Raw genomic sequence first — 115,343 nt, 5'->3', positions numbered from 1 at the left:
CCGACCTTTTCGTTCCTGGAACCGCAGGCCCGGCGTGCCCAAACGGGGGTCACCGCCGAGACCTCATCCAGCAAGTCGCAATCACAGTCACTAGCCCCAACGGCGACGTGACCCGAACCATCGAGGTCGTCAAGAGTGAGATCTGAAACGCAATCCAGAACCGTCCGGCGTAGCGACGCTGGCTTGACCCTCGTCGAGCTGGTGATCACCGTCTCGATGATGGGGCTCCTCGCCGTGTCGATCTCGGCGGCTCTCATCGTGTCACTCAAGACGCAGACCGGAACCGAGGGTCGATTGAACGTTGCCCGGGCCGAACAGAGCATCGACACGTGGATGCCCGCCGACCTCGCGTCGGCAGTGACCGCCACCGACCTACCGAATGACCGACCCTGCACCGCACCATGCCCGAACGGCATTGTCCTCGATGGCTCGAGTGCGCTGCTGTTGACCTGGCCGAGCGAGTCCGGTGTCGGTGACACGGTCGTGTCGTACATGTATCGCGTGTCGGATCCGGCCGACGACAAGTACGAGCTGGTGCGCATCTACTGTGACGGCGGCACGTGTTCGGAGGTCACGATCCTGCGCGATCTCGACGGGCCTCCGGCCGCAACGTTCGTGCCCGGCACCACCTCCGTGCCGGACGATGTGATCAACGTGACCGTGCCGCTCGCGGCCGATGCAACCTCGGAGACGCCGGAGATTCTCGACACTGGCACGTCAGCGCGCCGCATCGTCGTCACCATCAACGGTGGCGGAGCCGTGGCAGGTGCCGGTGGCGGCGTGAACCGTGTGAGCATCACAGCGGGCGGGACGTCGCTTGGTGATCTCGAGCCCCAGAAGGTGACCGGTCCCTCGTTCACCCAGGCACGTAGTCGATGCGGCGGCCCGATCACGATCGTCGTCGACGACTCGGGCTCGATCGGCAGCGACGTCACGACCGTCGAGAACGCAGTGATCGGCTTCGTCAACGCACTGGCCGGCACGCCGACGCAGGTCCAGATCGTCCCCTTCAGCACGACCGCTACGGTGATCGGCGCGGGAAGTGGCTGGAACAAGTACTACGACATGACCGTCGATGCGGACGTGGCGACGCTCACGGGCACCGGTTCGAACAGCATCCGGGCCAATCTGGATGCCAACACCGTGGGGGGCGGCACCAACTGGGAAGACGCGATGTTCCGCGCTCTGTACGACAAGACCGGCCAGCGTCTCGACACCGACGGGAACCCGGCGACCAACCTCCCTGGCCTCATCGTGTTCTTCACCGACGGCGAGCCGACGTTCAACCGAACTCTGGGATCGGGTTACCGGGGCAACGGTGGCGCACTGCCGGCCGCCCCGGTCGAGAAGAACAACAAGTGGCCGACCGCCAACGGCAGTGCGTTCGACCAAGAGGGTTACGACCGGGCCGAGTACCTGATCAAGGATCTTCGCAGCACGGACGACGTCCGGATCGTCGGCGTCGGCGTGGGTGGGATCTCGAGCGGCTCGGTGTCGAGCTTCGACCAGGCGTACGTCGACTCCAAGCAATATGGCGTGGGCTACTCCGGTGATCGCACCTACTGGGCCACCAACAGTTCCAAGACGTCGGGTTACTACCTCTCTGAGAACACGCCCCGTGAGAAAGTGCTCGGCAACTTCATCGCAGGCGGCAGACTGCAGTCCTCCAACGACAAGCCGTACGTGAAGTCGGTGTTCTCGAATGGTGCATGGACCGAGGTCGACACCGCTGACATGTTCATCACGAATGACTTCTCGAAGCTGCCGAGTGCGCTTTCGTCGATCGCCCTCGGGCAGTGCGGCGGAACGCTGACGCTGCAGACCCGGCTCGCCGACGGATCTCCTGCGACCAACGACGTCACCTACGAGAGCAACGGTGAGACGGTGACCACGTCGCTGGTCAACCGTGCTGCGGCCTTCGACCTCACGCTTCCAGGCGGCGTCGCTGCGTCGGCGACAGTCACGCCGCAATCGTTCGTCGACTCCGGTTACATCCCGCAGGAGTGGACGTGCCGGTCCAGAGGTGTAGCGCTCGACCCTTCCAGATGGTCGTACGTGACTCCGGGCGACCCCGGACGGGGGATCAACGTCACCGTCGGACCGAACGAGGCAGTCGCATGCACGCTGCGGGTGTCGTCGTGATGCTCCCCGGCGATCCCCGGTCGACGGTCGAGCTCGCCGACACGCCCGTGTGTTCGGAGCCCGATCGGGATCAGGGCTCCTCGTTGATCATGGTGCTTGCTTTCATCGTCATTTCCTCGCTCATCGTCATCCCGATGCTGAACTACGCAACGACAGTGCTCCGGGCGAACTCGGTCACCGTGGAGAAGCGCGAAGACCTCGAGGCGGTCCGTGCGGCGGCGCGCGTCGCCGTTGCCAACCCGGTCGATCTGTTCAACACCTGCGCCACGGCGACGGCCGTCCCGCTGTCGACGCCGTCGATGCCGGGAACCACGTCGACGTGTCGTCAAGTCGGTCGCGTCGGCGTCCGAGACGAGCTTCAGATTCCGATCGGCGCGGCGTCGTTGCAACTCGGTGAGCCGGTCCTCACCGGTGCGCTCGAGTCGTCGGTCGCCTCGCCACCCGGTGGCCCGATCGACTGGTGGTACGCGATGTCGCGACCCGACCCTGCGACGGGCACCATCTTCATGCCGAACATTCCCAAGCGCGAGACGAGCGTTCAGGAGGCGACCGGCCACCCGATGCCGGCTCCGTACAACTGCAAGGTCTACTTCCCCGGCTCGTATGCCGCTCCGATCGTGATCGACGGCCCGACCTATTTCACGAGCGGCGTCTACTATTTCCAGGACACCGTGACCGTCGTGGGAGGCGGTCGCGTCGTGGCGGGCTTCGGCGTCACCGAGGGTTGTCTCGACCCGTCGAACCCCAACGTCCCCCCGGTCGGCGACCTCCAGGCCGTGCTCGACATGAACCCGGCGGTGCAGCCCGCACGATTCAACATCGACGGTCTCGGCGCCACGTTCGTCTTCGGCGACAAAGGTCGGCTGATCATCGACGACACGCGGCTCGCCAACGGCAGCCCGAACACGGCGAACCGGCCGGTGTCGGTGGTGTTCAACCAGCGCTACGTCGAGAACGAAGCCGACGGCGGCGCCCGCGTGTCGATCATGAGCGTCAACGGCGACAGGAATCCCGTCAACCCGGCGGCGACGCCCGTCGTGTACACGACCGGACCACTGTCGATCTCCAACGTCATCTCGGTCCCCGAATCCCGGGTCATCACGGCCGACGGATCGTTGGCGCTTGCCTCCACGAAGGGGCTGACCCCATCGATCCACACGCCAGAACCCCGAGCTCCCAAAGCGCCGACCATCACGTCCGTCGACCCGCTCGGCGAGCCGACCGCACACGACGACCAGCAGGGTGCTGCGTGGATCAAGTGGGCGGCGCCGGTCGGCAACGAGGAAGGCGGTTCGACGATCACGAAGTACGACGTGTTCGATCAGAATGGCACACTGCGGTGCACGACCACAGGTGCACGCGAGTGCGTGGCGATGAACCTCGCAGAGATGAACCTCTCGAGGACGCACACCTTCACGGTGGTCGCGACGAACGCGTTCGGCACCTCGGCACCGTCGGCCCCGTTCAGTACCCAGGTCACCGGAAGTTCCAGCCGGATCCAGGCACCTGGCGCACCGACCAACGTCGTCGCCGAGTCGGCGGCGGCCCCGCCGGCGGCACCCGTCGACGCCGCCTCCGTGCGGTGGGATGCCCCGACCTTCAGCGGCCATGCGCCGATCGTCTCCTACGAGGTCAAGGCGTTCCGGGTTCGTACCGGACTCGTGACGAACATCCGCGAAGACACCGGGCGCAGTTGCACCACCAACGTCTTCCGGGATCAACCGGCACCGACGACGTGCATCGTCGGCGGGTTGCCCACGCTCGACACCACCCCTGGCGCCGGTCCCGAACTGACGCCGGCGATCCCCGAGATTCCGCAGACTCCGCCGTCGCCACCGATTCCGGCCGTTCCGGCGGTGAACTCGACGTGGCTGGGCTACGAGTTCGTGGTCACCGCGACCAACGCGATCAACGAGACGCACAATACCTCGTCGCCGTTGCTGAAATCGGCGCCCTCCGCTCCCTCGAATCGGACCGCCGTGCACAACGGAAGTGGAACCGTCGGCACCGCGCCTGCGCCGGTCGTGCCGACGGCACCGACCTATGTGCCGGATCCGCTCGTCGACGTGAACCTCTCCGGTGGTGGGTCTTCCAACGTCGTGGTGACTGGCTACCTGTCGGCTCCTATGGGGCGAGTCCGGGTCGTCAACCCGAACGCAGCATCGAACCGGGTCAGCCTGGTCGGGGGTGTGGTGTCGGGTACGTACGACGTCGCCAACGCTGACACCACAGCGACCAAGGTCGGATTCGAAGACGCCGTGCTTCAGCGAACCATCGCGATCACCACGACCCTCGCGGGCTCGAATCGGCGGTCCATCATGACCGTGCAGATCAACGCGAACGCAGCCGACCTCGTCGTGAACTCGTGGGTCACCCAGTAAACGTAGTGATCAGCTCAGATGATCCCTGAGCCGACCCGCTCCAGAGCATGTGAGTGGTTTGCGTGGCGAAGTCGTTGCGGGCCGGATGGTCCGGAGCACCCGCCCTCCGCTGTTTCGCTTCGTGACGAAGTCAGCCGCCCGCTTGTGACTCGGCGGCGAGTTCGAGGACTTCGTCCTGGGGGAACGGGCCGACCCAGCCGCTGATCGGTTCGCCGTCGGCGGCCAACAGGACGGCGGCCGGTTGTGACGTGATGCCGATCTCCTGCCAGGTCACGAACGACTCGTCCCACAGCATCGTGAACGACTGGGTGCCGTAGTCCGTCACGAAGTCCTCGGCGTCACCCAGGCTGTCCTGAGTGCCGAGGCCCACGACGATCAGGTCGTCGGCGTTGTCTCGAGCGAACTGCTCGACGTCGGGAGCCTCCCGACGACACGTCGTTCAATGCGGCGCCCACATCCACAGCAGGATCGGCTTGTCCTGCGGCACGAGGTTGCGGAAGTTGACCTTGCGACCCGTGTTGAGGTCGTCGACCACCACGCTCGGAAGCAGGTTGCCGTCGAACTCCGACTCCGCCAGCACCTCCTCGCCGACCAGGTCGACCATGGCCGAACCTGCGGGTGCGGGAGCTTCCTCGGCGTCAGCGGATGGAGCATCGGTGCCTGCGTCCGATGCGTCGAGTTGCGGGAGCGCATCGCCGGCATCGGCGGCTTCGTCTCCCGAGTCGCCCGATCCACACGCCGCGAGCAGCAGCGTGGCCGACATCAGGCCGGCCGTCGCCCGCCGACGCGTGATGAGTGGGGTGCGCATCGAGGAAGTCTTTCGCGTGCAACGGCTTCGGGGGGCGACCGGATGAGCTGTTCCCCGAACGTTTCGCATCGTCTCTGACGCACGCGAACCCGTCGGATGTGGCGACGCCGACAGCTCAGGTCGTGGGGGTGAGCAGCTGTCGACGCAGGTCGAGCAGCTTCGGGGCGGGTTCGCCGTCGGACCACGAGTCGGCGGTGATCACCCGCTCGTAGCTCTCCCACTCCTGACGCACGCCGGCCAGGTCGCCGGCTCGGGCGTGGGCCCGCATCCTCAGCGCGATCAGTTCCTCGTGACCCGGCAGCACCTTGAGCCCCTGGCCGGTGGCCCAGAACACGAGGTCGGTGTCGCCGACCGACAGCGCGTGGGCCGCCAACTCGGCGGTTGCCGTGGTGGCGAGCAGCACCAGGTTCGAGGTGAGCCCGTCGGCGTCGGGCCACAGGTAGCTCGACCCGGCGAACGGCAGGCCGTGAATCATCTCGACGGCGGGGCGCAGGACCTCGATCGCATGCGCTGGCGGTGCGACCTTGGCGTGCTCGACGCGCTGGCGGATCAGGTCGGCGTCGGTGACCACCCGTGCGTGGAGGGGCAGCGACTCGTTCAACGTGCGCGCCAGCCACTCCTCGCCTTCGGGCGGCGACACCAGGCGGCCGAGCGCACGGCGAGCCTCGGACACGACGTTGGCGAAGGTCGCGTCACGCACGTCGACTTCCCACAGCGCGGTTCGGGCGGCGGATCGGGTCGCCCGGTCTCGGTGGGTGGACAGCCAGGCGATCAACTCCACGGTCTTGGATCGTTGGAACGACCCCTCGTGGCCGGTGCGGTCGACGACCGACACGCCTCCCATCAGCGTGACGACGATGTCGTGGGGGATCACGTGGAACGGGTCGGCCACCGTCTCGCGGAGGTCGACGTGCACGAGCGGGGCGACCTCGATCGGTGTGGACGCATCGTCGAGGATCGCGACGATCTCGGCCACGTCGTGGTCGGACAGGCCGATCGGGGTGAGCTGGATCGACTCGCCGAATGCGGCGAGTTCCCAGTGGTCGGCATGAGCCCGGATGCGGGCGCCGGCGGTGTTCGCACTGTCGGGTTCGTGGAAACCGCCCGGGTCGACGGCGGCGACGACGGCGATGCCGTGGCCCACCGAAGGCAGCGGGGGGAGTGTGTTCGATGCGTCGTCGGCGTGGGCGAGCAGGATCACGGCGGGCTCCCACATCTCGCCGCCGGTGCGCCTGACGCGCAGGTCGAATGCCGTGCGTTCGTGCGCGAGCGTCGCCCCGATGGTGTCGGCGGCGACGTCGACCGCGTCGCGGGCGCGGTCGACTCGTCGCGCGTTGGGATGGTCGAAGAGCACGCCGGTGCCGAGTTCGGCGACGAGCAGGTGGACGACCTCGGAGGCGAGCGACGTCGCCAGGCTCGACCCGATCGCACGCACCACTTCGTCGCCATGGCGGGGCGATGCCTCGATGGCGGTCAGGCAGGCGGCCTCGAGGTCGAGCATCACGTCGCGTTCGTCGGTGTCGATCCCGACGGTGACGAGTGCGAGGCAGGGTTGGCCGGCTCGGCGTGCGTCGTCGCTGAGCATCTCGATGGGTACCGACGCGGGAAGCGTCCACGTGCGTTCGGGACCGAACCCCTCTGCGTTGGTCCCTGCTCCTCGCATCCACGGGGCCTCGAGGACGGTGTCCTCCGTGAGTCGTGCGACGAGTTCGCCGTCGGGGGCGACCCGCACGGTGCCGATCTGGATTCCCGACCCCGAGATCCGGTGGGCGATCGCGCGAACGGCGATGTCGACGCGTGCGGCTCGCTCGCCGGGGTCGATGGTGCGGAGGCGACGCTCGATCGCCGCGACGGGCGGCGCCGGGGTGGGGACTCGTGCGTGGGGGAGCGCAGCGCGCAGCGCGCGTCGTCGACGGACCCCGACGAGGGTGAGGACGCCGGCCGCGAGCAGTGCTGCATGCTCGAGTCGGATGGGCGACGGAGCCTGGGGCGATGACTCACCCGCCTCGGCCGGGCCCGCCTGGTCGCCGACATCGGCCACCGCCGGGGTGCTCGTGGACGGCGACGGTAGCGACGTCGTCTGTCCCGCCGGGACCGTCGTCGACGAAGTCGTCGCGGAAATGTCGTGTTTTGACAACATTGAGATCATTCGTCGTCGAAGAGGGTGAGGTCGCCACCGGTGAGCGCTGAATATCGGCGGAGCAGCACACGAAGTCGCGTGGCATCGGTGCGGACCTTCGCCGTGTGGTTATAGGAGCGGTCTACGGTGTCGTCAAGCTGGAGGTGGGCTTTGACGAGGGAAATTGGCATGGCTAGCGCGTCATACATTTCGGCCAAGGTCTGATCGACGGGTCGGGCGTCGAGCACAGCTTGGGCTCGCTCTGTCAGCTGTGCCTTCTTAGCTGGGGTCAGATCAGGCCATGGGAACGCAGAGTAGGCGAGGTCAGGTGCTATCGAATGGTCCGATTTCATTCGTCCAACGATGGTTCGTACCCAGGCCATCCACATCGAGGATTGAAGGATTCCAAACAGCCATAGCGGGGCGTCCTCGAGGGTCAGGAGTTTGTTTCCGGCGATGACCTCAGGACCGAGATATGTCATCGGGATGTAGCGGCGGTTCTCGCTGGAGACTTCGGGGATGGCGAGATAGCGAGTCGTGGGTTGTCGCCGTTGGGTAAATAGGGCTGGAGTGAGCGCAGCGTCTCGCACTGATTTCGTAGGAGACTGCAGACGGGCATCTCGAACGCTCTCGAGCCGCCGGCGAAGCGTGGCGCTCGATCTAATATCGGCGGGGGTTGCGTCAACCATCCACAGGCACCACCGGTCTTGGTCGTAGAGCAACTCTGTCGTTTGTCGGAAAGGGCGCAGATACTTTGCCGCAACGGGGTCTGCGGCCACAGAGGCGTAGTCGTCGGCCGATACAAGGAGTTGCTTACCGTCGGTCGGCTGGCTTCCTTTGCTCGGAGTGGCGGGTACCCCGTCGACGAGTGGTCGTCGGTGTTTGGATGGGTAAATGGCCGGCGCGTCCGTGAGGTACCAATTGATGTTGCTGACGGTCCGTACGACTGGTTCGGACTTGACGTCGGGGTAGTCGAAGAGTTCCTTGCGACGTTGTGCTCGGTCGGTTGGTGCGAGGCCGATGATCACCACATGCACATGCGCCTCGCCCTTGGCTTCGCTTCTCCAGGAGAATGTGCTGTGGGCGAACGTGACGGTGATGTTGTTGCGCTGGAGGATGGGTCCCATCGTCCGAGCTTGTTCGCCCTGAACCAGCGAGTTGGTCGAAACGAACGCTGTCGTCGCGTCACCGGCCAGCATGTAAGGGATGGCTTTCGCGTACCAAGCGGCGACGTAGTCGAGGCGTCCGGTGCGGGTGTCAGCGTGGTTTAAGCCACGGAACGCGATCGCGCGGTCCTCGACCATTCGTCGATCTTTACCGACTTCACTGTGCCCGGAGAACGGCGGGTTGCCGAAGACGTAGTCGGCTTGGTCGGCGGGTAGCAGCAGGTTCCAATCGAGCCGCAGTGCGTTGTCAATGGCGATGTGGGGAGCGGCTGGAATTGGAAATCGGACAAAATGCTCTCCGAACTCTGCGGAGACGTCACGGTTGGCTAAGTGATCTGCTAGGTACAAAGCCGTGCGAGCAATGAGCGCAGGAAACTCTTCGAGTTCGATGCCGTAAAACTGATCTACTTTTACGCGACACAGCAGGTCAAGTGAGGCAGCTCGTTGGCCAGCAACTTGCCGCTGACTGGACCGGCCAGCTCCTTGCAGGCGCCGTAGCACTTCGGTTTCGAGGCGCCGGAGTTCTCGGTAGGAGATCACGAGGAAGTTGCCGCACCCGCACGCTGGATCGAACAGCGTCATACTCGCGAGACGGTCGTGAAGTGCCAGCAATTTGGGGCGGCTATCGGCCCTATCGAGCTGCATCTCCAGGTCGTCCAAAAATAGTGGACGGATTGTGCGAATGATGTTTTCTTCCGTTGTGTAGTGTGCCCCGAGGTGGCGGCGCGCCGCCGGTTGCATCACGTTCTGGAACAGCGACCCAAAAATCGCTGGCGATACGGCGGACCAGTTGTATCGACAGGCTCGACGGAGGGCGTCGCGAACTTCCGGTGTGCACGCCGGGATCTGAAGAGGGTCGCGAAACAGATCGCCGTTTACGTACGTCAGCCCGCCTAAGAGATCGTTCAGGCTGGAGGGGCGGTCCGCTGGGGCTTGGTTGAGGATTTGAAAGAGGTAGTGGACTTGTGGTCCGAGGTCGCTTCCGTCGTCAGCGGTCCTGGTGTCGATGTAGAGCTCGAACAGCTTGCGCTCCCAAACTTCAGCGTCGTCAGCGAACAGGCAGAACAGAATGCGGGTCAGCCACTCGCGCATGTCGTGTTCTGGGTATCCAGTTTCGACGAGCCGATCGTGGAGATCAGCTAAAAGCTGTGTGGCGTGCAGGTTGACGTCGACCTCGGGGAGACCGGCCTGCGCTGGGGTTGGTCCTTCTCCCAGCCACCAGAACAGATCGAGGTTGTCCACCAGCTGATCGATTGTGAACTCGCCCTCAGTTCCCAACGTGGTGTCCACCCACTTGAAGCGTTCGAAGTCGCACGCGATCAGCAGCCAGGGAATGTCTCCCATCGGCAGAGTCGGCACATAGTTCCGGAGCTGCTCCATCGCATCGTCCAGATTGCGGCCACGGGACTTCTGCTCGACACCCATCTGTCCGGGATGAAGCAAATCGATCCAGCCGTTCGATCCCGTCCGCACCTTCACGGCGGCGTGCTCATAGGCCGCGACCAAGTGACGCTTCAGCTCGAAGATCGCGTAAAAGCCGTTCCAGAAGGATTGGGTATCGGCGTGCTCCTTGCTCGCCCCCGACCACTCGTACGAAAACTCGCGTGCTCGTCGTCGAATCCCATCACGGTCCAGCATCAGCGTTCGCCACTCTCCTCAGGTTTCCGTCGGCCAACCTCTTTACTACAGGTTGTATGGTCGAGATTCGCTCTTCCAAACGAGCGGACGCTCCATCTGACGATGGACCGCGCAAATGCGGGTTTGCCGGAGCGACGGTTGTGGCTCGGTGCTGACGCGGTTGACGCGTTACTTCAGTGGCGAATGTTCCGCTCGCGCCACACTCGTGTGGCCGTCCGCGGTTGCAAGGTGAACGCAGCGTGATCGGTGTCCATGCGGGCGACGGTGATGCGCCGTGGCCAGTCAGCTGGCAGCAGACCCGTGCTGTCGAGGTCGGCCTCACGTCGGTGTTCGTTACGCAGGCACACGCGTCCAGTGGGTCACCGGAAGGGGGAAAACGGGAAACTGCGGTCGCGCTGCTCGCCGACTCAGGTTGAGCGCAGTGAGCGGACGATCCACTCCAGGAGCCAGGAGAGGAAGGCGTAGAGGCTGCGTTCGATCTCGAAGTCGTCCTCGCCTTCGTCGTCTGCGTCGAGGGCGAGTCCTTCGAGTGAGTCGTCGTCGTCGCTGACGTCGAGCATCGTTCCCAGCACCACCCGCACGGCGTTCACCGACTGCATCAGTGCGATGACCTGGCCTTCGTCGAGCGTCTGCTCCTCACCCGAGGCGATGTACGCACCGACCGCCTCGATCTGGTGGAGCCGACTCGCCACCAACTCCTCACGCATCAGCCGCTGGTACTCGGCCTCCTTCTCGGCGTCCTCCTCGTCGGCGTATGCATTCGGGAAGAGTCGCGCCAGGAGCGGGGACGTCGGCGCGTCCGGGTCGTCGTCGGAGTTGAGCAGCGTGCGGAGCTGCCCGAGCAGGTCGGCCACCACCGCCTGCTCGTCCTCGCCGATGTTCAGCGTCCAGGTCGTGACCCCACGCTTGGTCGTGGCGAAGATCGGCGGCTTGAATCGACGCGTCACTCGTCGTGTTCCATCGTGGCCCACAACGTGTGCTCGTGCAGCCGGAACACGTGCATCTCCGCTTCCTCACGCGTCCCCGACGCCACCACGGCCCGACCCTTCTCGTGCACGTCCATCATCAACTCCGTCGCCTTCTCCAGCGAGTAGCCGAACAGCTTCTGGAACACGTGGGTGACGTAGCTCATCAGGTTGATCGGGTCGTTCCACACGAGCACGATCCACGGGCGGTCGGACGCCGTTGCGTCAGCGAGGTCCGGTTCCTGGACCTGCACCGGCTCGAGAGTGGTGGGCACGGGAGCGATTGTACGGAAGCCGCCGTCCAGAATCAGCGGACGTGAGGAACGCCCCGGGCCAGAGCGGGGCGATCCTCACGCCGAGCGAGGGCAGGTACTCACGTCGAGCGCGCGCGGGTGCGCCGCGACACGACCGAATTCACGCGTCTGGCGGCCCTGCGCTGGCCGCGATCAACCCCGGGGTCGTAGCCTGGCCGGGTCATGGCTGTCGGCTCCCGCCCCCTCGTTCCCTCCCGGCTCGCTCCGGGTGGGATCGCAGCACACGCGCCACGACGCACCCCCACCACGGTCGTCGGTGCGTACATCGCCCTCACCAAACCGCGGATCATCGAGCTGCTGCTCATCACCACCATCCCCACGATGGTGCTCGCCGAGAAGGGGTGGCCGTCGACCTGGCTGGTCGTGGTGACCCTCATCGGCGGAACGCTCGCGGCGGGTGGCGCGAGCGCCGTGAACATGTACGTCGACCGGGACATCGACGCACTGATGGACCGCACCAAGAACCGGCCACTGGTGGTCGGAATCATCGCCCCACGCAACGCGCTGATCTTCGCCCTGTCGCTGCTCGCACTCTCCTTCGTGGTGCTGTGGGCCGGCGCGAACCTGCTCGCTGCGCTGTTGGCGATCGGTGCCGCTGCGTTCTACATCGGCATCTACACCCTGTGGTTGAAGCGGACGAGTCGTCAGAACATCGTGATCGGAGGCGCCGCAGGAGCGATGCCGGTGCTCGTCGGATGGGCCGCCGTCACCGACTCGGTCGGCTGGGAACCCGTCGTGCTCTTCGTGGCGATGTTCCTCTGGACTCCACCTCACTCGTGGGCCCTCGCGGTGAAGTACGCCGACGACTACACCGCCGCCGACGTGCCCATGCTGCCGTCCGTCGCGACCATGGATCACGTCGTGATGCAGATGAAGCTGTACACGGCCGGCCTCGTGGTGTCGACGCTCGTGCTGTGGCCGGTCGCCGGCCTCGGGTTGATCTACGGGATCACGGCGGTCGTGTTGGGCGCGATCTTCATCGGTGGCACCTTCGCCCTGGGACGGAATCCCACACCGAACGCCAGCATGCGCCTGTTCGGGTACTCGATCACGTACGTCACCCTGCTCTTCGGCTCGATGATGCTCGACGTCTTCGTCGAACACGGCTTCTGAACAGCGTCCGCACGCGGTTCGGTGAGTCTGGGTGGGCCGGTGGGCGACGGAGTCTCACCGCTCGGATGCCGCAGTGGGTCTGGTGAGTCTGGGTCGGCGGGTGGGCGATGGAGTCTCACCGCTCGGATGCCGCAGTCGGTCCGGTGAGTCTGGCTCGGCCGGTGGGCGACGGAGTCTCACCGCTCGGATGCCGCAGTCGGTCTGGTGAGTCTGGGTGGGCTGGAAGGCGACGGAGACTCACCGCTCGGGGGAATGGCCAGGCTTGCGCGATCGTGCGGTGGCGCGCGGCACGCAACGGGCATGAAATCACGTGTGAATTCTGGCGAAACGGCCGCGTGCAAGTAGTCTCGGGCCGTCATGCCCCCGGCCCTCGGCCGTACTCGGCGTGTCCACGCACGAACCCAAACGCTCAAGCCGGACGATCAAGCCAAGTGAGTCTCATCAGCACATGACCACCATCGATTCAGCCCCTGACGCTGCCCGAGTCGCAGCCGAGCCGTCCGCAGGCGGCCGGTTCCTCGCGGCCGTCGTCGACTGGCTCACCACCAGCGACCACAAGAAGATCGGGCGGCTGTTCATCGGCACCGGGCTCCTCGGACTTCTCGCCACGGTCGCCGTCAACATCTTCATGAGCGTCGAACGCCTCGACGGATCCGGGGCGCTGTTCGACGCCGACTCCTTCGAGCAGTTGCTCGGGAGCCAACGTGTCGGTCTGATCTTCGGGACGGCTCTCCCGCTCACCGCCGGTCTGGCCATCGCCATCGTGCCGTTGCAGCTCGGTGCCCGTGCGCTCGCCTTCCCCCGTCTCGCGGCGGCCGGCATGTACGCCTGGCTCGGCGGCTTCGTCCTCTCGATCGTCGCCCTCGTCGACAACGGCGGATTCGGCGGCGGCAATGCCGACATGGTCGACCTCTTCCTCGCCGCCATCGGACTGATGGCACTCGGCTTCAGCGCCGTCGGCGTCTCGCTCGCCACCTCGGTGCTCACCACCCGGGCACCGGGCATGACCATGCGTCGCGTCCCGTTCTTCGCCTTCTCCGCTCTCGTCTACGGCATCGGCCTCGTGCTCGTCATGCCGGTCCTGTTCGGAGCCGTCGTCTACCTGTTCGTGGATCACCGCAGCGGCGCCCGTGAGGCGTTCGGCGGCAACCAGGGCATCGCCACCTGGGCCGGCTGGGTGTTCACGCAGCCGACCAGCTTCCTCTTCGCCATCCCGGCCATCGGTGCGTTCGCCGACATGCTGCCGACCGCGTTCCGCAAGCGCACGCCGATGCGTGGCGTCGTGTTCGCCGGGCTGGCACTCGTCGGAGTCGCCGCACTCGCGGCGGTCACGCAGCAGTTGCGTTTCGACGTTCCGTGGCGTGGCTCGCAGCTGTACATCGCCGACGGCGACGACTTCGGCACCAAGCTCGGTGACGTCGCCCCGTGGGTGTTCTTCCACCTGCTGCCCGTGCTCGGTGCGGTCGTGGTGTTCCTCGTCCTGCTCCTGCTCGCCAAGCCCGAGAAGAACGACGACGGCGACACCGTCAAGCCGAAGATCACCCCGGCCTTCCTGTTCGCCTTCTTCGGTTTCGGCATGGTGCTGGTCGGCATGCTCGGTGCTGCGATCGAACCGATCGTCGACCTGGAACTGATCGACACCGTGTTCGGGGAGGCGTCGCTCGTCTACGTCGCCTACGGGGCCGTACTCGGGGTGATGGGCGGGATCGCACTCTGGGCGCCGAAGCTGTGGGGCAAGCAGTTGCCGACCGCTCCGGCCTCGCTGCTCGCACTCGGCGGAGTCGGCGGCGTCGTGCTCGCCAGCTTCCCGCACTACATCGCCGGCTTCCTCGGCCAACCGGCGGGGCTCGAATACGCCGACGGGGACCTCCAGATCTGGAACATCCTGGTGCTCGTCGGTCACGGCCTGTTCGCCCTGACCGTGCTCGGCTTCGCCGGTCTGCTCGCCTCCACGGTGCTCGGCGATTCCGACGACTCGATCGACGACCCGTTCGACGGCCACACGATCGAGTGGGCCACCACCTCTCCCGCACCGGCCGGCAACTTCGTCGACGTCCCGATGATCACCTCCGCCGAGCCCCTGCTCGACCTCAAGACGGCCAACGACAGCAAGGCAGGTGTCAGCTGATGGAAGCGATCGCCGCCGGTCCCGCACCGGCACCCCGCAACCAACTCCTCGTCGGGACGACCCTCGCGAGCATCGCGATGGTCATGCTCACCGGCGGGATGCTCGCCGTGTGGGCCGTGAAGCGGTCGGCGTCGATCGAGGCGGGCAGTGCCTGGCTGCCGGGCAGCGTCACCGTCCCCGAGGTGCCCACCAACGTCATGCTCATCGCCTTCCCGGCGCTGTGCTCCTTCGCCCAGTGGGCGGTGTGGGCAGCCAAGCGCAACGACCGGGCCAACACCGTGTTCGCACTGGGGACCACCGCATTCGTCGCCCTGCTGATCTTCAACGCCCAGGCGTTCGTGTGGAACCAGATGGGCGTCGGCGTCGCCGACGGCGCTTACGGATCGATGTTCTACGCCATCACCGGCGTGTTCGGGGCGCTGATGATCGTCGGGATCCTGTTCACCGCCGTCGCCGCCTTCCGCTACCTCGGAGGTCGCACGCGCGACCGCGAGATCCTCACCGCCCATGCCATCTTCTGGTACGCCATGACGGTCGTCTACTCGGCCATCTGGTTCCTCGTCTACGTCGCCAAGTGAGCCTGACCCACTGATGATCACCACCGGATCCAAGTTCCTCATCGGCGCCAGCGTCATGGCGTTCGTCGCGACGCTCGTCTACGGCCTCGGCCAGGGCGGCGTGCTCGGCACGGTCGGTCTCGCGTCGGCCACGGCCGGCCTGATCGGCCTCGCCACCCTCAACGCCATCCTGCGCGACTCGAACGTCTTCTCCGACGACGACGCACCGGTCGAGACCTCCTCGGCCGCCCAGCACGCGCCGGCCTCCAGCATCTGGCCGCTCGGGTTCGCCCTCGGCGGCGTCGTCGTCGCCGTCGGTCTGATCTCGTACCAGCCGATCGTCGTGATCGGCCTCGTGGCCCTCATCGCCACCGGCGGTGAGTGGGCCGTCCAGGCCTGGGCCGAACGTGCGTCGGGCAACGTCGACCACAACGCCGAAGTCCGCAGTCGCCTCGTCAACCCGCTGGAGTACCCGGTGGGCGGAGCGGCCGCCATCGGCATCATCGTCTTCGCCTTCAGCCGCGTGATGCTGTGGCTGTCCAAGACCAACACGGTCGTCGCCTTCTCCGTGGTCGCCGCCGTGGTGGTCGCCATCGGCTTCGCCATCGCCTACCGCCCGAAGATCGGCATCGGCACGATGGGCGGCGTGGTCGCCGTCGGCGCCGTCGCCGTCGTGGCAGCCGGAGCGCTCGCCGGACTGGACGGCGAACGCGACATCCCCACCTTCGAGACCACCTCGGTCTGGCAGGAGGAGGCGATCCTGCACCCCGAGGAGTACCGCGCAGGTGCCGAGGAGGGCGAGCACCCGGCCGAGCCGATCTGCGAGAGCCCCGAGGAGTTCCCCGAGGCCGACGAGGACGTCAGCCAGACCGTCGCCTCCAAGTCCGGCAGCTACCAGGTGTTCCTCACCGAGGACGGCACCCTGGCGTTCGACGTTCCGGGTCCGGTCGAGCAGGGCCCTGCCGGCATGGTCATCCCCCGCTCCAACCCCACGAACGTGATCTTCCGCAACGAGTCGAACGAGCACCGTCGCCTGTCGCTCGATCTCGGGACCGAGACGGTTCAGATCGACGAGGAGGACGCCGTCGTGCGCCACCAGATCTGCACCACGCTCATCGAACCCGGCGGTGCCCAACTGCTCACGGTGGAGGCGCCTCAGCCGACGTTCGCCGTCGACGGCCAGGTCAACCCGAACGGGCCGGGCGGCGAAGCAGGGGACGGCTTCTGGTTCTACGTGCCCGGTGTGGACACCGCCAAGCTCGAGTTGATCGTTCCGTGAGGCGCCTCGATCCGAATGGTGCCGCGCGACACGAAAATCACGAGCGAACGAAAATGCGCGACTCCGAGACTGGAACTAGCTTGACTGACGTGAACCTGCCGAACGCCCGTGGCCGCACGATGGGGTTCGCCGCGCTCGCAGCGGCGGGTCTGTTCGTCGCCGGATGCGCCCAGAACGCCCCGCAGGACACCACCGATCCCGCCGGCGAGAGCGCCCAGATGATCTACGACCTGTCGTGGCCCATCTTCGCGATCGCCGGCATCGTCGGCGTGCTCGTGATCTCTGTGATCACCTTCGTCGTCATCCGCGACCGCGACCGCGGCCAGCCGATCCCGGAGCAGACGCACGGCAAGCCGATCCTCGAGATCGGCCTCACCATCCTCCCGGCGCTCATCCTGATCGGCGTGGCCATCCCCACGGTCGGCACGCTGATGGCGCTCAACGACTACGACGACACCGAGTGCGTCGTCAACGTCACCGGACAGCAGTGGTGGTGGGAGTTCGACTACCCCGTGCAGGACGGTTGTGGCGGGATCACCGAACCGATCGTCACGTCGGGCCAGATGGTCATCCCGGCCGACACCGACGTGCTCATCCGTGGCACGAGCCGCGACGTCATCCACTCGTTCTGGATCCCGCGCCTCAACGGCAAGCGTGACATGGTCCCCGGCCGAGTCCACAGCCTGAAGATGCAGGCCGACGAGCCGGGCATCTACGCCGGCCAGTGCGCCGAGTTCTGCGGTCTGTCCCACGCCAATATGCGCATGGAGGTCGTGGCCCTGAACGACGGCGACTTCGAGACGTGGAAGGCGAACCAGCTCGAGGACTACGAGTCGCCGATCGGTGAACAGGCGCTCGCCGGTGAGGCCGCATTCGTGGCGAACTGCTCGCGGTGCCACCAGGTCGACGGCATCACCGACGCCGACGGCGTGCCGATCGTGTCCCGCCCTGACCTGCAGGTGTACCCCGGTGCGGCGCCGAACCTCACCAACCTGATGACGCGCAACACCTTCGCCGGTGCGTCCTGGGACCTCATCGACCAGGACCGTCGTGACGAGGTCTGGAACGCCGACCCCGACGAGTTCGGTGCGCTCTACCTCGCCGGCGTCGAGGACAGCTGGTTCAACGAGATCGACCTACGCGAATGGCTGCGCAATGCGCCCCTCAAGAAGCCGATGTACGCCGACCCGCTCCAACTCGACGAGACCGACGGTCTCTACCGTGGAATGCCCAACCTGGCCCTGAGCGAGGACCAGATCGACGACCTGCTCGCCTACCTCTTGGAACTCAAGTGAGCAGCCCCGTGCAATTGCAACTGATCGGAGCCCTGTAGCCATGGCGATCATCGAACGACCGGCGAGCGACACGCTCACCTACTCCGACATGGACGCCGCGGTCACTGCGACCTCGTCGTACGGCTACCTCCGCCGCCCGGTGGAGACCACGGGTTGGCGCTCGTGGGCCTTCACGGTCGACCACAAGAAGATCGGCATCATGTACGGCGTCGCCGCCATGGTGTTCTTCGTGATCGGTGGACTCGAGGCGGGCCTGATCCGCCTGCAACTCGCCGGCCCCGAAGGCACCGTGCTCTCGGCCGACAAGTACAACCAGATGTTCACGATGCACGCCACCACCATGGTGTTCCTCTTCGTGATGCCCATGGCGGCGGCGTTCGCGAACTACTTCATCCCGTTGCAGATCGGCGCACGTGACGTCGCGTTCCCACGCCTCAACGCCCTGTCGTTCTGGGTCTTCATCTTCGGCGGTGTCTTCCTCAACACGTCGTGGTTCCTCGGCGGTGGCGCCGACGGCGGCTGGTTCATGTACGCCCCGAACTCCGACACGCCGTTCTCGCCGAGCAACGGCGTCGACTTCTGGGGTCTCGGCCTGCAGATCGTCGGCATCGCCTCGCTGGTCGGCGCGATCAACCTGATCACCACCGTGCTGAACATGCGTGCACCGGGCATGTCGCTGATGAAGATGCCGATCTTCACCTGGATGGCCTTCGTCACCCAGATGCTGCTGCTCTTCGCCATCCCCGTCATCACCGTCGCACTGTTCCTGCTGATGTTCCAGCGTTCCTACGACGCCACGTTCTTCTCCGTGGAAGCCGGCGCCGACCCGCTGCTCTGGCAGCATCTGTTCTGGATCTTCGGACACCCCGAGGTGTACATCATCGTGCTGCCGTCCTTCGGCATCATCTCCGAAGTCCTGCCGGTCTTCTCGAAGAAGCCCCTCTTCGGCTACCCCTTCGTCGTGTTCTCGGGTGCGGCGATCGGCTTCGTCGGCTGGGGCGTGTGGGCGCACCACATGTTCGCATCGGGCCTCGGACCCATCTCGGTCGCGGTGTTCTCGGTGTCCACCATGGCCATCGCGGTCCCCACCGGTGTCAAGATCATCAACTGGACGCTCACCATGTGGGGTGGCAAGTTGTGGTTCACCACGGCGATGCTGTTCGCCGTCGGCCTCATCGTGAACTTCACGATCGGCGGTCTGTCGGGTGTCACCCACGCCGTTGCACCGTCCGACACCCAGCAGACCGACACCTACTACATCGTGGCGCACTTCCACTACGTGATCTTCGGTGGCGGCGTGCTCGGACTCTTCGCCGGCTTCTACTACTGGTGGCCGAAGATCTTCGGCAAGTGCCTCAACGAGCGTCTCGGCAAGTGGAACTTCTGGCTGATGATGATCGGCATGAACATGACCTTCGGGCCGATGCACATCATCGGTCTGCAGGGCCAGCCGCGACGCATGTACCAGTGGACCGAAGCACGCGCCGGAGAAGGGTTCTTCAACCTCGGCTTCTGGAACCTCGTCGCCACCATCGGTACCTTCATCCTGGGTGTGGGCATCCTCGTGTTCCTCTACAACGCGATCTTCCAGCACCGCAAGGAGCCGGCTGCCCCGATCGACCCGTGGGACGCTCGCTCGCTCGAATGGCTCACCACGAGCCCGCCCAAGCCGCACAACTTCGACCGCACCCCGACCGTGCACGCACTCGACGAGGTCTTCCACCGCAAGTACGAAGACGTCGGCGAGGGCGACCAGCACGAGTACGTGTTGCGCACGTCGCTCGAGGACCTCGTGCTCGAGGAGGAGCGTCACGCCGACGCTCACATCCACCTGCCGGCGCCGTCGTACTGGCCCATCGTCCTGGCCTTCGCCCTGCCGATCATGGCCTACGGCGTCATCTACACCGCGTGGCTGATCGCACTGGGTGCGGCCATCGCCATCGCCGCGATGTTCGGATGGGCACTCGAGCCGGCCGACGCCGAGCCGTCCGACTTCGACCCACCCGCCACGGGCGGCGAATCGTCGAGCAAGGAACTCGCCAATGTCTGACACGAAGAACGACACGCCCGACAACGCCGTCGGCGATCCCGAGGTCCAGGACGACAACATCGTCTCCGACACCGTGAAGGAGGCCGGGGCGATCGTCAAGGATCACCTGAGCGACGACCACGATCACCGGGACGCCCACGACGAGTTCGGCCACACTCCGGTGGACGAGCACGACAGCCACCCGGGTGCGCACCACACGTCGCTCGGGCTGTCCAACACCAAGCTCGCGATGTGGCTGTTCCTCGGTTCGGAGTGTCTGCTCTTCGGCGGCCTGATCTCCACCTACATGCTGTACCGCAATCGGCACAGCGAGGGCGTCGGCCCGGACCAACTGTGGGACATCCCGTTCACCTCGGCGTCGTCGTTCGTGCTGCTGATGTCGTCGCTCACCATGGTGCTGGCCGTGTCGGCTGCGAACCGCAGGGACGATCGCAACACGAAGCTGTGGCTCGTCGTCACCGCCACGCTCGGCGGACTCTTCGTCGCCGGCCAGGTGTACGAGTTCACGACCTTCTACCGTGAGGGCCTCGGCTACACCGAGAGCCTCTTCGCCTCGAGCTTCTACACACTGACGGGCTTCCACGGTGTCCACGTCTCGGTCGGGATCATCATGTTGATGGCCACGATGGGCATGGTCGCCAAGAACAAGATCTCCGGCGACAAGGCCGAGACGGTCGAGATGGTCGGCCTGTACTGGCACTTCGTCGATGTCATCTGGATCATCATCTTCACGCTCGTCTACCTCATCCCGGCCTGATCCGCCCCGGTCCGATACGGAGTCACCCATGGATGTCGATGCACCCACCACACCCGAAGTTGACGTGAAGCACGTCGACCCCGATGCCCCCGGCGACCGGACGGCCGACGAGCAGGTCGACATGACCGGACTCGACGAGGCTGCGGCCAAGAACCGCCACCACGACGGCACCGACGGTGTCCACGGAGACCACGATCACGTCAGCGACAACCGCTACATCGTGATCGCGGCCATCCTTGCTGTCATCACCGCCGCCGAGGTCGTGGCCAGTTACGTCGATCTCGGGCCGGTGTTCATCCCGCTCCTGTTGTTCATGATGGCGGTCAAGTTCTTCGTCGTCGTGAGCTACTTCATGCACCTGAAGTTCGACAACAACATCTTCAAGCGGCTCTTCTACACCGGCCTGTTCCTCGCGGTGTTCGTCTACGTCGCGGCGCTCCTCACCTTCCAGTTCTTCGAGAGCTGACGGCCGCCGCCGTGCTCGCACAGGCCGTCGACCAGGTGTCGACCGCTCCCTGGAGATTCCAGTGGCATCCCGAGGTGTGGGTGCTCGTGGGGTTCCTGGTGTGTGCCTACACCTACATGGTGCGGGTGATCGGGCCCAAGGCGGTTCCCGACGGCGTCCAGGCCGTCACTCGCAAGAACAAGCTCGCATTCGGCGCCGCGATGCTGACGTTGTGGATTGCGTCCGACTGGCCGATGCACGACATCGGGGAGGAATACCTCTACTCGGCGCACATGTTGCAACACATGGCGCTGAGCTACTTCCTGCCGCCTCTGGCACTGCTGGCCACGCCGACCTGGCTGATGCGGGTCCTCGTGGGCAACGGACGCCTCTACGCCGTCGTCAGGTTCATGACCAAGCCGGTCATCGCCGGTGTGCTGTTCAACCTGGTCATCATGGTGACCCACATCCCTCAGATGGTGAACGCGTCCGTCGAGTCGGGTCCGCTGCACTACTCGCTGCACTTCGCCGTCGTGATGCTGTCGCTTCTGATGTGGATGCCGGTGGTCGGGCCACTCCCCGAACTCCAGATCGGCCCGTTGGGCAAGTGCATCTACCTCTTCCTGCAATCGGTCGTTCCGACCGTTCCCGCAGCCTGGCTCACGTTCGCCGAAGGGGCCGTGTACAAGAGCTACGACATCCCGGTGCGGGTCTTCGGCTGGGACGTGGCCGTCGACCAGCAGCTCGCGGGTGCGATCATGAAGATCGCCGGCGGCGTGTTCCTGTGGACCATCGTGGTGTTCATCTTCTTCAAGCGGTTCGCCACGGAGTACGAAGGCGAGCACGACTATCGCCGTGCTCCGGGGCGCGGCATGCCCGATGCCGAGATCATCGCCACCACCGACTCCGGACTCACGACCGACGACGTCGAGCGTGCCTTCGCGTCGAGTCGTCCGCACGTCGAGACCTGAGCACGACGGCATTCACGCCGATCGGCTCACTACCTTGTCACCCGTGACGTCTCGACACCGACTCCGTACGACCGTCGCGATCTGCGCGCTCATGGTCGCCGTCGTGAGCACGTCGGCCTCGGTCCGTGCCGAAGGCAGCGTCGAGAGCGTCGATCGTCTCGCAACGGCCGTCGCACCGGCCCCGGCGCAGCGTCAGACACCTCCGCTGCGATCGGCCGTCATCATCAGCGATTCGGCCATGGCGGGCGTGCGTTGGAACGGCGCCCTCGGCGGGTTCCGCGGGTTCGCGGCCGATGCCCGCTTGGAGTCGTGTCGCCGACTCGTGACGTCGTCGTGCCGGGGCCGGGAAGGATACCGACCCCGGACCGCACTCTCCGAGGTGAACTCACTTCCGGCCGCCGGTTCACGAGACGTGCTCGTCATCGCCGTGGGCTACAACGACTGGCACGCCAACTTCGAGTCCGACGCACGAACCGTCCTGGCCGCAGCACGAGCCAAGGGATTCACGACAGTCGCCTGGGTGACGTATCGCGAGCTGGTGGGCTACACGCTGCCGACGAGCGGTGCGCGTTCGGACTACGCGTTCATGAACGCCCGGCTCCGAGCGATCCGTGATTCGGGTGACTTCCCCGAACTGAAGCTGTGGGACCTCGACGCCTACACGCGAGGGGTCGTCGGTTGGTTCGCCTACGACGGTGTCCACGAGACACGACGGGGCTCGTGGGGGGTGGCGGACTGGATCTCGCGCCACGTCGCCGCGCTCGACGGTCGGCCGTGTGTGATGCCCTGGTCGCCGACCTTCGCGCAGGATCAGGTCTGCCCCGATCCCGACGCCCTGCCCCCGCTGCGCGGACATCCCGATCTGTCCGGGCTCTACGGAATCTGATCTCCGACGGCCCGTCTCGGGTCGAACCCACCGGGACGGCGATCCATCCGGCAAGTAGCCTCGCTCACCGTGATCGACCAACGGATGCTGCGCACGGATCTCGACGGTGTGAAGGCCGCGTTGTCCCGCCGTGCGCGCCCGAAGCTGATCGACGACGTCGAGCGCGCCGCCCGTCTCGACGCCCGTCTGCTCGACATCGCGCGTGAACGTGACGACATCCGGGCGGCGGTCAACTCGCTGTCGAAGGACGTCGGGACGCTGCGCCGCGACGGCAAGGTCGCCGAGGCGGAAGCGAAGCAGGCCGAGAGCCGGACGCTGGGTGCGACCGAGAAGGCGCTGGCCGACGAGCACGACGAGGTGTCGGCCGCCCTGAACGAGCTGCTGCTGGGCATCCCGAACCTGCCCCACCCCGATGCTCCCGACGGGGCGAGTGACGACGACAACCCGGTGATCACCGGGCCGATCGCCCTCCACGCCACCTTCCCCGACTGGCAGCGCGTGCCGCACTGGGAGACCGCCGAGGCGCTCGGCATCCTCGACAACGAACGAGCGGTGAAGATCTCGGGCTCGATGTTCACGATGCAGCGCGGCGCAGGTGCCACCCTCGCTCGTGCCCTCACGCAGTTCGGCCTCGACCGCAACGCCGACGTCCACGAGGAGATCCGCCCCCCGTCGCTCGTCACCACGGCCACGCTCACCGCCACCGGACAGCTGCCGAAGTTCGCCGAGGACGCCTACGCCATCGAGAAGGACGACCTGTGGTGCGTCCCCACCGCCGAGGCGTCGCTCACGTCCCTGTTCAACGACGAGATCCTCGATGACACCGAACTCCCGATCCGTCTCATGGCGTTCAGCCCGTCGTTCCGCCGGGAGGCCGGGTCCGCCGGTCGCGACACACGCGGGATGCTGCGCGCCCACGAGTTCGACAAGGTCGAGATGCTCGCGTTCGCCACGCCCGAACAGGCGCCGGCGCTGCTCGACGACATGGTCGCGCGGGCGGCGTCGGCCATGGCCGACCTCGGGCTGCCGTACCGGGTGATCGAGATCTGTACGGGTGACATGGGCCAGAGCCATCACCGCACGTTCGACGTCGAGGTCTACGCCCCCGGGGTCGACACCTGGCTCGAGGTGTCGTCGGTGTCGTGGTTCGGTGACTACCAGGCCCGCCGTGGCAACACCCGATTCCGTCGTCACGACGAGACCGGCAAGGCGACCAAGGGCAGTCACTTCGTGCACACACTCAACGGGTCCGCTCTCGCCGTGCCCCGGGTGTGGGCGGCGATCGTCGAGAACCATCGCAACGAGGACGGCAGCGTCACCGTTCCCGAGGTGCTGCACACGTACATGCGCGGCATCACGGTCATCACGCCCTGATCGACCGTCGCCGTGAGCGCCCGGTGTCGCGGCGTCCACTGCGGCTCCGTGACGTGTGCGTGCGATGCCGGTGGGAGGGCTGGTTCGCACATGCGTGCCGGGGCGCCCGAACGGATCTGCGGCGGGTGTGCGAGAAGCGCGAGACTCGACGTGATGAACGAATCGGTGCGGAGTCGCAGGGTGCAGTACGAGACGGCGGGGCTCGACGTCGACGACGTGTATGCGGACCCGATGCTCCAGTGGCAACGCTGGCACGACGACGCGTTCGACGCCGGGGTCGCCGAACCGAACGCGATGACCTTGTCGACGATCGGCCTCGACGGAGCACCCGATGCCCGCATCGTGCTGGCCCGTGGCGCGGACGAACGCGGCTTCGCCTTCTACACCAACTACACGGGTGCCAAGAGCCGCCAGCTCGACGCGGCGCCGGTTGCATCGGCGGTTTTCGCGTGGCTCGACCTCCACCGCCAGGTGCGCGTGCGCGGAACGATCGAGCGGGCCACGAGCCAGGAGTCCGACGACTACTTCGCATCGCGACCGCGCAGCAGCCAACTCGGAGCGTGGGCGTCGCCCCAGAGCGAGGTCATCGCCGACCGGGGAGCGCTCGAGGCTCGGGTGGCCGCCGTCGCGGCCGAGTTCGGCGTCGACGAGACCGACCCCGATATCCCGCGACCCGCATTCTGGGGTGGGTGGCGGCTCGTCCCGTCCGAGTGGGAGTTCTGGCAGGGCCGACCCAGCCGCCTGCACGACCGCCTCCGCTACCGGCGCGACGACACGGGCGTCTGGACGATCGAGCGGCTGGCCCCGTGACCTGCGCGTCACCACCCCTCTCTGCGGTGAGTCTGCGTCGCCGCAGGTCCGACCCAGACTCACCGTTGCGCGGTCGTGGTGTTCTGCGGTGAGTCTGCGTCGCCGCAGGTCCGACCCAGACTCACCGTGAGGTGTCTGTTCGTGCGCGGCGAGCGAGCCAAAGCGGAAACAGCCGACACTGCGAGTTGAACTTGTTCACGAGAGGCGTGAGGATGTCGCCATGACGGGAACCAAAGTCGGGCCGACCAGGGTCCTGGTCGTGGATGACGAACCGACCGTGCGCGAGGTGGTCGTGGGGTATCTGCGACGCGACGGCCATGACGTGTCGGAAGCCGCCGACGGCAACGTCGCACTCGAGATGCTCGAGGCCGAGACCCCCGACCTGATCGTGCTCGACATGATGCTCCCCGGCGTCAACGGACTCGACATCCTCCGTCGCGTGCGTTCGACCAGCAACATCCCGGTGATCATGCTCACCGCTCGTGCCGAGGAGTCCGACCGGGTCGCCGGGCTCGAGTTGGGTGCCGACGACTACGTGGTCAAGCCGTTCTCGCCGCGTGAGCTCGCGGCCCGGGTCAACGGCGTGTTGCGTCGCAGCGGCAACCGCGACACGACCGCACCGAAGCTGATCGAGTTCGACGGCCTGAGCGTCGACCCGCTCGCTCGCGAAGTGCTCCTCGACGGCAAGATCGTCGAGATGACGCCGAAGGAGTTCGACGTGTTGGCGTTCCTGGCGAACTCGCCACGGCAGGTCTTCTCGCGAGCGCAACTGCTCGAGCAGGTGTGGCAGTCGTCGCCCGAATGGCAGGACCCGGCAACGGTCACGGTCCACGTGCGGCGGATCCGCAACAAGATCGAGGCCGACCCCGAGAAGCCGCGGTGGATCACGACGGTCTGGGGCGTCGGCTACCGGTTCGAGCCGTGAGCAGGACCGTCCGCGACGAGCCGGCCACGGAGCGCACGCTGCGGGCCGAGTCGGGTGAACTCGCCGGGCCGGCGTCTCGAACGCGCGGCATGAACCGGCTCGGCCGTCGCTTCCTGGCGGCGAACCTCGCGGTGTTGGGCGTGGCGATCATGATGCTCGCCATCGCCACGCAGACGATGCTGATCGACAACCACGTCCGCACGAAGCTGATGTGGGCGTTGATCCCGGCGGTGCTCGCTGCGGCGGGTGTCGCGATGCTGCTCGCTCGACCGGTCGCCCGTGACGCCAAGCGGATCTGTGCGGCGGCGATGGCGGTCGCGGCCGGTGACCTGTCGGCTCGCACGGGCGTGCAGCGCAACGACGAACTCGGCGAAGCCGCTGCGATGTTCGACGTGATGGTCACCCGACTCGGCACGATCGAGACGGAACGGTCGCTGATGCTGTCGTCGATCTCGCACGATCTGCGCACGCCGCTCGCGGCACTGCGCGCCGCGGTCGAGGCGATCCGCGACGGCGTGGCCCCGGACCCCGACCTCTACCTCGCTGGGATGGAGCGCCAGGTGCGAGCACTGTCGTCGCTGGTCGACGACATGCAACTGCACACCAAGATCATCAGCGGCACGATCGAATTGCAGCGCACGAAGCTCGACCTCACCGAACTGGCCGACGAAGCCATGGAAACGGTGCGTCCGCTGGCCGAGCAGCGTCGCGTCAAGCTGCTGCTCGAGGCCGATCGTCGGGTGACGATCGACGCCGACGGGCCGCAGTTGGGTCGCGTCGTGCGGAATCTCCTCGACAACGCGATCCGCCATGCGCCGGACGACTCCGTCGTGCTCGTGCAGATCCACCGCGTGGCTGACGTCGCCACGTTGCGCGTGATCGACGAAGGCGAGGGCTTCCCCGCAGACTTCCGCGAGCATGCCTTCGAACCGTTCACGCGTGCCGACGAGGCGCGCGACCTGCGCACCGGTACCGCCGGTCTCGGCTTGTCGATCGCCAAGGGGATCGTCACCGCGCATCAGGGAACCGTGAGCCTCGGTGAGGGCCCGGGCGGCATCGTCGAGATCTCGCTGCCCGTACAGATCGCCCGATAGGGCCGGATTCAGGGGAGTCGTCCGGTCGGCGGTCGGTCGGTCACGGCTCTCGGGTCGTCCAGGTGAGGGCGGCTTCGGCCAGGGCGTCGATCAGCGACTCGGTGTGGGGCGTGAGTCCAGGCCCCTCCCAGTCCCACCAGAGTGGACTCGACCCGCGCACGCGCGGCGGCAGCTCGATCTGCACGCCCTGCTGCGGCGGCAGGTTCACCGGGTTGCGGTCGTGCAGGCCTCGCAACTGAACGGGGATCGTCTCGAGGTCGGTGAGGACCTCGTAGGCGGGCAGAGCGGAGCGGATCGCATCGCCCACGTGTTCGGCGAACTCGCGGTTCTGCCCGCCGAGCAGCATCGAGCCGAACATGCCACGTCGCCCGAAACCGTGGACGGTGATGACGATCTCCACGTGCTCGAGGAAGCGGGCCAGTGATGCGGAGGCCGACGGTTCGACGGTGGTCGACGTGAAGTGCTCGCGCATCCCGGCGGGTTGCACCACGGCGTAGAGCGACGAGCCCGAGGCGTCGGCCGCGCGTCGTGCGATCACGTCGGTCATCCATTCCAGATGTCCGCCGTGGTACGCCATGAACCCGACCCGACCGCGCAACTCGCAGATCTCCTCGACCCCGGGCGCATCGAGCACCTCTGCGAACTCGCCCATCGTCAACATCATGCCCCCACGGCCCGTCGCGACGTCGATCCGTCCCCGGACAACCCGGCGACGGGTCAGCCGGCGACAGGTGACCGGAGTGGCGGTCGCCCGGCCGTCGGTCCACCCCGTTGTCGGAGCGTCCCCCCTACGATGACCGGCGATGCTCGTGTGGATGGACCTCGAAATGACCGGACTCGATCACACGTCGGACGTGATCGTCGAGATCGCCACCCTGATCACCGACGACGATCTGAACATCGTCGCGGAAGGACCTGATCTCGTGGTGCATGCGACGGACGACGAGCTCGCTGCGATGGATCCGTTCGTCGCCAACATGCACACCAAGTCGGGTCTCCTCGAGCAGATCAAGGCGTCCACCATCAGCCTCGCCGATGCGGGTGCCGAGACGCTCGCGTTCATCAAGGAGCACGTGCCCGAGGAACGCTCGGTCCCGCTGTGCGGGAACTCGATCGGCACCGACCGACGTTTCCTCACGGCCTATCTGCCCGAGATCGAGGAGTACCTGCACTACCGATCGATCGACGTGTCCAGCGTGAAGGAACTCGTCAAGCGCTGGTACCCCGAACTCGATGCCAACCGGCCGCGCGGCCAGGGCAGCCATCGAGCGCTCGACGACATCCGCGAGTCGGTCAAGGAGCTCGCGTACTACCGCGAGCACGTTTTCGTCGCGGCCCCGGACGTCACGCCGATGGACACCGTCGCCGAGAACGCCTAATTCGTCGCATCGTCGGCCGCGACGACACTACGTTTCGGTCGCTGAGGTTCGGGCTCGTTCTGAGGTTCCGGGCCCGAACGTCGGCACCCCGAGCCGTCCTTCCGGAGCCCATCGTCGACCGCTTGGCCTCGCAGCGCCAGGAACAACGTCGCGCCGGTGACGGGCAGGAACGGGTGTCCTCGGTACGGTCGTGGCATGCGTGCTGTCGTACTCCGTGACCATGGAGGCCCCGAGGTCCTCACGATCGAGGACGTCCCGTCGCCGTCCCCCGGACCCGATCAGATTCTCGTCGACGTCGCCCACAGTGCGCTGAACCGGGCCGACACGCTGCAGCGCCAGGGTGGCTACCCCGATCCGCGCAAGCTCGAGCTGGAGATCCCCGGCCTCGAGTACGCCGGCACGGTCGCAGCGGTCGGTGCCGACGTGACCGAGTGGTCGGTCGGCGACCTCGTGATGGGCATCGAGTCGGGTGGTTGCTACGCGGAGCAGGTCGTCACCCACGCCCGACAGGCGTTGCCGGTGCCGGTCGGGATCGACCTGGCCGACGCAGCAGCGATCCCCGAGGTGTTCCTCACCGCATGGGACGCACTCGTGGTGCAGGGCGGGCTCACGAGTGGTCGCTGGGCGCTCGTCCACGCCGGTGCATCGGGCGTGGGAACAGCGGCGATCCAGATCGCCAAGGCGATCGGCGCGACGATCGCCGTCACGTGTTCGGCCGGCAAGGTCGACGCGTGCCGCGAGCTGGGTGCCGACCTCGTCCTCGAACGCAGTCCGAACGACTGGCTCGCCGACCTCCAGTCCGCGGTCCCGGGCGGCGTCGACGTCGTGCTCGACGTGGTCGGCGGCGACGAGGCCGACCGCAACTTCCGGGCCGTCGCGATGGACTCCACGATCGTGCAGGTCGGGCTGATGGGTGGTGGGTCGGCTCCGGTGAACATGGGCCTGCTGCTGATGAAGCGGATCACGTGGGTGGGTACCACCCTGCGGGCACGGCCCCTCGAGCGCAAGCTCGCACTGTGTCAACGGTTCCGCAGCGAGATGATCCCGCTGTTCGAGTCGGGCGCACTCGCGCCCGTGATCGACTCGCGCTACGCGTTCGACGACGTCGCCGACGCCCACCGCCACATGGAGTCCAACGCTTCCATCGGCAAGATCCTCCTCGACGTGTGAGCATCGTCCGAGCGGCGACGACGGCGTTGCCGTGATCAGGTCGACGTGAGCACTTCGGGCTGTTCGTCGTCCTCGTCGGGGTCGTCGACGGGGACGAGCATCCGTCGGTAGCTGAGGAACGCGCCGATTCCGAGCACGAGTGCGGCCACCGGGACGAACAGGGTCCAGGGGAAGTCGGAGGACAGTTCGCCGCTCGGTTGCCCGTACACGAACGAGATGGCACCCACGACCTCGTCACCGTTGACCGTGTTGACGGCGTCGTAGGCGATGATGTAGGTGCCCTTGCGGTCCAACTCGTCGAACTCGACCGTCGCCGTGTTCGGTCCCGTCTTCGTCGTGACGCTGCGCAGGTCGTCGAAGTCGACGCCGTTGCCTTCGTCGTAGACCAGTTGCAGGATCACGTCGTCCTCCAGTTCGAGTGCGAAGGTGATCTCGGCCGACGTGATCGGTTGTTCCAGGACTTCGAGCGACGACGGGGTGGAGGTCCGGATGTCGGGATTCGGGCTGTCGACCACGGCCGTGGGTGCGCCCCAGGTGAACGAGATCGAACCGGCCACGACGTGTCCGTCCGAGGGCACCGGGGCGATGTAGCGGACGAAGTAGGTGCCCTGTTCGGTGATCTCGGGGAAGTCCAGGCGCGCCGTTTCGTCGCTCGTCTTGACCGTCTCGCCGCCGATGTCGACCGTCGTCCCGTCGCCCGGGTCGTAGGTCAGGAACATCGAGACCTGGTCGGAGATGCCCTCGCCGAAGTCGATCTCGGCCGAGGAGATGGGCTCGTCGATCGTCGACCGGTTCTCGGGGGAGGAGGAGCGGATCCCGTCGTGCGCCGAGGCGGGCGTCGCCGGTGCCCCCACCGCACCGAACACCGCGATCATGAGCGTCGCTGCGACGAGGCGGATCACGCGGCGGGCCGGTCGCCGTCCCCGCCGTGCCGAGTCGTGCTGCTCCATGTGGATCATTCAATCAGCCGGTCCGAGCCCCGACCTGTCGACCCTTCCACGTCACATCGCGGCGCAAGAGCACGGCGACGACACTGCGCACGAAGATCACGACGAACACGACCACCAGCAGCGGGAACATCGCGGCTGCGACCGGGTGCATCGTGCCCGCCCGCCGTCCCAGCACCCAGATCTGCACGGCGGTCAACGGGTACACGATCGGCGCCGCCAGCCATCCACCGGCCACCGAACACATCCACAGCGCCACGGCGAGGCCGACCCACCAGCGCGTGAACCGAGCGCCGGTCGCGATGCTGCGCGTCCACCCGCGGACCAACTCGGCGAAGCCACCGGGGTACATCCGGAACGTCGTGGTCGCCGGCGACCCGTTCGCCAGGCGGCTGCGCCCCACGGCTCGCGCGAGGCCGATGTCCTCGGTGTGCATCGATCGGACCGATGGCGCGCCGTGCCCGCCGCATCGCTCGTACGCCACCCGATCGACTGCGATCACCGGTCCGAACGCCACGTTGCTCGAGGTGACGCGCGGTGCGATCGTGAACGCGCCGCACCCCATGAGTGCGGTGATGTTGCACAGGATGCTCGGCTGCTCCCCGACGGTCTCCATCCGGTGCCACGGCTGCATCGACACGAGCGCGTCGGGGTCGTCACCCACCGCTGCTGCCAGGTCGTCGAGCAGGGTGGGGCCGGGCCGGACGTCGGCGTCGAGGAACACGAGCGTCGCCTGATCGGTCACCGATGCGCCGAACCAGCACGCGTTCGGCTTGCCGAGCCACCCGTCGCCGGGTGGAGGAGGCGTGACGACGTCGACCTCGAACGCACGCGCCACGCGGGCGGTGCCGTCGGTCGAGTGGTCGTCCACGACCAGGATCCGGTCGCCCGAGCGGCGTTGGGCGACCAGCGGCCGCAGCAGGTTCGCCAGCCCGTGCGCCTCGTTGCGAGCGGGGATGACGACCGCGACGCCGGGGCGTTCGACCGACGGCGACACCTCGGCCCTCGACGACATCGACGACATCGACGACATCGACGACAGAGGCAGTGGCTTCCACAGGAGCAACCACCCGAGCATCCACCCGCCGGCGTAGACGGCGAGCTCGAGCGGACCGTGATCGAACCCGGCGATCTCCACGCTGAGCAGGGCCGACATGTCCCCACTGTGGCACGACCGGAGAAATTCGCGGATCTTCGTCGCGAAAAGTGCAAGGCGGGCTCCGCCACCGCCTCTTGTCCCGTGAAGACACGCAACACGACCAGCCCGCCACCGATCACCCGAACCGATCACTTGAAGGGAATCCCGCCATGAACCTCACACTCGCAACCGTCGCCACGACGATCGGCCGCCCGCTCGTCCCCGACACCGGAGACTTCGACGAGACGATTCCGGGGAGCAGCTTCGCCCGCTGCGCCGACGGCAACGGCACGTTGTCCTATCTGTTCTTCTCCGAGGACGACCACGACCTCGCCCGGGCCAAGGCGATCTGCGGGCCCTGTGGTCTCCGCGACGCCTGCCTGTCCGGTGCCATCCAGCGCCAGGAGCCCTACGGGGTCTGGGGTGGGATGCTCGTACTCGACGGATCACCGGTCGAGGTGAAGCGCAAGCGTGGCCGCCCGCGCAAGCATCCGCTGCCGATCCTGGTGGTCGACGAAGCACCGATCCCCGCCCACCTCGTGGCCTGATCTCCTCTCGCGACCCGCGACCGGACCCCGCGATCCGAAGAAATCCGAAGAAATCCGACGGAATCGCGAAACCTCCTTGACCGGAGAGGCACGAACGTGTTTGCCTAGCACCTACTCGCCGCACGAACGCGAGCCACGAAGCCTGATCACGAAGACCACCACGAAGGGAGATGACCGATGACGACGATGACCCACACCGACACCACCTCGCTGTTCGGTCGCGCCCTCGCTGCGTCGATGTCGGTCGCCGGCGAACGCCCCCGTGTCGGCACCTCGACCATCGCACGTGCACAGGCACCCGCCGCGCGTGCAGCGTCCACGACCGTCTCGTACGCGGCAACCGCCGTCGCGACGAATCCGTGGCTCGGTGGCTCCGGTTCGGGTGAGGGAATGGGCAACTGCCCCACGTCCTTCGTCGATCACTCCACCAAGCGAATTCACCCCGGCCGCCTCGAAGGCATGACGTAGCCAACGCAACGTCATCACCTCCTCCGAGGCCGCCGGGTTCACAGAACCCGCCGCCCTTCGTCGTTTTCCGCCCCGAATCCCAGCCCAGACCCACCAGCAACACCTCACCAGAGAGCATGAACCATGAACTCCATCTCGACCCGCCACCGCCCCACCGACCGCACCCCAGCACGCCCGACGTCCGTCCGGCGAGCGTCCACGGCATCCGACCACACCCTCGATCCCTTCCAGGAGCACCTCATGTCCATCCACGAACTCGGCGACGTCGACCGCGACGACCTCGCCGTCGAACCGCTGGCACCCGACGAACCGAGGCCACCGGGCCGTGCCCCCGACAGACCCGACCAGGTCGCCGGCATCGCACCCGGTGACGTCGACGAGTCGCTCGACGCGCGTTCTCCGGTGGCTCGCTGCGCCGACGGCAACGGCACGATGACCGGTCTGTTCTTCTCCGACCACGTCGTCGACATCTCCCGCGCCAAGGCGATGTGTGCGCTGTGCCCCCTCCGGCTGGCCTGCCTCGCGGGCGCCCTCGAACGCGAGGAGCCCTGGGGCGTCTGGGGCGGCGAGTTGATCTCGGGCGGTCGGATCGTCGCCAACAAGCGTCCCTGCGGGCGCCCGCCCAAGCACCCGCGCCCCGAGGTCGTCTACGACGAGATGGGCCCGGTCGCGATCCCCGCCTGATCGCGAAGCTGCACGAGCGTCGAGGTCGCCGTCTGCTCCTGGTGACATCCATCGCTGATGGATGTCACCAGGTGGGGCACAGATGGGAACGGGCGCGCGGAGCGGAGTGGCGACCCGACACGGACATTTCGCGGCGTTCCCGGAACGTTCAGCGTCCGCCGAGCGACCTCACCTGATGTGGTGATTACCCTCGGCCCCATGAAGATCAACCGTCCACGGCTCCTGGTCGGCTCCCTCGCCGTCGCCGTGATCGTGAGTGTGGCCGGCGGCTACGTCTGGTCCCAGACGGTCGGCGGTGACGACGCATCCGATGTCGACGCGGTGCTGGACGACCCGCAGGACCGCACGATCCCCGACGCGGTGTCCGAGATCCCGACGAACGACGCCGTCGAAGGCGAGATGCTTCCCGAAGCGGTCGTGCTCGATCCCGACGGGAACGAGGTGTCGACGCAGTCGTTCCTCGGCCAGCCGACGGTCATCAACTTCTGGTACAGCACGTGCGTCCCGTGTGCCAAGGAGTTGCCCGACTTCGCCGAAGTGCACGCCGAGGTGGGCAGCGACGTCCGGTTCATCGGGATCAACACCACCGACTCCGTCCCGGTGATGGAACGTTTCGCCGCGGACAAGGGTGTCACCTACGACCTGTACCAGGACTCGTTCGCCGAGTTCTTCGAAGGGGTGGGCATCGCCGCCTTCCCCCAGACGCTGTTCGTCACCTCCGACGGTCTCATCGTCGAGCAGACCGGGGTGATCGACGCCGACGGGCTGCGTGCCGAGGTCGCCGAACTCCAGGAAGTGGACAACCGATGAGTCTGTGGTTCGTGGCGGGCATCCTCGCCGCCGTCAATCCCTGCGGGTTCGTGCTGCTGCCCACGTATCTGATGTATTTCCTGGGGCTCCAGGGTTCGCAGGAGAAGCTGACGCAGAGGGAGACGCTGCGCAAGGCGCTGAAGGTGTCGGGCTCCCTGAGCCTCGGGTTCATGGCCGTGTTCGTCGTGGCGGCGTTCGTCGCCAACTACGCCACGAACTGGCTCACGGCGAATGCGAAGTACGCGACCGGGTTCTTCGGCGTGGCGCTGGTCGTGCTCGGTGCCGCGATGCTGTTCGGGTTCAAGCTGCCCTTCATGAACCCCCAGAAGCTGCAGGGCCAGAAGGACCAGACGGTGGCGTCGATGTTCGTCTACGGCGTCGCCTATGCGGTGGCGTCGCTCGGATGCACGATCGGCTTCTTCATCTCCGCGGTGTTCGCCACGAGCTCACGCGAGGGCGCCAACGCGCTCGACGGACTCACCAACGGACTCGCCTACGCGGCCGGAATGGCCGTGCTCGTGGGCGGCCTCACCGTCGCGCTCGCCTTCGCCAACACCGGTCTGCTCGGCGTGCTGCGCCGGGGCCTGCAGTACATGGACCGCATCGCAGCGGCGTTCGTGCTGATCTCGGGCGTCTACCTACTCTGGTACTTCTACTGGGTCGACCTCCGGGCCGAGGACGAAGCGGTCACCCGGTGGGTCGATGCGCGCCAGGCGTGGGTGAGTGGGTTCCTGAACGACCACCGCTGGGGCGTCGCCGTCGTCCTCTTCTCGGTCCTCGGTGCGACGATCGCCTACGTCTACTCCCGCAGCTCCGCCATCCTCGCTGGAGCGGTCGCAGCGATCGTTCTCGTGGCCGGACCCGCGTCGGGCGACTGGGTCGCCGTCGGGATCATCGGTGTCGCCATCGCCACCGCCGGGGCGCTCGGACTCCTCCAGGACGGTCGGGACCGGCGTGGAACCGAGCGAGACGACCCCGCGCCCGAACCGCGCGACGTCGTGGTCCAGTAGACGCGCCTCGACCGGCCCGGCCTCGCCGGCTCCGTCAGAGGTAGTTCATGGCCTCGGCCGCCGCGGTGAGTTCCGCTCGGTGGTCGGGGTGTGCGATGTCGATCAGGCGGCGGGTGCGTTCGCGCACCGTGGCGTAACGGAGTTCGGCGACCCCGAACTCGGTGACCACCTTGTCGACGGTGTTCTTCGGGGTCGTGACCACATCGCCCGCCGCCAACTGCGGCACGATCTTCGAGCGGCCCGAGTTGGTCGTCGAGTGCAGCACCACGAACCCTTGCCCACCGTCGGAGTACATCGCCCCACGTGCGAAGTCGTTCTGACCGCCCGACGACGAGTAGTACTGCCCGCCGATCGTCTCGGACGCGCACTGACCGATGAAGTCGACCGACAGCGTGGCGTTGATCGACACGAAGTCGTTCTCCTGGGCGATCACGCGCGGGTCGTTCACGTACCGCACGGCGTGCAACTCGACGGCGGTGTTCTCGTGCAGGAAATCGTTCAACCGGTTCGTGCCGAGCGCGAACGTGCCGACCGCCTTGGTCCGGTTGAGGCGTTTGCGCACGCCGTTGACCACGCCTGATTCCATCAGGTCAACCACCCCGTCGCTCAGGAGTTCGGTGTGGACGCCGAGGTCACGGTGACCGTCGAGGGACGCCATGATCGCGTTCGGGATCGCGCCGATGCCGGTCTGGATCGTTGCACCGTTCGGGATCCGCTCGGCGACGAGGGAGGCGATGGCGCGGTCGGTGTCGTCCGCCTCGGCGGGCAGTACTTCGACGAGTGCACGGTCGCTCCGGCACCAGCCCGCGACCTGGGACACGTGGATCTGGTTGCGTCCGAACGTCCGCGGCATGTGCTCGGTCACCTCGAGGAAGAAGGGGGCGCGACCGATGAAGCTCGACACGTAGTCGGCCGACACGCCGAGGCTGAAGTAGCCGTGTCGGTCGGGATGCGATGCGGCGGCGACCACGAGCGGTGGGCTGTCGGAAGCTGACGTGCGGTGCTGCATCATCTCGTACACCTCGCTGAAGTGAGCGGGGACGAGGCCGACCGTGCCGGCGCGGAAGTGTGGGCGCGTCACGTGCGACAGGAAGTACGAGATGTGCCGCATCCGATCGCCGAATTCGGCGCGCAGGTATCGCCGGTCGTGCAACGCGTGCATCTGATGGACCCGCAGGGCGGTGAAGCGGTCGGTTCCTGCTGCGATGTCGGCCGCCACGGCGTCCTCGATCGCATCGAGGACGGCGGTGGGTTCGCCGTTCGCGAGCGGGACGATGATCCGGGTGTCCGCGTCGAGCAGGTCGACCACGTCGGACGGTTGGTTCGGTGCGTCGATCACACTCCGAACGTAGGCCACACACGAACGACAGCAACGTGACCGTCGCCTCCCGGTCCGACCTCCCTCCCGGATGGTGCCTCCCGGATGGCCACTCCCGGGATGGATGTCACCAGGCCGGATGGTTCCCGGTCGCCGCGCCGCGCGTACGGTTCGACGATGGCTGACGATTTCGATCCGACCACCGTCCCGATCCGGACGGCGGCCACGGTGATGCTCGTGCGCGATGCAGTCGACGGCGACCCCGGCGTCGAGGTCTTCATGCTGCGACGTGTCGGCAACGCCTCGTTCGCCGCGGGGATGTACGTGTTTCCCGGCGGCCGAGTGGACGATGCCGACGGTGCGGCCGAGATCGAGCCGTTCTGCCACGGCCTCGATGACGCGGACGCGTCGCGTCAGTTGGGCCTCGAGTCGGGTGGGTTGGCCTACTGGGTCGCCGCGATCCGTGAGTGTTTCGAAGAAGCCGGGATCCTGCTCGCGAACCCGCGTGACGGCTCTGCGCTGAGCGTCGGCGATGACGACCGGCACGGCGTCCACGACGGCACGTTGTCGATGGTCGACCTGTGTCGGCGTGACGACCTGGTGCTCGACGTGTCGACCACGCAGTACGTCGACCACTGGCTGACCCCGATCGGGGAGGCGCGCCGCTTCGACACCCGGTTCTTCGTCACCGAGACACCTCCGGGGCAGGATGGTCTGCACGACGACAAGGAGACCACGGCCAGCACGTGGATCCGTCCGAGCGAGGCACTGCGGATGCAGGCGGACGGCGAACTGGTGATGATGCCGCCGACCATCAAGAACCTGCGCTGGCTCGACGGCTTCGACACGGCGAGCGCCGCGGTGGATGCCGGGGAGGCGATCGTCGACCCGATCAAGATCCTGCCCAAGACCCGTTTCGACGACACCGGCAGGATGATCGGTGTCGTGATGCCCTGGGATGCCGACTACGACCACGTCTGACGTCCAACCTCAGTTGTTCCGTCCCGGACGGAACAACAGAGGATGACGGAACGACAGAGGTTCAGTCGACCGTGACGCTGGTGACCGACTCGGTGGCGGCTTGCGCATCGAGTTCGTCGAACGCCTTGTTCACCGAGTCGAAGAGTCGGGCGGTGCAGCCCGCCATGTCGACGTCGTCGGCCTGACGCACCGGCGCCAGTTCGGAGGCGATGTGCTCGGCGATCGAGCGGAACACGTCCGCCGCCACACCGGTTCCTTCGATCGCGATCGGCTGACCGGCGTCGCCGCCCGCGGCCACGGCCGGTTCGATCGGAATGCGCCCGAGCAGCGGCGCATCGATCGCCGCCGCCAGTGCCGCCCCGCCGCCCGTGCCGAACAGGGCGTGTTCGACCCCGGCCGAGTCGGTGAACGACGACATGTTCTCGATCACGCCGACGACGTTCAGGAAGCTCCGCTTCGCCATGTCGGCAGCACGTTGAGCCACCTTCTGTGCGGCGAGCGCCGGCGTGGTGACCACGATCATGTCGGTCGACGGAAGCATCCGTGCGAGGCCCATCTGGACGTCACCCGTGCCGGGGGGCATGTCGATCAGCAGGTAGTCGAGCTCGCCCCACTGCACGTCGCGCAGGAACTGCTCGACGGCTTTGGTGAGCATCAGGCCGCGCCACATCAGCGCCGTGTCCTCGCCGACGAGGAAGCCGGTCGAGACGACCTTCAACAACCCCTCGCCGACCCGGCGCTCGTTCGGCATGATCAGCGGCTTGTCGGAGCCCTCGACCTTCTCGGCCTCCATCCGGTCGCCGATCCCGAGCAGACGTGGCACGGAGAAACCCCAGATGTCGGCGTCGAGCACCCCCACGGTGTGCCCCAGCGTCGCCAGAGCGGCGGCGAGGTTCACGGTGACCGACGACTTGCCGACGCCACCCTTGCCCGACGCGATGGCCAACACGTTGCACGTGTCGGGAACCATCGTGGCCGCAGCGTTCTCGCGCGCGTTCCACCGGGCCTTGGTCATGACGGCGCTGCGCTCGTCGGCGTTCATCTCGCCCCAGACGATCTTCGTGCGCGCCACACCGGGATGCAGTTCGACGCGGGTCTCGACCTCTTTCTTGATCTCGGCGCGCATCGGGCACCCGCTGATCGTCAGCTTGATCTCCACCGTCACCCAGCCGTCGTCGGCGACCTCGACCGACGGGACCATGCCGAGCGAGACGATGTCGGCGCCCAACTCCGGGTCGATCACGTTCGCCAGCACGGCCATCACCTCGTCGACGCTCGGAGGTGCGCCGACGGGTTCCTTGGCCGCGCGGGTGCGGAGCGTCATCCCCGCTGGTGGTGTCGAGCCTGCCGGTCGTGTCGCTGAGGCCATGACGGGATTTTACCGGCGAAGGCCGTGTAATCTCGTCACGTGGCCGAAGCACCCGTGAACCTCGATGTGCTCAAAGCGCTCGGTGACAACACCCGGTACGCGATCTACCTCGAACTCGCCAGGTCACCCCGGCCGCTCGCCACGTCCGACATCGCCGAGTCGCTCGCACTGCACGCGAACACCGTGCGCCCGCACCTCGAGAAGATGCGCGACGCAGGTCTGATCGACGTCCAGATGGGCGGGCGGGGTGACGTCGGTCGTCCGCAGCACCGCTACGCGATCGCCAACGATGCTCCGTCGCTCGGCCTCGAACCGCCGACCATGCCGGTGCTGGCGCGGATGGTGTTGGCCATGGCGAAGCGCCTCCACGCCAGTCCCGAAGACGCCACGGTGGTCGGGGAGGACGAAGGTGCCCGACGCGCCCGCCCCTACGCCAGCGCACCGTCCACGCTCGAAGCCCTCGTCTCGGACCTCGACCGACTCGGATTCGACCCCATCGTGAGCGACGCCGACCCGGTGGACCCGCATGCCAACTCCGACGGTGCGGCTGTCGTGGCGTTCGCGAACTGTCCGTTCGCCGACCTCGCGCGGGAACACCCCGACCTCGTGTGCGGTCTGCACCGCGGGCTCGTGGCGGGTTTCGTCGCACAGATGGGCGATGCGGAGACCCGCGACTTCTGCACGCTCACCAGTCGCACCCCGTGCCGTGTCACGGTCGCGACACGTTAGAATCACGCCACAGGTACCGATTCTCAGGAGGAACCGACATGATCACGCTCACCGACCCCGCCGCCGCCAAGGTCCGCCAACTCCTCGACGCCGAGGGCGCCGAGGACCTCGCGCTCCGTGTCGCAGTCCGCCCCGGCGGTTGTTCGGGGTTCTCCTACGAGATGTTCTTCGACGGCGACTTCGCCGCCGACGACACGACGCAGTTGTACGACGACAACGTCAAGGTCGTCGTCGACCCGGCGTCGGCGCAACTCCTCGAAGGCGCCACGCTCGACTACAAGGACGGCCTCGACCAGTCCGGGTTCGCCATCACGAACCCGAACGCGAGCCGCACGTGCGGCTGCGGCCAATCCTTCTCCTGAGCGGCGCCACGTCGCCCGAATCCTGTGTTGCGCAGGCTCGTCGTCGACGGACCTCGACGTCGTCGCCACGCGCCTTGCCTTCGGGCGACGTGATCACCGCTCAGCGAGCTGAATGTGTGGGCCGCTCGTCGGCGTGAGTCGTGCGCTCGACCGGGTCGGAGATTCAGACGGTGAGTGCTCGGAGGCGTTCGCGCATCTCGTCGGGGTTCCAGAGGTTGTCGACGCGGTCCATGATCACGCCGTCGGGGCCCACGAGGAACACGGTCGGCTCGAAGAACAGGCCCAGCGCCTGCACGGCGGGCGTGCTGACCGATGCGGTGTCGTCGGTGTACACCTCGGCGTGGACGAACACGACGTCGCTGAACTCGGGCTGCAACTCGATGAGCGCCTCGAGCGCCGGCGTGCACGATTCGGTCGCACAGAACGCCGGGGTGCCGACGAAGTAGGCCACCGGGCTCCCGGTCGCGAGCGCCTCGGTGAGCGTGACCGAGTGGAACTCGCAGCTCGGTTGGCGTGTACAGATCGGATCGACGCCCGCTGGTTCCTCCACGGTCGGCGTGTCGAATCCGGCCAAGGTCTCCCCGGGGATCGGGATGGTCACGTCGGCGGGGTCGAAGACCTGGAAGTTGGCTGCGGTCGATGGGCCGCCGTCGACGATGATGCCGTAGATGCCAGGTCGGTCGACCGGTGCGCGAAAGGCGTAGTACGGCGCAGGTGTGACGTCGCGACGGGTCGCGCTGATCGGTTCTCCGATCGTGTTCCCGTCGATGTCGACGATCCGCGCGCTCAGCGTGTCGGGTCCGTCGACGATGAACTCGGCATTCCTCATCAGACCGAACGGGAGGCGCAGCTCTCCGGGCACGAGGATCGGTGAGTCGGTCGCGAACCGCTGGACGAGCGAGAAGTCCCCGTCGGACGCGGAATCGCCATCGCCTACCGCTGTGCCGTCCCCGCTCGACCCGTCGCCGCCGTTCGACGACCCGTCGTTGCTGCACGCCGCGAGCACGCCCGCGGCGGCCGTGCCGATGATGAACGTTCGCCGACCGAAACGGCCCCGCTCGGCCTGGAGGTCGTGGGTCCCCGACCGCCACCCGTCCGCCGTGTGGATCCGGGCTTCCGCGTGGTCGTGTGTCATGGTGGTCTCCCGCTTCGGTCCGGTGTGCGACATTTTCGAGGCCTCGTTGAATCGAGACGGGTGAACGTGCGAACGTACGAGCCGATGAGCACGACCGACACGATCCCCCCCGGACGCTACCGGCGTCGGATCGTCGGCCTGGGGGCCATCGCCTTCGTCGTGACGTTCGCCATCGGTGCTGCGATCTTCGTCCCGGTCGTGCAGAACGATCTCGAGGATCGGGTCGAGGCCGAACTCGCCGACGCAGGGCTCGACGGCGTCCGTGCGTCGTTCTCCGGGCAGGACGGAACGCTCAGCTGTGATGCACCACTCGACGACCCCGACACGGTGGCGGCGATCGCGTCGGACGTGAACGGGGTCAGAGTCGTCGAGTTGGCGGGGTCGTGCGCCGGCTCGTCCTCGCCGGCGTCGACCGTGGTCGGCGACGACATCTCGACGACGAGTGAGGCGTCCACCGTGACCGGTCCGACCGTCACCGAACCGGACGCCGCGGTCACGACCGACGCCCCACCGGCGACCGAGCCCGAAACCGACGGCATCGTCGACATCGTCGACGACGACCCGCTCTTCGGCGAACTCGCCGGTCTGCTCGCCACGGCCGGACTCGACGGCCCCGACGCACTCGGTGGCGACGGCCCGTTCACCCTGCTGGCTCCCACCGATGCGGCGTTCGATGCCGCGTTCGATGACGTCGGTGCGGATGCGTTCATCGCGATGATGTCGGACCCCGACACGTTGCGCACCCTGCTGCTGCATCACGCGACCGACGGGGCGATCATGGCGAGCGACTTCGTCGCGGGTGACCTCGACATGCTCGACGGGACCCCGGTGGCCGTCGACCCCGACGCCGACGGCGGCATCACCTTCACGAGCAACGACGTGGCGGCCGGCGTCGACGATCCGGCGACCCAGCTCGACATCGAGGCCTCCAACGGTGTGGTGCACGCCATCGACCGACTGCTCGTCCCCGAGGGATTCGTCCTCGGTGACGTCGCCGGTGCGACGCCGCCGACGATCGCCGCGTCGTTGCTCGGTGGGCGTCTGACACTGACCGGCGACGTGCAGAGCGAGGAGCAGCGCCTGGCGCTCGTCGCCGCGGCACAGACTCAGGTCGACCCCGCGAACGTCGTCGACTCCCTCGCCGTCGATCCGAACGTCGCGCTCGGTGCGGCCGACGTCGAACGTCTGTCCACCCTGATCACGCTGATGGTCCCGAACCTGGTCGAGGGTCGAGCCGATCTGGCCGGGAGTGGACTCGGTCTCACCGGCACCTACGTCGACGAAGCCGCCGAGGCCGCGCTCGCCGAGTTCGCCACGGCGGAGGGGATCGACCTCGTCCTCTCCCCACGCCCGACCGCCGATGCCGATGCCGCCGCGGCCCTGCAGGTCGAGTTGAACGAGTTCGCACGGGACAACCCCATCCTGTTCGAGGCCAACTCCGGCACGCTGACCCTCGAAGCAGGGGCGGTCATCGACCAACTCGCGGCACGTGCCGCTCGTCTGGACGGCGTCGCGATCGTCATCGTCGGCCACACCGACTCCGACGGCGATCCGGTGACGAACCAGGCGCTGAGCGAGATGCGGGCTGCGAGCGTGCGCCAGGCGCTGGTGGAGCGCGACCTCGACCCGGCGACGCTCACGTCGACCGGACGAGGCTCGACCCAACCGATCGTCGACGAGGCCGGCGCGGAGGACAAGGTGGCGAGTCGCCGTGTCGAATTCGTGGTCAGCGCACGGTGACCTGCGACGCTCGTCGCGAGTCGACGTCATGACAAGTTCCAGAACCGGAAGTGAGAACCGATGCTCTACACACTCCTGAAATTCTTCGGCTGGGGCATCCTGTTGGCGTGCATCGGCGTGTGCGTCGGCTGGGCGCTGCGTTCGTTGAAGTGCCGCACGGAACTGGCACGGGCAGCGGGATCGACCGTCGATGCAGGCGAACTCGAACGACTCCGGGGGCGACTCGCCGATCTGGAGCCGGTCGTGGCGGAGCGGGACCGCCTGCGGATCCAACTCGCCGACGTGCGCCACGCGGATTCGCCGGGCATCGTCGGTGGCGAGATCCCCGATGCCCCCGAGCCCGATCAGCGGTCCGACGAGGAATCAGAAGCGCACCCCGACTCGGCCGAAGTCACCGAGCCGGTCGCCGCGCCCGCCCACGGCGAGACGGCGTCGTCTCACGACGACACCTCAGCAGTGACCGGTGAGGGCCCGGGTGGCGAGTCCGACGACGTCGAGCATTCACCGCAGGGCGCTGACGGAGCCGCCGATCTCGACGGTCGGGACATCCCGGGTTCGGCCGGTGGCCCGACGGGTCCCGACGACGTCGCCGGGGGTGAGGAACCGCGACCGCTCGACCTCGACACCGCAGCGCGCGTCCTCGGGAGGAAGGTGACGCTCGACGACCTCACCGTCATCGAGGGGATCGGCCCCAAGATCTGCGAGCTGTGCAGCGGGATCGGCATCACCACGTGGCGGACACTCGCCGACACCGACGTCGCCGACCTCCAGTCGATGCTCGACGCGGCGGGTTCGCGGTACGCGGTCCACAAACCGGCGACCTGGCCGCTTCAGGCTGGGCTGCTCGCGGACGGGCGCTGGGAGGAGTTCACCACCGTGACGGACGATCTCGGAGGCGGCACCTGAGTCGGCCGTCGCGTCGGGCGGTGCCGGGACCCGATCGTTGCTCTACTGTCTCGGGGATGAGCAAGCCACTCGGTCCGTACACACCCGTCCTGCGCGCCGGTGACTTCATCTACGTCTCGGGTCAGGGCGGACTGGTCGACGGCGTCAAGGTCGACGGCGGCGTCGTGGCCGAGACCGTGCAGACGATGAAGAACGTCGCGGCGCTCCTCGAATCCCAGGGGGCGACGATGGGCGACGTGGTCAAGACCACGTGCTTCCTCGTCGACATGGACGACTACGCGAAGTTCAACGTCGAGTACGCGGCGGCCTTTCCCGCCGACCACCGTCCCGCACGATCGTGCGTCGCAGTGAGGACCCTGCCGGCAGGTTTCGCCGTGGAAGTCGAAGCGGTCGCCTACAAGCCGCTCGCCTGACGGCCACGCCACAGCACAGCCACGACGCTCGAGCGGGGCACCCGACGTCGCCGCCCGATGGTCGGAGGATCGCGTGCCGATCCGAGCGGGGCGTAGACTGCGCTCATGGCCGGAGCAATCGCCCTCATCATCGCCATGATCGCGATCCCGGTCGCCGTGTTCGCCACGGGCGCTGCCGCGTCGGCGATCCTCGGCGAGACCCTGCGACGTGACGGCATCCGTCGCCACCCGGACTCCGAACTCCTCGACATCCCCGATTGATTCTCCAGCCGATCGAGCAGTGCACGATCGGCATCGCCCCGATCTGACTCGTCCGCCCCTCCGAGAGGACCTCCGTCATGTCCGAGACCCGATCAGCCCCCCACGATCTGGTCGTGGCACACGCCCGATGCGTGGCCACGGTCGACGCGCAGCGACGTGAGGTCGACGACGGGTGGGTGGCGGTCGACGCCGGGATGATCTCGGCGATCGGCAGCGGCGAGCCGCCTCCTGCGCACGAGACCATCGACGCCCGCGAATGCCTCGTGACCCCGGGCCTCGTCAACGCCCACCACCACCTGTACCAGAACCTCACCCGAGCGAATCCGTCGATGACCGACAAGCCTCTGTTCGGGTGGTTGCAGTCGCTGTACCCGCTGTGGCGCGCGATCGACACCGAATCGGTCTACACCTCGGCCTGGGTCGGCCTCGCCGAACTGGCGCTGTCGGGATGCACCACGTCGACCGACCACCTGTACCTGCACCCGCACGGTGCCGGCGACCTCCTGACCGCGGAGATCGACGCTGCGAAGGACCTCGGCATCCGATTCCATCCGACCCGCGGCTCGATGTCGCTGTCGGAGAAGGACGGTGGGCTGCCACCCGACGACGTGGTCGCGGACGACGACGAGATCCTCGCCGCGTGCGAGGACGCGGTGGCCCGGCATCACGATCGGTCGTTCGGCGCGATGACCCGCGTGGCACTCGCCCCGTGCTCACCGTTCTCGGTCACCGAGGACCTGATGGTCCGCACCGCGGAACTCGCCGAGCGACTCGACGTGCGTCTGCACACGCACTTCGCCGAGAACGCCGAGGACGACGAGTTCAGCATCGCCACGTTCGGGTGCCGCCCGATGGAGTACCTGGAGCGCACCGGTTGGTGCACCGATCGCACGTGGGTCGCTCACTGCGTGATGCCGAACGCCGACGAGGTCGCCCGTCTCGGCGCGGCCGGCGTGGGTGCTGCTCACTGCCCGTCGAGCAACATGATCCTGGCGTCGGGGATCTCCCCCGTGGTCGATCTCCGCGCAGCGGGCGTGAAGGTCGGACTCGGTGTCGACGGATCGTCGTCAGCCGACAGTGCGTCGTTGTGGCTCGAGGCGCGCCAGGCGATGTTGCTCGCGAAGCTCCGCAACGGTGCCGACGCCGGCACGGCTCGCATGGCACTCGAAGTGGCGACGATCGGCGGCGCCGGATGCCTCGGGCGAGAAGGCGAGATCGGCACCATCACCGTCGGTGCGGTCGCCGACCTCGCCGTCTGGTCGCTGACCGGTCCGACCTTCGCGGGTGCGGTCGCCGACCCGGTCGAGGCGTGGCTGCGCTGCGGCCCGACCGGCGCCCGCGACACGATCGTCGCCGGCAGGCCCGTCGTGCGCGATTCGATGCTCATCTCGGATCGCCTCGGCGAGATGCTCACCGCCCACGCGCGCCTCTCCCGCAAGATCCAGCAAATCACCTGACGGCCGGATCGGGTCTGACCCACTCCGGTCGCGACCCACTCCGGCTGTGTGACGTCGGTCGCCGTCAGGGTGACGCGACTCGGAGGTCCGGAGTCGCCAGACTGTCGGGGTGATCCGATCCCGACTCGCAACGCTCGCCCTCGTCGGCGTCCTGGGCGCGTGCACGTTCTCGTCGTCGGAGGCGTCGTCGGAGAGTGGGGTCGAAGGTGTCGACATGCCGTTGCCGACGATCGGCCTCGGCTCCGAGCTCGGTCGGATCAGCGGCGGCGCCGACGTGCGCGAGATCGACACCGGCTCGGTCGAGTCCGTGGTGATGATCGGTGACTCGATCACCGTCGGCGCTCAACCGTTCCTCCAGGAGCAACTCCAACAGCTGGGGTTCGCCGACGTGACGATCGTGGCGCAGGAACTCAAGCGGGTCAGCCAGAACATCAGCAACAATCCGAGTGGTGCCGACATCGCGTCGTTCGTCGCGGGCGAGTCCTCACGGCCGGGCGACGAGCAGCTGTGGATCGTCGCACTCGGGACGAACGACATCAGCCAGTACGGCTCGGTCGACGAGATCGTCGCCGAGATGGAGACCGTGATCGACGCGATGCCCGACGATGCGCCGCTCGTCTGGGTGAACACCTACTTCGCCGATCGTCCCGAGGACACCGCCGAGGTCAATGCTGCGATCGAGCAGGTGATCGATTCGCGCGGGAATGCCGTGGTCGGTCAGTGGAATCAGATCGCACCGAGTGACGGCGTGCTGCGCGGCGACGGCGTGCACCCCAACTCCGACGGCGCGAAGGTGTTCGCCGCCCTCGTGACCACCACGGTGGCCGACTTCCTCCAGCGCTGAGGGTCGGCTGGGGTCTGACCCCAGCCGACCACCGACCGGTCGGACTGCAGTCGAACCGTCAGCTCTCCCAGCGGGACTGACCGAAGCGGTAGCCGACGCTGCGCACGGTCTGGATCAGGTTGGCGTGCTCCTCGCCGAGCTTGGCGCGCAGGCGCCGCACGTGGACGTCGACCGTGCGAGCGCCGCCGTAGTACTCGTAGCCCCAGACTCGGCTGAGCAGGATCTCACGCGTGAACACCTTGCCCGGGTTCTGGACGAGGAACTTCAGCAGCTCGTACTCCATGTACGTCATGTCGAGTGGCCGACCGGCGATCGACGCCTGGTAGGTCTCGAGGTTGAGTGCGAGGTCGCCGTACTCGACGAGGTCGGCCGACTGCACGTCGACCTCGGCGGTGAGCAGGTGCCGCAGGCGTGCCTCGAGTTCGGACGGATGGAACGGGCTGAGGCAGAAATCGTCGAACAGGTCGTCTCGGTGTTCGAGCTCGCGGAGCTGCCCCCCGCCGATCAGCACGATCGCAGGCGTGGCGTCGGTGTGCTGTTTGCGCAGAGCGCGCAGGAAGGTCCAGGCGTGGTCCATGTCGTCGGTGACGTCGACGATCACTCCGGCCCACCCGCCCGTCGGCTCGGACTCGCTCGCGTCGCCGATGCTGGAGACGGACTTCCACGCGTACCCGGCGAGGTCGAGGGTTCGCGCCAGCTCCGGCGAGGCCGGGTCGGGCACGACGGCGAGCATGCGCACCGGGTCGGACTTCATCGCGCCACCGCCACCGGGCTCGTCGCTGCCCTGCCCGTCGCTGCCCTGCCCGCCGCGATCGACCCAACCGGGGTGATCACAGCGACCTCAGGTAGCGATCGCGCTCGAAGGGCGTGACCTGGGTCTTGTACCCCTGCCACTCCCGCCGCTTGTTGCGCAGGAACCATTCGAAGATGTGCTCGCCGAGCGCCTCTCGCACGAGTGTCGACTCCTCCATGATCTCCAGGGCGTCGTACAGCGAGTGCGGGAGTTGGCCGACACCCAGTTCGCCGAGTTCCGTGTCGGTGGCCTCGAACAGGTTGGCGTCGGCCTCGTCGGGAAGTTCGTACCCTTCCTCGATCCCCTTCATGCCGGCGGCGAGCAGCAGGCTGAACACGAGATACGGGTTGCACGCCGGGTCGGGTGAGCGGTACTCGATCCGCGTCGCATTGGGGTTCGCGCTCTTCGCGATCGGGACCCGGATCAGACCCGACCGGTTGTTGCGGGCCCAGCTGATGTGGACCGGTGCCTCGAAGTTCGGGACGAGCCGCTTGTAGCTGTTGACCGTCTGGTTGGTGACGGCGGTGATCTCGCGAGCGTGGCGCAAGAGCCCCGCCATGAACGACTTCGCCGTCGAGCTCAGGTCGTAGTCGTCGGTGTCGTCGTAGAACGCGTTGTCGTCGCCGCGGAACAGCGACATGTGCAGGTGCATCCCCGAACCCTGCAGACCTTCGACCGGCTTGGGCATGAACGTCGCGTGCACGCCGTTGCGGGCGGCGATCTCGCGCACGGCGAGTCGGAACGTCATCACCGCGTCGGCCATGGTGAGCGCATCGGTGTGGCGCAGGTCGATCTCCTGCTGGCCGGGAGCGTCCTCGTGAAAGCTGTACTCGACGGGGATCCCCATCGTCTCGAGCGTGCGGATCGTCTGCTTGCGCAACTCGCCGGTGACGTCGTTGGTGGTGTGGTCGAAGAAGCCGCCGTCGTCGATCGGGACCGGCTCGGCACCCGCCACGAGCGGCTCGAAGTAGAAGTACTCGATGTCGGGCGCCATGTAGAAGGTGAGGCCCGCCTCGTGGGCCTTGCGCACGTGACGGCGCAGGATCTGGCGAGGGTCGCCTTCGAACGGCGTGCCGTCGAGATGGTGGATGTCGCAGAAGATCCGCGCCTCGGGGGCGGAGCCGTCGGCCCACGGCAGGAGCTCGTAGGTGTCGGGATCGGGGATCGCGAGCACGTCGGATTCCTGGACCCGGCTGAAGCCGTCGATCGAGGACCCGTCGAAGGTCATCCCGTCGGTCAGGGCGTTGTCGAGTTCCGGGGGCGTGATCGCCATCGACTTCAGCGTGCCCAGCACGTCGGTGAACCAGAGTCGGATCAGCCGGACCCCGCGCTCCTCGACGGACCGGAGGACGTAGTCCCGCTGCTGTTCGTTCATGCTCACGTCCTGGAGTCTCGCGGAAAGGGGATGGGTGTGTCGCCTCGGGTCGTCGCTCGTCGGCGAGGACCCGTGAACGACGGACGGGGTGAAGCATCGCGCTCCACCCCGTCGACGGTGTTCGATTCCTCTCGCGAGGAAGGTGAGATCAGACCGGGGTCACTTCGACATGGCGGAACACACCGTGTCCACCATGAGGCGGGCGACCGTGTACGGGTCCATGTTGCCGTTCGGACGACGATCCTCGAGGTAGCCCTTGCCGTCGATGGCGCACTGCCACGGGATGCGGATCGATGCGCCGCGGTCGGACACGCCGTAGCTGAACTGGTCGTACCGCTGCGTCTCGTGGGCGCCGGTGAGACGGTCCTCGACGCCGGCTCCGTAGTTCTTGATGTGCAGATCGGCCTTGGCGCCGATGGCCTTGCAGCCCTCCTCGATGTACTTCATGCCGCCGTCCTCACGCATCTCCTTGGTGGAGAAGTTCGTGTGGGCCCCGGCGCCGTTCCAGTCGCCCTTGACCGGCTTCGCGTCGATCGAGATGACGACCCCGTAGTCCTCGGCGATGCGGTGCAGCAACCAGCGGGCGACCCACAGTTCGTCGGCCACTTCGAGCAGGCCGACCGGGCCGACCTGGAACTCCCACTGACCGGGCATGACTTCGGCGTTGATGCCGGAGATGTTGATGCCGGCGGCGAGACAGGCGTCCATGTGCTCTTCGACGATCTGGCGACCGGTGATCGCGTACTCACCGACGCCGCAGTAGTACGGCCCCTGCGGGGCGGGGAAGCCGCCGTCGGGGAACCCGAGCGGGCTCATGTCGGTCTTGAGCATCGTGTACTCCTGCTCGATGCCGAACATCGGCTCGTGCTTCTTGTACTTCTTCGCCGTGCGTGCCGCTGCGGCGCGGGTGTTGGTGGGGTGGGGCTTGCCGTCGACGAGCATCACCTCGCACATGACGAGGACGCTGTCGCCACCGCGGATCGGGTCGGGGAACACGCGGGCGGGCTTGAGGACGCAGTCGCTCTTGTCGCCGGTGGCCTGGTTGGTCGAGGAACCGTCGAAGCCCCAGACGGGCATGTCGTCGAGTTCGCCGCTGTGGCCGTCGTCCAGGATCTTGGTCTTGGAGCGAAGGTTCGGCGTCGGCTCGGTGCCGTCGATCCAGATGTATTCGGCCTTGATTGCCACGGTGCTTGTCCTCTGTCTCTCTTGATTGTTGCTTGCGAGCACGCACGACCCTACCGGCCGCCCGATTTTCGATCCTTGAGACTGTCAGCCGCCGGTTGCCCGGCTGTTGCCCGACTGTGAACGGCGTGTGAACTGCCTCGTCGGGGTTCCGGGACCGCTCGTGAGGGGCCGACGTGCGGTTCCCTCCGAACGGCCGACGTGCTCGCGTCGACGCAGGGCGCGAGCCCCACTACGGTCGGTCCGATGCACGGTCGCCGCCTCCTCCTCGCCGCCTCACTCGTCGTGTCGTCAGCCGCTCTCGTGGTCGCCGGTTCGGCACCGGGCGTCGTCGAGGCGGTTCCGAGCGGATTCACCGACCAGGTGGTCGCCGACGTCGGCGTCCTCACCACCGTCGAAGCGCTCCCCGACGGACGCGTGGTGGTGCTGGAGAAGAACGGTCGACTGATCCGCATCGATGATCGCGACGGCTCGCCGGAGGTGACCACGCTCGCGGACTTCTCGGTGTGTTCGAACTCCGAGCGCGGCCTCCTGGGGTTCGCGTTGGACCCGGCGTACGTGACGAGCGGCTTCGTCTACGTGTACCGCACGATCGCCTCGGGTGAACCCGGCGGATGCCACAACCGGGTCAGCCGGTTCTCCATGGGCGAGAACGGCCTGGATCCGGGCAGCGAACGGGTCCTGGTCGACAGGATCTCGTCGGTGGCCGGCAACCACAACGGCGGCGACATCGAGGTCGGCAACGACGGGTACCTCTACATCGCGGTGGGAGACGCCGGATCCGACCCGAGGGGCAACTCCGGCTCGGCGGGAGGCAACGACGCCGCACAGGATCGTTCGCTGTTGAACGGCAAGATCCTGCGCGTCGATCGCAGCACGGGCTTCGCTGCGCCCGACAACCCGTTCGTCGACGAGCCGGGGGCGGCCGACTGCCGCGTCCGCGGCAACTCACCCTCCACGCCGACCACGAACTGCAAGGAGATCTTCGCGTACGGACTGCGCAACCCGTACCGGTTCGCCTTCGATCCGAACACGAGCGCCACCCGCTTCTTCGTCAACGACGTCGGTCAGGGCGATCGCGAAGAGGTCGACGAGGGCGTCGCCGGCGCCAATTACGGCTGGCCGATCCGTGAGGGACGATGCCCGCGCGGGCAGAACCCGCCGTGCGCCGGGCCGACGCCGGGCCTGATCGACCCGGTCACCGACTACGGCCGCGAGGCGGGACGGTTCGTCACCGGTGGCGCCTTCGTGCCCGACGGCGTGTGGCCCGCCCAGTACGACGGTGCGTACCTCGTGTCCGACGGAGCGTTCGGTACGACCTGGTCGTGGACCGGCGGCGCGGACCTCGCGGCGTCGCCGGTGTTCCTCACCGCCTCGGGCCCGACCGACATGGCGTTCGTCGCCGGACCCGGTGCGACCGAGTTGTGGTACGTGCAGCAGAACGGCGAGGTCCGCAAGGTCACACCGCCACCTGCTCCGCAGTCGGCCGACAGCGGCCCGCAGCGGTACGACGCACTGCCGTCCCCCTCGCGTCGATTCGACACGCGCGCACTCACACCGCCGGCGCCGATCGGTGCGGGACGAACCCGACTGATCGACATCGACGCGCCCGCCGGCGCGTCCGCTGCGTTCGTGAACGTCACGCTCGTCCGACCGCAGAGCGAGGGCGCGTTCGCCACGGTGTGGCAGCCGCGCACCGACCGACCCTCGACCTCGAACGTCAACGCTCCGGCAGGTGCGAACGTCGCCAACGCGTCCATCGTGCCGCTCGACGCCGAGGGACGACTGGTGCTGTTCAGCCAGGCGACGAACGACGTGATCGTCGACGTGTCGGGCTTCTTCTTCGACGCCGATGTGGGAGTGCGCCGCGGCCGCTTCGTGACCGCAGGTCCGACGCGGGTGGTCGACACCCGTGAGGCATCGGGGGGTGACAACGACTTCACGCGCGTGCCCGACGGTGCCGGTGAGCGGGTGACGGTTCCGCTGGCCGGTGTGGCGGGCCTTCCCGAGGGCACCGACGCGACCTCGGCGGTGTCGGTGATCGTCACCGCCATCAACCGTGACGCTCCCGTGCCCGGGTTCGTCACCGCGTACCCGACGGGTGCGACTCGGCCGACCTCGTCGAACGTGAACGTCAATGCCGCCCCCGACGTGCGCGCCAACGTCGTCACCGTGCCGGTCGGTGCCGACGGCTCGGTCGAGTTGTACCTCGAGAACATCGACGACGTGGCCGTCGACGTGGTGGGTTCGTTCACGGGCTTCGCTGCGCCGATCGGGACCGTCGGACGCTTCCATCTGGTCGCGCCGCAGCGCGAGGCCGACTCGCGGTCGTCCGTGGGGTTCGGTCGACTCGCCGCCGGTGCGACGGTCGCGCTGAACCCCGGTTCGGTGCCCGACACGGCCTCGGCGGTCGCGCAGAACCTCACGCTCGCCCGCACCGCCGGTCGGGGCTTCGTCACCGCCTTCCCCGCGGCGCCGCTCCCGAACGTGTCGAACGTGAACTCCAGTGGAGCGCGACAGACGCGGGCGGCGCTGGCACTCACGGCGTTGGGTGCCGGGTCGGAGCGGTTCTTCGCCGGCGACGCCGACACCGACCTGATCGTCGACGTGTTCGGCTGGTTCGAGTAGCGCGTCGGCGAATCGGGGTGTTCCCGGCGGTCGGGGTCAGTCGCGGGTCGCGGTGAGCCAGAACCCGGTGCCGGCGCGTGCGGTCGCCCCGGCCCACGTTCCGGGCAGCGCCTCGAGGACGTCGGCGGGAGGAAGGTGGATCGGGGTCTGGTCTCCGAGGGTGTTGACCCACACGACGGACCCCCGTGGTGCGAGGAGGCGTCCCACCTCGTCGGGGAAGAGCAACATGTTGATCATCAGGATCGCGTCGAACGACCCGTCGGGGAAGGGCAGCCGGGATGCGTCGGCTCTGACCCGCGGTGCGAGGTCCGGCGCGCGGCGCAGCATCTCGGCGGCGATGTCGGTGCAGATCAGCGATCCCACCCGACCGTGCAGGACCCGCGCTCCGGCTCCCGTGCCCGACCCGACCTCGAGCCACCGACCGTCGAGCGGCACCCCGCCTCGATCGAGTGCGTCGCCGACCGGTGCGGCCTTGATCGGGTCGACGTGGCTCTCGCTCCACGACTCCGCCAGGGAGTCGAAGATCTGCTGCACCCGGTCGGAGTCCGAGCGCTCCCACGATTCGCCGAACGCCTTCGACCGGGTCATCGTCCGCATCGGGTGGTCGGGTCCTGCGAACGGCTCGGGCTCGGCGGCGTCGGGATGATCGGGCAACTGTGTGAGCCGACTGTCCATCCTCCCAGTCAACAACCTGCCTCGCAGATACATGACACCGGCCGGCCCGGACTGCCTCGCGGTCAGATCGACGTGGTCGGGGGCGCGACGGTGGTGGTGGTTGTGGTCGTGGTCGTGGTGGTGGTGATGTCGAGACGTGGGGTGAACAGCACCGTCACCGATGCCGTGTCGGGCAGGGCTGCGGACACGTCCTGGACGAGGAGCGAGGCGTCGGGCTCGACGGCTCCGGCCACCTCGATCACTGCGGTCGTGCCGTCGTAGCGGATCCCGATCACCGCGACTCCGTTGTCGGCCGCCCAGTCATCAGTGATCGCGGTGATCTCGTCGGTGAGGATCTCGTCCGGGGTCGGTTCGGGTTCGCCCGCCGGCACGTTGCGACGTTCGACCCAGGTGAGTTGCACGGCGAGCGGCTCGTCGATCTGTTCGTTCAACGCATCGATGAGACCGCCCACCGGGGGAGCGTTGCCCACGCCGCTGGCGTCCACTCGGACCACCCCACCGCCGATCACCAGGGCCTCGACGCGTCGGACGCCGTCGAAGTCACCCTCCTGCAACCAGTCGTCGACGATGTCCTCGACGGCTGCGTAGAGCAGTTCGGCCTCGCTGAGGATCGTCGTGGTCGGAGCGATGGTGGTCGTGGTGGTCGCCTGGGTGACGCGGTCCCACTGGATCGAGATCGGTCGCTCCGCTCCGAACTCGGACTGCATCGTGTCGATCAGGGTCCCCTGGTCCGGCGGGAGATCGAAGCTACGCACCCGCACCACGATCTGGCGATCGCCGAAACTGACGATCGGGGTCTCGATCGCCTCGGCACCACCGGTGGCGAGCCACTCGGTGACGATCGGCACCGCTGCGAGTTGCTGGTCCGTTCGCTCGACAGCCGTCTGTGACGCCCGGTAGAGGGGAATGGCGATCGCCACCACGACCAGCGCGACCACGGCAGCGACCAGCGACGTCCGCCGGAACGTGTTGCGGAGCCGTTTGGGCGGCACGAAGCCGGTGGTGATGAACACGATCGAGGCGGCGAACACGATCGCCGCGAGGTTGGTGGTGTACAGGAGGATCGCTCCGGTCGCCAGCGTGTTGCGTCCGGCCTCCAATGCGATTCCGACCGCACCGAGCGGAGGGACCAGCGCAACGGCGACGGCCACGCCGGGGAGCGACGAGGACACGTCCTTGCGGACCGTCGCGTACGCGCCCGCGGTTCCCGCGCCGAGTGCGACGACGAGGTCGCGGATGTCCGGAGCGGTGCGGCTGAGGACCTCGCGCGGCAGCTCGCCGGTGACGAACAGCGCGGCGAGAACGTAGGAGAGTGCGATCGACCCGACGGTCGCGACGAGCACGGTGCCGATCGACTGCAGCGACTTCCTGAAGAGTGCCATCGAGATGCACGCCGCCGCCGCGAGGACCGGCTGCATCAGCGGTGCGAGCAGCATGGCGCCGATCACCACGGCCGCCGAGTCGGCCGACAGACCCATCACGGCGACCACGACCGACAGTGACAGCATCGTGAAGAATCGGAACGCCCAGTGCGGGGGGCGCTTGATCCCGAGTTCGGAGAGGATGCGCTGGCGCTCCTCGGGTTCGAGGTGGCGGTGCCACCACGTGTGCTCCCGCTTGATCGGGGCCGCAGGGTCCTTGGGTCGTGGAGCGGGCGTGGCCGTGTCGGCGTCGAGGGCTTCGAGCTTGTCCTTGGCGACCTCGATCTTCTGCGCGCGCTCAGCCTTGGCTTCCTCGGGTGCCTCCGAGGTCCGCTGATCGCTCACGGGCGAGATGTTAGGGGTGCCGACACTGCCGATGGGGGCAGCGGGGACCTGGCCGGTCGCTGGACGGGGCCGCCGTTCAGGGCGCTGTCGGCGGGGTCATGTCCGTGAGGTGGCCGCGAAGGTGATGGCGGCGGCGTGGCCGACGTTGAGCGAGTCGACATCGGGGCGGATCGGGATGCGCACCCGTCGGGTCGTCGCGCGCATGGTGGCGTCGTCCAGACCCGGGCCCTCGGCACCGACCACGATCGCGAGGCGCTCCGCCCGCTCGTGGGGCTCGATCGACCAGAGGTCGATCGCGTCGGATGCCGGCGTCATCGCCCAGGACTCGAAGCCGGCGCGATGCAGCACGTCGAGGTCGCCGGGCCAGTCGTTCGATCGGGCGACGGTCAGGTGGAGCACCTCGCCCATGCTGACGCGCACGGTTCGTCGCGAGTACGCGTCGGTGCAGGTGGGGTCGAGCACCAGTGCATCGATGCCGAGTGCCCGTGCGGCGCGCGAGATCACGCCGACGTTCTCGGCGTCGTTGAGCCCCACGAGCACGGCGACACGCTTCGCCGACGACGCTGCGATGTCGGCGACGGTCGGAACGGGTCTTCGATCGGCCGAGGCCACGACGCCACGGTGCAGGTCGAACCCGACCGCGTGGGCCATGAGGTCGCGGGTCATCACGTACAGCGGAGTGTCGCCGTCCACGAGGCCGGGGACACGTGCGCTGATGCGTTCGACGCGCGACGGGGTGACCAGCACGGAACGCAACCGGTGGCCCGAGTCGACGACGCGATCGATCGACACGTAGCCCTCCGCGATGAAGAAGTCGTCGCCTTCCCGCGTGCGGCGGGCGGCCTGGTCGTCGAGCAGGCAGTAGTCGTCGAGGCGGGGATCCTGGGGATCGTCGATCTCGATGATCATGGGGTGGACAGTATGGCCGGTGGTGTCCACCTGCCTGATCCCGCGATCGTCCGCTCGCTCGACGGGCACGTCGATCGATCAACGTCGGCGGCGCGCACCGATCGGGCGGTGTACCGCATCGCTACGTTCGCAGCCATGGACCTCACGATCGGCGACTGGACGTTCGGGCACATCCGTTTCACCGGACCGAACGAGGTGGCGGCATCGGCGTTCGACGTCGACGGCGCGCTCGCCGATTCCGCCCGCTTCGCCGTCGGCTCGATCGATCACCTCGGGAGCCGACGCGGTGTGGTCGTACCCGAGCGCTCGATCGCGCTCGACCAACTGCTCGCCTTCTGCACGACGCACGTCGAAGTCGACGGTGCCGCTGTGCCCGCATGGGCGGACCTCTCGGGCGTGTACGTCACCGCCGGTGGGCGTCACCTGCAGATCCACTGCAACTTCCCACATCATGCGCGGGGTGTGGTCGACAGACTCCGGTGCCCGCCCGACCGAGCGTCGGTGGCAGCGGCGATCGCCGAGCGGGACGCGTTCGAACTCGAGGCCGAACTCATCGACGACGGGATGATCGGCGCTGCGGTCCGCACACTCGACGAGTGGGACGAGCATCCGCACGCACTCGCGACCCGGGCCCTGCCCCTGATGTCCGTCGACGCGATCGGTGACGCAACCGCACGGCCGGTCGAATCGCTGTCCGACGACGACGGCCCGCTCGCCGGGTTGCGCGTGGTCGACTGCTCCCGCGTCCTGGCCGGGCCGGTCGCCGGACAGATGCTCGCCGGGTTCGGTGCGGACGTGCTGCGCGTCGGCGCCGACCATCTTCCGTCCGTGGACGTGGGGGTGATGTCCACCGGGTTCGGCAAGCGCAACACGTCGATCGATCTGCGGACCGAATCGGGTCGATCGAGCTTCGAGTCGCTGCTCGGCGAGGCCGATGTGTGGATCGACGCCTACCGACCCGGCGCGCTCGCCTCGTGCGGCTTCACACCCGAGCGGGTCGCCCGTATCCGCCCGGGCATCGTCGTCGTCCAGATCTCCGCCTTCGACTGGATCGGGCCCTGGGCGGGGCGCCGCGGGTTCGACTCGATCGTGCAGTCGACGACGGGGATCCGGTGGGCAGGCGGCCAGTTCGCGCGAGACGCCGACGGCGTACCGAGCGGGTCACCGATCGGTCTTCCCGTCCAGGCGCTCGACTACGCGACCGGACTGCTCGGCGCAGGTCTGGTCGCCCGACTCGTCGCCCACCAGCGAGACGTGGGCGGGTCCTGGCTCGGGCGCACGTCGCTGCTCCGCACTCGCGACCACCTCGTCGCCCGTCGTGCGCCGACGGCGTTCACGCCGGCGTCGGTGCCGGTCGATCCGGAGTTCTTGGGGACGGTCGAGTCGGAGTTCGGTCGACTGACCGCCGTGCTGCCCTTCGCCGGAACGTGGCCGTCACCGCCTCGACGGCTGGGAACCTCCACGCCGACCTGGCGTTGACGCCACTGAGCGGTCGGGCCGGGCACTGCGAACGGACGCGACGGCGACCAGACCTGCCACTGCAAGGACCGACCGCACCAGGTTGAGTCGATTCCACGTGGACTCGAAATCGCCCCGTTCGGCGGCTGCCGACGACGCGTCGAGATCGACGTAGGTCGCGAGGTCGTCGTTCAGCGGAACACTGCCTGCGAAGGTGATCACCACGACCGCTGCGCACGCCGTCAACGCGAACGCGAGCAGCGTGATGTTCGTGCGTCCGCCCGCCCGGTTCGCGACGAGCGCCCACAGGATCGACGGCACGCATCCGAAGAAGAAGACGGCGAAGGTCGCATTGCGGATCGTGGCGTTGATCGCCTGGAAGCTGCGGACGTAGGTGAGGTCGTCGACCTGGGCGAGGCCGAGCACGACCGAGGCCGAGTAGGTGAGGAAGAAACCGGCGAACAGCCCGGTCAGCACGGTCGCAACGATCACGGCGATCCCGGCCAGGCGGTCGGTGCGAGGTGCTCGGATCGGTGTCGATCCGGCGGGTGACGGTTCTGGTGCCGGTCCGGACGGCGCCGGCGGAGTGGGGTCGTCGAGGAGGGTCATGGTGGGAGTCCGTTCTCTGGATCAATCGTACCGGTGAGTACGTATATACTAATCGTACGATCGGGTACGCTTGTCAAGTGGTTTCCCGAAGTGCGTCACCGCCGACGTCGAAGTCGGCGCGAGCTGGCCGGCGCGGTCGGCTTCCCGCCGACGAGCGCGACGATCGGCGCGCCGCCGTCATCGAAGCCGCCTTCGCCGAGCTCCTCGAACGAGGCGCCGACGGTGTGACGATGCTCGCGATCGCCCGGCGTGCAGGGGCCTCGAAGGAGACGCTCTACTCGTGGTTCGGCAGCCGTGACGGTCTGCTGTCGGCGATGATCGTCTCGAATGCGGACGCCACTGCGGATCGCATCGCAACCGCCCTCGGCGGCGGCGATCTCCACGAGCCCCGTGAGACACTCGCTGCGTTCGGCGCCGGGCTGCTGCGCTTGCTCACCGATCCACGCTCGCTCGCACTGAATCGTGCCGCCATGACCAATTCCGTCCTCGCCGGAGAACTGCTCGCCTCCGGGCGCCATCGAGTCGGTCCGCTCGTCGAGTCGTACCTCGCCTCGATCGCGGCATCGGGAATGTTGGACGTCCGGGATCCCGTCGGTGCGTTCGAGACGTTCTACGGCCTGATCATCCGCGACACCCAGATCCGGGTGCTGCTGGGCGAATCGGCGCCCAGCGCCGCAGCGATCACCCGACGAGCGGCGACGGGCACCGATCAGTTTCTCGCCCTGTGCGAGCTGGGCGTCGTCTGATGGCGCAGCTGTTGTGCATCGGCGACCTCAATGCGGACGTCACGGTCGGAGCCGGAGACCAGATCGCTCCCGGCTCGGACACCCAGGGGGTCGTCGCGCTCGCTGCCGGCGGGTCGGCGGCGAACGTCGCGGCCGGCGCCGCTGCGGCCGGGGTGGCCACGCGGTTCGTCGGGGTCGTGGGTGACGACCTCCTGGGGCGTCTGCTCGTCGACGAACTGGCCGGCCACGGCGTCGAGGTGCGCCCGATCGTGCGGCGCGGTGCTGCGAGCCGTGCGATCGCAGCGCTCATCTCGTCGACCGGGGAGCGATCGATGGTGTCCGACCTGTCGAGCGCCACCGTGTTGCGTGTCTCCGATGTCGACCCGCAGTGGTTCGAAGGTGTCGACTGGCTGCATCTCACCGCGTATTCGTGGTTCCCGGACGGCGGCGACGATCTGCTCGCTCGTCTGTGCGGGCTGGCCCACGAGCGTGGCATCGGGTGGTCGATCGATCCGTCGTCGGCGCAGATGCTGCGGGCGAGCCGGTCCGTCCAGGCGGCGCTGACCGCCTTCGACCGCGCGGCGGTGATGTTCCCGAGTCTCGACGAGGCCGCCGCACTGAGCGGCGTCGACGACCCGACCGAGTCGGCCACCCGACTCCTCGACGTCGCCGAGACCGTGGTCGTCACGTGCGGGGCGGACGGCGCAGTGGTGGCGAGTCGGTTTCGACCACCGTTCGCTGTCGCGGCGATCGACGTCGGTGTCGACGTGGTCAACACCCTCGGCGCGGGCGACGCATTCGCCGCCGGCTTCATCGCCGCCCGCTTGGCCGGAAGCACCGACGAGGCCTGCGCCTCCTCGGGTCTGAGGGCTGCGGCTGCGGCCGTCGCCCGCCCGACCGCCCGCTGACGGTTCGTGCGCGGGCCCGACCCGTCAGGTGAGATGGTTGCGTCGGATCTTGCCGGTGGCGGTGCGCGGGACCTCGTCGACGAAGTACACGTCGCGCGGGGTCTTGTGGCGAGCGAGGTTGTCCGACACGTACTTCTTGACGGCATCGGACGAGATGCGGGCGCCTGTCGCCTTGACCGCGTGGACCACGAGGCGTTGGCCCAGTCGCTCGTCGTCGACGCCGACCACCGCGACGTCGTCGATCGCCGGGTGCGCCAGAAGCAGGTCCTCGACCTCCTGGGGAAACACGTTCTCGCCGCCACTGACGATCATGTCGTCGGCGCGACCGGTCACGAACAGCAGCCCGTCCCCGGTCAGGTGACCGACGTCGCCGGTGGACATCAATCCGTCGACCACCTCCTTGCCGCCGCCACCCGTGTATCCGTCGAACTGGGCGCCGTTGCCGACGAAGATCCTGCCGAGCGTGCCGGCGCCGACCGGTCGACCCGATGGGTCGAGAATCGCCACGGTCGAGCCGGCCAGGACGCGACCGGCGGTGGCCGGGTCGACGAGCAGGTCGTCGGGGGTGGCGAGCGTGGCCTGGCCGACCTCGGTCGACCCGTACAGGTTGTACAGGTTCGGCCCGACGCGGTCCATCCATTCCTTCACGACCGGCACGGGCAGCGCCGATCCGCTCGACGCCACGATCCGCAGCGACGACAGATCGGTCGACTCGAGCGCCGCCGACCCGAGAAGTCGCTGGAGGATCGCAGGCACGACCACCAGCACCGTGACCCGTTCCCGCTCGATCTGGGTCAGCGTCGTCTCGGCGTCGAACGTGGCCGTGAGAGCGATCGTCGAGCCGAGCGTCGAGGCGAGGATCATCTGAGCGAGGCCCCACGCATGGAACAGCGGTGAGGTGATCGCGATGACGTCGTCGTGACGCAGCGGGATCCGGTCCAGCAGGCCCGTCGCCGCATTCGGGTCGACGCGACCGCTGCGGCGCGCTCCCTTGGGCGTGCCGGTGGTGCCCGACGTGAGCAGCACGGGTGGTATCGGCAGCGAGGCGCGCAGCGGAAGGCGGAAGCCACCGCCGTTTCGGACGGATGCGATCGTGTGGACGCGATCGTCGAGCAGATCGTCGAGCAGATCGTCGGTGAGGTCGTCGGGTGGGAGGCTGCTGGCGACGCCGTCGAGGTCGGCGACGACGACCGGGGTCGACCATGCGTCGAGGTCGACGAGGTGGAGGAGTGCCCTGTCGATCGCGAGCGCTGTGATCCGCTCGCGCGTCATGACGTCGGCGAGTTGAGGCGCGGCCGAACTCGTGTTGAGGTACACCACGCCGACACCGGCCTTCGCGGCGGCGATGGTCAACTCGACGAAGTCGCGGTGGTTGCGACACGCCACGCCCAGGTGGTCGCCGCGGCGCATTCCGATCCGATGCAGACCTTCGGCCAAGCGAGTCGACTGCCGGTCGAGTTCCCCGAACGACAGCTCACCGTGGTCGTCGACGACGGCGATCGCGCGGGAGTCGGCGAGCGCCGAGGCGGCGAAGGGAGCGGCTGCCGTCGGCCCCCAACGGGCGACCGCCGCGGCGAGCGAGGGAGCGCGACGAGGATCCAGCAACCCCGCACGGTTGACGACATCGAGCAGCCCCATGACCCGACGACGGTACTCGTCCCGATCCAACCTCTGTTGATCGCTCCCGGACGGATCAACAGAGGTTGGCGGGTGCGGTGCAGGTCGCGAACCTCGTTCGAGCCGGATCTGGCGGTACCGGGTACGTTCGACTCCATGGAGTACGTGCGCCTCGGTCGGACCGGTCTGCGAGTCTCGGAGTTGTGCTTCGGCACCATGAGCTTCGGATCGTCCAAGTGGCGTCCGTGGGTGCTCGAACCGGCGGAGTCCGAGCCGTTCTACCAGCGGGCCATCGACGCCGGGATCAACTTCTTCGACACCGCCGACATGTACTCGGGCGGTGCGAGCGAGGAGGTCACGGGCAGGTTCCTGAAGCAACACGGGAACCGCGACGAACTCGTCATCGCCACGAAGGTGTTCTTCCCGCACGGTCCCGGTCCGAACATGGGCGGGTTGTCGCGCAAGCACATCGAGCAGGCGTGCGAGTCGAGCCTTCGACGACTCGGCGTGGACACGATCGACCTGTACCAGATCCATCGCCTCGACCCGCACACGCCCCCCGAGGAGATGCTGGCGGCGCTCGACTCGCTCGTCCAGAAGGGCAAGGTCCGGTACCTCGGAGCGAGCTCGATGTACGCGTGGGAGTTCGCTCAGCTGCTGTCGATCAGCGAACGCAACGGCTGGGCCCGGATGGTCGCGATGCAGGACCACTACAACCTCCTGGCCCGTGAGGTGGAGCGCGAGATGCACCCGCTGTGCGAGTACGAGGGCGTCGGCGTGATCCCGTGGTCGCCGCTCGCCCGGGGGCACCTGGCCGGGACCCGCAAGGCGGTCGGTGACGACTCGAACCAGACGACCCGCGGGCAGACCGACGGCATCGATCAACAGCTGTACACCGCCGACAGCGATGCGGCCGTGCTCGACGCCGTGCGCGCCGTGGCCGAGCGTCACGAGCGTCCGATGGCGCAGATCGCGTTGGCCTGGGTGTCGTCGAAGTCGGCGGTCACGGCTCCGATCATCGGCGTCACCAAGCTGGCGCAACTCGACGACGCGATCGCCTCGCTCGACGTCGAACTGTCCGACGACGACATCGCCGAGTTGGAGGCTCCGTACATCCCGCGCCACCAGGCCGAACTCGGCCGCCCCTCGTTGCGCTGAAAAATCGGTGTGATCGGTCGGCGTCGTGCGTCGGCGGATCCCGCCCGGTCCGGTCAGGTCCGGTCAGGTCCGGTCAGGTCTCGGTGGCGACCGATTGGGCCGCGGCATTGAGGGCTCTGCCCGTGAGCGGTCCGAACACTCCGTCGACCCCGAGGCCGTAGTCGCTCTGGAACCTGCGCAGCCCGTCCTCCGTGGCCTGGTCGAACACACCGGAGTCGGATCCGACGGGGAGGTAGCCGAGCACCGACAGCTTGAACTGCATCAGCCCCACCTCGTCGCCTTCGTCACCCACACGGAGGAACACCACGTCGGACGCGGCGTCGGTCGCGGGAGTTGGACTCTCGGCCACGGTCGTTGCGGCGCTGGAGGGCGGGGCCGGACTCGACGGCGGTGCGCTGGACGTCGGCTGCTCGACGGTCGTGGGCGAAGTCACCCCGGTGGCGTCGTCCGTCGGGAGCACGTCGGGTGCGGATTCGGTCACCACCGGACGCTCGATCGTGGGACCCGTCGCATCGACGACAGCGTCGGCGCCCGGAACCGGAACGGCGTCGGAACCCGACGTGCATCCGAGCAGGACGCCGGCGACGACGATCGAGACGCCTCGAATGCGATGTCGGCGAACCTCCACCCGGCCGACACTAGACCGCCTCTGCGTCGACACGAGCACGTCGAACACCCGTGGAGCGTGCCGGGTCGACGCCGCAGGCGATCGGGTGACGACCGTTGAGATGTCGGCTCCGCCGGCGGCACGCTGGGCGACACCCACACTCGGGTGAACTCCGAACTCGCGCTTGACGGCCACGGTCGCGATCCGCGATCATCGAACACATGTTCCGTCAGGCTTCACTCTTCGGTGCCGAAGACCCGTGCTTCGATCCTTCGTTCTCCACCGCCTCGCGCAGTCAGCTCAGCGGTGCGTCGTGGGTCGAGTACGTGCCCGGATGGCTCAGCGGTTCCGATGCGTTGTTCGACGACCTCATGGACTGCATCGACTTCGAGCAGCGACGCGGCATCGCGATGTACGACCGTCTGGTCGACGAACCGCGTCTCACGTCGTGGTGGAACGAATCGGAGTCCGACGAGGTGGCGTTGCCGATCCTCGCCGACATCCGGTGGGCGTTGGCCGACCGCTTCCGTCGGCACTTCGATTCGATCGGCTTCAACCTCTACCGGGATCAGAACGACTCCGTCGCCTGGCACGGGGATCGCCACCGCAAGGTCGTCACCGACCCGATCGTCGCGATCCTGAGCGTCGGCGAGAGCCGCCCGTTCCACATGCGCCGCAACCGTGACGACGAACACGGCGAGGCGGGTGGCGCGTCGCTCACCTGGGGTCTCGGCCACGGCGACCTGTTCGTCATGGGCGGTGCGTGCCAACACGAGTGGCAGCACTGCGTCCCGAAGCGTCGCCGCCACGCCGGACCGCGCCTGTCCATCACCTACCGCCACGACGCTCGCTGACGAACGGCGCACTCGGCGGCAACCCGAGACCGCTTCGTGACGAACGCTCGGATGCGGTTCCGTCGACCGGTGCAGTCGACCGGGTGCAGTCGACGGGTGAGGCGGAACGGGCCGTCAGCGGGCGAAGACCTGGGCGTCGTCGGCGAACGACTTGAACTCGAGCGCGTTGCCCGACGGGTCGAGGAGGAACATCGTCGACTGTTCGCCCGCCTGACCGACGAAGCGCACGTGTGGTTCGATGACGAACTGGGTCCCGGCGTCGCGCAGTCGGCTCGCGAGGGCCTCCCAGTCGTCGGGTTCGAGCAGCAGCCCGAAGTGGGGCACCGGCACCGCATCGCCGTCGACGTCGCTCCGCGTCCGGATCCGATCGGCGCTCGACTCGTCGAGATGGGCGACGATCTGGTGGCCGTACAGGTCGAAGTCGACCCAGTGCTCGTCGTGCCGACCCTCGGGGCAGCCGAGCAGGTCACCGTAGAAGCTGCGGGCCGCCGCGAGGTCGTGGACGGGGAATGCGTGGTGGAAGCGGGGGCGATCGGGCATCGGGTTCTCCTGAGCGGGGTCGGGCGGGGAGGGGGCCGGCGGAAGGACCGGCGGTCAGTTCGGCATGGCGTAGGTGCCCTGGGCGACGGCGGTGGGCTTGTGATCGCGATCATCGCACCAGACGTGCACGGTTCCCACCACGTTGCGTCGACCCGCCGACGCCACGGTGGCTCGGGCCCACAAGACGGACCCCTGCGCCGGACGCAGGTATCGGATCGACAACTCCGACGTCATCGCCATCGGCTCGATCCTGCCCGTCGCGGCGAACACCATGTACCAGAGGGCGGCGTCGGCGAGCCCGAACTGGGTGGGGCCCGACACGAAGCCGCCCGGGCGCAGCATCGTGTCGTCGACGGGTCGCGACGCCAGCGCGAATCCCTCGCCCAACTCGATGCAGGTGTTGCCGGTGCCGGGGAACAGTTCGTCGATCATCGCATTGACCTCGGCCGCCGTCGGTGGGGGTGGCGATGCGGAGGACTCGTTCTCTTCCATCCGCCGGACCGTAGTGGGCGAGGTCGAGCGCGCTCGTGGCGGTTCCCCGCAGGTCGCCGCCCGAGGTCGCCGCCCGAGGTGGTGGTGTCGCGAGTCGGTGTGCCATCTTTGGCCGATGGATCTGGATCGGATCGTCGTCGTCGGTGCATCACTCGCCGGATTGCGCGCGGCGGAGACGCTGCGCACCGAAGGATTCGACGGCGAGGTCGTGATCGTCGGTGCGGAGCCTCATCGTCCGTACGACCGCCCGCCGCTGTCCAAGAAGCTCCTGGCCGGGGAGTGGGAGCCCGATCGCATCCACCTCCGTCAACCCGACACGTTCGACGACCTCGACGTCGAATGGCGCTTCGGTGTGGCCGGCGCCGGCCTCGATCCGGCCGCCGGCGTGTTGCACCTCACCGACGGAACCGATCTGGCGTACGACGGCTGCATCATCGCCACCGGAGCGGCATGTCGGCGTCTCCCCGAACAGAGCCGGTACGGCCACGTCCACGAGGTGCGCACGCTCGACGACTCGATGCGGCTGCGTGCAGAGATCGCCGACGGCGGCAAGCGTGTCGTGGTGATCGGTGCCGGCTTCATCGGGCTCGAGGTCGCCGCCACCGCGAAGCAGCTCGGCAACGAGGTGACCGTGCTCGAAGGCGGTCCGGCGCCGCTGATGCGTGGGCTCGGCGCAGAGATGGGCTCGGCGATCGGCGCGATGCACGTTGCGCGCGGCGTCACGCTGCGATGTGATGTGCGGGTCGACAGGCTCCACGACGACGGGGTGCTGCTCGCGGGCACCGACGGGGCCGAGGGAGAGTTGATCGAGGCCGACATCGTGGTCGTCGGGATCGGCGTGGTGCCGGCGACGGCGTGGCTCGGCGACAGCGGCCTGCAGGTGCGCGACGGCGTGGTGTGCGACGAGACGCTCAACGCCCTCGACGTCGACGGCAACACCGTGCCCGGCGTGTACGCCGCGGGCGACGTGTTGCGCTGGCCGAACCCGTTGTTCGGCGAGGAGATGCGCGTCGAACACTGGACCAATGCCGCAGAACAGGGAGCGGCAGCGGCGAAGAACCTGCTCGCAGCGTCGGGACGTGGCGACGCCGCGCCCGAGCCGTACGCTCCCGTCCCGTTCTTCTGGAGCGACCAGTTCGACATCCGCGTCCAGTTCCTCGGACGGGCGCACGCGGACGATGCCGTGGAGGTCGTCCTCGGGTCGACGGAGCCGGGCGACGACGGCGCCGTCAAGTTCCTGGCGCTCTACCGCCAGGGGGATCGCGTGCACGGAGCACTGGGCGTCAACGCCCCCCGCTGGGTGATGAAGATGCGCGGCCCGCTGCTCGAGCAGGCCTCCTGGGACGACGCGGTGGCCCACGCCGCCACCCTCGCCTGACTCACCTCACGTCGACCCACCCGGGTCTGGGCCGCACTCGTCCGCCCGTGCTCGGAGCAGATGCGACGCGGTGGTGTCAGGGGGCAGGTTCCGGTTATTCCCGGAGACGGTGTGAATCTTGAGTTGTTGTGACTCAGATTGTCGGTTCGTACCGTGTGCGCATGTCTGAGCAGACCTCCACCACCACCACTCCTCCCGGTGCGGCCACCTCTGTGCGCCTCCCGCTCGCTCACCTCCCCGCCGTCGTCCTCCCCGGAGCGACCGTCACCCTGACGCTCGCCACGGACGAGGTCCGTGGTGCCATCGAAGCGGCGGTTCGTGACACCGACGGCCGCATCGCCCTCACGGGCGGATCGCGACGCGAGCTCGCGGTCGTGGCCCGGGTCCCCAACATCGGCAACCTCCCGACCGGCGAGTCGGCGGCGATCGTCCAGGTCGAGCGGCGCGCCCGGATCATCGAGGTCGACGCACCGAGCGACGGCGGCGCCACGTATGCGATCGTCGAACCGATCATCGACGGCGTGGTCTCGTCGAGCGTCGAGGCAGCCACCCGCGAGTTGCGTGCCGCGCTCGAACTGATCGCCGAACTGCGCAACAGTCGTCGGCTCCCCGAGCTGCTCCGCACCGTGAACAGCCCGGGTCAGCTTGCCGACTCCGTCGCCCTGTGGGCAGAGTTCGGCGACGACGACCGGCTGCGCGTGCTCCAGGCCGTCGATGTCGGCGACCGCGTCGCCGCGATCAACTCGTGGGCCCGCAACCACCTCAACGAGTTGCAGGTGGCCGAGACCATCCGCAACGACGTGAGCGAAGGCATGAGCAAGCAGCAGCGGGACTTCATGCTGCGCCAGCAGCTCGCGGCGATCCGCAAGGAATTGGGCGAGGGCAGCGACGACGTCGTCGGCGAGTACCGCACCAAGCTCGACGACCTCGACGCGCCGGAGGGCGTGAAAGTCTTCGTCGCCAAGGAACTCGACCGGTTCGAACGGATGAGCGAGCAGTCGCCCGAACACGGCTGGATCCGCACCTGGCTCGACCGCATCTTCGAGATGCCGTGGGGTGAACGGTCCGACGACACGCTCGACCTCGACGAGGCGCAGTCGATCCTCGACGCCGACCACTACGGCCTGGACGATGTGAAGGAACGCATCGTCGAATTCCTCGCGGCCCGCAAGTTGCGCCACGATCGTGGTCTGACGCGGGCGAGCGACGATCGTCGTGGCAACGGATCGGTGCTCACCCTGGTCGGGCCTCCGGGAGTCGGCAAGACCTCGCTCGGTGAGTCGATCGCCCGTGCGATGGGCCGTCAGTTCGTGCGAGTCGCTCTCGGTGGCGTGCGCGACGAGGCCGAGATCCGCGGTCACCGCCGCACCTACGTCGGTTCTCAGCCCGGACGGATCGTCAAGGCGCTGCAGGAGGCCGGGACGATGAACCCGGTGATCCTGCTCGACGAGATCGACAAGATGGGCTCGGGCGCATTCGCCGGCGACCCGACCGCCGCGATGCTCGAGGTGCTCGACCCGGCGCAGAACCACACCTTCCGCGACCACTACCTGGAGGTCGATCTCGACCTGTCCGAAGTCGTGTTCATCGCCACGGCGAACGTGGCCGACACGATCCCCGGCCCGCTGCTCGACCGGATGGACCTGATCCGCCTCGACGGGTACACCGAGTCCGAGAAGGTGTTCATCGCCGGGCGGTACCTCCTGCCGCGCCAGATCGAACGCGCCGGGCTGCGGCCCGACGAACTGTCGGTGAGTGACGAGTTGATCGGGTCGATCATCCGCGGGTGGACACGCGAGGCCGGCGTTCGTTCGCTCGAACGCGAGCTCGGGCGCCTGGTTCGCAAGGTCACGGCGAAGATCGCGACCGGCCAGCTCACGAACGACCAGCTCACCACCGACCAGCTCACGAACGACTCGGACCAAAGCGACCAGGTCGTCTCCGATGTCGACGCAGATGTCGACGCGGACGTCGCGACGGGGACCCCGATCACGATCGGTGACGACGAGCTGCGTGACTGGCTCGGACGGCCCAAGGTCGACGACGACGTCCAACACCGCACGTCGTCAACGGGCATCGCCACGGGCCTCGCGGTCACGGGTGCGGGCGGAGACGTGCTGTTCGTCGAGACGACGGCGTTCCCGACCGGGCCGGATGCCGAACCTGGACTGACCCTCACCGGTCAGTTGGGCGACGTGATGAAGGAGTCGGCGCAGATCGCGCTGAACTACGTCCGCAGTCACGCCTCCGAACTCGGTCTCGGCGACGAGGCACTGCGCCAGCGGTTCCACGTCCACGTGCCGGCCGGAGCGGTGCCCAAGGACGGGCCGTCGGCGGGCGTCACCATCACCACGGCGCTCGTGTCGCTGCTCACGGGGAGGCCGGTGAAGTCGTCGGTCGCGATGACCGGCGAGATCAACCTGCAGGGTCAGGTGATGCCGATCGGTGGCGTCAAGCAGAAGGTGCTGGCCGCGCACCGAATGGGGATCACCGAGGTGGTCCTCCCCGCTCGCAACGGCCCGGACCTCGAAGACGTCCCCCAGAACGTGCTCGACGAGATGACGATCCACCTCGCCGCCACGTACGACGAGGTGGCGGCGGCGGCATTCGACGCCGCGTAGGCTCGCCCCCATGGTCGAGACCGGAGCGCACCTCTCGAACGTCTGGTCGAAGGCGACCGACCTTCGGATCGAACGAGGGGTGGGCTGCCGGGTGATCGACGTGAACGGAGTCGAGTACCTCGACTTCACCGCCGGGATCGCCGCCGCCTCCACCGGCCACTCCCACCCCAAGGTCACGCAGGCGATCGCCGACCAGGCGGCGAGGATGATCCACTCCCAGATCAACGTGTATCGACACGACAAGCTGGAACCGCTGGCGGCGAAGCTCGCCGAGATCACCCCCGAACCGATCGACACCTTCTACTTCGGCAGCACGAGCGACGAGATCCTGGAGGCGGCGGTCAAGCTGGCCAAGCACGCGACCGATCGTCGCAACGTCGTCGTGTTCGACGGTGCGTTCCACGGCCGGACGCACTACGGACTCGCGATGTCGAGCAGCCGTGCGATCGACCGCGATGGGTACGGCCCGCTGCCCGGCGGTGTGTTCATCGCGCCGTTCCCCGAACCACATGCGTCCGACCAGGAAGCCGAGGTCAGTCGCGCGCTGCGTGGGTTGGATCGCCTGTTGTCGACGCAGGTGTCGGCGAGCAAGGTGGCGGCGATCGTGATCGAGCCGGTCATCGGTGAACGCGGCTACATCCCGACCCCGAAGGCATTCGTCGCCGGCATCGCCGAGCGGTGTGCCGAGCACGGCATCCTGCTCGTGGCCGACGAGACCCAGAGCGGCTTCGGCCGCACCGGGAAGATGTTCGCCACCGATGCGCTCGACGTGGTCCCCGACATCTTGTGCATGGCCAAGGGCATCGCGTCCGGGTTCCCGTTCGCTGCCCTCGGCACGCGTCGCGAACTCGACGACAGGTGGGTCACGGGCAGTCACAGCGGGTCGTCGAACGGCAACCCGATCGCGTGCGCCGCCGCGCTCGCCACGATCGAGGTCCTCCAGGAACCGGGTTTCCTCGACAACGTCAAGGCACGCGGCGATCAGCTCACCGATGCGCTGCGGGAGCTGCAGCAACTCGATCAGGCGATGGTCCACGTGCGCGGCCGCGGGCTGATGGTCGCGACCGAGTTCGACTCGGCGGCGCGTGCGCAGGCCGTCGTCGACCACTGCCTCCGCGAGAACCGGGTGATCCTGATGACCGCCGGAACGACGGGCAGGACCATCCGCTGGAGTCCGCCGCTGATCGTCACGTCGAGCGAGATCGACGAAGGGTTGTCGGCCTTCTCCGCAGCGATCCGCGCGACGGGCTGAGTCCGCGTCGCATGCCCCGCCTCGACAACGTCCGAGTCGGTACGTGGCGCGGGATGCAGGCGCTGGTCGCCCAGCTCGAACGCAGCATCGACGAGGAACTGCGCGCGGACTGGGACATCACGATCGGCTGGTTCGACGTGCTGACGTCGCTCCAGCGGCTCGGTGGCAGGGCGCGCCCTCTCGACATCGCGAACGACCTGCGCCTCCCGGCGTCGAGCGTCAGTCGTCGTCTCGATCGCCTCGAGGAGGAGGGTTGGATCGCGCGTCATCGCCAGGTCGACGATTCCGACAAGCGGGCGGTCGACATCGAGCTCACCAAGTCGGGACGCCGACTCTGGCGCGAGATGAACATCAGCTACCGACGTGCCGTGCAGTCGTTGTTCGCCACCCACCTCGACGACGAGGACATCGACGACCTCCGGCGGGTCCTCGACCTGCTGATGGCGGGCGGCGACGAACTCCGCTGACGGGTCGGTGCTCCTCGCCTCGCCACACCGTCCGGAATCTCCGATCCTCCGATTGGGGCCGCGGTGTGACGCGCGTCAAGACTGGTGCAGATGGGGGATCGGGAGATGCGTGAGGCGGTGGTCGTCGATGCCGTGCGGACCCCGTTCGGTCGTCGGTCCGGGTCGCTGTCGCACTGGCACCCCGTCGATCTCGTCGCCGAGACCTTGACGGCACTCGTCGACCGCACCGGCATCGACCCGGCGGTGATCGACGACGTGATCATGGGATGTGTCATGCAGGTGGGCGAACAGGGCACCAACGTCGCTCGCAACGCGGTGCTCGCAGCCGACTGGCCCGAGAGCATCCCCGGCACGACCGTCGACCGCCAGTGCGGGTCGAGCCAGCAGGCCATCCACTTCGCGGCGCAGGGTGTGATGGCCGGCGCCTACGACGTCGTGATCGCGTCCGGCGTCGAGGTGATGACGCGAGTCCCGATGGGGGCCTCCACCGCCGACGGGCGCTACGGGTTCCCCTTCGGGCCGAGCGTCAGCTCGCGTTACGCCGACCGCGGTGGCCTCGTCCCGCAGGGCGAGTCGGCCGAGATGATCGCCGACCGGTGGGGGATCACCCGCGTGGAGATGGACGAGTACGGGCTGCGCAGCCAGGAACGTGCGGCGCGTGCCGTCGCCGAAGGACGCTTCGACAACGAGATCATCGCGGTGTCGGGCGACGACGGTGACGCCGTGACACGAGACGGTGGCATCCGCGCCACCACGGCCGATGCGCTCGCCCGACTGCAGCCGGCGTTCCGCAGCGCGCACCAGGGCGGGCGTGTCACGGCCGGCAACTCGTCGCAGATCACCGACGGTGCCGCCTCCGTGCTGATCATGTCGGCCGAACGCGCCGAGCGACTCGGTGTCACACCGCGCGCGCGTTTCGTCGACTTCGCCGTGGTCGGAGACGACCCTCAACTGATGCTCACTGCGACCGTTCCGGCGACGCGGCGGGTGCTCGCCCGGGCCGGACTCGGATTGGCCGACATCGACCGCTTCGAGGTGAACGAGGCATTCGCCTCCGCCGTCATCGCCTGGATCCGAGAAGTCGGGCCGAACGACCCCGACCTGATCGAGCGGGTCAACGTCAACGGCGGCGCGATCGCGCTCGGCCATCCGCTCGGAGCGTCGGGAACGCGCTTGATCGCCACGTTGGTGAACGAACTCGAACGGGTCGACGGGCGGTACGGCCTCCAGGTGATGTGCGAAGGCGGCGGGATGGCGAACGCGTTGATCCTCGAACGCTGCTGAACATCGGCCCACGAGCGACTCGAACGGGTCGACCCCGGCATCGAACGACCCACGGCTAGCCTGACGAGGTGCCTGCCGTTTCCACGCTCATCTGGGTCGGATTCGGGCTGCTCTTCGGTTGGGTCCTGTGGAAAACCGGTATCGGGATGCTGCGCAGCTTCACACGGCTGCCACCCGAGCCGCTCCCCGCCGGTGAACTCCGCAAGATCAAGCGCGAATACCGCTGCGACGTGTGTGGGGTGGAGCTTCGCATGACCATGGCCCCTGACGAGGACCCGCCTCCGCCGAAGCACTGCCTCGAGGAGATGGTCGAGGTCGCGCCCGTCTTCGACTGACTTGTCCACAGACTGTGGACAGAACTGGGGACGAACGACATCGTTGTCGTTTGGTCACCCGACGTTCACCTGCACGTCACACGGCGCAGCGTGTTCGCGACGGTTCTACTCCCACTTGGTGGCGAACCAGAGCCCGCCGAGGATGCAGATCAACCCGATGCCGGTTGCCCATCTGGACGCGTCGAACGCGAGGTATCCGGCCATGATGACGAGCCCACCGATGATCAGCAGGGCACACATCAGGACCGGCACCATGTTCGGCGGGATCAGCTGACGGCGCTGCGCCTTGGGGGTGTAGCGCGACGACGCCGCGACCGAACTCTTCGACCCGGAACCCTTCGCTGCGGTCACCTTCGAGCCCGATGCCTTCGACGAGATCACCGTCGAGTCGTCGGAGGACGCAGTCGAGCCGCTGTCACCCGCACGGTCACCCGGCCGGGTGCCCTTCGGAGTGACGCGCCCGCCGCCGGTCTTTCTCTTCGGAGGTGCCATCGTCGTTCGAGTGTACTCCTTGGTGGCGCAGGCACCGACAAACCGTCGTCACGGACGCGTCGCGAGCGAGGCACACTGTGACGATGCGGGTGCTCGTGATCGACAGTTACGACAGCTTCGTCTACAACCTCGTCCAGTACCTCGGCGAGCTCGGCGTCGAGCCGGTGGTCGTGCGCAACGACGCGGTCACCGTCGCCGAGGCGGTGGAGATGGCGCCCGACGGTGTGCTGTTGTCGCCGGGACCCGGGCGTCCGGAGACGAGCGGGATCATCTGTGATTCGATCGGTGCGTTCGCGTCGATCGGCACGCCGGTGCTCGGCGTGTGCCTCGGGCATCAGGCGATCGGTCACGTGTACGGCGCGGAGGTGGTCGGCGCGCCCCAGTTGATGCACGGCAAGACGTCGTCGATCGAGCACGAGGACATCGGCGTGTTCGCCGGCCTGGCGTCGCCGTTGACCGCGACCCGGTACCACTCGCTGACGCTGCGCCCGGAATCCATTCCCGACGTGCTCGAGGTGACCGCCCGCAGCACGGACGGCGTGGTCATGGGTGTCCGCCACCGGGAACTCGACGTCGAAGGGGTGCAGTTCCACCCCGAGAGCATCCTCACCGCCATCGGTCACGACCTGTTGCGCAACTGGCTCCGACGCGTCGCCGACTGACCTCCCGCCGGCCGCCCCGGAGGTCGCCTCGATCAGGCCAGTCCTGCGATCAGGCCAGTCGTGCGATCAGGGCGGCGGCAGCAGGGTCGTGGTCGTCGTGGTGGTGGTCGTGGTGGTGGCCGGGGCGGTCGTCGGCGCGGTCGTCGACGGGACGGTGGTGGCGGGAGCCACCGTGGTCGCAGCGGTCGGCGGTGGGGGCGGCAGCGTGGTGATCGCCTCGATGGCGCGACCAACGGTGATGGTCACGGTCGAGCCCCTCGCCAACTGCGTCGCGGCGGCCGGTGTCTGACCCATCACCCGTCCGTCGTTGGGGTCGCCGGGACGGACTTCCTGACGCTGCACCTCGACGAGGAAGCCCAGGCCGCGCAGCGTGTTCGTCGCCTCCCCCTCGGTCAGGCCGTCGACCACCGGCACGGTCACGGGAGCCGGACCGGCCGAGACGCGGATCGTCACGGCGCCCCCCCGCTCGACGAGTTCGCCCTGGCCCGGGGTGACGGAGATGACCTGGCCGGCAGGGATGTCGTCGCTCGTGACGTCCTCCACCGTGACGTCGAACTCGTACGGCGTGCCCTCGAGCGTGGCGATCGCCTGCTCGCGGGTCCGACCGATCACGACCGGCATCTCGAAGCTCTCCGTCTCGGCAGCGGCGACGAGATTGACCACCGTGCCCTGGGGGACCGGGGTGTCGGGAGGCGGATCGCTGCTGAGCACCTGCCCGGGAGCGTTGTCGCTCTCGGTGTCGAAGGTGACCTCGCCGACCTCGAACCCCTGCGATTCCAAGAGGATGCGGGCGTCGGCGAGTTGGATGCCGACGACTCCGGGCACGACCTGGAGTTCCTCGGTCGGGTTGAAGTAGACGATGATCTCGGCGTCCTCGAGCACGACGGTGCCGGCGACCGGATCGGTCCGGTGCACGAAGTTCGGAGCCACGGTGGCGTTCGGTTCGGCCTCTGTGCGGAAATTGAGGCCCAGCGCATCGAGTTCGGTGGTGGTCGTCTCGAGGGATCGCCCGACGTAGTTCGCCAGCGTCAACTGTTCGGGAGGAGCGTCGGCGTCGTCGGTGTTCAGTGCCTGGAACAGCAGGACGCCGCCGGCGACCAGACCGATCAGGGCGAGGAACGCGGCGAGCGCGTACCAGCCCGTGCGCGAGCCGCCGGTGTCGTAGTACGCGGCTTCGGCCGACGAACCGGTCGGATACCCCGCCTCGTACATCCCGTTCGACGGCACCGCCGACGCCTGCGGGTTCACGCGGGACGCGTTGCCCGGAGTCATGGTGGTCGGGGTCATGGAGGCCGGAGGCATCGTGCCCTGCGCCATCGTGGCCGCGTACGCCGCGCCGGCCGACGGTGCGTCGACGGGTGCGGTCGGGCGCGCCTTGCTCGCCGCAGCGACCAGTGCCTGGACGGGTTCGTCGTTGCGGAATCGGCGCAGGTCGTCGCGCAGCGCACCGGCGCTCGGGTACCGGACCTTGGGGTCCTTCGCGAGGAGTTTGGCGACCATCGCCTCGTACCCCTTGGGCACGTCGGCGACGATCTGCACCAGCGGCTGGGGTGCGTCGTGGACCTGCTTGTACGCGATGCTCACCGGGTTGTCGCCGGTGAACGGAGCGCGACCGGCGACCATCTCGTACATCACGATGCCGAGCGAGTACAGGTCGCTGCGCGGATCGGGCTGGGCGCCCTGCGCCTGCTCGGGCGAGAAGTACGTGGCCGTGCCCATCACGGATCCGACCTGGGTGAGCGCCGATTCGGTCGGCGCGTTCATCGCCCGTGCGATGCCGAAGTCGGCGACCTTCACCTGGCCGTTCTTGCCGATCAGGATGTTCGCCGGCTTGATGTCGCGGTGGGCCGTGCCCTTCTCGTGGGCGAACCCGAGCGCAGCGGCGACCTCGCTGGCGATCTCGGCGGCCTGCTTCGACGTGAGCTGACCGTTGGTCTTGAGCACGTCGGCGAGCGTGCGACCCTGCACTTCCTCCATCGCGATGAAGTAGGTGCCCTCGTACTTGCCCCAGTCGTACACGTTGACGATGTTGGGGTGGCTGAGGTTGGCGGCGGACTGGGCCTCACGCCGGAAGCGCTCGACGAAGTTGTCGTCGGTGGCGAACTCGGGGAACAGGACCTTGATCGCCACCTGGCGGTCGAGCAGCAGATCGCGTGCCGAGAACACGTCGGCCATGCCGCCGCGCCCGATGCGCTTGTGCACCTCGTAGCGGTCGTTGATGACCGTTGCGTCGCCGTTGTTCGTCACAGTTCAGGTTCTCCCGCCGGCCCGTTCGGACCGCTGCACGAGGTTATCGGCATCGAATGTCGTGGCCGCCGCACCAGCTCGGGCACCCGTGGTTCCGAACCGACCGGTCGACCCGGCCCGAGTCGGTCCGATCCGTTCAGAACCAGGAGGACCGACTCGGTGGTGGTGTTCAACGGGGGCCACCGAGTTGGACGTCTGCGCCGTCGCCGGTGAGCAGGTAGTCGAACATCGCCTCGAGCACCGGGCCGGCGATGCGACCGCCGGTCTGGGCATCGGCAGTGGTCGACGTCAGATCGGTGAGCACGACCGAGATGGCGTACTTCGGAGCTTCGAGGGGAGCGAAGCCGATCATCCAGGCGTGGACGCGGTCGGGGTCGCCGATGACGCCGAGTTCGGCGGTGCCCGTCTTCGCGGCGAATCGCACGCCGCCGTCGAGGGTGACGCTGCGGCCGGTTCCGCCGTCGCCCTCGGTCACGCCGGTCATGAACTCCGTCAGCAGTGCGGCGTTCTGGGGCGACACGGGTGTCTTCCACACCTCGGGTTCGGTCTGTTCGAGCACGCGGCCGTCGTTGTCGTAGGTGGCCTCCACGACGTACGGAGCCATCATCTGCCCGCCGTTGGCAACGGTTGCCGCCACCATCGCCATGTGCAGCGGGACCATCTGGACCTCGTTCTGGCCGAAACCACGGATACCGAGCAACGGAAGACGCTCGCCGAGATCGGTCGTGTCGCCGAAGGTGCTGGCCGCGGCCTGAGGGAGGTCGATCGGCAGTTCCTCGCCGATGCCCCACGCCTCGACGCCGGCGACCATCCGCTCCGGTCCCAGTTCGATGGCCGTCTGGGCGAACGGGATGTTGCAGCTCCGGCGGAACACTTCGGGGAGATCGCCACCGCACACCGAGCCGCGGTAGTTCTCGATCGGGTCGGTGGTCTGCGGTGGGACCCACTCGCTCTCGCGCGCGAACTGCCGCTCGGGAGACAGCACGCCGGCCTCGAGGCCGATGCCGGTCGTGACGACCTTGAACGTCGACCCGGGCATGAAACGCTGCTGGTACGCGGCGGAGAGCAGCGGGTCGCCGGGTGCCTCCTGGAGCGCGACGATCGTGTCCTGGGCCTCGTCGAACGGCGCCTGCACGAACGTGTTCGGGTCGAACCCCGGGTTGCTGTACATCGCGCGGATCGCGCCGGTCTCGACCTCCGTCACCACGATCGAGCCGGTGCGGCCGCCGAGCACGAATTGGGCCACCTGTTGCAGGTCGTGGCGCAACGCGAGTTGAACGGTGCCCGAGTTGTCGACCTCGCTCGACAACAGGTCGGTCAGCGCGCGCACCTGCTGTTCGGTGGTGGACCCCGTGAGCACGTCGCCGTACGCACGCTCGACCTGACTCGACCCGAAGCTCAGCGTGAAGTAGCCGGTGGCGGCCGACAGCAGGTCGCCGGTGGGGTACTCGCGGAGGCGGTCGAACGTGGCGTCGGGGTCGGGGTTCGGGATCGAGCGTGCGGCGATCACGCCGTCGGCGGTGACGATCTCGCCGCGCGGCTTGTTGAACTCGCGCCGAACGGCGCGGGTGTTCTCGACGTTCGCCGACAACACCTCCTCCTGGGCCACCTGCCAGTAGTTGAGCGTGGCGAACAGCACCACGTAACAGGTCATCAGACCGAGCGCGAGCTGGCGGATCTGCTTGTTCACGAGGGGCCGGCCTGCTGGCGTGCGGCCATGTGTTTGCGGTCCCGGCGGACCTGGCGACGCAGCTGCCACGCCGACCACCGCTCGCCCACGGTCGGCTCGTCGGGCGTCTCACCGATGCGTCGTGACGCCGAGTCCGACACGCGCATCAGCAGTGCGAGGAGGATGTAGTTCGAGATCAGCGACGAGCCGCCGTAGCTGACGAACGGCAACGTGATTCCCGTCAGTGGGATCAGCTTGATCACGCCGCCCATGATGATGAACGCCTGGACGCCGATGATCGTGGTGAGGCCGACGGCGAGGAGCTTCTCGAACTCCCGGTCGGTGCGCAGAGCGGTGCGCAGGCCCGACCCGACGATCAGCAGGTACGACATGAGGATCGCCGTGGCGCCGATCAGGCCGAGTTCCTCGCCGATCGCGGCGAAGATGAAGTCGTTCTGCGCTTCGGGGATCTGGTTCGGGTTGCCGCGTCCGAGCCCGGTGCCGGTGAGGCCACCGTCGGCGAGGCCGAACAGCGACTGCACGATCTGATATCCCCGGCCGAGCGAGTCCGACCACGGGTCGAGCCAGATGGCGACGCGGGTCTGGACGTGACTGAACCGGGTCCAGGAGAAGTAAGCGGCGGCGCCGAAGAGCACCGCACCGAGGAACAGCCAGCCGACGCGTTCGGTCGCGACCCAGATCATCACGACGAACAGGGTGAAGAAGAGCAGCGACGAGCCGAGGTCGCGCTCGCCGACCATCACGACGACGGCGAAACCCCAGGCGACGAGGACGGGCATCAGGAAGCGCGGTTCGGGGAGTCGCAGCGGCCCGACCTTCCACGTCTTGGCGGCGATCAGTTCGCGGTTGTCGGCGAAGTACGCGGCGAAGAAGATCGCCAGAGCGATCTTGGCGAACTCGCCGGGCTGGAAGTTGATCGGCCCGAGGCTGACCCAGATGCGCGCCCCGTTGATGGTCGATCCGAGCCCCGGAACGAGCGGGAGCAGCAGCGCGCCGGCACCGCCGAAGAACAGGACCCAGCGGAAGCGGGCGAGGTCGGTGGCGCGCTGGACGACGACGAGCACGGCGACGAACACCGAGATCCCGACGAGGCTCCACAGCGACTGGAGGCCGGCGAGTTCGTCGTCCAACCGCGTGATCATCACGAACCCGATGCCGTGCAGCAGTGCGGCGAGCGGGAGCAGGGTCGAATCGGCGCCGCGCGCGAACTTCCGCACGACGAAGTGCGCGCCGAGCAGCAGACCGAGGAGGAGGGCCACGAACCCGAAGATCCCCGGCGGGATCTCGGCGTTCGTGCCGAGTGAGGCGATGGTGTACGCCGACGCCGTGATGACGGCGGCCATGATGATCAGGGTCAGCTCGGCGTTGCGACGCCGGTAGGCGAGGGGTGCCAGCTCGCGACGTTCTCGGCGCCCGATCCGGTCGGGCTCGAGGTCCGCGTTCGGGTCGGTGTCGAGCACGTCGGTCATGAGGGCGCGGTGGCGGCGGGGACGGAATCGGTGGTCGTCGTGGACGCCGCCGGCCTGACGGTCGTGGTCGGCGCCGTCGTGGACCGCGGGGTCGTGGTGGTCTGCTCGGCGTCGTCGGCAGGCTCGTCGGCGGCCGGGTCGGTGTCGGCGCGTGGGAGGTCGTTCGCGAACGAGAGGGCGGCGGCGAGGTTGGAGAACTCGGGTCGACGCATGATGATCCGGACGCTCTCGTCGGACGCCGACGACCGGTTCAGCGTGGTGCTGCCCGCAGTGGTCGGGTCGAACCACAGCACGCCGCCGGGTTGGCCCTTGTAGACGGTGACCCGGTCGTCGTCGTCGAAGTCGATGAAGTAGCCGCTGCGCGCCCACGCTGCGAAGACGACGAAGCCCGAGATCAGCAGCGCGAGTGCGACGAACCCGCCGACCATGCGCCCGAGACGCGGTCGCCTGGCTCGTTCGGCGCCCGGCGGGGCGTCGTCGCCGTTCGGGGCACCGGCGTCGGCGTCGGCATCTGCTTCGCCGTCGGTGTCGACGTCGCGACGGTCGTCGTCGGTCGTCGTGAGGGTGTCGGTGGTCGTCTCGGAATCGGTGACGCCCGTGGTGGCGCCGAGTGCTCCGACTGCGACCGCGTCGTTGTCGTCGGTCGTCGTGTCGGTGCCGGACCCGCTGGGTGCCACGGTGTCCGCGCCGGTGGACTCGTCAGCATCTCGCGCCCCGGAACGGCGTGCGCGCCGTCGGGCCCGCCGACTGAGCTTGGCGACGGCGACCTCCTCGGAGGGGGTGCGTGCACCGGTCAGTTCGAGGTCGCCGGCCTCGATCCGGGCCAGGTCGTCGGGCGACATGGCCGGGTCGTCGGCCCACACCGGGGTGAGGTCGATCTCCTGGGTGGGATCGGGCGGATCGTCACCCTCGAGCACATCGACGATGATCACCGTGACGTTGTCGCGCCCTCCGGCGGCATTGGCCATGGCGATCAACAGGTCGACAGCGGTCTGCGGGTCGGGGTTGCTCCGCAGGACCTCGGAGATCTCGTTGTCGGGGACCTCGTCCACCAGCCCGTCGCTGCACAGCACGAAACGATCGCCGCGAACGAGCGGCAGCGTCCACCAGTCGACCTTCACGTCGGGCTCGATGCCGAGCGCGCGCGTGATGATGTTGCGGCGCGGGTGGGTGCGTGCCTCGTCGTCGGTGATGTGACCGGTCGAGACGAGTTCCTGGACGTAGCTGTGGTCGATCGTGACCCGACGCAGGCGACCATGCCGGTAGAGGTAGGTACGCGAGTCGCCGACGTTGGCGAGCACGAGCGCCTCGGGTTGGTCGCGTGGGACGATCGGCGTGACCTTGTCCAGGTCGAGGCCGTCGTTGTCGTCGATGTTCGGTGCCCCGCGGCCCGCCATCGGGTCCTCGATCACGGCGATCGCCGTGACCGTGGTCCCCATGCCAGCCTGGCCGGGGTTGGCGATCGCGGCGCGGAAGATGTCGCCGTTCGCATCCGAGATCGCCTCGACCACGCGCTCGGCGGTCGGTGCGAGGTCCTCGGCGATCAGGACGTCACGGATCCGTTCGACCGCGAGCGCCGACGCGATCTCCCCGGCCTCGTGGCCACCCATGCCGTCGGCGACGACGTAGATGCCGTTCGACGCGTGGAGGGTGTCCTCGTTCTCGGGTCGGATCTGGCCCGGATGCGTGCCCGCGCCCCATGCGAGTTCAGCCATGTGGGACCTCGATCGTCGCGGACGGGCGCGAGCCCGACTCCGCTCCGCTCACTCGTGGGAAGTCGGTCGTCATTGCGCCTCGATGACCGTCGTGCCGACCTGGATGCGGTCGCCGGGTTGCAGCAGCTTGGATCCGTGGAGGCGGTTGCCGTTGTGGAAGGTGCCGTTCGTCGAACCGAGATCCTCGACCATCGGCTGACCGTCGTAGTCGTAGACGCGCAGGTGCAGGGTGGACACGTAGGAGTCGTCCTGGATGGCGATCGTGCAGCTGTCGTCTCGGCCGAGGGTGATCTCGCCGGCGATCGCAACCGCCATGCCGCGGCGGTGCTTGGGTTCGAGGACCACGAGTCGTGCGGCGCGGCCTCGGCGACCCTTGGGTGGCTTGCGATTCTTCTTCGGCGCAGCGGCAGCGACGACCGGTCGCGGCTGAGGGATGGTCGCTGCAGACGGGCTGCTCGGCCGGGCCGCCTGCTGCGGCGGGGCCTGTCGCTGTTGGACCGGGCGGGCCCGGGGTGTCTTCACCTCGCTCCACACGGCCCAGAGGACACGCGCGAAGAAGAGGTACACGAGCCCGAGCAGACTCAGTTTCAAGATGTTGAGGACCTGGTCGCTCATGGCGCCGGCATCCGCATGGAGGCGCGCAGTGCACGCGCACCGCTCACGTGGGGGGTCACGTCAGGACGCCTCGAAGCGGACGTGCGTCGACCCGAAGCTGACGATGTCGCCGTCGGCGAGCATGCGGGTGCCCGAGATGCGCTGGCCGTTCACGAGCGTGCCGTTCGTGGACCCGAGGTCCTGCACGACGTAGCCACTGGAGCCCGGCTTGATGCGGGCGTGTTCGCGGCTGACGTTGCCGTCGTCGATGGTGATGGTGCACTCGGGGAGGCGCCCGACGCTGGTGGTGTGCTCACCGAGCCCGACGCGTTCGCCCGACGGGAGCACGATGGATCCGGCACCCACCCCGCCGGGCGCCTGCTTGAGCTGGGAGACGATGCCGAACCGGCCGACCTTGAGGTCGTTGTCGACGGTCAGTCCCACACGAACCGGTCCGATGAAGTGGTACGCCTCTTCGCGCGCGTATTCGCGGGCGGCCTCGGCGAGTTCGGTGACGAGCGCCGTCTCGATCTCGTGGAAGCTGGCGTGGTCGTCCGCGCTCAGCAGCACGGTGAAGTCGTTGGGGACCATTCGCCGGCCCTTGACGTCGACCGTTCGGTTGTCGTCCATCTCCCGGACGAGACGGCGACCGAGTTCGATGGGGCGGATCGACCCGCGGGAACGTCTGAACACGCCCTCGACCATACGCTCCAGACGGCGTTCGAGTGACTGCAATCCCATAGGTGGCAGATGAATGTACTTCGGAGGTGCCGATGTCCACGGGCGCGATGGGATGGTCCCGCGCGCCCTGTGTCCGCTCCGCCCACTGCAGCATCCGCTCCCGTGGCCGGTGCGAGCCGGCCGTCGCAGTCGGTGTGAGCTGTCGACCGTGGTTTCACACCTCGTGGCTCACAGTTCCCCGACGCCGAGACCGCTCGCGTCGTCAGTGTGAGTGGACGACCGCGATTCCGGGGTCGACACCTCACCGTCGATCGCGGTGCGCGCGTGATGCGGTGGCGATATCGTCCGGGGTCCACTCGCGCGAGTGGCGGAATGGCAGACGCGCCAGCTTCAGGTGCTGGTGTCCGTAAGGGCGTGGGGGTTCAAGTCCCCCCTCGCGCACAGCAGACCGGGCTCAGGCCCGGTCAGGTCAGGTGTCGGTCGGTGGCTCCCAGAACGAGTCACCGACCACGGATCGAGGTGAGCGTCACCGACGCGATCCGATCCTCGCCTGCGGTCGTCGGTCAGGGCACCGGGATCCGAGTGATGAACCGCTGTCGCCGTTTCTACGGTTCTCCCGCTCGCTGGTGGCGCCCTGACCCGCCTCTTCCTCGTCGCGCATGTGGGTCGTCGTCCGCCACGCAGCGCCCGACCCGGGTGGGCGTCAGAGGAGATCTCGAACCGTGATGACGGAACCGGGAACCGCCACGGGACGAGAAGCGTCGAAGAACCCATGAAGAACACCGCGAAGCGTTCGGTTGCCGCCATGTCGGTCCTGGGGATGGTCACCACAGCATGTGGCGCCAGCGACCCCGACGAGACACTGCCGACCGTCCCACCACCCGCCGAGATGCGCGCCCCGGAGAAGATCGCGGCGGCGACATCGTCGAACTCACCGGGCGCGGAGTCGAGTGACGCGGCGTCGGACTCGATGATCGCACCGGCGTTCCTGATCTCGTCGTTCGAAGCAGGGCCCGATCTGGGCCCGCTGCCGACGGATTCGACCGGGTACGTGTTCGACGCCGGCAACGACATCACCCAGGACCAGGCAACATCCCTCGCCACCGCGCTCGGTCTCGAGGAGACACCGGTCGTCGAGGGTGACGACTACACGACCTGGTGGCGTGCGGGCGCGTCGGATGGCTCGGCGCCGTCGGTGACCGTGTACGAAGACGCCCAGTGGTCGTGGAGCTACGACTGGGGTTGGCAGGGCCGCGACATCGGCGTGTCGTGCGTTTCCGTCGATCCCAACACGACACCGTCCGTCGACGCCGAATCGACCGCCGAGGGGCCCGAGCCGTTCGCGACCGACACCGACGACGAGGTGACCGACACCGACGACGAGGTGACCGACACCGTCGGCTCGGAGACCGACGTGAACGTCGGGGTCGCACCCGACGAGGGCTGCGACACCCCCGCGCTTCCCACCGACCTGACGTCACCCGACGACGCTCAGGCTGCCGCGACGGAGATCCTCGAAGGTCTCGGTCTCGACGTCGCCTCGCTCACGTTCGAGACCGATGCCCAGGACTACTCGACCATGGTCAACGTGTACGACCGTGTCGGCGGCCACGACATCCGTTCGTGGGGGTTCTCCTTCGATGTCGATTCCGAACTCGCCTACGCATACGGTTCGCTCGCCGAACCAGAACCGGTCGGCCCGTACACGCTGATCGATCTCGACACTGCCCTCGAGCGCCTCGCCGACCAGCCGTTCTTCGGTGGCGTCGCAGCATTCGACGACATCGTCGAACCCGACGTCGCAGCCCCCGACGTCGGAAAGCCCGTCGACGCGCCGGTCGACGGCGACCAGTTCCCCGGCGACGTTGCCGTCGAGGAGCGCGTCGCAACCCTCGTCGAGGTGTCCGCAGATCTGTGGTGGGTGACCGACACCGCCGGCAGCGTCTGGCTGCTCCCCGCCTACCGGTTCGAAGACACGACCGGCGCCCAGTACAGCGTCGCAGCAGTCGACGACGACATCATCACCCAGACCACGCCGCCCGTGGACACGACGGTGCCGTCCCCCGCCGACCCCGACACGCCGGTCGAACCCGGTGTCCCCGACACTCCGGTCGAACCCGGTGTGCCGGTGGATCCCACCGATCCGGTCACGGTGACACCGACGCCGGACATGATCATGCCGTTCGCCGGTCTCGACCTCGACGAGTTCACCGCACGAGTCGAGGAGCTCGGCTTCGTGGTGCGTGTGACGGAACGTGACGGCGAATCCCTCGCCGTGACCGAGGACTTCTCCTTCTCCCGGGTGAACGTCGCAGTCGCCGGAGAGGACTCCACCGTGGTGTCCGCGACGACCGACGACGGCACCACCCTCATCGAGAACACCGGCACCGACACCGGCACGGACGCCGGCGTTGGGCTCGGCGTGGTGTCGGTGACCGATGGCGTCGAGTTCTACCCCGCGTGCATGACCGGCACGGTCGAAGTGGACGGTGTCGTCTGGTATCCGGTCGCCGACTGGGGCAACGACGAACTCGCAGCACTGCACGCGGAGATCACCTCACCGGCACGCGACGAACCGGTCCGCCCTCAGGGCCTGGCACGCGTCTCCGAACCCGGCCCCGGTGACGACGTCGGCACGTTCGTCGTGTGGTCCGACGGTGTCGCACGCTTCACGTCGGACTCGGGTGACGTCGCATGGCTGGTCTCGGACGACATCAGCGAGCTGTACAACTGGGTGTGCTGAACGGCAGAGCCCGTCAGCGGGCGGGGAGTCCCTCTCGCGCACGCGAGTTCCCGTCCACCGCGAGGGGTCTCGTCGCGTTCGGGTCGACGGGGTCGACGCTCGAGGTGAGGGCGGACGCCAGTTCTGCGCGACCGGAGACACCGAGTTTGGTGTAGATGTTCTGGAGGTGGTTGCTGACGGTGCGCACCGACAGGAACAGGCGATCTGCGATCTCCTGACTCTGCACGCCGGTCGCGGCGAGCATCGCGACGTCCCGCTCCCGCTTCGTGAGCGGCACGACGACGTCGAGGACCAACAGGTCGTCGGACCGCGCACCTTCGGTCGACTCGGCAGCGGCACGAGACCGGGAGGCCAGACCGTTGGCACGACGCCGGTCTCCGTCGGCCCGGGCGCGGTCGGCGGCGAGTCGGAGTGACTCTGCAGCGACCAGATGGCAGCCCATGGCCTCGAATGCGTCGGCGGCGCACACGAGCTGCTCGACGTCACCACTGACCCGTGCCCGCGTGTCGGCGGCTCGCGCGGCCACGAGCGTTCCGTCGCACCGTGCGGCGAGCGCTTCGATCCTGTCGACGACCTCGGCTCCGCCGCCGATGCGGGCGACTTCGTGCAGGAGCCACGCCTCGGTGGTGACGTGGCCCGTTGCGGCGGCGAGGTCGGCGCCGGCCACGAACGTCTCGATCGCCTCCGTGCGACGCCCCTGGGCCACGAGTACCCAGGCCGGCCCGATGCAACGTTCCGGCAGGAGGAAGCCGAACCGCCCCGCGATCGCGGCGAGGTCGACGAGCGCCTGGTGTGCGGTCACCATGTCGCCTGCGAGCGCCGTCGACGCCGCCAGACCCGCGAGTGCCATCGAACGCGGCCCGAGCCACCCCACCGAGGCAGCGACCGAGGCCGACTCCCGGCACCACCGCTCGCACGACACCGGTCGGGCTCGGATCAGCGCGATCCGCGACAGGTTGAGCGCGAACCAGGTCTGCCCGGGGAGCGAACCGGCCTCGACCGAACTGTCGTATCCCGCTTGCGCGAGCGATGCGGCGTCGTCGAGCGAACCGTGCTCCTGCAACGCGAGGCACAACGTGAGGAGATGTGTCTCGGGGCTCGTGAGGCCGATGTCGTCGTCGAGCCGAGCGTGCAGGGCGTCGGCCTTCTGAGCGAGATCGATCGCCTCGCCGGTGCGGCCGGACAGCGCGAGAGCCGTCACCCCCGGCGTCGCCCACATGATCTGCGCGCGTGTGACGTCGGGGTCGAGGCCGGTCGTCGGGTCGGACGGGGCGACCTCGCGGTCGCGACCGTCGAGCGCCTCGAGGATCTCGAGCGCCATCGCCGGTTGCCCGTCGTAGACGTGGAGGAGGGCGCGGCGACTGACCAACTCGTCGCGCAGTGCCGCGTGCGCATCGCCGAGGAATTGCGGGGCGGCGTCATCGGTGATCCGGCGGGCGCTCTCGGGGTCGAGCAGACCGAACAGGAGGTTGGTGCCTCGCTGGCCGACGAGCCGGAGCACTTCGGCCGGTGTGCCCTCCATGGTCTCGGCGCCGGCGAGCACGGCTTCGGCCGCCTCCCAACTGCCCGTCTCGTACAACGCCTCGCCGAGCAGGATCGCCGTCCGCATCGTCGGTCGAGCCTCGTGCAGCGCTTCGGCGAGGCGCAGGGTGAGCGAGAAGTCACCGGCGTGGCGAGCGAGCGTCGCCGCTGCCTCGGCGAGGCCTGGTTCGATCCGGTCGCCCGCTTCGAGCTGCCAGGCGGCCACGCGCAGGACGTCGGCAGGCAGGCGACGTTCCCGCGTCGCGACGTGTGCGGCGTGCGCTCGCAGGATCGCTCGTCGGCGCACCGTCGAGATCGTCGCCCGCACGGCGTCGATCAGCAGCGGGTGCGCAAGTGCGACCAGCTCCGCGCCGCGCCCGGCGTCGAGTCGGATCGACACGAGTCCGTCGCTCTCGAGCAGGTCGACGACGTCGGGTCCGAACCGGTCGATGACCAGGGTCAGCTCCGACGCCCCCACGACGGCCAGGAGTTCCAGCACGATGCGCGGGTCGCCCTCCACGGCGGCGACCCGGTGGTACAGCAGTTCGGCAGCCCGATGGCGGGTGGGCAACGTGCCGGTGAGCGACCACACGCCGTCGACCTGCACGAGCACTCCGTCGGTTTCGGCTGCACGCGCCAACTCCCGCAGCAGCAACGGGTTCCCGCCGCTCGACACCCGCAGGGCGCGCTCGGCTCGACCTTCGACCGGACCGCCGAGGCCGAGCTGGAGGAGGCGGTCGACGGCAGCGTCGTCGAGCGGCCCCAGGTCGACGCGTCGAACGCTGTCTCCCCTCCAGAGCGTGCCCAGCGCGTCGGGTCGGGGCTCGCCGGACCGCACGGTCGCGACGACCGCTGTCCGACCTTCGTGGAGCAACTGCATCAGCAGCGTGAGCGACACGGCATCGAGGAGTTGAGCGTCGTCGATCATCAGGACCAACCGGTCGTCGTGTCCTCCGAGGACCCGGCGCGCCTGGGCGAGCAGCCGCGTCGGGTCGAGAGGCCGGTCACCCGTCGCGGAGAGGATGACCTCGGGCGCGAGCAGGTGGGCGAATGCGCCCAGCGGCAGGGCCGACGACGTGGAGTCGGCGGTGACACGGGCGACTCGCAGCCCGGATCGTTCGACCTCGGCGACCAGTTCCTCGGCGAATCGCGTCCGTCCGACACCGGCATCGCCGACGACCACGACTCCGTGCATCGTCGGGTCGAGCACGACGTCGAGTGCTGCCGCGAGTTCCACGTCGCGACCGACGAAGGGCCATCGCTCCACCCTCGGTTGGTGATCGGAACGATCCGGCATGTCCACAGCCTTTCTCCGCGTCGACAGTAGTGGCGCAGTGCGGGGCGTCGCAGGGAAATAGGTAGTCGATGCTCAGGCCGACCCGGGGCGGTCGGTGGACACTCGACCCGTCGAGGTGGACGGCGGGTACGCCCGCCGATCCCGGGGAACCCGCCTCGGTGTCCGGCCAGTCGACGCGCATCGCCACCCAACCGCCAGGAGATCGATCCAGATGGAGATTCCGACGCAACACGAGGTCCCGAACGACGGGCCGAACGAGAACCGTGGGTCACCGGAGAGCACGTCGGCCGACGACCCGCTCGACTCACCGATCGCAGGCGTGTCACTCGCGCTCTACGTGTCGATTTCGCGGTCCCTCGCAGACGTCGGATACGACGCCACCAGGGGCCCCGAGTTCGCTGCGCTCGAAGGGATCGACGAGGCCGACTGGTGGGCGGCGGTGGCGGGATGGACCGCCCGGATGCACGACGACCCCGCCGTCGCGCACCGGTTCAACGTGTTGTACACCCAGCCGTGAACCGTGCCCGATTCGCCCGAGGGTCAATGAGTACCTCCTACTCAGGCGATCGAGGGCCGCAGTCGACAGGATCGAACACGTGCCCGTCGGGCACCCCGCGATCCCTGGTGGACCGCAGCGTGAACACACGAACAACCCAGACCGAAGGAACCGCACCATGATCAGATCACACACCCGGACCCCGCTCCGCATGCTCGCCATCGCCGTCCTCCCTCTCGCACTGCTCACCACGGCGTGCGGGTCCGACGACGGCGACGATCCGCCCGCGGACAACGAGGAACCCGCCGACGCGCCGGAGGACGAGGACGCTCCCGCGGACGAGGACGCGCCTGCGGACGACGAGGCGTCGGAGGGCAACCCCGACGTCGAGGCGTACTGCGGCCAGGTCGACGAGTTCGTGAGCGCGATGAACGATCTTCTCGCCGACCCGACGAACGGTGACGCGGCCGCCCTCGCCACGCAGGGCCAGGACCTCGCCACCGCAGCGACGGAACTGGCGGGCTCGATCGACGCAGCGGATTCCGCCCGACTGCAGGAGTGCACCGAGGCGCTCAACTCGGTCGGGAGCTGAGCTTTCCCGGGGCCACCGACGCATCGGGTTCTGCCCGGCGTCGGTGGTCGCCGACGGGCGGTGGTGTCGCTGCGTGGGACGGCGCGCGGCGGCATCGACGCGAGCGCTGCACCTCGGGCGCGGACCGCGGTCAGACGCGTCGGCGGGTGACCGTGGCCACCGTGGCCGCGATCAGCAGCAGGGCCAACGACGCCGTGACGCCGACCGTGGTGACGGCGTGCGGCGTGGTCTCGAGCGTCCCCACGTTGCCGACGGCGATGCTGACCGGCAGGTCGCCGACCTCGGCGAGCGACGTGATCCACATCCAAGTGGCGACCCCGAGGCCGCCGGCTGCGAGTCCCAGCCCGTACGTCCGGACCGAGAGGAACCCGACGACACCGGTGACCACGATCAGGGCCAGTTGCACGAGTCGTCCGGCGAAGAACTCCTTGGGGACGCCGATCGTGCCGAGGTTGGCGTCGAGCGGTGCGCCTCCCAGCGTGATCAGCGGACCCGCAGCGAGCACCACGGCGGCCAGCGCACCGACGGCGGCGATCCACGGATTGAGCCCGCCACGCCCGCCCGTCCCGGCCATCCGCAGCGACACGATGAAGACGACGAGGCCGAGGACCCCGATCGCGAGGATCAGGAAGTACCCGAGGTCGCGCGTGACGGACAGGGTGAACGCAGTCACCTCGTTCGCGTTGGCCGTGACACCTTCGGCCGCGTGGATGGGCGCTTCGACCAGACCGAGCGTGACGGCGGCCCAGCCCGTCATCGAGAGACCGGCGCCACCGGCGAGGCCTGCACCCCAGCGGAGACCGAAGCAGCTGAGCAGGCCGCCGACGAGCATCAGCGCGGCGCCGACGAACCCGGCGACCGCGAGGTTCGTGCCGAAGTCGTCGAGTGTCCTGATGCCGACGATGATCCCGTCGACGGGGCGGGTGGTGCGGATGTCGGTGACGTCGGCGACGCTCGCCATGAGTGTCGCGACCATCGCCAGGAAGCCGAACACGAACGACGCCCGCAGCCGAAAACCCCCGGACGCTGGAGGGAGGTCGTGCTCGTCGACGCCGCCGTCGAACAGACCTCCGGGCCGGGTGACGGCCATCTCCGCCGTCGACCCCACCCCTCGGACGTTTCCGGGCGGGTACTCGTCGGTCACGTCCGACCACGTGGACCGTTCGCCGGTGGTCGGCATCGTCGTGGTCGGCTCGAACGCCGGCGGGTCGGCGAGAGGCCCGTGGGGAATCGTCTCCTCGGGGACCGCGTGGAGTTCGCTGTGCGAGGCGGGCGCGAGCTCCATCGCCTCGGTCTTGGGCAGCGTGTCGTCGACCTCGTCGGTCGGCTCGGGTGCGCCGCCGCCCGCAGCCCACCAGGCGGCATCGTCGTCGTCGACGTCGTGGGCCGCATCGTCGTCGAGCGGAGGACGGGCGAGGTCGGGGAGTGCGCCCCGGTGCGCGGGGACCACGTGGGGTTCGGGCTGCGACGGTGGCGCGACGGTTTCGCTCTCGAGCGCCGGCTCGCGGTCCGACCTGGTCTCGAGGGTCACGTCGTCGGGGTCCACCTCCACCCCATCGGCGGTGATGACGTCGTGGGCCTGGGTCGCGTCGGTCACACCGTCGAGCGATTCGCCACACTCGTGGCAGAACCGCTGTCCGTCGCCCACGGCGACGTTGCAGACATGGCAACGCATGCGTGTGACTGTACGAGATGGAGCACGCCGTTCGGCGGCGACGGTCGTCGACCGCCGTCACGGATCGATCGAACGACGGAGTCGACGCAGTTGCGAGGCGACGTACGGTCGGGCTCGACGTTGCCCGCCCCGTTCCTCGATCGACTGCTGGAGCGATGTCAGCACGGCGACCAGCCTGACCCGGTCGGGCGACCAGCCGAGACCGTCGCATTCGTCGGCCCACTCGGCGGGCGTGCGATGGCCTCGCCGGCCGTTGCAGCGCTTGCACGCCGCCACCTCGTTCTCGATCCAACTCGGGCCGCCCTTGATCCGGGGCACGACGTGTTCGGTCGTCGCCTCCACCAGACCGGTGCCGACGTCGCGCGCACACCACACGCAGGTCTGCCCGTCGCGCTCGAGGATCGACTCCATCCTCGAGCGCCGATCGAGGCGGCTCCCGGACGTGCGCGGCGAGGTCGATCGGCGTCGCGGGCGTCGTCCGGGGTGGCCGGTCACAGCGACATCACGGGAGAATGCTCACATGAGTGGACGGTTCGCGCCATCTCCGACCGGCATGTTGCACCTCGGCAACCTGCGCACCGCTCTGCTCGCGTGGCTCGCCGCCCGCTCGACCGACCGGAGCTTCGTCGTGCGGATGGAGGACCTCGACCGCGTCCAGGCGGCACCCGAACACGAGCGGCGACAGCTCGACGACCTGGCCTCGATCGGTCTCGACTGGGACGGTGACGTGATCCGGCAGAGCGAGCGGTTCGACCTCTATCGCGACGCTCTCGCCGTGCTGCGCGACCGGGGGCTGGTCTACGAGTGCTTCTGCACACGTCGCGAGGTCCGTGCCGAGATCGAGGCGGCGTCCAGTGCACCGCACCTCCCGCCCGGCTCCTACCCGGGAACGTGTCGGACGTTGACGGCGAAGCGGCGCAGCGCATTCCTCGCCGACGGCCGGACGTCCGCACTGCGCTTGCGCGCGTCCGAGTCGATGGCCGCCGACCGACCCGAGCTGATCGGCTTCGACGACATCGTCGCCGGACACTTCGCGGGTGGAGTCGACGACGTGGTGCTGCAGCGCAACGACGGCGTCCCGTCGTACAACCTCGCGGTCGTCGTCGACGACGCGTCCCAGGGTGTCACCCAGGTGGTCCGCGGCGACGACCTGCTCGACTCGACACCGCGTCAGATCCACCTCCAGCGACTGCTCGGCCTGTCGACCCCCGCCTACGGCCACGTGCCGCTCGTGTTCGGCGACGACGGCGAGCGGCTGTCGAAGCGTCACGGCTCGGTCAGCCTCGACGACCTGTCGTCCCACGGTGTCGGCATCGACGCGATCGTCGGGGAACTGCTCGCATCGGGTGGCCTCCCGAGTGGTGTCGGTGACCCGTCGACGACGCTGCGCGGTGTCGCCACCGGGTTCGATCTGGCCAGTGTCAGGCGGGGTCCGGCGACCTTCGAACCGGCTCCCGGAACCCCCGCGACGTTCGTCCTGCGAAATGTCCGGAGAACTGGCCGGCAATCGACGCAATGACCATTTCGCCTCGAGTCGCGACGATAACCTTCCCGGTCGTGGCCATGGACGAACGACGCAAAGCGGTGATCGGGACGAGTGTCGTCTTCGGCATCGCCGCGCTCGTCGGTTGCTCGTCGGCCATGACCGGTGGCAACACCGGCGGAGGCGACGGCGCGTCGGCCGCGCCCGAGATCGCCACCACGACCACGATGGTCGCCCCGACCACCGAGGCTCCGACCACCACGGTCGCCGAAACGACCACCACCACGTCCTCCACCACCACGACGACGGTCGCGCCGACCACCACGGCGCCGGCGCCGATCCCCACCGTCGCCCCGCTCACCGAACCACTCCAGGCCATCGGGTCGAACAGCGGACCGGAGGCGGCGCGCGTCCAGGCCCGCCTCGTCGAACTCGGCTTCTGGCTCAACGGAGCCGACGGCGACTACGGGCTCACCACCAGCCAGGCGGTCATGGCCTTCCAGAAGTATATGGGCTTCCCCGACCCGTCGGGCTCCGTCGACGAGCAGACAGCGCAGGCCCTCACGGTCGAGACCGTTCGCCCGCAGTCACGGGCGAACTCGGGCACGCTCGTCGAGATCGACAAGGGCAAGCAGGTGCTGTTCTTCGTCATCGACGGACGTACCGAGTGGGTGCTCAACGTGTCGACGGGCAACGGCGAGGCGTACACCGAACCCGACCAGAACACGCCGGGTGAGACCATCGACGGGGTGTCACTCACGCCGAGCGGTCTCCACGAGGTCAACCGGGAACGCGCCGAAGGCTGGTGGGAGGGCGACCTCGGACGCATCTACCGGCCCAAGTACTTCGTCGGCGGCGTGGCCGTCCACGGATCGAGCAGCATCCCGAACTACCCCGCCTCGCACGGCTGCGTGCGGGTGAGCGTCCCGGCGATGGACTGGATCTGGGATTCCGGCATCATGCCGATGGACACCTCCGTCTGGGTCCACGACGGCGCCTGAGCGGCGTCAGTTGTCCGTCTCGCTGCGTTGCCCAGGCTCGTCGTTGTCGGAGGGCAACTTCCTCACTGGGCGCCTTGCGACACGAACACCATGACCGCAGCTCAGGAGACCTGATCTCCGCCAGTCGGTGAACCCCGGTCCGCTGCTGCGGTCGGTGGTGCCGTCTCCCGGGAGTCGGTGCTCGTGCATCGGGGGCCCGCTGACCCCGCGTGGCACGATGGCGCGATGCTGCCCGTGATTGGTGCGATCCGACCCTGGGCCGACCCGGCCGTGACGTCGATGGGTCGGCTCGCGATGGCGCCACCCACCGCAGCCCACGACTCGATCGCCGGCGCTCGATCGGCCGATCCGCTCGACACCGCCGATGCGCCGTGGCGCACCACGCTGAACGGGAAGTGGCACTTCGCGCTCTTCGACCACCCCGACCACGTGCCTCCGGAAGCGGTCACCGGGCCGGTGGGCGAGCCGGCCACCGGACCGACCGGATCGGTGCCCGCTGCGTCGTGGACGAAGGTCACCGTGCCCGGCAACTGGACGATGCAGGGCGTCGTCGACCAGCACGGCCGGCCCGACCTGCCGCAGTACACGAACGTGCAGATGCCCTTCGACGGGCCGCCCCCGAACCTGCCCGCCTCCAACCCGACGGGCGTGTACCGACGCTCGTTCAGTGTCTCGACGAAGTGGAACGGGCGGCGCGTGATCGTCCACATCGGTGGGGCCGAGAGCGTCCATGCCGTCTACCTCAACGGCCAGTTCGCAGGGTACGGCACCGACAGTCGGCTGGCGAGTGAGTTCGACGTCACGGAGTACGTGAGGTCCGGGAGGAACGACATCGCCGTCGTCGTGGTCAAGTGGAGCGCACACAGCTACGTCGAGGACCAGGACCAGTGGTGGATGGGCGGGCTCCATCGGGACTGCTACGTCGAGGGTCGCGCCGCCACACGCGTCACCTCGGTGGCGTGCGATGCGACGTACAACCACATCTCCGGGGCCGGACGACTGACCGTTCACACCACCGTCGGCGGTGCCGTGCATCCGCGCAGGGGGTGGAGCATCCGCACGTCGGTCGAGACGACCGCGGGAACGGACGTGACGGCGTCGCGTCGCACGGCGGGAAAGCCGACGACGTCGAGGAAGACGGCGAAGAACTTCGTCGAGCCCGTCACCAGTCCGGTGCCGTATCGCTTCGTCGCTCCGATGCGGTTCACCGGATTCGAGGTGACCGCGGTGTTCGACGTCGCCGACGTCGACGCGTGGTCCGCCGAGCGACCGTCGCGGTACCGGGTGTTCGTCGAACTGCTCGATCCCGACGGCACGGTCACCGAAGTGCACACCCAACTCGTCGGCTTCCGGACCATCGAGATCCGCGAACGGCAGTTCTTCGTCAACGGTCAGCCGATCTGGTTCTTCGGCGTGAACCGCCACGATCACCACCCGGAACGCGGAAAGGCCGTCACCGTCGACGACATGCGCGAGGACCTGCTCGCCATGCGTCGCCACAACATCACCGCCGTGCGCACCTCGCACTATCCGAACGACCCCCGGCTGCTCGATCTGTGCGACGAGATCGGCATGTACGTCGTCGACGAAGCGAACATCGAAGCCCACGCGTACAACACCAGCCTGTGCGACGATCCGTCGTACCGCAGCGCCTGGGTCGACCGGGTGTCGCGCATGGTCGAACGTGATCGGAACCATCCGTCGGTCGTGATGTGGTCGCTCGGCAACGAGGCGGGCCACGGCACGAACCACACCGCCGCCGCCGGCTTCGTGCGTCGGACCGACCCGAGCAGGCCGCTGCACTACGAACCGGCGAGCTTCCACGAGGGCTGGATCGACGGCGGCCGCGAGTCGAGCGACGTCGTGTGTCCGATGTACCCGACGATCGACGCGATCGTGGCGTACGGCGACGACCCCTCCGGTGACCGGCCGCTGATCATGTGCGAGTACAGCCACGCCATGGGGAACTCGAACGGATCGCTCGCCGACTACTGGGACGCGATCCTCACCATACCCGGGCTCCAGGGCGGGTTCATCTGGGAGTGGAAGGACCACGGGCTCACGACGAAGCTGCCGAACGGGAAGAAGGGCTTCGCCTACGGCGGACAGTTCGGTGAACCGATCCACGACGGCAACTTCGTGGCCGACGGGATCATGGCGGCCGACCTCACCCCGCACCCGGCCATCAGCGAGGTCGAGTGGTGCTACCGGCCCGTCGCGGTCGAGGCGGTCGGTCGATCGAAGCTGAAGATCACCAACCGGCAGAGCTTCACCGGTCTGGGCGGACTCGACGCTCGCTGGCAGCTCACCGTGTCCGGCGTCGTGACCGGCTCGGGTGCGCTCGACGTCGACGTGGCTCCTCACGGGTCGGCCACGATCGGGTTGCCGTGCCCGCTGCCCACTGAGGCCGATTCCCACCTGTCGGTGCGCTGGACACTGCGGAACGCGACCGCGTGGGCGCCGGCGGGGCACCTCGTGGCCTGGGACCAGGTCGAGCTGCGTGCGCCGAAGAAGTCCCGGCGCCACCTGCCCGTCGCAGCGTCCTCGTCCGGTGAGATCGACGTCGCGACGATCACGCCGATCCTGTCGCTGTTCCGGGCACCCACCGACAACGACGGATTCAAGCTGATGCCGGACATGACGGAGCAGCACGGCATCGGTGGGCACGCCTACCGGCACTGGCTCGACTCCGGCCTCGACACGCTTGACCCGTCGGATCCGACGGCGTTGGAAGCACTCGGCGTCGAGCATGACCACACCACCGAGGTCCACGCCGACGGCTCGGTACTCCACCGGCATCGCGTCGTGGTGCCCGACGGACTCGCCGACCTCGGTCGGATCGGCACGCAGTTCGAGCTGCCCGGCGCATTCGATCGGATGCGCTGGCACGGACGCGGACCCGCAGAGAACTACCCCGACCGTCGGCGCGGATCGATGATCGAGATCTGGGAGGCCGGGATCGCCGACCAGCCGTATCTGGTCCCTCAGGAATTCGGTCTCCGCACCGACTGCCGCTGGCTCGAACTGATGCGGTCCGACACGGGCGAGACCATGCGCATCGACGTGATCGCACCCGTCGCCCTCCACGTGTCGGCCACCCACTTCACCGACGACGACCTCCACCGCGCAGCGCACCAGACCGATCTCAGGCCAGGCACGCGCCTCGTCGTCAAGATCGACGTGGCCCACCGCGGCATCGGAACGGCGAGTTGCGGCCCCGACGTGCTGCCTCGGTACGAGATCCCCACGGGCAGACACGACTGGTCGTACCTCCTGAGCAGGCGCTGAAAGACCAGACCGTCACCCCAACCTCTGTTGTTCCGTCCCGGACGAAACAACAGAGGTTGGGGTCAGGTGTCGATCTGCGCGACGGCCTGGCCCGATTCGTCGGTGACCGAGTCGATGCGGTCGCCGACCCAGTCGAGGAACGACTTCTGGGCGATCACCTGGAAGACGAAGTACGCGGCGAGCAGCACGATCGAGATGACCACCGCACGCCGGACCCACTTCGTCAGCTTGTTCGTGTACTCACTGATGAGCGGGGTGACCCGACGGACCGCGGTGGTCGCCCGATCACTGAACTGCTGAGCCGCCCGGTCGATCTCCTGGCGGGCGGCCATGCGCACCTCTTCGACCATCTGTTGGGAGTCCTGGCGCGACATGCCCGCCGCGGCCTGAGAACCCGCGTGCCGACCCGCCGCCACCAGTTCGTTGTCGGCGAAGAACTCCCGCAACTGCTCGGCGGCGATCAACTCGGCGTTGCTCGGCGGAGCCCGACGGATGTCGCTCCAGTCGAATCCGTCCCACCAGCGCAGGCTTGTTCGGCTCTGCGGATCCGGATACCAGCCGGCTCGGGGAGCGTCGACGTAGCGCACGTCAGCGAACCGACGTCACGTCACGGGTCGGACCTGCGATCGTCGGGCGCTCAGCGATCACGGTGATCGTCCCGGTTGGGTTCGGGAAGCTCGACGCGCTCGCCGTCGTCGGGGATCGGCAGACCGTCCTTCGGGCGGACCTCGTCGTCGGGATCGTCCGGTCGGATCGCTTCGGTGATCGCCGCCACCGTTCCGAGCAGGCCCGAGAACTCCGCCGGGATGACCAGCTTGGTGGCACGACCGTCGCCGATGCGCTCGAGGGCGGTCAGGTACTCGATCGTGAGGACGTGCTGGTTGGTCTCGGCTTCCTTGATGCCGGTGAGGCGTGCCTTTGCTGCGGCACCTTCACCTTCGCCGAGGAGGGTGAGCCGGAGCTTGTTCGCGCCGGCGCGCAACTGGATGGCCTCGGCGTCGCCCTGCGCGTCGAGGATCGCCGCCTCCTTGCGACCCTGGGCCGAGAGTACGGCCGCCTGCTGCTCGCCGTCGGCACGTGCGATCGCCGCCTCCTGGTAGCCCTTGGCCTCGGTGACCGTGGCACGACGATCGCGCTCGGCACGCATCTGCGCGTGCATCGCCGACACGATGTCCGGCGGCGGATCGATCCGCTGGATCTCGACGCGCACCACGCGCACACCCCACTTGTCGGTGGCGTCGTCGAGCACTTCGCGCAACTGCGTGTTGATCGTGTCGCGCGACGTGAGCGCCTTGTCCAACTCCATGTCGCCGATCAGGTTGCGGAGGTTGGTCTGGGCGAGCTTGGTGATCGCGGTGAAGAAGTCGGCGACGTTGTAGACGAGTCGCTGCGGGTCGGTGGCTTCGTAGTAGACGACGGCGTCGACCGACACCACGACGTTGTCGGCGGTGATGACCTCCTGGGGCGGAACGTCGACGACCTGCTCACGCATGTCGATCAGTTGCATCGTCTCGACGAACGGGAAGATCAGGCGCAGGCCTGGCTCCTCGGTCGCCTTGTACTTGCCGAGACGCTCGACGAGACCTCGTTGGTACGGCCGCACGATCTTCACGGCGGTGACGAGAACGGCGAGGCCGACGAGCGCGATGACGCCGACGACGATGGCAACAGGAGTCATGGAGTGTTCCGATCCGTTGGTGGCTTCAGGAGGGGTCCGTTCGGTGGCGTGCCCAGACCACCGGGCGCGGAAACGGGCTCGACCATCACGCGCGTGCCGTTCATCGAGGTGACCCTCACCTTCGAGCCGGCCCGCAGCGCCTCTCCGTGTTCGGTCAGGGCTCCCCACACCTCGCCCACGAGTTTGACGCGGCCGCGCCGGTCGGTGTCGTCCGGGTCGATGTCGGCCGTGACGATCGCGGTCATGCCGACGAGGCGGTCGGCTCCCACGCCCGCAGGCATCGCATTGCCGTCGACGAACCTCCGGGCGTACTTCCAGAAGAGCACCCACAGAACGGCGCCACCGATGAAGAAGATCGCCCACTGGACCTCGACGGCGGCGTCGTAGAAACCGGCGAGCGATGCAGCGAACGCCGACGCGGCGAACGGCAGCAGGACGAACGAGCCGGCGAGCGCCGTCAGTTCGACGAGTGCGAACACCACGGCGACGGTCAACCAGATCCATGGCCACACGTCGAGTGCGATCCCCAGATCGAGCACAGCGGTCATGGGTTCCAACGTAGTGCGAACCGGCCATCGATGTGTCTCGACGCACCGATGCCGACGCCGCATCGTGCCACCCGCGACATAGTGGCGAGGAGTATCCGGAGCATGGTCGACGTCATCCGCAGGGGTATCGGCGGCCCGTGGCGGACCTCGTGGCCGCTGACACCATGGCATCGACGTTTGTCATGCTCGACCGTGTTCGCAGAAAGTCTCCTCGTACTAGTTTCGCGGCGTGACAGAACGGCGCCGACGGGGTCCGAAGCGAACCCGCAGCGTCGTCGCCGATCAGCCGCCGTACGCCCAGCCTCGACGCAGGTTGCCCGTCACGCCGCTCGTGACCGACGACGAACTCGATGCGATCCACCGTGCGTCGCTGCGCGTGTTGGCCGAGACCGGGATCGACTTCCTCCACCCCGAAGCTCGACGGCTGTTGGCGGCAGCAGGCGCCCGGGTCGACGGGGACCGGGTCCGCTTCGACCCGGACATGGTGCTCGAGACGGTGGCCCACGCACCGTCGGAGTTCATCCTTCACGGTCGGCGCCCCGAACGTGACCTGCGGATCGGTGGCGACTGGGTCACCTATGCCTCCGTGGCGAGCGCACCCAACTACGTCGACCTCGACGGCGTTCGTCGCACGGGCGACCGGGTCGGATACCAGGACTTCCTCCGGCTCGGCCACATGCTCAACTCGGTGCACACCTTCGCGGGCTACCCGGTCGAACCGGTCGATCTCCATGCGTCGATCCGACACCTCGAAGCCGCGTACGACGCCCACACCCTGACCGACAAGTCGTTCCACGTCTACTCGCTGGGCCGGCAGCGCAACCTCGACGGCATCGAGATGGCGCGGATCTCGCGCGGGGTGGACCACGACGCCTTCGAACGCGAACCGTCGATCACGTCGATCATCAACGCCTCCTCACCGCTGCGCTACGACCACCCGATGCTGGAGGGAATCATCCAGATGTCGGCGCGCAACCAGGTGATCATCATCACGCCGTTCACGCTGGCCGGAGCCATGGCACCCATCACGCTGGCGGGTGCGCTGGTGCAGCAGAACGCCGAGGCGCTCGCCGGCCTCGCCTTCACCCAGGTGGTCCGCAAGGGCGCGCCTGCGATGTACGGCGGGTTCACCTCGAACGTCGACATGCGCTCCGGAGCCCCCGCCTTCGGCACCCCCGAGTACGCGAAGGCGTGTCTCGTCGGCGGGCAGTTGGCGCGTCGCTACGGCGTGCCGTACCGCTCCTCGGCAGTGAGCGCATCGAACTCCGTCGACGCACAGGCGGGCTACGAGACGGTGTGGGCGTTGTGGGGCGCGATCATGGGCGGCGCCAACTTCGTGATGCACGGGGCGGGCTGGATGGAGGGCGGCCTGCACGCCGGCTACGACAAGATGGTCGTCGACGCCGACCTGTTGCACATGGTGAGCGCGTTCCTCGAGCCACTCGACACGAGCGACGACGCGCTCGCCGTCGACGCGATCGCCGGAGTCGGGCCGGCCGGACACTTCTTCGGCGAGGCGCACACCCAGGCCCGGTACCAGACCGAGTTCTACGGGCCGATGGTGAGCGATTGGCGCAACTGGGAGACGTGGACCGACGCCGGCCGGCCCGACGCACGAACCCGCGCCAACACGATCGCCCGCAGCATCCTCGCGGAGTACGAGGCTCCGCCGATCGACGATGCGATCAGATCCGAACTCCGCGACTTCGTCGACCGCCGGGTGAGCGAAGGCGGAGTCGACACCGATTTCTGACCGCGTCGCGGCGCGTCAGGCACGACGACCCGGGACGCACATCCACCGAAGGGCCACCTTCGGGGTATCCGAGGAGGGACATGAGGAAGCAGGCACAGGTCGTGGTGATCGGGGGAGGGGTGGTCGGCGCGTCGGTGCTGTACCACCTCACGCTCGCGGGCTGGACCGACGTGATGATGGTCGAGCGGCGGGAACTGACGCACGGCTCGACGTGGCACTCGGCGGGTGGCATGCACACGCTCAACGGCGACCCGAACGTGGCTGCGTTGCAGCGCTACACGGTCGAGCTGTACGAGAAGATCCAGGCCGAGTCGGGTCGCGACTGCGGCATCCACATGACCAGCGGCCTGCAGCTGGCCGACACGCCCGAGCGGATGGACTACCTGCGCATGGCGCACGCTCGCGGCCGCTATCTCGGCATGGAGACCGAGCTGATCTCGGCGAAGGAAGCCCACGAGATGGTGCCGTTCCTCGACCCGGACCATTTCGTCGGCGCGATGTGGGACCGTCACGAGGGCCACGTCGACCCGTCGGGTGTCACCCACGCCTATGCCGAGTGCGCGCGACAGCGCGGTGCCGAGATCAACAGGTACACCTGGGTGCACGACATCACCCGCGCCGCCGACGGCACGTGGGACCTGCACGTGCACGACACGCGGGGCGGTCGCGACCATGACACGGATCGGGACCTGGGCGTCGTCAACTGTGAGCACTTCGTGAACGCCGGGGGGTTGTGGGCGCGCGAGGTCGGGCGGATGACGGGCATCGAGATCCCCGTCCTCGCGATGGAGCACATGTACCTGATCACCGAGGAGGTGCCGCAACTCGCGGAGTGGCGGGCGCAGTCGTCGATGCCGGGCTTCCACGTCGTCGACCTCGGAGGCGAGATCTACATGCGCGAGGAAGGCAACTCGCTCCTGCTCGGGACGTACGAGCGCGGCGGTGTGCCGTGGGCGCCGCACACCACCGACTGGAACTTCGGTGCGCAGCTGCTCACTCCCGACCTGGAGCGCATCGGCGACAACCTCGAGGTGGGGTTCCGGCACTTCCCGATCTTCCAGGAGATCGGCATCAAGGACACGATCAACGGGCCGTTCACGTTCGCGCCCGACGGCAACCCGCTGATCGGACCCGTCAAGGGCCAGCCCGGCCACTGGCTCGCCTGCGGTGTGATGGCAGGGCTCAGCCAGGGCGGCGGCGTCGGGCTGAGCATGGCCAACTGGATGACCGAGGGCGACCCCGGCTTCGACGTGTGGGGAATGGACAACGCCCGCTTCGGCGACTGGGCGACACCCCGCTACACGAACGCCAAGGTCCGTGAGAACTACGGCCGCCGCTTCCGCATCACGTTCCCGAACGAGCAACTTCCCGATGCGCGCAATCACATCGTGTCACCGATCCACGGTCGCCTGAGCGACCTCAACGCCGTGTGGGGAGCGTCGTACGGGCTCGAAGTCCCGATGTGGTTCCAGCGCGACGGTGAGGCGCCCGTCGAGGACGTGACCTTCCGTCGCTCGAATGCGTTCGACATCGTCGCCGAGGAGGTCGCGGCGGTTCGCCACGACGTCGGGATGTTCGAGACGACCGGCTACGCGAAGTACGAGGTCACCGGATCCGGCGCGCGTGCGTGGCTCGACCACCTGCTCACCAATGCGATCCCGTCGCCCGGCCGCCTTGCCCTCTCGCCCATGCTCAACCGCCGGGGCCGGATCATCGGCGACTTCACCGTCGGCGCTCTGGTCGACGGAGTCGGCACCGAACGGTTCATGATCTTCGGGTCCGGCCCCGCCCAGAAGTACCACGAACGCTGGTTCCGCCAGGAGGCGCCCGCCGACGGGTCGGTCCAACTGCGGGTGTGCGGCAACGAGCTCACCGGGCTGTCGATCGCCGGGCCGAACGCCCGTGCCGTCCTCGACGTGCTCATCGACTTCGACGTCTCGAACGACGCGTTCGGGTTCCTCGACTTCCGGGACACCTACGTCGGCAGCGTGCCGGCACTCGTCGGGCGCGTCACCTTCACCGGAGACCTCGGTTACGAGATCTGGTGTGCCGCGGGCTACCTGCCACAACTGTTCGACTCGCTGATGGAGGCGGGAGCCGACCACGGAATCCGGATGTTCGGTGGCCGGGCACTCGACTCGATGCGCTTCGACAAAGGATGGGGATCGTGGGCGACCGAGTACCGCCCGATCTACGACCCGTACGAGGCGAACATGGGCTGGATGGTCAAGCTCGACAAGGGTGACTTCGTCGGACGCGACGCAGCAGCGGCGGCGAAGGAGGCGGGCCCGGCACGCAAGCTCGTCCTGTTCTCCATGGACGCCGGGAGCGGAGCCGACGCCGCCGACTGCATCGGCAACGAACCCGTGTGGCACGAGGGTCCCAACGGCAACGAAGTCGTCGGATGGATCACGTCAGGAGGGTTCGCTCACCACAGCGGGCTGTCGATGGCGATGGGGTACGTCCCGATCGAACACGCCGCGAGCGACGGACCGTGGGGGATCGAGGTCGTCGGCGTCATGCGCCAGGCGACCCGACTCGACGCACCCCCCTTCGACCCGTCCGGCTCCCGAATGCGCAGCTGAACGAACCGGTCACACGGTGGCCGACCCCCTCCGCCCCGTGTGCGGCGATCGGTGCGGCGATCGGTGTCAGACACCGATCACCTCGATCGCATCCAACGCGGTAGATGGTGCGAGGTAGATGGCGAGGTGGATGGTGTCTGACACCGATCACCCCGGGGTCGTGTGGGTCAGCCGTGGACGGTCATCGAGCTGTCGGCGTTGATCTCGCGGTTGCGGCGGAAGGTGCCCATGTCGAGGTTCAGTCCCGTGTAGCGGGCGGTCACCTGGAGCGGATCGGCGTCGTGATCGTGGCCTCCTTCGACCGCCTCGATCAGCTCGGCCATCATGTGGCCCGCCACGCCGGCGTTCTTGAACTGGTTCCCACTCGTTCCGATCGCGACGTAGAAGCCGTCGAGGTCCGTGCGGTCGTAGATCGGGATCCAGTCGTCACTCTTGTCGTAGCGGTCGACGACACCCTTCTTCTCGTGCGCCAGCGGCACGCCCAACGTCGGCATCCGCTTGTTGATCCGCATGGTGTTGGTCTCCCATCCGTCGCTCGTGATCTCGCCGAGATCCTCGTCGGGGCCGACGGACACCTTCGGGTCGCACGGTGGATCGGTGGTGCCGACCAGGATGTTGTTGCCCGGCTGCGGTCGGAAGTAGATGCCGCTGTCGTCGTCGGCCACGGCGAATCCGTCGGCCGTGAAGTCCATGTCCGGTGGACCCGGCACGTGGTAGGTCTCGTGGCGGATCGACTGGGTCTTGATGTTCATCGAGTCGTAGACGCCGGCGAACCGGTTGATGTGCGAGCTGTGCGGGCCGCCGACGTTGACGACCACCGGCGCCGACGCCGTCGTGCCGTCGGCCATCGCCACGCCGGCGACCCGGCCACGGGCCTGCTCGACACCGACCACCTCGGTACGGAATCGGAACTCGGCGCCCTGCGCCTCGGCGGCGCGCTGCAGGTTGTGCGCGGCGAGTTGCGGGTCGTCGACGTAGCCGGCATCGGGCGAGAAGAGCGCTCCGACCAACTCGCCGTGCGCATCGCCCCAGAACGCGTCGTCGGTCGAGCGTGCCGGGGGGCCGTAGAGGTGCAGATCGAACGTCGGTGCCCGCTCGGCGAGCGTCTCGCGATCCCAGTACTCGTAGGGGACACCGAGTCGGTCCCAGATCGGCATCACCCGGTTGTGGTGACCCTCGTCGCCCTGGATCAGCAGTGCCATGCCGCACTGCACGAGTCGGGCGTAGCCGTTCTCGTCCTGCGCTCCGAGGTAGTCGGGCCAGTTCCGCCAGTAGTGCATGCCGTCCCACGCCGCGGCGACCCCCGTCTCGGTCGAGTAGCTGAAGCGGATCACCGCGCTCGATGCACTCGTGCTGCCGTACCCGGCACCCGGACCCTTGTCGACGCTGAGCGTCCGGTGCCCACGTCGGGCCAGTTCGTAGGCCACGGCACCACCGATGACACCGGCCCCGATGATGATCGCGTCGTACCCGGTGTCGCTCATACGCGGTGATTCTGCCAGACGTCCGAGACCGCCGATCCATGACGAGCATGCGGAGCGTGCGACCGACTCACAAAGTTCTGTCATGCTGTGCAGGCATGCGGCTGGACGTCGAATCCCTGCGAGCCTTCCGGGCGGTCGTCGACTGCGGCAGCATCACGAAGGCCGCATCGCAGTTGAACCTCACGCAGTCGGCCGTGAGCTGGAAGATGAAGCGACTCGAGGAACGGCTCGGTTCGCCGCTGTTCCTGCGCGACGGGCGCGACCTCGCCCTCACGGAGCTGGGCATCGAGTTGCTCGTCCACGCCGAGCAGATCGTCACCGCCCACGACGATGCGGTCGACAGCCTCCAGCGGTCGCAGCTCGAGGGGACGGTACGGCTGGGCATCAACGACGAACTCGAGGCCGACGAGGTGGCGTCGCTCCTGGCGCGCTTCCGACGCAGACACCCGATGGTCCGACTCCGCGTCCGCATGGGGCTCAGTGGCCCGATCGCCCAGCTCGTCAGTGGAGGCGACCTCGACCTCGCGCTGATCCAGGTGCTGGAACCGAAGTCGCGCGACGAGGTGCTGTGGGTCGAGGAACTGCGATGGATCGCGTCGCCCACGTATGCGCCCGACATGAGCGAAGCGCTGCCGCTGGTGACGTTCGGACCGAACTCGAACTACCGCAACCTGATGGTCGACGCACTCCGTTCGAGCGACATCGACCACTACATCGCATTCGAGTCGGAGAGTTCGGCGGGCGTGCGCAGCGCCGTCGCCGCCGGTTTCGGTGTGGCGCTCATCAACGAGCGCGGTGTCACGAGCGAGTGCCCGTCCTGGGAGGTGCCCGGGTTGAGGGTCGCGCTGCCGACCGCGTCCTTCGTCGTGCGCGTGAACTCGCGCAGTCGAACCACGGCGGTCCGGACGTTGGTCGACGAGATCCACGCCTCGCTGCGCGTCGACGCCTGACAGGAATCGGCCACGTCGGGAACCGGGGGGGGCGTCGGGCCGGAGCCCCGCCGCACGGGTCAGGTCGAACCGACCCCGGTCAGAGGACCTTGCTCATGCGGATCTCGTCGCGGCAGGGATCGTCCGGCGCAGCCTGGCGATCCACGACGACGAAACCGGCCGACTCGTAGAGGCGTCGCGCCCGATCGTTGCCCCTCATCACCCACAGGGACACCGATGCCGAGCCGCTCGAGCGGGCCCAGGTGACCACGGTGTCGACGAGACGTTGGGCGAGCCCCGTCCCACGTGCCGACGGCGCCACCCACATCGACACCAGTTCGTTGGCGACGCGCGCGTCGTTCGGATCTGCGGCGACGACACCGATCGTGCCGGCACCGGAGAGCTCGGCGAGCCACAGTGCCGAACCGTCCGACGTCGTGCGAGCCCGGACCATCGCCTCCCAGTCGGCATCGGTTCGACGCTGCGCATCGGCCAACGTCGAACCGAATGCTGCGGGCGCGTCCGCGAGCGACGCGAGGCGAACGTCGCGGAAGGCCATCCAGTCGTCGGGGCCGATCATGCGGATCGTTTCCACGAAACAATCATCGCACCGTGGCGACGCGCGGGACGAGCGAATTCGTCGAGGCTCGAGGCCCAACCGGGGCGGACGTCACCGAGCGGACGGGTGGATGCCGCGAGGTTCCAGGCGACGTCCGATCGGGCGGTCAGGCGCGGCGGATGCGCAGCGGGGTCTCGTTCGGCGACGTGAGGCAGGCGCCGGTGTCGCAGTCGAAACGCCAGCCGTGCAGGGTGCACACGAATTCGGCAGGCCCGTTGCCGTCGGAGCGGATCTCACCGAACGCTTCGAGGTCGGCGTCGCGGTGCGGGCACCGGCGCTGGACGACGTACCCGCCGATCTCGATGTCGGGCTCGACGGCCATCGTGTCGGGATCGAACGGCGCGACCTTGCGCGCCGCTTCGGCTTCGGCGCGTTTCATCCGCTCGCGGGACAGCGACTTGAAGAAGTTGTAGACGTACTCGTTGAACTCGCCGTCGCGCCACGCCACGAACCGGCAGGACAGCAGCAGCGAGTTGGACCAGTCGACGGCGCGCTGCGCGGCGACGGTCTCGACGAGTCGTCGGTCGATGTCGAAGCGGAACGCGTACGGCTCACCTGCGTGCAACCGCACCTCGCCGGCCGGGAAGTCGATCACGATGTCGAGTTGTTCGGCGCCTGCGCCGCCCATCGCCCGCAGGACGACGTTCGTCCCGACCTGTGACCGCAGCGTCGGGGCCATGTCCAACAGCGGCTCCCACCATTGCTGCAGTGACGCCAGCAGGTCGGTCGACGGCGGGTTCCATCCGGCCTTCATCTCGTCGATCCACGGCATCCAATCGGCCTGGTAGTTCGTCAGGTACCCACGCTTGTCGCGGAAGATCGCCTCGACCTCGGCCTCGGGCATCGGATGAGCGACGGAGATGCGCTCGGAGTGATCGATGCCCACCGCGTTGTGGATCGAGATCGTGGTGCCCGGGATGTTCGACACGCCGTGATGGCCCGCCGATTCGAGCATCGCGAGGAACGCCGTCTGGTCGGGGAAGATCGTGGCCTCGGTGCCGTCCATCATGTTCAGGCCGAACAGGTCGGGATCGAGGAAGCAGGGCGGCCCGGCGCTCGGTACGACCGCTCGAGCGTCGATCTTCTCGACGTAGCGCATCGCCCGGGCGAACTGGGCATCGACCTTCGCGTCGCACGCCGCCTTCTTCGCGGCGTCGTCCATCTCGTAGACCATCGGGTACCAGATGGCGCCGGAGAACTGCAGCCAGTGCAGGTCGACGGGGCCGTGCGACCGGAGTTGACCGAGGTCGTTGGTGCGGCAGTCGTTCTGATCGACGACGATCGCATCGTCGGCCATGACGACGAGTGCCGAGTCGCCTCCGGGTCCGTCGGTGATCGACGACTCGATGTGGATCGCGACTCTCAGACCCGCAGCGATCTCGACCTCGACGGTGTCGGCGGTGCGGATGAACTCGGTGAACCCGAGCGCCGCCAGTGTGCGCTGCTGCTCACGCGTCGGGAAGCCGGGAAGCAGGATCGGGATGTCGCGACGCAGGTGTCGTGACAGCCACGCCTCGTCGTGGTGGTCCCCGTGGAGGTGGGACACGTAGAGGAAGTCCGCGTTCTCGATGCGTTCGAGGAGATCGTCGGACAGCTGGTCGTTGCGGGGGAACGGGAACCACGAACCGAAGAACGCAGGCTCGAACCAGGGATCGCACAGGATCGAGCCGGCCGACGTCTCGATGAGCATGCCGGCGTGACCGATCGACGTGACCTGCATGGTCGACAGCGTACGGTCGGCTGCTACGTGGTGCCCCGCGATCGAGGATCGTTCGTCGAAAGCGACGATCGAAAACGAAGAAGAGCAGCCGCCGATCTCTCAGCTGCTGCTCTTCGATCCGTCACCGGGACTCGACGGTCGGCGTACCGGACCGTGGCGCGGATCAGGCGACGGGCGGGTCGGTGTACTGCTGGCCGGCGCGGCTGACGTGCTCGGTCCAGGCGTTGCCGTCCCAGTAGCGGAGCTCGAAGCGGCCCGACGGGTCGGCGTACCAGCCGGCCGGGACACCCGACGCAGCGCCGGCATCGTCGCCGCCACCGGTGTCGGCGACGCCCTGCTCGGTGTCCGACGAGTCCGACGTGTCCGAGGAGTACGTGGGGTCCGTGTCGGCTGCGCCAGACGTGGCGTCACCGATCGAGTCGGCGTGGCCGGCGTCGGCGTGACCTGCGTCGGCCGTACCGCCCATGGCGTCGGTACCGACGGCACCGGCGTGCTCGGCCGCGCCCTCGAAGTCGTCGGCGGAACCACCCGAACCACCGAACGTGCCGGCATCGGCTGCGTCGGTCGTCGTGTCGGCTGCTTCGTCCGTTGCGTCACCGGTCGAGTCGAAGGGCGAGGTGGTGTCGTCGGCGACGGCCGCTCCACCGACGGCGGCGGCACTCGCCGTCGCACCGACCCCACCGGCGACGGCGCCGAGGCCGGCGTCGCTGGAGTCGGGGAGGGTCGGAACCGACGGTGTGTCGGGGATGCTCGGCGAATCGGGCACGCTCGGCGAGTCGGCCGCGCTCGGGGTGTCGGCGACGGCGCCCCACCCTGTCGGCTCGCCCGACGCCTCGACCGCAGCGACGGCTTCGGGGGATGACGTGACCGCAGCCGGAGCGTCCTGCGCGTCGTCTCCCGGCAGCGAGGGGCTGATGGCGGTCGACTCGGCGGCGACGGCGGCGTCGGCCTCCGAGTTGACCTCGATCTCGGCGATGCCGGCGTCGATGGCGGCGCTCGCATCGGTTGCCGGCGCCGTGCCGCCACGCGTGAGGTATGCGACGACGTTCGTGCCCGCCGAGACGATGCTCACGACAGACCAGCCTTCGCCAGCCTTCTCCGTGAGCATCGGTGCGAGTGATTCGGCGTCGTACGAGGACGCGGTGACCGATGAAAACTCCTGCATGGCGATGATCGTAGACGACGCGATCGCCCGAGGTGGGGAGGACGACGAAGGTCGACGAGAAGTTCAGTCCTCGCGAAGATCGAACACGCCGTCGGCGAGCGAATCGGGGTCGGCGTCGGCCGGGTCGCCGTCGAAGATCACCTCGCCGTCGCGGAGGGCGATGAGGCGTTCGCTCGAGGAGACGCTCTGCAGTTCGTGGGTGGCGACGACGAGAGTCGCCCCGTCACCGTGCGCCCAGGTGAGCAGTTCGAGCAACGCGACCCGACCGGCTCGATCGAGGCCCACGAACGGTTCGTCGATCAGCATGACGTCGAACGGGCGGACGAATGCGATGGCGATCGCAGCCTTCTGCTTGAGGCCGCGACTGAACGTGGACGGCAGGTCGTCGGCGCGGTCGACGAGCCCGACCTTGTCCAGCAGCCACTCTGCGTGATCCTCCCAGTCGGTGGTGTCGTGCAGGCGTGCGATGTACTCGAGGTGCTGCCACACGGACAGGTCGTCGTAGAACACCGGCTGGTCGGACAGCACCGACAGCGCCGCCCGTGCGGGGATGCTGCCCAACGGGTGACCGGCGACGGTGGCGGACCCACCACTCGGCTCCAGCACGCCGGCGAGCATCCGCTGGAGCGTCGTCTTGCCCGATCCGTTGTGGCCGATCAACGACAACCTCTGGCCGGCGGGAACCTCGAGGTCGATGGGAGCGAGCGCGACGTTGTCGCCGTAGTGCTTCGTCAGCCCGTCGGTGCTGATGGCCGCAGGGACACTCGGAGGGGTCGATCGTGCACCCGCTCGACTGGCCGGACGGGTCGAATTCCTGCTCATGCTCTGCGCCCTTCCGCGAAGAATGTCCGGATCCCGACCACCCAACGATCGCGTCGAACGACCCACCAGACGGTCAGTGCGAGACACAGTGCCACGCCGACGAGCGATCGCCACACCGTCGGCCAGGTCGGCTCGAAACTGAGTGCCACGATCGGAAGTGCGCACGATGCGCTCAACACGACCGGGAGCGCTGCGGTGGCGACGTTGCTGAACCCGGCGAACTCCGGCATCGCGAACGGGCTCTCGGCGCCCCGGTCGGCGCCGAGGAGCGTGGTGTCGGCCACCCCGGGTGGGTCGGGTGAGTCCTTGACGGCGGTCACGACGCCGCCGATCGCGCCGGCCCACGCCAGCGGCACGGCGAGAGCGAACGCGGCAGCCACGTGGTCGGGGTCGAGGACACTCGCGGCGGCCGCCCCGATCAGCGCCGCGACCGCGAGCAGGGCGGCGGGTGCGACCAGATGGTGTGCGAACAGCCAGCCCCGCATGACCGGGAGGCCGTCGGTGAGGTCGGGTCGGTCGATCTCCTGTGCGAGGGGTTCGATCGCCTCGAGCCCGAGCAGGAAGGCGGCTGCGACCATCGGAACGAGCAGGAGCAGTGAGTTCGTCACGGCGAGCGACGCGGCGGCACCCGCCACGGCTGCCAGTGCGGCGATCCTCGTCAGGCGGGCCGTGGGCAGCCGTCCGATCGCCGTGAAGCCGCGACGCCAGACGAACCCGGGGACGCGGGTCCCGAGCATCCGGGCGTCGGTGGTCCCCCGGCGTCGGGGACGGTGGTCGGGCGCGGGTGCGTCGACCGGGATGCGACGTTCCGACGAGCGCTTGGACGCGAATCTCGACCGGGAGCGCACCGTCTCGGAGCGGAGTTGGCGACGCAGGAGCACGACGGTGCGGATGTCCTGCACCGTGGCGGCGAACCGCAACTGCGAGACGAGTTGACCGCGACGTTCCAGAGGCTCGAGTCGCAACCGACCTCCGAGCAGGAGTGCGGCGAGGATCAGTGCGACGGCGGCGGCGATCTCGATCGTGTCGCTGCCTCGCTGGCGGATTCCCCAGAAGAGGACGTCGCCGATCCCCGACGCGGGTCCGGGGACGGGGCGACCGCCGTCGGCGTCGACGTCGGTGGTCCATGCGCTCCACGCTGCGGTGCCCTGCCAGGCGAGCACACCGACCGAGACCCCGCTGGCGACCCACCTCGGCATGCGGATCGCATGGGCGACGACCGCTCCGCCGACGTAGAGCGATGCCAACAGGCCGGCGAACAGCACGCCGCTCCCTGCCCACGCGGCTCGTGATCCGTCGACCTCCCGCGCGATGAGCTGACCCACCACGCCGAATCCGAGTGCCAGCGCGAAGGCGATGGAACGCAGCCGCTGCACGATCGGGCGCAACAGGACGCGTCGCCGGTCGACCGGGGCAAGCAACAGGTGGCGCACGTCGGCCGACTCGACCGACACGGGCCCGCCGTCGGCGCCGTTGCGCATCCCGATGCCGAGCGCGAGCGCGGCGACAACGCCGGCGATCGACGGACCGCGGGCGAGCAGTCGTGCGGTGGTGACGTCGTCGTCGATGAGGCCGCGAATCGAGTCGGAGGTGACCACGACGGCAATGCACCCCACCAGCGCGAACAGGTACACGCGGTAGAGGACGTCGAACCATTCGGTGTCGCCGAGGCGTCGGTCACGCCGTGCGCGGCGCAGGTCACTCACCACCGATGCGTCGTGCCGCAGCGCCATCGGACGTGACGGTACCGGTCGGGCGCGGTTCTGCGCCGTGTGTCACGTGACGCCCACCTGCCATGCGGACGTGACGGCCGAGCGCCAGACTGGTGGGGTGATGTCTGCAACCGGTGACCCCGCCCGCCACTCCAGCGCACCGGGTGCGTCCCGCTCGCCCCGCACGCTGCGCCGATCCATCGCCCTGATCGCCGCTGTGGGCGTCGCGTTCACCGCCTGTTCGAGCAGCGACGACAGCGTGTCGTCGCAGGACAGCGTGTCGGCCGAGGTCGAACGGGCGGACGATGTCGCTGATGCCGAGGCTGCTCCGGCGGACTCCACCGGGAACTCGTCGACCGGGTCCGTCGCGGACGCGACCGACGATGCCGTCCAGGCGGAGCCCGCAGCGCTGCAGCAGAGTGGCCCGATCGCGGTCGACGGTGCGCCGCTCGTGCCGTTCGAGAGCACGAACGGCGACCCTGCGATCGGTGTGGCTGCACCGGTCGTCACGGGCCAGAGCTTCGACGGCAGCGAGATCGTCATCGGTGCTCCCACCGAGAACCCGACGATGATCGTGTTCCTCGCTCACTGGTGTCCGCACTGCAACGACGAGGTGCCGGTGCTGCTCGGGCTCGAGGAGTCCGGCGATCTCCCCGAAGGTCTGGACGTGGTCGGTGTGAGCACGGCCACGTCGGCCGACCGGCCGAACTACCCGCCGTCGGAGTGGATCGTCGACAAGGGCTGGGAGTGGCCGACGATGGCCGACGACGAGGACCTCGCTGCGATCAACGCATTCGGAGGGACCGGTTTCCCGTTCACCGTCGTCCTCGACTCCGACGGCACCGTCCTCGCCCGGCGCTCGGGTGAGGCGAGTGCCTCCGACACGATCGCGTTCCTCGACACCGCACTCGCCGAAGCAACGGCCTGAACCGCCGCCCACCCGGCCGTCGATCCGGCCGTCACCTCGGGCCTTGGCCCGCCCGGTCGTTAGCCTGCGGACCGATGACCGACCCCACCACCGGATCTGTTCGCCGCATCGGATTCTTCGGGCCGTTCGGCACCTTCACCCAGCAGGCGCTGCGCACGATCGAGTCCCCCGACGCCGCGGAGCACGTGCCGTTCCGCACGGTTCCCGACGTGCTCGACGCCGTGCAGAGCGGCGTGGTCGATGCCGGGTTCGTCCCGATCGAGAACTCGATCGAGGGGATGGTCAACTTCACCCAGGACGCTCTCGCGTTCGACCACGACCTGATCATCACGAACGAGGTCGTGATCGACATCGAGCACTGCCTGCTCGTTCGCCCTGACGCCTCGCTCGACGACGTGACCACCCTGTTGTCGATCCCGGTCGCGACGGCGCAGTGCCACCGCTACCTGCGCGACCGGATGCCCGACGTCGAGATCGTGCCAGCGTCGTCCACCGCCGACGCAGCCCGCAGGGTCGCCGAGTCCGACGACCCGACCGTCGCCGCACTGGCACCTCGGGTGGCCGCCGAGGTCTACGGACTCGACATCGCCGAGTCGGACATCGCCGACCACGCCGGCAACCAGACCCGGTTCGTGATGGTGGCGAGGTCGGGGGTCAGCGCACCGACCGGTCACGACCGCACCGCTCTCGTCGTGTACCAACGCGCCGACGAGCCCGGCAGTCTGATCGCGATCCTCCAGGAGTTCGCGGCGCGCCGGATCAACCTCTCCAACCTGTTCAGCCGACCGACCAAGGCCGGCGGCCTCGGCGACTACTGCTTCATCATCTACGCCGACGGACACGTCACCGACGAACTCGTGGCCGACACGATGCGTTCGTTGCACGCCAAGCAGGGCGGAGTGAAGTTCCTGGGCTCGTATCCGGCCGCCGGCGAGTCGGCGGCGACCGAACGTGAGCACGTGGGCGGCCGCTGGCGTGAAGCCGACGACTGGCTGGCCGACATCCGCGCCGACGTCGCTCGCTGATTCTCCTCCCCGGCGCCGGGGACACGGTGTGCGACCATGAGGCGATGAGCACCGCACCGTCCGCCGATCAGCCCGTCACCGTCGTCACCGGGGCGAATTCCGGGATCGGTCGTGCGACCGCCCTGCACCTCGCCTCGGTCGGCCATCACGTCGTCGGCACCGTGCGGTCGCTCGACAAGGCGGACAAGCTGCTCGCGAAGGCCGACGAGGCAGGCGTGCACGTCGATCTCGTCGTGGCCGACGTGGCCGACGACGCATCGGTGACGGCCGGGTTCGAGGAGATCCTGTCGCGAGCGGGCCGGGTCGATCACCTCGTCAACAACGCCGGCGTGGGCGGCAACGGCGTCGTGGAGGAGACCAGTTCGCAGGACTACCTCGACGTGATGAACGTCAACCTGTGCGGGGTCACGAGGTGTACACAGGCGGTGCTGCCCCAGATGCGTGAGCGCGGGAGCGGCACGATCGTCAACATCACGTCGGTGGCCGGTCGGATCGCGGCGCTCGCCCAGGCGCCCTACGTCGCGTCGAAGTGGGCGCTCGAAGGGCTCAGCGAACTCCTCGCCCAGGAGGTCGCACCGTTCGGTATCCGGGTGGCGATCATCGAGCCCGGCGTGACGCAGTCGTCGATCTTCGCGAAGAACGTCGACCTCCCGAACCACACCGGGGCCTACGACGCCCAGTACCGGCGGATGTTCCAGTTCTACGCAGCGGGCATGGTCGGCGCGACGCCTGCGCTGGAAGTGGGCAAGGTCATCGAGCACGCGATCACGACCGACGAGCCCAGACTGCGCTACCCGGTCAGCTGGGCGGGCGTCGAGATGGCCGGGCTGCACGATCGCATCGACGACGCCGACTGGATCGGGCTCGGCACGATCGTCGACGACGCCGACTACAACGCCCGGTTCGCCGAGATCTTCGGCGTCGACATCTCGACCTGACGCTCGGCGATCGGACCGATGGGCCGGCCTGATGTCTCGGCCTGACAGGCCGGCCTGACGTGTCGGCGCTCGGTCGGGACGGGGACGACACAGCGCCGATCACCGGCTGTGACCTTCGACTCGCGTGCGTCCGCCCGACGGGGTCACGCCGTGCGATCGGAGCGTGGCCGCGGGTGTCCCGTGAGCAGCGAGTTCGCGCACATGCGTCCGATCCGCTCCCGGATCCACCGTCGGGCTCCTGGTGCGAGCCGGTGCGAGGGTGACGAGTCGAGTCGATCCGACGGTGCCTATCGTCGCCGTCATGACCGTGCACGACGACCGATCCGACGCGTCTGCGGACATGGAGACCCGGCGGAACGCCCGTCATCACTTCGATCCCGGACTCGCCCGGACCGAGGTGCTGCCGGTCACCGTTCGGGAGGACCCCGATCGTGGTGGAGCGTCGCAGTGGAGCGACGGGAATGCGCGGACGGACGAGTATCCGGTGGTCGAGGCAGGCTCCGGTGTCGGCCGGGCCCACGACGATCATGCGTCGGGCCGTGGGGTCGATGCTGCGTCGACGGGGACCGCACAACTCGCCGTGTCCGTGGTCGTTCCTGGAGCCGCCACCTGGCGTCGCAACGCGCTGATCGCCGTCGTCCTGTTCGCCCTCGGTGTCGCCGCGCCGGTGCTGCTGGTCGGATGGGTCGCCGTCCGACGCTCGCAGATCGTCGGGCTCGCTCTCGACCCCACCTTCCTGCTGGTCGTGATGGCGGTCGGTGTGCTGGCGGTGCTCACACGCGTGATCGCGATCGGCGAGGTCGCGCTGGCTCACCGACGAAGCCGGGGGATCGAGACGCGCACGATCGTCGCGCTGGTCGTGACGGCGGCGCTCAGCGCACCGGTCGTGTACGCCGTGACCGAGACGGCGTCGGCCCGCTCGGCCGTTGCCGACGTGTTCTCCGCCGACAGCGGAGATCCGCTGTTCGTCCCCGAGAACCCGGGGTTGACCGCCGCCGGCGTCGCCGTCGACCCCGACGCCGTCACGAACATCCTGATCGTCGGCGGCGATGCGGGGCCGGGTCGTTGGGGCATGCGCACCGACACGATGATGATCGTCACCGTCCACGACGCATCCGGCCGCATGGCGCTGACGTCGATCCCGCGCAACCTCACGTCGTTGCAGTTCCCTCCCGGTTCACCGCTCGCCGCCGAGTTCCCCGACGGCTTCGACGACCTCGCGAACGCACTCTTCACCCACGTCAACACCGACCCGCAACTCGTCGAGCACTA

General features: G+C 68.2%; 101 protein-coding genes and 1 tRNA gene (2 of these 102 only partly in view). 60 read left to right on the top strand and 42 right to left on the bottom strand.

The features are described from left to right. The 3 genes in view from ABJK40_RS06725 to ABJK40_RS06715 are tightly spaced (at most 37 nt apart) and all read left to right on the top strand, a layout consistent with a single transcriptional unit that may run on beyond the window. Positions 1-146, top strand: the 3' end of a protein-coding gene (locus ABJK40_RS06725; protein WP_348479916.1) for a hypothetical protein. It extends 349 nt beyond the left edge of the window; 146 of the gene's 495 nt are visible here — the last part of the coding sequence; the start codon falls outside the window, past its left edge; its stop codon occupies positions 144-146. A gap of 37 nt (positions 147-183) precedes the next feature. Next, a complete protein-coding gene (locus tag ABJK40_RS06720; protein WP_348479917.1) occupies positions 184-2,142 on the top strand; it encodes a vWA domain-containing protein in 1,959 nt (652 codons plus the stop codon). Further along, entirely contained in the window at positions 2,118-4,523 is a 2,406-nt protein-coding gene (locus ABJK40_RS06715; RefSeq protein ID WP_348479918.1) for a hypothetical protein, read from the top strand. Before ABJK40_RS06720 ends, ABJK40_RS06715 begins: the two co-directional genes overlap by 25 nt. A gap of 130 nt (positions 4,524-4,653) precedes the next feature. On the opposite strand, the gene ABJK40_RS06710 is transcribed toward ABJK40_RS06715, so the two are convergent. The 6 genes from ABJK40_RS06710 to clpS all read right to left on the bottom strand — a co-directional run bounded on the left by ABJK40_RS06710 (position 4,654) and on the right by clpS (position 11,494). Then, a complete protein-coding gene (locus tag ABJK40_RS06710; RefSeq protein WP_348479919.1) occupies positions 4,654-4,893 on the bottom strand; it encodes a hypothetical protein in 240 nt (79 codons plus the stop codon). A 69-nt stretch (positions 4,894-4,962) separates the two neighbouring features. Next, positions 4,963-5,331: a hypothetical protein gene (locus ABJK40_RS06705; protein ID WP_348479920.1), complete on the bottom strand. Its 369-nt coding sequence runs from the start codon at positions 5,329-5,331 to the stop codon at positions 4,963-4,965. A gap of 115 nt (positions 5,332-5,446) precedes the next feature. Continuing rightward, positions 5,447-7,372 carry a hypothetical protein gene (locus ABJK40_RS06700; protein ID WP_348479921.1) on the bottom strand — a complete coding sequence of 642 codons (1,926 nt, stop codon included), beginning with the start codon at positions 7,370-7,372 and terminating at the stop codon, positions 5,447-5,449. A 104-nt stretch (positions 7,373-7,476) separates the two neighbouring features. Then, positions 7,477-10,254 (bottom strand): DNA methyltransferase, encoded by a 2,778-nt coding sequence (locus ABJK40_RS06695; protein WP_348479922.1) that lies wholly within the window; start codon positions 10,252-10,254, stop codon positions 7,477-7,479. A 407-nt stretch (positions 10,255-10,661) separates the two neighbouring features. After that, positions 10,662-11,201 (bottom strand): DUF2017 family protein, encoded by a 540-nt coding sequence (locus ABJK40_RS06690; protein ID WP_348479923.1) that lies wholly within the window; start codon positions 11,199-11,201, stop codon positions 10,662-10,664. Next, complete coding sequence (gene clpS / locus ABJK40_RS06685) at positions 11,198-11,494, bottom strand: ATP-dependent Clp protease adapter ClpS (RefSeq protein WP_348479924.1); 297 nt, start codon at positions 11,492-11,494, stop codon at positions 11,198-11,200. The genes ABJK40_RS06690 and clpS overlap by 4 nt, the downstream gene beginning before the upstream one ends. Positions 11,495-11,695: 201 nt before the next feature. Here clpS and ABJK40_RS06680 point away from each other — a divergent pair, with 201 nt between their 5' ends. From ABJK40_RS06680 to ABJK40_RS06615, 14 genes are all read left to right on the top strand, one after another. Next, a complete protein-coding gene (locus ABJK40_RS06680; RefSeq protein WP_348479925.1) occupies positions 11,696-12,646 on the top strand; it encodes a heme o synthase in 951 nt (316 codons plus the stop codon). Positions 12,647-13,094: 448 nt separating this feature from the next. Continuing rightward, positions 13,095-14,774: a cbb3-type cytochrome c oxidase subunit I gene (locus ABJK40_RS06675; RefSeq protein ID WP_348479926.1), complete on the top strand. Its 1,680-nt coding sequence runs from the start codon at positions 13,095-13,097 to the stop codon at positions 14,772-14,774. Next, complete coding sequence (locus ABJK40_RS06670) at positions 14,774-15,352, top strand: cytochrome c oxidase subunit 3 (protein ID WP_348479927.1); 579 nt, start codon at positions 14,774-14,776, stop codon at positions 15,350-15,352. The genes ABJK40_RS06675 and ABJK40_RS06670 overlap by 1 nt, the downstream gene beginning before the upstream one ends. A gap of 13 nt (positions 15,353-15,365) precedes the next feature. After that, complete coding sequence (locus tag ABJK40_RS06665) at positions 15,366-16,610, top strand: hypothetical protein (RefSeq protein WP_348479928.1); 1,245 nt, start codon at positions 15,366-15,368, stop codon at positions 16,608-16,610. Positions 16,611-16,699: 89 nt separating this feature from the next. Continuing rightward, a complete protein-coding gene (coxB, locus tag ABJK40_RS06660) occupies positions 16,700-17,905 on the top strand; it encodes a cytochrome c oxidase subunit II (protein ID WP_348479929.1) in 1,206 nt (401 codons plus the stop codon). A gap of 40 nt (positions 17,906-17,945) precedes the next feature. After that, positions 17,946-19,955 carry a cytochrome c oxidase subunit I gene (ctaD, locus tag ABJK40_RS06655; RefSeq protein WP_348479930.1) on the top strand — a complete coding sequence of 670 codons (2,010 nt, stop codon included), beginning with the start codon at positions 17,946-17,948 and terminating at the stop codon, positions 19,953-19,955. After that, a complete protein-coding gene (locus tag ABJK40_RS06650) occupies positions 19,948-20,712 on the top strand; it encodes a cytochrome c oxidase subunit 3 (RefSeq protein ID WP_348479931.1) in 765 nt (254 codons plus the stop codon). The genes ctaD and ABJK40_RS06650 overlap by 8 nt, the downstream gene beginning before the upstream one ends. A gap of 28 nt (positions 20,713-20,740) precedes the next feature. After that, complete coding sequence (locus ABJK40_RS06645; protein WP_348479932.1) at positions 20,741-21,178, top strand: cytochrome C oxidase subunit IV family protein; 438 nt, start codon at positions 20,741-20,743, stop codon at positions 21,176-21,178. An 11-nt stretch (positions 21,179-21,189) separates the two neighbouring features. After that, entirely contained in the window at positions 21,190-22,128 is a 939-nt protein-coding gene (locus tag ABJK40_RS06640) for a cytochrome c oxidase assembly protein (protein ID WP_348479933.1), read from the top strand. A 43-nt stretch (positions 22,129-22,171) separates the two neighbouring features. Further along, entirely contained in the window at positions 22,172-23,014 is an 843-nt protein-coding gene (locus ABJK40_RS06635; RefSeq protein ID WP_348479934.1) for an SGNH/GDSL hydrolase family protein, read from the top strand. Positions 23,015-23,083: 69 nt separating this feature from the next. Continuing rightward, a complete protein-coding gene (gene serS, locus ABJK40_RS06630; RefSeq protein WP_348479935.1) occupies positions 23,084-24,388 on the top strand; it encodes a serine--tRNA ligase in 1,305 nt (434 codons plus the stop codon). 153 nt (positions 24,389-24,541) lie between these two features. After that, positions 24,542-25,198 (top strand): pyridoxamine 5'-phosphate oxidase, encoded by a 657-nt coding sequence (gene pdxH / locus ABJK40_RS06625; RefSeq protein WP_348479936.1) that lies wholly within the window; start codon positions 24,542-24,544, stop codon positions 25,196-25,198. A 220-nt stretch (positions 25,199-25,418) separates the two neighbouring features. Further along, positions 25,419-26,123 carry a response regulator transcription factor gene (locus ABJK40_RS06620; RefSeq protein WP_348479937.1) on the top strand — a complete coding sequence of 235 codons (705 nt, stop codon included), beginning with the start codon at positions 25,419-25,421 and terminating at the stop codon, positions 26,121-26,123. Further along, complete coding sequence (locus ABJK40_RS06615; protein ID WP_348479938.1) at positions 26,120-27,217, top strand: HAMP domain-containing sensor histidine kinase; 1,098 nt, start codon at positions 26,120-26,122, stop codon at positions 27,215-27,217. Before ABJK40_RS06620 ends, ABJK40_RS06615 begins: the two co-directional genes overlap by 4 nt. 40 nt (positions 27,218-27,257) lie before the next feature. On the opposite strand, the gene ABJK40_RS06610 is transcribed toward ABJK40_RS06615, so the two are convergent. Continuing rightward, complete coding sequence (locus ABJK40_RS06610; protein WP_348479939.1) at positions 27,258-27,869, bottom strand: poly-gamma-glutamate hydrolase family protein; 612 nt, start codon at positions 27,867-27,869, stop codon at positions 27,258-27,260. A gap of 151 nt (positions 27,870-28,020) precedes the next feature. On the opposite strand from ABJK40_RS06610, the gene orn reads away from it, so the two are divergent. Next, on the top strand, positions 28,021-28,596 hold the full coding sequence (orn, locus tag ABJK40_RS06605; protein ID WP_348479940.1) for an oligoribonuclease: 576 nt from the start codon (positions 28,021-28,023) through the stop codon (positions 28,594-28,596). Positions 28,597-28,791: 195 nt separating this feature from the next. After that, positions 28,792-29,766 carry an NAD(P)H-quinone oxidoreductase gene (locus tag ABJK40_RS06600; protein ID WP_348479941.1) on the top strand — a complete coding sequence of 325 codons (975 nt, stop codon included), beginning with the start codon at positions 28,792-28,794 and terminating at the stop codon, positions 29,764-29,766. A 35-nt stretch (positions 29,767-29,801) separates the two neighbouring features. Here ABJK40_RS06600 and ABJK40_RS06595 read toward each other — a convergent pair whose 3' ends face one another. Both ABJK40_RS06595 and ABJK40_RS06590 read right to left on the bottom strand, forming a co-directional pair. Then, entirely contained in the window at positions 29,802-30,716 is a 915-nt protein-coding gene (locus ABJK40_RS06595; RefSeq protein ID WP_348479942.1) for a copper resistance protein CopC, read from the bottom strand. A 13-nt stretch (positions 30,717-30,729) separates the two neighbouring features. Then, on the bottom strand, positions 30,730-31,869 hold the full coding sequence (locus ABJK40_RS06590; RefSeq protein WP_348479943.1) for a glycosyltransferase family 2 protein: 1,140 nt from the start codon (positions 31,867-31,869) through the stop codon (positions 30,730-30,732). Between the two features lie 152 nt (positions 31,870-32,021). Here ABJK40_RS06590 and ABJK40_RS06585 point away from each other — a divergent pair, with 152 nt between their 5' ends. The 5 genes from ABJK40_RS06585 (at position 32,022) to ABJK40_RS06565 (ending at position 35,371) form a co-directional block, all read left to right on the top strand. Further along, positions 32,022-32,399 carry a WhiB family transcriptional regulator gene (locus tag ABJK40_RS06585; protein ID WP_348479944.1) on the top strand — a complete coding sequence of 126 codons (378 nt, stop codon included), beginning with the start codon at positions 32,022-32,024 and terminating at the stop codon, positions 32,397-32,399. 177 nt (positions 32,400-32,576) lie between these two features. Next, positions 32,577-32,867: a hypothetical protein gene (locus ABJK40_RS06580; protein ID WP_348479945.1), complete on the top strand. Its 291-nt coding sequence runs from the start codon at positions 32,577-32,579 to the stop codon at positions 32,865-32,867. 123 nt (positions 32,868-32,990) lie between these two features. After that, entirely contained in the window at positions 32,991-33,551 is a 561-nt protein-coding gene (locus ABJK40_RS06575; protein WP_348510201.1) for a WhiB family transcriptional regulator, read from the top strand. A 198-nt stretch (positions 33,552-33,749) separates the two neighbouring features. Next, on the top strand, positions 33,750-34,361 hold the full coding sequence (locus tag ABJK40_RS06570) for a TlpA disulfide reductase family protein (RefSeq protein ID WP_348479946.1): 612 nt from the start codon (positions 33,750-33,752) through the stop codon (positions 34,359-34,361). Beyond that, complete coding sequence (locus ABJK40_RS06565; RefSeq protein ID WP_348479947.1) at positions 34,358-35,371, top strand: cytochrome c biogenesis protein CcdA; 1,014 nt, start codon at positions 34,358-34,360, stop codon at positions 35,369-35,371. The genes ABJK40_RS06570 and ABJK40_RS06565 overlap by 4 nt, the downstream gene beginning before the upstream one ends. A gap of 34 nt (positions 35,372-35,405) precedes the next feature. Here the strand turns inward: ABJK40_RS06565 and ABJK40_RS06560 are convergent, their stop codons facing one another. Beyond that, on the bottom strand, positions 35,406-36,710 hold the full coding sequence (locus tag ABJK40_RS06560; RefSeq protein WP_348479948.1) for an acetyl-CoA hydrolase/transferase C-terminal domain-containing protein: 1,305 nt from the start codon (positions 36,708-36,710) through the stop codon (positions 35,406-35,408). 156 nt (positions 36,711-36,866) lie between these two features. Between ABJK40_RS06560 and ABJK40_RS06555 the strand changes: the two genes are divergently transcribed. Next, positions 36,867-37,670 (top strand): NUDIX hydrolase, encoded by an 804-nt coding sequence (locus ABJK40_RS06555; RefSeq protein ID WP_348479949.1) that lies wholly within the window; start codon positions 36,867-36,869, stop codon positions 37,668-37,670. Between the two features lie 61 nt (positions 37,671-37,731). Here ABJK40_RS06555 and ABJK40_RS06550 read toward each other — a convergent pair whose 3' ends face one another. Then, positions 37,732-39,039, bottom strand: coding sequence for a P-loop NTPase (locus tag ABJK40_RS06550; protein ID WP_348479950.1), 1,308 nt, complete (start codon positions 39,037-39,039; stop codon positions 37,732-37,734). Between the two features lie 39 nt (positions 39,040-39,078). Here ABJK40_RS06550 and ABJK40_RS06545 point away from each other — a divergent pair, with 39 nt between their 5' ends. Continuing rightward, positions 39,079-39,768: a helix-turn-helix domain-containing protein gene (locus ABJK40_RS06545; protein WP_348479951.1), complete on the top strand. Its 690-nt coding sequence runs from the start codon at positions 39,079-39,081 to the stop codon at positions 39,766-39,768. A gap of 38 nt (positions 39,769-39,806) precedes the next feature. Beyond that, positions 39,807-40,130, top strand: coding sequence for an iron-sulfur cluster insertion protein ErpA (erpA, locus tag ABJK40_RS06540; RefSeq protein ID WP_348479952.1), 324 nt, complete (start codon positions 39,807-39,809; stop codon positions 40,128-40,130). 163 nt (positions 40,131-40,293) lie between these two features. On the opposite strand, the gene ABJK40_RS06535 is transcribed toward erpA, so the two are convergent. Next, complete coding sequence (locus ABJK40_RS06535; protein WP_348479953.1) at positions 40,294-41,265, bottom strand: hypothetical protein; 972 nt, start codon at positions 41,263-41,265, stop codon at positions 40,294-40,296. Positions 41,266-41,349: 84 nt separating this feature from the next. On the opposite strand from ABJK40_RS06535, the gene ABJK40_RS06530 reads away from it, so the two are divergent. The 6 genes from ABJK40_RS06530 to ABJK40_RS06505 all read left to right on the top strand — a co-directional run bounded on the left by ABJK40_RS06530 (position 41,350) and on the right by ABJK40_RS06505 (position 46,886). Beyond that, positions 41,350-43,005, top strand: a complete 1,656-nt coding sequence (locus ABJK40_RS06530) for a fasciclin domain-containing protein (protein WP_348479954.1) — start codon at positions 41,350-41,352, stop codon at positions 43,003-43,005. Positions 43,006-43,065: 60 nt separating this feature from the next. Next, complete coding sequence (locus ABJK40_RS06525; protein ID WP_348479955.1) at positions 43,066-43,911, top strand: hypothetical protein; 846 nt, start codon at positions 43,066-43,068, stop codon at positions 43,909-43,911. Positions 43,912-43,967: 56 nt separating this feature from the next. Continuing rightward, a complete protein-coding gene (locus ABJK40_RS06520) occupies positions 43,968-44,324 on the top strand; it encodes a RidA family protein (RefSeq protein ID WP_348479956.1) in 357 nt (118 codons plus the stop codon). A 105-nt stretch (positions 44,325-44,429) separates the two neighbouring features. Further along, complete coding sequence (locus tag ABJK40_RS06515) at positions 44,430-44,585, top strand: hypothetical protein (protein ID WP_348479957.1); 156 nt, start codon at positions 44,430-44,432, stop codon at positions 44,583-44,585. Positions 44,586-44,662: 77 nt separating this feature from the next. Continuing rightward, positions 44,663-46,042, top strand: coding sequence for an 8-oxoguanine deaminase (locus tag ABJK40_RS06510; protein ID WP_348479958.1), 1,380 nt, complete (start codon positions 44,663-44,665; stop codon positions 46,040-46,042). 109 nt (positions 46,043-46,151) lie between these two features. Further along, positions 46,152-46,886: a GDSL-type esterase/lipase family protein gene (locus tag ABJK40_RS06505; protein ID WP_348479959.1), complete on the top strand. Its 735-nt coding sequence runs from the start codon at positions 46,152-46,154 to the stop codon at positions 46,884-46,886. 58 nt (positions 46,887-46,944) lie between these two features. Here the strand turns inward: ABJK40_RS06505 and ABJK40_RS06500 are convergent, their stop codons facing one another. From ABJK40_RS06500 to glnII, 3 genes are all read right to left on the bottom strand, one after another. Next, a complete protein-coding gene (locus ABJK40_RS06500; RefSeq protein ID WP_348479960.1) occupies positions 46,945-47,640 on the bottom strand; it encodes a response regulator transcription factor in 696 nt (231 codons plus the stop codon). Positions 47,641-47,716: 76 nt separating this feature from the next. Continuing rightward, complete coding sequence (locus ABJK40_RS06495) at positions 47,717-49,054, bottom strand: glutamine synthetase family protein (protein WP_348480084.1); 1,338 nt, start codon at positions 49,052-49,054, stop codon at positions 47,717-47,719. A 159-nt stretch (positions 49,055-49,213) separates the two neighbouring features. Beyond that, positions 49,214-50,239: a glutamine synthetase GlnII gene (gene glnII, locus ABJK40_RS06490; protein ID WP_348479961.1), complete on the bottom strand. Its 1,026-nt coding sequence runs from the start codon at positions 50,237-50,239 to the stop codon at positions 49,214-49,216. Between the two features lie 243 nt (positions 50,240-50,482). Here glnII and ABJK40_RS06485 point away from each other — a divergent pair, with 243 nt between their 5' ends. Continuing rightward, positions 50,483-52,864, top strand: coding sequence for a PQQ-dependent sugar dehydrogenase (locus tag ABJK40_RS06485; RefSeq protein ID WP_348479962.1), 2,382 nt, complete (start codon positions 50,483-50,485; stop codon positions 52,862-52,864). A gap of 36 nt (positions 52,865-52,900) precedes the next feature. On the opposite strand, the gene ABJK40_RS06480 is transcribed toward ABJK40_RS06485, so the two are convergent. The 3 genes from ABJK40_RS06480 to ABJK40_RS06470 form a co-directional block, all read right to left on the bottom strand. Beyond that, on the bottom strand, positions 52,901-53,539 hold the full coding sequence (locus tag ABJK40_RS06480) for a class I SAM-dependent methyltransferase (RefSeq protein ID WP_348479963.1): 639 nt from the start codon (positions 53,537-53,539) through the stop codon (positions 52,901-52,903). Between the two features lie 62 nt (positions 53,540-53,601). Continuing rightward, positions 53,602-55,305, bottom strand: a complete 1,704-nt coding sequence (locus tag ABJK40_RS06475) for a TIGR00341 family protein (protein WP_348479964.1) — start codon at positions 55,303-55,305, stop codon at positions 53,602-53,604. 96 nt (positions 55,306-55,401) lie between these two features. Beyond that, positions 55,402-56,214 (bottom strand): RNA methyltransferase, encoded by an 813-nt coding sequence (locus ABJK40_RS06470; protein ID WP_348479965.1) that lies wholly within the window; start codon positions 56,212-56,214, stop codon positions 55,402-55,404. A gap of 135 nt (positions 56,215-56,349) precedes the next feature. On the opposite strand from ABJK40_RS06470, the gene ABJK40_RS06465 reads away from it, so the two are divergent. Next, positions 56,350-57,693, top strand: a complete 1,344-nt coding sequence (locus ABJK40_RS06465) for a CoA transferase (protein WP_348479966.1) — start codon at positions 56,350-56,352, stop codon at positions 57,691-57,693. On the opposite strand, the gene ABJK40_RS06460 is transcribed toward ABJK40_RS06465, so the two are convergent. Then, positions 57,649-58,281: a DUF1772 domain-containing protein gene (locus ABJK40_RS06460; RefSeq protein ID WP_348479967.1), complete on the bottom strand. Its 633-nt coding sequence runs from the start codon at positions 58,279-58,281 to the stop codon at positions 57,649-57,651. The two genes, ABJK40_RS06465 and ABJK40_RS06460, sit on opposite strands and share 45 nt — an antisense overlap. Before the next feature lie 77 nt (positions 58,282-58,358). Here ABJK40_RS06460 and ABJK40_RS06455 point away from each other — a divergent pair, with 77 nt between their 5' ends. Continuing rightward, on the top strand, positions 58,359-59,027 hold the full coding sequence (locus ABJK40_RS06455; RefSeq protein ID WP_348479968.1) for a TetR/AcrR family transcriptional regulator: 669 nt from the start codon (positions 58,359-58,361) through the stop codon (positions 59,025-59,027). Continuing rightward, on the top strand, positions 59,027-59,914 hold the full coding sequence (locus tag ABJK40_RS06450; RefSeq protein ID WP_348479969.1) for a PfkB family carbohydrate kinase: 888 nt from the start codon (positions 59,027-59,029) through the stop codon (positions 59,912-59,914). The genes ABJK40_RS06455 and ABJK40_RS06450 overlap by 1 nt, the downstream gene beginning before the upstream one ends. A 24-nt stretch (positions 59,915-59,938) precedes the next feature. On the opposite strand, the gene ABJK40_RS06445 is transcribed toward ABJK40_RS06450, so the two are convergent. Further along, on the bottom strand, positions 59,939-61,552 hold the full coding sequence (locus ABJK40_RS06445) for an AMP-binding protein (RefSeq protein WP_348479970.1): 1,614 nt from the start codon (positions 61,550-61,552) through the stop codon (positions 59,939-59,941). 135 nt (positions 61,553-61,687) lie between these two features. Between ABJK40_RS06445 and ABJK40_RS06440 the strand changes: the two genes are divergently transcribed. Continuing rightward, entirely contained in the window at positions 61,688-62,689 is a 1,002-nt protein-coding gene (locus ABJK40_RS06440; RefSeq protein ID WP_348479971.1) for an aldo/keto reductase, read from the top strand. A gap of 73 nt (positions 62,690-62,762) precedes the next feature. Here the strand turns inward: ABJK40_RS06440 and ABJK40_RS06435 are convergent, their stop codons facing one another. Continuing rightward, a complete protein-coding gene (locus tag ABJK40_RS06435; protein WP_348479972.1) occupies positions 62,763-63,317 on the bottom strand; it encodes a peptidoglycan-binding domain-containing protein in 555 nt (184 codons plus the stop codon). Between the two features lie 200 nt (positions 63,318-63,517). Between ABJK40_RS06435 and ABJK40_RS06430 the strand changes: the two genes are divergently transcribed. After that, on the top strand, positions 63,518-64,150 hold the full coding sequence (locus tag ABJK40_RS06430; protein WP_348479973.1) for an alpha-ketoglutarate-dependent dioxygenase AlkB: 633 nt from the start codon (positions 63,518-63,520) through the stop codon (positions 64,148-64,150). A 114-nt stretch (positions 64,151-64,264) separates the two neighbouring features. On the opposite strand, the gene ABJK40_RS06425 is transcribed toward ABJK40_RS06430, so the two are convergent. Together ABJK40_RS06425 and ABJK40_RS06420 are read right to left on the bottom strand one after the other, a co-directional pair. After that, positions 64,265-64,690 (bottom strand): VOC family protein, encoded by a 426-nt coding sequence (locus tag ABJK40_RS06425; protein ID WP_348479974.1) that lies wholly within the window; start codon positions 64,688-64,690, stop codon positions 64,265-64,267. A gap of 54 nt (positions 64,691-64,744) precedes the next feature. Then, positions 64,745-65,182: a PaaI family thioesterase gene (locus ABJK40_RS06420; protein ID WP_348479975.1), complete on the bottom strand. Its 438-nt coding sequence runs from the start codon at positions 65,180-65,182 to the stop codon at positions 64,745-64,747. Between the two features lie 115 nt (positions 65,183-65,297). Between ABJK40_RS06420 and ABJK40_RS06415 the strand changes: the two genes are divergently transcribed. From ABJK40_RS06415 to ABJK40_RS06390, 6 genes are all read left to right on the top strand, one after another. Then, positions 65,298-66,560 (top strand): FAD-dependent oxidoreductase, encoded by a 1,263-nt coding sequence (locus ABJK40_RS06415; protein ID WP_348479976.1) that lies wholly within the window; start codon positions 65,298-65,300, stop codon positions 66,558-66,560. 161 nt (positions 66,561-66,721) lie between these two features. Beyond that, on the top strand, positions 66,722-69,181 hold the full coding sequence (gene lon / locus ABJK40_RS06410; RefSeq protein ID WP_348479977.1) for an endopeptidase La: 2,460 nt from the start codon (positions 66,722-66,724) through the stop codon (positions 69,179-69,181). 10 nt (positions 69,182-69,191) lie between these two features. Beyond that, positions 69,192-70,433: an aspartate aminotransferase family protein gene (locus ABJK40_RS06405; RefSeq protein ID WP_348479978.1), complete on the top strand. Its 1,242-nt coding sequence runs from the start codon at positions 69,192-69,194 to the stop codon at positions 70,431-70,433. 11 nt (positions 70,434-70,444) lie between these two features. Continuing rightward, positions 70,445-70,900, top strand: coding sequence for a MarR family transcriptional regulator (locus ABJK40_RS06400; RefSeq protein WP_348479979.1), 456 nt, complete (start codon positions 70,445-70,447; stop codon positions 70,898-70,900). A 105-nt stretch (positions 70,901-71,005) separates the two neighbouring features. Then, positions 71,006-72,184, top strand: coding sequence for a thiolase family protein (locus ABJK40_RS06395; RefSeq protein WP_348480085.1), 1,179 nt, complete (start codon positions 71,006-71,008; stop codon positions 72,182-72,184). A gap of 68 nt (positions 72,185-72,252) precedes the next feature. Further along, on the top strand, positions 72,253-72,519 hold the full coding sequence (locus ABJK40_RS06390) for a hypothetical protein (RefSeq protein ID WP_348479980.1): 267 nt from the start codon (positions 72,253-72,255) through the stop codon (positions 72,517-72,519). 105 nt (positions 72,520-72,624) lie between these two features. Here ABJK40_RS06390 and ABJK40_RS06385 read toward each other — a convergent pair whose 3' ends face one another. After that, a complete protein-coding gene (locus ABJK40_RS06385; protein ID WP_348479981.1) occupies positions 72,625-73,011 on the bottom strand; it encodes a cell division protein CrgA in 387 nt (128 codons plus the stop codon). A gap of 83 nt (positions 73,012-73,094) precedes the next feature. Between ABJK40_RS06385 and ABJK40_RS06380 the strand changes: the two genes are divergently transcribed. Continuing rightward, entirely contained in the window at positions 73,095-73,673 is a 579-nt protein-coding gene (locus ABJK40_RS06380) for an aminodeoxychorismate/anthranilate synthase component II (protein ID WP_348479982.1), read from the top strand. 66 nt (positions 73,674-73,739) lie between these two features. On the opposite strand, the gene pknB is transcribed toward ABJK40_RS06380, so the two are convergent. From pknB to ABJK40_RS06350, 6 genes are all read right to left on the bottom strand, one after another. Continuing rightward, positions 73,740-75,920 carry a Stk1 family PASTA domain-containing Ser/Thr kinase gene (gene pknB / locus ABJK40_RS06375; protein ID WP_348479983.1) on the bottom strand — a complete coding sequence of 727 codons (2,181 nt, stop codon included), beginning with the start codon at positions 75,918-75,920 and terminating at the stop codon, positions 73,740-73,742. Between the two features lie 169 nt (positions 75,921-76,089). Beyond that, complete coding sequence (locus tag ABJK40_RS06370; protein ID WP_348479984.1) at positions 76,090-77,610, bottom strand: penicillin-binding transpeptidase domain-containing protein; 1,521 nt, start codon at positions 77,608-77,610, stop codon at positions 76,090-76,092. Continuing rightward, entirely contained in the window at positions 77,607-79,079 is a 1,473-nt protein-coding gene (locus ABJK40_RS06365; RefSeq protein WP_348479985.1) for an FtsW/RodA/SpoVE family cell cycle protein, read from the bottom strand. Before ABJK40_RS06365 ends, ABJK40_RS06370 begins: the two co-directional genes overlap by 4 nt. Further along, positions 79,076-80,794, bottom strand: a complete 1,719-nt coding sequence (locus ABJK40_RS06360; protein WP_348479986.1) for a PP2C family serine/threonine-protein phosphatase — start codon at positions 80,792-80,794, stop codon at positions 79,076-79,078. The genes ABJK40_RS06365 and ABJK40_RS06360 overlap by 4 nt, the downstream gene beginning before the upstream one ends. A gap of 69 nt (positions 80,795-80,863) precedes the next feature. Then, positions 80,864-81,409 (bottom strand): FHA domain-containing protein, encoded by a 546-nt coding sequence (locus tag ABJK40_RS06355; protein WP_348479987.1) that lies wholly within the window; start codon positions 81,407-81,409, stop codon positions 80,864-80,866. Positions 81,410-81,469: 60 nt separating this feature from the next. Next, a complete protein-coding gene (locus ABJK40_RS06350) occupies positions 81,470-82,129 on the bottom strand; it encodes a DUF3662 and FHA domain-containing protein (RefSeq protein WP_348479988.1) in 660 nt (219 codons plus the stop codon). A 298-nt stretch (positions 82,130-82,427) separates the two neighbouring features. Between ABJK40_RS06350 and ABJK40_RS06345 the strand changes: the two genes are divergently transcribed. Together ABJK40_RS06345 and ABJK40_RS06340 are read left to right on the top strand one after the other, a co-directional pair. Continuing rightward, a tRNA-Leu gene (locus ABJK40_RS06345) sits at positions 82,428-82,510 on the top strand. A gap of 331 nt (positions 82,511-82,841) precedes the next feature. Then, a complete protein-coding gene (locus ABJK40_RS06340; RefSeq protein ID WP_348510200.1) occupies positions 82,842-84,812 on the top strand; it encodes a hypothetical protein in 1,971 nt (656 codons plus the stop codon). 13 nt (positions 84,813-84,825) lie between these two features. On the opposite strand, the gene ABJK40_RS06335 is transcribed toward ABJK40_RS06340, so the two are convergent. Next, positions 84,826-87,630: a LuxR C-terminal-related transcriptional regulator gene (locus ABJK40_RS06335; protein ID WP_348510199.1), complete on the bottom strand. Its 2,805-nt coding sequence runs from the start codon at positions 87,628-87,630 to the stop codon at positions 84,826-84,828. A gap of 211 nt (positions 87,631-87,841) precedes the next feature. Here ABJK40_RS06335 and ABJK40_RS06330 point away from each other — a divergent pair, with 211 nt between their 5' ends. Together ABJK40_RS06330 and ABJK40_RS06325 are read left to right on the top strand one after the other, a co-directional pair. After that, entirely contained in the window at positions 87,842-88,147 is a 306-nt protein-coding gene (locus tag ABJK40_RS06330) for a hypothetical protein (protein WP_348479991.1), read from the top strand. 157 nt (positions 88,148-88,304) lie between these two features. Then, the gene (locus ABJK40_RS06325; RefSeq protein ID WP_348479992.1) at positions 88,305-88,718 is read left to right on the top strand and encodes a hypothetical protein; all 414 of its coding nucleotides are present in this window, start codon (positions 88,305-88,307) and stop codon (positions 88,716-88,718) included. A 130-nt stretch (positions 88,719-88,848) separates the two neighbouring features. Here ABJK40_RS06325 and ABJK40_RS06320 read toward each other — a convergent pair whose 3' ends face one another. Together ABJK40_RS06320 and ABJK40_RS06315 are read right to left on the bottom strand one after the other, a co-directional pair. Next, positions 88,849-90,393, bottom strand: coding sequence for a hypothetical protein (locus tag ABJK40_RS06320; protein WP_348479993.1), 1,545 nt, complete (start codon positions 90,391-90,393; stop codon positions 88,849-88,851). A gap of 57 nt (positions 90,394-90,450) precedes the next feature. Then, positions 90,451-90,804, bottom strand: coding sequence for an HNH endonuclease (locus ABJK40_RS06315; RefSeq protein WP_348479994.1), 354 nt, complete (start codon positions 90,802-90,804; stop codon positions 90,451-90,453). Positions 90,805-90,913: 109 nt separating this feature from the next. On the opposite strand from ABJK40_RS06315, the gene gluQRS reads away from it, so the two are divergent. From gluQRS to ABJK40_RS06300, 3 genes are all read left to right on the top strand, one after another. After that, positions 90,914-91,912 carry a tRNA glutamyl-Q(34) synthetase GluQRS gene (gene gluQRS / locus ABJK40_RS06310; RefSeq protein ID WP_348479995.1) on the top strand — a complete coding sequence of 333 codons (999 nt, stop codon included), beginning with the start codon at positions 90,914-90,916 and terminating at the stop codon, positions 91,910-91,912. 44 nt (positions 91,913-91,956) lie between these two features. Then, on the top strand, positions 91,957-92,877 hold the full coding sequence (locus ABJK40_RS06305; RefSeq protein WP_348480086.1) for a L,D-transpeptidase family protein: 921 nt from the start codon (positions 91,957-91,959) through the stop codon (positions 92,875-92,877). Positions 92,878-93,102: 225 nt separating this feature from the next. Next, complete coding sequence (locus tag ABJK40_RS06300; protein WP_348479996.1) at positions 93,103-96,165, top strand: glycoside hydrolase family 2 TIM barrel-domain containing protein; 3,063 nt, start codon at positions 93,103-93,105, stop codon at positions 96,163-96,165. A 62-nt stretch (positions 96,166-96,227) separates the two neighbouring features. On the opposite strand, the gene ABJK40_RS06295 is transcribed toward ABJK40_RS06300, so the two are convergent. The 3 genes from ABJK40_RS06295 to ABJK40_RS06285 are packed head-to-tail and all read right to left on the bottom strand — an operon-like array spanning position 96,228 to position 98,391. Continuing rightward, the gene (locus ABJK40_RS06295) at positions 96,228-96,752 is read right to left on the bottom strand and encodes a DUF2510 domain-containing protein (RefSeq protein WP_348479997.1); all 525 of its coding nucleotides are present in this window, start codon (positions 96,750-96,752) and stop codon (positions 96,228-96,230) included. 50 nt (positions 96,753-96,802) lie between these two features. Next, positions 96,803-97,843 carry an SPFH domain-containing protein gene (locus tag ABJK40_RS06290; protein ID WP_348479998.1) on the bottom strand — a complete coding sequence of 347 codons (1,041 nt, stop codon included), beginning with the start codon at positions 97,841-97,843 and terminating at the stop codon, positions 96,803-96,805. Further along, positions 97,840-98,391: an NfeD family protein gene (locus ABJK40_RS06285; protein ID WP_348479999.1), complete on the bottom strand. Its 552-nt coding sequence runs from the start codon at positions 98,389-98,391 to the stop codon at positions 97,840-97,842. Before ABJK40_RS06285 ends, ABJK40_RS06290 begins: the two co-directional genes overlap by 4 nt. A gap of 229 nt (positions 98,392-98,620) precedes the next feature. Here ABJK40_RS06285 and ABJK40_RS06280 point away from each other — a divergent pair, with 229 nt between their 5' ends. Both ABJK40_RS06280 and ABJK40_RS06275 read left to right on the top strand, forming a co-directional pair. Next, positions 98,621-100,144, top strand: a complete 1,524-nt coding sequence (locus ABJK40_RS06280) for a trimethylamine methyltransferase family protein (protein ID WP_348480000.1) — start codon at positions 98,621-98,623, stop codon at positions 100,142-100,144. An 80-nt stretch (positions 100,145-100,224) separates the two neighbouring features. Continuing rightward, positions 100,225-102,729 carry an FAD-dependent oxidoreductase gene (locus tag ABJK40_RS06275; RefSeq protein ID WP_348480001.1) on the top strand — a complete coding sequence of 835 codons (2,505 nt, stop codon included), beginning with the start codon at positions 100,225-100,227 and terminating at the stop codon, positions 102,727-102,729. A 167-nt stretch (positions 102,730-102,896) separates the two neighbouring features. Here the strand turns inward: ABJK40_RS06275 and ABJK40_RS06270 are convergent, their stop codons facing one another. Next, positions 102,897-104,213, bottom strand: a complete 1,317-nt coding sequence (locus ABJK40_RS06270; RefSeq protein WP_348480002.1) for an FAD-dependent oxidoreductase — start codon at positions 104,211-104,213, stop codon at positions 102,897-102,899. Between the two features lie 95 nt (positions 104,214-104,308). Between ABJK40_RS06270 and ABJK40_RS06265 the strand changes: the two genes are divergently transcribed. Next, positions 104,309-105,163, top strand: coding sequence for a LysR substrate-binding domain-containing protein (locus tag ABJK40_RS06265; RefSeq protein ID WP_348480003.1), 855 nt, complete (start codon positions 104,309-104,311; stop codon positions 105,161-105,163). A 79-nt stretch (positions 105,164-105,242) separates the two neighbouring features. Here the strand turns inward: ABJK40_RS06265 and ABJK40_RS06260 are convergent, their stop codons facing one another. The 5 genes from ABJK40_RS06260 to ABJK40_RS06240 all read right to left on the bottom strand — a co-directional run bounded on the left by ABJK40_RS06260 (position 105,243) and on the right by ABJK40_RS06240 (position 111,201). After that, positions 105,243-105,737, bottom strand: a complete 495-nt coding sequence (locus ABJK40_RS06260; RefSeq protein ID WP_348480004.1) for a GNAT family N-acetyltransferase — start codon at positions 105,735-105,737, stop codon at positions 105,243-105,245. Between the two features lie 130 nt (positions 105,738-105,867). Then, positions 105,868-107,481 (bottom strand): Rieske 2Fe-2S domain-containing protein, encoded by a 1,614-nt coding sequence (locus tag ABJK40_RS06255; protein WP_348480005.1) that lies wholly within the window; start codon positions 107,479-107,481, stop codon positions 105,868-105,870. 163 nt (positions 107,482-107,644) lie between these two features. Next, complete coding sequence (locus ABJK40_RS06250; RefSeq protein WP_348510198.1) at positions 107,645-108,646, bottom strand: DUF2510 domain-containing protein; 1,002 nt, start codon at positions 108,644-108,646, stop codon at positions 107,645-107,647. 63 nt (positions 108,647-108,709) lie between these two features. After that, positions 108,710-109,468: an ABC transporter ATP-binding protein gene (locus ABJK40_RS06245; protein ID WP_348480007.1), complete on the bottom strand. Its 759-nt coding sequence runs from the start codon at positions 109,466-109,468 to the stop codon at positions 108,710-108,712. Next, positions 109,465-111,201 carry a hypothetical protein gene (locus tag ABJK40_RS06240; RefSeq protein WP_348480008.1) on the bottom strand — a complete coding sequence of 579 codons (1,737 nt, stop codon included), beginning with the start codon at positions 111,199-111,201 and terminating at the stop codon, positions 109,465-109,467. The genes ABJK40_RS06245 and ABJK40_RS06240 overlap by 4 nt, the downstream gene beginning before the upstream one ends. A gap of 100 nt (positions 111,202-111,301) precedes the next feature. On the opposite strand from ABJK40_RS06240, the gene ABJK40_RS06235 reads away from it, so the two are divergent. The 4 genes from ABJK40_RS06235 to ABJK40_RS06220 all read left to right on the top strand — a co-directional run. Beyond that, positions 111,302-112,108, top strand: a complete 807-nt coding sequence (locus ABJK40_RS06235; RefSeq protein ID WP_348480009.1) for a TlpA disulfide reductase family protein — start codon at positions 111,302-111,304, stop codon at positions 112,106-112,108. Positions 112,109-112,182: 74 nt separating this feature from the next. After that, complete coding sequence (gene pheA, locus ABJK40_RS06230) at positions 112,183-113,133, top strand: prephenate dehydratase (protein ID WP_348480010.1); 951 nt, start codon at positions 112,183-112,185, stop codon at positions 113,131-113,133. A 44-nt stretch (positions 113,134-113,177) separates the two neighbouring features. Next, positions 113,178-114,071 carry an SDR family oxidoreductase gene (locus ABJK40_RS06225; RefSeq protein ID WP_348480011.1) on the top strand — a complete coding sequence of 298 codons (894 nt, stop codon included), beginning with the start codon at positions 113,178-113,180 and terminating at the stop codon, positions 114,069-114,071. A 301-nt stretch (positions 114,072-114,372) separates the two neighbouring features. After that, a protein-coding gene (locus tag ABJK40_RS06220; protein ID WP_348480012.1) for an LCP family protein crosses the window boundary here: on the top strand, positions 114,373-115,343 show its 5' portion. Its footprint extends 589 nt past the window's final position; the window shows 971 of its 1,560 coding nt (coding positions 1-971); the start codon lies at positions 114,373-114,375; its stop codon lies beyond the right edge, outside the window.

Source organism: Ilumatobacter sp., from assembly GCF_039969435.1.
Classification (GTDB): domain Bacteria; phylum Actinomycetota; class Acidimicrobiia; order Acidimicrobiales; family Ilumatobacteraceae; genus Ilumatobacter_A.
The sequence above is the reverse complement of the archived record's forward strand: the minus strand, read 5'-3'. Positions and strand labels throughout refer to the sequence as shown.

What these genes read in the sequence shown, in the direction of transcription:
- ABJK40_RS06715 (WP_348479918.1), top strand. Translation starts at nt 2,118, where the DNA reads ATGCACGCTGCGGGTGTCGTCGTGATGCTCCCCGGCGATCCCCGGTCG.
- ABJK40_RS06705 (WP_348479920.1), bottom strand. Translation starts at nt 5,331, where the DNA reads ATGCGCACCCCACTCATCACGCGTCGGCGGGCGACGGCCGGCCTGATG.
- ABJK40_RS06695 (WP_348479922.1), bottom strand. Translation starts at nt 10,254, where the DNA reads ATGCTGGACCGTGATGGGATTCGACGACGAGCACGCGAGTTTTCGTAC.
- ABJK40_RS06680 (WP_348479925.1), top strand. Translation starts at nt 11,696, where the DNA reads ATGGCTGTCGGCTCCCGCCCCCTCGTTCCCTCCCGGCTCGCTCCGGGT.
- ABJK40_RS06675 (WP_348479926.1), top strand. Translation starts at nt 13,095, where the DNA reads ATGACCACCATCGATTCAGCCCCTGACGCTGCCCGAGTCGCAGCCGAG.
- ABJK40_RS06670 (WP_348479927.1), top strand. Translation starts at nt 14,774, where the DNA reads ATGGAAGCGATCGCCGCCGGTCCCGCACCGGCACCCCGCAACCAACTC.
- ABJK40_RS06665 (WP_348479928.1), top strand. Translation starts at nt 15,366, where the DNA reads ATGATCACCACCGGATCCAAGTTCCTCATCGGCGCCAGCGTCATGGCG.
- ctaD (WP_348479930.1), top strand. Translation starts at nt 17,946, where the DNA reads ATGGCGATCATCGAACGACCGGCGAGCGACACGCTCACCTACTCCGAC.
- ABJK40_RS06650 (WP_348479931.1), top strand. Translation starts at nt 19,948, where the DNA reads ATGTCTGACACGAAGAACGACACGCCCGACAACGCCGTCGGCGATCCC.
- ABJK40_RS06645 (WP_348479932.1), top strand. Translation starts at nt 20,741, where the DNA reads ATGGATGTCGATGCACCCACCACACCCGAAGTTGACGTGAAGCACGTC.
- pdxH (WP_348479936.1), top strand. Translation starts at nt 24,542, where the DNA reads ATGAACGAATCGGTGCGGAGTCGCAGGGTGCAGTACGAGACGGCGGGG.
- ABJK40_RS06620 (WP_348479937.1), top strand. Translation starts at nt 25,419, where the DNA reads ATGACGGGAACCAAAGTCGGGCCGACCAGGGTCCTGGTCGTGGATGAC.
- ABJK40_RS06610 (WP_348479939.1), bottom strand. Translation starts at nt 27,869, where the DNA reads ATGGGCGAGTTCGCAGAGGTGCTCGATGCGCCCGGGGTCGAGGAGATC.
- orn (WP_348479940.1), top strand. Translation starts at nt 28,021, where the DNA reads ATGCTCGTGTGGATGGACCTCGAAATGACCGGACTCGATCACACGTCG.
- ABJK40_RS06600 (WP_348479941.1), top strand. Translation starts at nt 28,792, where the DNA reads ATGCGTGCTGTCGTACTCCGTGACCATGGAGGCCCCGAGGTCCTCACG.
- ABJK40_RS06595 (WP_348479942.1), bottom strand. Translation starts at nt 30,716, where the DNA reads ATGGAGCAGCACGACTCGGCACGGCGGGGACGGCGACCGGCCCGCCGC.
- ABJK40_RS06590 (WP_348479943.1), bottom strand. Translation starts at nt 31,869, where the DNA reads ATGTCGGCCCTGCTCAGCGTGGAGATCGCCGGGTTCGATCACGGTCCG.
- ABJK40_RS06585 (WP_348479944.1), top strand. Translation starts at nt 32,022, where the DNA reads ATGAACCTCACACTCGCAACCGTCGCCACGACGATCGGCCGCCCGCTC.
- ABJK40_RS06580 (WP_348479945.1), top strand. Translation starts at nt 32,577, where the DNA reads ATGACGACGATGACCCACACCGACACCACCTCGCTGTTCGGTCGCGCC.
- ABJK40_RS06575 (WP_348510201.1), top strand. Translation starts at nt 32,991, where the DNA reads ATGAACTCCATCTCGACCCGCCACCGCCCCACCGACCGCACCCCAGCA.
- ABJK40_RS06570 (WP_348479946.1), top strand. Translation starts at nt 33,750, where the DNA reads ATGAAGATCAACCGTCCACGGCTCCTGGTCGGCTCCCTCGCCGTCGCC.
- ABJK40_RS06565 (WP_348479947.1), top strand. Translation starts at nt 34,358, where the DNA reads ATGAGTCTGTGGTTCGTGGCGGGCATCCTCGCCGCCGTCAATCCCTGC.
- ABJK40_RS06555 (WP_348479949.1), top strand. Translation starts at nt 36,867, where the DNA reads ATGGCTGACGATTTCGATCCGACCACCGTCCCGATCCGGACGGCGGCC.
- ABJK40_RS06550 (WP_348479950.1), bottom strand. Translation starts at nt 39,039, where the DNA reads ATGGCCTCAGCGACACGACCGGCAGGCTCGACACCACCAGCGGGGATG.
- erpA (WP_348479952.1), top strand. Translation starts at nt 39,807, where the DNA reads ATGATCACGCTCACCGACCCCGCCGCCGCCAAGGTCCGCCAACTCCTC.
- ABJK40_RS06535 (WP_348479953.1), bottom strand. Translation starts at nt 41,265, where the DNA reads ATGACACACGACCACGCGGAAGCCCGGATCCACACGGCGGACGGGTGG.
- ABJK40_RS06530 (WP_348479954.1), top strand. Translation starts at nt 41,350, where the DNA reads ATGAGCACGACCGACACGATCCCCCCCGGACGCTACCGGCGTCGGATC.
- ABJK40_RS06525 (WP_348479955.1), top strand. Translation starts at nt 43,066, where the DNA reads ATGCTCTACACACTCCTGAAATTCTTCGGCTGGGGCATCCTGTTGGCG.
- ABJK40_RS06520 (WP_348479956.1), top strand. Translation starts at nt 43,968, where the DNA reads ATGAGCAAGCCACTCGGTCCGTACACACCCGTCCTGCGCGCCGGTGAC.
- ABJK40_RS06515 (WP_348479957.1), top strand. Translation starts at nt 44,430, where the DNA reads ATGGCCGGAGCAATCGCCCTCATCATCGCCATGATCGCGATCCCGGTC.
- ABJK40_RS06510 (WP_348479958.1), top strand. Translation starts at nt 44,663, where the DNA reads ATGTCCGAGACCCGATCAGCCCCCCACGATCTGGTCGTGGCACACGCC.
- ABJK40_RS06500 (WP_348479960.1), bottom strand. Translation starts at nt 47,640, where the DNA reads ATGAAGTCCGACCCGGTGCGCATGCTCGCCGTCGTGCCCGACCCGGCC.
- ABJK40_RS06495 (WP_348480084.1), bottom strand. Translation starts at nt 49,054, where the DNA reads ATGAACGAACAGCAGCGGGACTACGTCCTCCGGTCCGTCGAGGAGCGC.
- ABJK40_RS06485 (WP_348479962.1), top strand. Translation starts at nt 50,483, where the DNA reads ATGCACGGTCGCCGCCTCCTCCTCGCCGCCTCACTCGTCGTGTCGTCA.
- ABJK40_RS06480 (WP_348479963.1), bottom strand. Translation starts at nt 53,539, where the DNA reads ATGGACAGTCGGCTCACACAGTTGCCCGATCATCCCGACGCCGCCGAG.
- ABJK40_RS06470 (WP_348479965.1), bottom strand. Translation starts at nt 56,214, where the DNA reads ATGATCATCGAGATCGACGATCCCCAGGATCCCCGCCTCGACGACTAC.
- ABJK40_RS06465 (WP_348479966.1), top strand. Translation starts at nt 56,350, where the DNA reads ATGGACCTCACGATCGGCGACTGGACGTTCGGGCACATCCGTTTCACC.
- ABJK40_RS06460 (WP_348479967.1), bottom strand. Translation starts at nt 58,281, where the DNA reads ATGACCCTCCTCGACGACCCCACTCCGCCGGCGCCGTCCGGACCGGCA.
- ABJK40_RS06450 (WP_348479969.1), top strand. Translation starts at nt 59,027, where the DNA reads ATGGCGCAGCTGTTGTGCATCGGCGACCTCAATGCGGACGTCACGGTC.
- ABJK40_RS06445 (WP_348479970.1), bottom strand. Translation starts at nt 61,552, where the DNA reads ATGGGGCTGCTCGATGTCGTCAACCGTGCGGGGTTGCTGGATCCTCGT.
- ABJK40_RS06440 (WP_348479971.1), top strand. Translation starts at nt 61,688, where the DNA reads ATGGAGTACGTGCGCCTCGGTCGGACCGGTCTGCGAGTCTCGGAGTTG.
- ABJK40_RS06430 (WP_348479973.1), top strand. Translation starts at nt 63,518, where the DNA reads ATGTTCCGTCAGGCTTCACTCTTCGGTGCCGAAGACCCGTGCTTCGAT.
- ABJK40_RS06425 (WP_348479974.1), bottom strand. Translation starts at nt 64,690, where the DNA reads ATGCCCGATCGCCCCCGCTTCCACCACGCATTCCCCGTCCACGACCTC.
- ABJK40_RS06420 (WP_348479975.1), bottom strand. Translation starts at nt 65,182, where the DNA reads ATGGAAGAGAACGAGTCCTCCGCATCGCCACCCCCACCGACGGCGGCC.
- ABJK40_RS06415 (WP_348479976.1), top strand. Translation starts at nt 65,298, where the DNA reads ATGGATCTGGATCGGATCGTCGTCGTCGGTGCATCACTCGCCGGATTG.
- lon (WP_348479977.1), top strand. Translation starts at nt 66,722, where the DNA reads ATGTCTGAGCAGACCTCCACCACCACCACTCCTCCCGGTGCGGCCACC.
- ABJK40_RS06405 (WP_348479978.1), top strand. Translation starts at nt 69,192, where the DNA reads ATGGTCGAGACCGGAGCGCACCTCTCGAACGTCTGGTCGAAGGCGACC.
- ABJK40_RS06400 (WP_348479979.1), top strand. Translation starts at nt 70,445, where the DNA reads ATGCCCCGCCTCGACAACGTCCGAGTCGGTACGTGGCGCGGGATGCAG.
- ABJK40_RS06395 (WP_348480085.1), top strand. Translation starts at nt 71,006, where the DNA reads ATGCGTGAGGCGGTGGTCGTCGATGCCGTGCGGACCCCGTTCGGTCGT.
- ABJK40_RS06385 (WP_348479981.1), bottom strand. Translation starts at nt 73,011, where the DNA reads ATGGCACCTCCGAAGAGAAAGACCGGCGGCGGGCGCGTCACTCCGAAG.
- ABJK40_RS06380 (WP_348479982.1), top strand. Translation starts at nt 73,095, where the DNA reads ATGCGGGTGCTCGTGATCGACAGTTACGACAGCTTCGTCTACAACCTC.
- ABJK40_RS06365 (WP_348479985.1), bottom strand. Translation starts at nt 79,079, where the DNA reads ATGACCGACGTGCTCGACACCGACCCGAACGCGGACCTCGAGCCCGAC.
- ABJK40_RS06360 (WP_348479986.1), bottom strand. Translation starts at nt 80,794, where the DNA reads ATGGCTGAACTCGCATGGGGCGCGGGCACGCATCCGGGCCAGATCCGA.
- ABJK40_RS06355 (WP_348479987.1), bottom strand. Translation starts at nt 81,409, where the DNA reads ATGAGCGACCAGGTCCTCAACATCTTGAAACTGAGTCTGCTCGGGCTC.
- ABJK40_RS06350 (WP_348479988.1), bottom strand. Translation starts at nt 82,129, where the DNA reads ATGGGATTGCAGTCACTCGAACGCCGTCTGGAGCGTATGGTCGAGGGC.
- ABJK40_RS06340 (WP_348510200.1), top strand. Translation starts at nt 82,842, where the DNA reads ATGAAGAACACCGCGAAGCGTTCGGTTGCCGCCATGTCGGTCCTGGGG.
- ABJK40_RS06335 (WP_348510199.1), bottom strand. Translation starts at nt 87,630, where the DNA reads ATGCCGGATCGTTCCGATCACCAACCGAGGGTGGAGCGATGGCCCTTC.
- ABJK40_RS06330 (WP_348479991.1), top strand. Translation starts at nt 87,842, where the DNA reads ATGGAGATTCCGACGCAACACGAGGTCCCGAACGACGGGCCGAACGAG.
- ABJK40_RS06325 (WP_348479992.1), top strand. Translation starts at nt 88,305, where the DNA reads ATGATCAGATCACACACCCGGACCCCGCTCCGCATGCTCGCCATCGCC.
- ABJK40_RS06320 (WP_348479993.1), bottom strand. Translation starts at nt 90,393, where the DNA reads ATGCGTTGCCATGTCTGCAACGTCGCCGTGGGCGACGGACAGCGGTTC.
- ABJK40_RS06315 (WP_348479994.1), bottom strand. Translation starts at nt 90,804, where the DNA reads ATGGAGTCGATCCTCGAGCGCGACGGGCAGACCTGCGTGTGGTGTGCG.
- gluQRS (WP_348479995.1), top strand. Translation starts at nt 90,914, where the DNA reads ATGAGTGGACGGTTCGCGCCATCTCCGACCGGCATGTTGCACCTCGGC.
- ABJK40_RS06305 (WP_348480086.1), top strand. Translation starts at nt 91,957, where the DNA reads ATGGACGAACGACGCAAAGCGGTGATCGGGACGAGTGTCGTCTTCGGC.
- ABJK40_RS06300 (WP_348479996.1), top strand. Translation starts at nt 93,103, where the DNA reads ATGCTGCCCGTGATTGGTGCGATCCGACCCTGGGCCGACCCGGCCGTG.
- ABJK40_RS06290 (WP_348479998.1), bottom strand. Translation starts at nt 97,843, where the DNA reads ATGACTCCTGTTGCCATCGTCGTCGGCGTCATCGCGCTCGTCGGCCTC.
- ABJK40_RS06285 (WP_348479999.1), bottom strand. Translation starts at nt 98,391, where the DNA reads ATGACCGCTGTGCTCGATCTGGGGATCGCACTCGACGTGTGGCCATGG.
- ABJK40_RS06275 (WP_348480001.1), top strand. Translation starts at nt 100,225, where the DNA reads ATGAGGAAGCAGGCACAGGTCGTGGTGATCGGGGGAGGGGTGGTCGGC.
- ABJK40_RS06270 (WP_348480002.1), bottom strand. Translation starts at nt 104,213, where the DNA reads ATGAGCGACACCGGGTACGACGCGATCATCATCGGGGCCGGTGTCATC.
- ABJK40_RS06265 (WP_348480003.1), top strand. Translation starts at nt 104,309, where the DNA reads ATGCGGCTGGACGTCGAATCCCTGCGAGCCTTCCGGGCGGTCGTCGAC.
- ABJK40_RS06255 (WP_348480005.1), bottom strand. Translation starts at nt 107,481, where the DNA reads ATGCAGGTCACGTCGATCGGTCACGCCGGCATGCTCATCGAGACGTCG.
- ABJK40_RS06250 (WP_348510198.1), bottom strand. Translation starts at nt 108,646, where the DNA reads ATGCAGGAGTTTTCATCGGTCACCGCGTCCTCGTACGACGCCGAATCA.
- ABJK40_RS06245 (WP_348480007.1), bottom strand. Translation starts at nt 109,468, where the DNA reads ATGAGCAGGAATTCGACCCGTCCGGCCAGTCGAGCGGGTGCACGATCG.
- ABJK40_RS06240 (WP_348480008.1), bottom strand. Translation starts at nt 111,201, where the DNA reads ATGGCGCTGCGGCACGACGCATCGGTGGTGAGTGACCTGCGCCGCGCA.
- ABJK40_RS06235 (WP_348480009.1), top strand. Translation starts at nt 111,302, where the DNA reads ATGTCTGCAACCGGTGACCCCGCCCGCCACTCCAGCGCACCGGGTGCG.
- pheA (WP_348480010.1), top strand. Translation starts at nt 112,183, where the DNA reads ATGACCGACCCCACCACCGGATCTGTTCGCCGCATCGGATTCTTCGGG.
- ABJK40_RS06225 (WP_348480011.1), top strand. Translation starts at nt 113,178, where the DNA reads ATGAGCACCGCACCGTCCGCCGATCAGCCCGTCACCGTCGTCACCGGG.